General features: G+C 34.7%; 98 protein-coding genes, 1 tRNA gene and 5 pseudogenes. 58 read left to right on the top strand and 46 right to left on the bottom strand.

Going from position 1 to position 115,343, the window contains the following annotated elements:
• Window positions 1–21: 21 nt before the first annotated feature.
• Together B9T31_RS07920 and B9T31_RS07915 are read left to right on the top strand one after the other, a co-directional pair.
• A complete protein-coding gene (locus B9T31_RS07920) occupies window positions 22–261 on the top strand; it encodes a YodC family protein (protein ID WP_086181415.1) in 240 nt (79 codons plus the stop codon).
• Entirely contained in the window at window positions 254–538 is a 285-nt protein-coding gene (locus B9T31_RS07915) for a DUF6953 family protein (protein ID WP_228146011.1), read from the top strand. Before B9T31_RS07920 ends, B9T31_RS07915 begins: the two co-directional genes overlap by 8 nt.
• Before the next feature lie 577 nt (window positions 539–1,115).
• Here B9T31_RS07915 and B9T31_RS07910 read toward each other — a convergent pair.
• The 12 genes from B9T31_RS07910 to B9T31_RS07855 form a co-directional block, all read right to left on the bottom strand.
• On the bottom strand, window positions 1,116–2,114 hold the full coding sequence (locus tag B9T31_RS07910; protein WP_086181414.1) for a DUF6270 domain-containing protein: 999 nt from the start codon (window positions 2,112–2,114) through the stop codon (window positions 1,116–1,118).
• A 370-nt stretch (window positions 2,115–2,484) separates the two neighbouring features.
• Window positions 2,485–3,534 carry a fimbrial protein gene (locus tag B9T31_RS07905; protein ID WP_086181413.1) on the bottom strand — a complete coding sequence of 350 codons (1,050 nt, stop codon included), beginning with the start codon at window positions 3,532–3,534 and terminating at the stop codon, window positions 2,485–2,487.
• Window positions 3,535–3,638: 104 nt separating this feature from the next.
• A complete protein-coding gene (locus B9T31_RS07900; protein WP_171264712.1) occupies window positions 3,639–4,145 on the bottom strand; it encodes a fimbrial protein in 507 nt (168 codons plus the stop codon).
• Between the two features lie 74 nt (window positions 4,146–4,219).
• Window positions 4,220–4,798, bottom strand: coding sequence for a fimbrial protein (locus B9T31_RS07895; RefSeq protein ID WP_171264711.1), 579 nt, complete (start codon window positions 4,796–4,798; stop codon window positions 4,220–4,222).
• Between the two features lie 8 nt (window positions 4,799–4,806).
• Entirely contained in the window at window positions 4,807–5,574 is a 768-nt protein-coding gene (locus tag B9T31_RS07890; protein ID WP_213033228.1) for a fimbria/pilus periplasmic chaperone, read from the bottom strand.
• A gap of 8 nt (window positions 5,575–5,582) precedes the next feature.
• Entirely contained in the window at window positions 5,583–8,042 is a 2,460-nt protein-coding gene (locus B9T31_RS07885; protein WP_171264710.1) for a fimbria/pilus outer membrane usher protein, read from the bottom strand.
• Window positions 8,043–8,121: 79 nt separating this feature from the next.
• Window positions 8,122–8,694, bottom strand: a complete 573-nt coding sequence (locus B9T31_RS07880; RefSeq protein ID WP_086181409.1) for a fimbrial protein — start codon at window positions 8,692–8,694, stop codon at window positions 8,122–8,124.
• Window positions 8,695–8,729: 35 nt separating this feature from the next.
• A complete protein-coding gene (locus B9T31_RS07875; RefSeq protein WP_171264709.1) occupies window positions 8,730–9,290 on the bottom strand; it encodes a fimbrial protein in 561 nt (186 codons plus the stop codon).
• A 652-nt stretch (window positions 9,291–9,942) separates the two neighbouring features.
• Window positions 9,943–12,072, bottom strand: a complete 2,130-nt coding sequence (locus B9T31_RS07870) for a TonB-dependent siderophore receptor (protein ID WP_086181407.1) — start codon at window positions 12,070–12,072, stop codon at window positions 9,943–9,945.
• A gap of 316 nt (window positions 12,073–12,388) precedes the next feature.
• A complete protein-coding gene (locus B9T31_RS07865) occupies window positions 12,389–12,940 on the bottom strand; it encodes a flavoprotein (protein WP_228146010.1) in 552 nt (183 codons plus the stop codon).
• 226 nt (window positions 12,941–13,166) lie between these two features.
• A complete protein-coding gene (locus B9T31_RS07860) occupies window positions 13,167–14,171 on the bottom strand; it encodes an LLM class flavin-dependent oxidoreductase (RefSeq protein WP_086181406.1) in 1,005 nt (334 codons plus the stop codon).
• A 147-nt stretch (window positions 14,172–14,318) separates the two neighbouring features.
• Window positions 14,319–14,786 carry a glycine zipper 2TM domain-containing protein gene (locus B9T31_RS07855; protein ID WP_086181405.1) on the bottom strand — a complete coding sequence of 156 codons (468 nt, stop codon included), beginning with the start codon at window positions 14,784–14,786 and terminating at the stop codon, window positions 14,319–14,321.
• Between the two features lie 390 nt (window positions 14,787–15,176).
• On the opposite strand from B9T31_RS07855, the gene prfA reads away from it, so the two are divergent.
• Entirely contained in the window at window positions 15,177–16,265 is a 1,089-nt protein-coding gene (gene prfA, locus B9T31_RS07850; protein ID WP_086181404.1) for a peptide chain release factor 1, read from the top strand.
• Window positions 16,265–17,089, top strand: a complete 825-nt coding sequence (prmC, locus tag B9T31_RS07845) for a peptide chain release factor N(5)-glutamine methyltransferase (protein WP_086181403.1) — start codon at window positions 16,265–16,267, stop codon at window positions 17,087–17,089. Before prfA ends, prmC begins: the two co-directional genes overlap by 1 nt.
• Before the next feature lie 118 nt (window positions 17,090–17,207).
• On the opposite strand, the pseudogene B9T31_RS07840 reads toward prmC, so the two are convergent.
• The 4 genes and pseudogenes from B9T31_RS07840 to B9T31_RS07825 form a co-directional block, all read right to left on the bottom strand.
• Window positions 17,208–17,945 (bottom strand): annotated as a pseudogene (locus B9T31_RS07840) (ABC transporter permease); the annotation flags it as partial.
• Between the two features lie 74 nt (window positions 17,946–18,019).
• A complete protein-coding gene (locus B9T31_RS07835) occupies window positions 18,020–18,988 on the bottom strand; it encodes an aliphatic sulfonate ABC transporter substrate-binding protein (RefSeq protein WP_086181401.1) in 969 nt (322 codons plus the stop codon).
• 280 nt (window positions 18,989–19,268) lie between these two features.
• Entirely contained in the window at window positions 19,269–19,622 is a 354-nt protein-coding gene (locus B9T31_RS07830) for a hypothetical protein (RefSeq protein WP_086181400.1), read from the bottom strand.
• 220 nt (window positions 19,623–19,842) lie between these two features.
• Entirely contained in the window at window positions 19,843–20,865 is a 1,023-nt protein-coding gene (locus B9T31_RS07825; protein WP_086181399.1) for an AraC family transcriptional regulator, read from the bottom strand.
• Between the two features lie 134 nt (window positions 20,866–20,999).
• Between B9T31_RS07825 and B9T31_RS07820 the strand changes: the two genes are divergently transcribed.
• The 7 genes from B9T31_RS07820 (at window position 21,000) to B9T31_RS07790 (ending at window position 28,133) form a co-directional block, all read left to right on the top strand.
• Window positions 21,000–21,770 carry an SDR family NAD(P)-dependent oxidoreductase gene (locus B9T31_RS07820; RefSeq protein ID WP_086181398.1) on the top strand — a complete coding sequence of 257 codons (771 nt, stop codon included), beginning with the start codon at window positions 21,000–21,002 and terminating at the stop codon, window positions 21,768–21,770.
• 54 nt (window positions 21,771–21,824) lie between these two features.
• The gene (locus tag B9T31_RS07815) at window positions 21,825–22,961 is read left to right on the top strand and encodes an acyl-CoA dehydrogenase family protein (protein WP_086181397.1); all 1,137 of its coding nucleotides are present in this window, start codon (window positions 21,825–21,827) and stop codon (window positions 22,959–22,961) included.
• 244 nt (window positions 22,962–23,205) lie between these two features.
• Window positions 23,206–24,849: an AMP-binding protein gene (locus B9T31_RS07810; protein WP_086181396.1), complete on the top strand. Its 1,644-nt coding sequence runs from the start codon at window positions 23,206–23,208 to the stop codon at window positions 24,847–24,849.
• A 365-nt stretch (window positions 24,850–25,214) separates the two neighbouring features.
• Entirely contained in the window at window positions 25,215–25,967 is a 753-nt protein-coding gene (locus B9T31_RS07805) for a HesA/MoeB/ThiF family protein (RefSeq protein ID WP_086181395.1), read from the top strand.
• Between the two features lie 63 nt (window positions 25,968–26,030).
• On the top strand, window positions 26,031–27,317 hold the full coding sequence (locus B9T31_RS07800) for an ABC1 kinase family protein (protein ID WP_086181510.1): 1,287 nt from the start codon (window positions 26,031–26,033) through the stop codon (window positions 27,315–27,317).
• A 50-nt stretch (window positions 27,318–27,367) separates the two neighbouring features.
• Window positions 27,368–27,748: a dihydroneopterin aldolase gene (folB, locus tag B9T31_RS07795; RefSeq protein ID WP_086181394.1), complete on the top strand. Its 381-nt coding sequence runs from the start codon at window positions 27,368–27,370 to the stop codon at window positions 27,746–27,748.
• Window positions 27,705–28,133 carry a 2-amino-4-hydroxy-6-hydroxymethyldihydropteridine diphosphokinase gene (locus B9T31_RS07790; RefSeq protein ID WP_086181393.1) on the top strand — a complete coding sequence of 143 codons (429 nt, stop codon included), beginning with the start codon at window positions 27,705–27,707 and terminating at the stop codon, window positions 28,131–28,133. The genes folB and B9T31_RS07790 overlap by 44 nt, the downstream gene beginning before the upstream one ends.
• 40 nt (window positions 28,134–28,173) lie before the next feature.
• Here B9T31_RS07790 and B9T31_RS07785 read toward each other — a convergent pair whose 3' ends face one another.
• From B9T31_RS07785 to B9T31_RS07760, 6 genes and pseudogenes are all read right to left on the bottom strand, one after another.
• Entirely contained in the window at window positions 28,174–29,106 is a 933-nt protein-coding gene (locus B9T31_RS07785) for a M15 family metallopeptidase (protein WP_086181392.1), read from the bottom strand.
• Window positions 29,107–29,150: 44 nt separating this feature from the next.
• A complete protein-coding gene (locus B9T31_RS07780; protein ID WP_139840903.1) occupies window positions 29,151–29,693 on the bottom strand; it encodes a hypothetical protein in 543 nt (180 codons plus the stop codon).
• Between the two features lie 12 nt (window positions 29,694–29,705).
• Entirely contained in the window at window positions 29,706–30,509 is an 804-nt protein-coding gene (locus tag B9T31_RS07775) for a DotU family type IV/VI secretion system protein (RefSeq protein ID WP_086181390.1), read from the bottom strand.
• A 12-nt stretch (window positions 30,510–30,521) separates the two neighbouring features.
• The gene (tssK, locus tag B9T31_RS07770) at window positions 30,522–31,886 is read right to left on the bottom strand and encodes a type VI secretion system baseplate subunit TssK (RefSeq protein ID WP_086181389.1); all 1,365 of its coding nucleotides are present in this window, start codon (window positions 31,884–31,886) and stop codon (window positions 30,522–30,524) included.
• Window positions 31,887–31,891: 5 nt separating this feature from the next.
• Window positions 31,892–33,007 carry a type VI secretion system protein TssA gene (gene tssA / locus B9T31_RS07765; RefSeq protein WP_086181388.1) on the bottom strand — a complete coding sequence of 372 codons (1,116 nt, stop codon included), beginning with the start codon at window positions 33,005–33,007 and terminating at the stop codon, window positions 31,892–31,894.
• 1 nt (window position 33,008) lies between these two features.
• A pseudogene (locus tag B9T31_RS07760) lies at window positions 33,009–34,325 on the bottom strand (AAA family ATPase); the annotation flags it as partial.
• Between B9T31_RS07760 and B9T31_RS07755 the strand changes: the two are divergent.
• The 11 genes and pseudogenes from B9T31_RS07755 to B9T31_RS07705 all read left to right on the top strand — a co-directional run.
• Window positions 34,325–34,615 (top strand): annotated as a pseudogene (locus tag B9T31_RS07755) (Hcp family type VI secretion system effector); the annotation flags it as partial. The pseudogenes B9T31_RS07760 and B9T31_RS07755 sit on opposite strands and share 1 nt — an antisense overlap.
• A gap of 69 nt (window positions 34,616–34,684) precedes the next feature.
• The gene (gene tssE / locus B9T31_RS07750; protein WP_086181387.1) at window positions 34,685–35,158 is read left to right on the top strand and encodes a type VI secretion system baseplate subunit TssE; all 474 of its coding nucleotides are present in this window, start codon (window positions 34,685–34,687) and stop codon (window positions 35,156–35,158) included.
• 15 nt (window positions 35,159–35,173) lie between these two features.
• On the top strand, window positions 35,174–36,982 hold the full coding sequence (tssF, locus tag B9T31_RS07745; RefSeq protein ID WP_086181386.1) for a type VI secretion system baseplate subunit TssF: 1,809 nt from the start codon (window positions 35,174–35,176) through the stop codon (window positions 36,980–36,982).
• Window positions 36,946–37,929, top strand: a complete 984-nt coding sequence (gene tssG, locus B9T31_RS07740) for a type VI secretion system baseplate subunit TssG (RefSeq protein ID WP_086181385.1) — start codon at window positions 36,946–36,948, stop codon at window positions 37,927–37,929. Before tssF ends, tssG begins: the two co-directional genes overlap by 37 nt.
• 4 nt (window positions 37,930–37,933) lie before the next feature.
• The gene (locus B9T31_RS07735; protein ID WP_086181384.1) at window positions 37,934–39,337 is read left to right on the top strand and encodes a hypothetical protein; all 1,404 of its coding nucleotides are present in this window, start codon (window positions 37,934–37,936) and stop codon (window positions 39,335–39,337) included.
• Between the two features lie 24 nt (window positions 39,338–39,361).
• Window positions 39,362–43,120, top strand: a complete 3,759-nt coding sequence (gene tssM / locus B9T31_RS07730) for a type VI secretion system membrane subunit TssM (RefSeq protein WP_086181383.1) — start codon at window positions 39,362–39,364, stop codon at window positions 43,118–43,120.
• A 28-nt stretch (window positions 43,121–43,148) separates the two neighbouring features.
• Window positions 43,149–44,111 carry a type VI secretion system-associated protein TagF gene (gene tagF / locus B9T31_RS07725; protein WP_086181382.1) on the top strand — a complete coding sequence of 321 codons (963 nt, stop codon included), beginning with the start codon at window positions 43,149–43,151 and terminating at the stop codon, window positions 44,109–44,111.
• Between the two features lie 77 nt (window positions 44,112–44,188).
• Window positions 44,189–44,881 carry an OmpA family protein gene (locus tag B9T31_RS07720; RefSeq protein ID WP_228146009.1) on the top strand — a complete coding sequence of 231 codons (693 nt, stop codon included), beginning with the start codon at window positions 44,189–44,191 and terminating at the stop codon, window positions 44,879–44,881.
• Between the two features lie 16 nt (window positions 44,882–44,897).
• Window positions 44,898–45,161: a PAAR domain-containing protein gene (locus B9T31_RS07715; RefSeq protein ID WP_086181380.1), complete on the top strand. Its 264-nt coding sequence runs from the start codon at window positions 44,898–44,900 to the stop codon at window positions 45,159–45,161.
• 207 nt (window positions 45,162–45,368) lie between these two features.
• Window positions 45,369–45,848 (top strand): hypothetical protein, encoded by a 480-nt coding sequence (locus tag B9T31_RS07710; protein ID WP_086181379.1) that lies wholly within the window; start codon window positions 45,369–45,371, stop codon window positions 45,846–45,848.
• Window positions 45,849–45,939: 91 nt separating this feature from the next.
• Window positions 45,940–46,401: a hypothetical protein gene (locus B9T31_RS07705; RefSeq protein WP_086181378.1), complete on the top strand. Its 462-nt coding sequence runs from the start codon at window positions 45,940–45,942 to the stop codon at window positions 46,399–46,401.
• 75 nt (window positions 46,402–46,476) lie between these two features.
• On the opposite strand, the gene B9T31_RS07700 is transcribed toward B9T31_RS07705, so the two are convergent.
• Window positions 46,477–47,256, bottom strand: a complete 780-nt coding sequence (locus B9T31_RS07700) for a ferredoxin--NADP reductase (protein ID WP_086181377.1) — start codon at window positions 47,254–47,256, stop codon at window positions 46,477–46,479.
• 107 nt (window positions 47,257–47,363) lie between these two features.
• Between B9T31_RS07700 and tsaA the strand changes: the two genes are divergently transcribed.
• The 4 genes from tsaA (at window position 47,364) to B9T31_RS07680 (ending at window position 53,237) form a co-directional block, all read left to right on the top strand.
• On the top strand, window positions 47,364–48,086 hold the full coding sequence (tsaA, locus tag B9T31_RS07695; protein WP_086181376.1) for a tRNA (N6-threonylcarbamoyladenosine(37)-N6)-methyltransferase TrmO: 723 nt from the start codon (window positions 47,364–47,366) through the stop codon (window positions 48,084–48,086).
• Window positions 48,087–48,224: 138 nt separating this feature from the next.
• Window positions 48,225–49,790 (top strand): YadA-like family protein, encoded by a 1,566-nt coding sequence (locus tag B9T31_RS07690; RefSeq protein ID WP_086181375.1) that lies wholly within the window; start codon window positions 48,225–48,227, stop codon window positions 49,788–49,790.
• Between the two features lie 335 nt (window positions 49,791–50,125).
• Window positions 50,126–51,328: a YadA-like family protein gene (locus B9T31_RS07685; RefSeq protein WP_139840902.1), complete on the top strand. Its 1,203-nt coding sequence runs from the start codon at window positions 50,126–50,128 to the stop codon at window positions 51,326–51,328.
• A 151-nt stretch (window positions 51,329–51,479) separates the two neighbouring features.
• Window positions 51,480–53,237, top strand: coding sequence for a GspE/PulE family protein (locus tag B9T31_RS07680; RefSeq protein WP_086181374.1), 1,758 nt, complete (start codon window positions 51,480–51,482; stop codon window positions 53,235–53,237).
• Window positions 53,238–53,384: 147 nt separating this feature from the next.
• On the opposite strand, the gene hemP is transcribed toward B9T31_RS07680, so the two are convergent.
• A complete protein-coding gene (hemP, locus tag B9T31_RS07675; protein ID WP_086181373.1) occupies window positions 53,385–53,552 on the bottom strand; it encodes a hemin uptake protein HemP in 168 nt (55 codons plus the stop codon).
• Window positions 53,553–53,693: 141 nt separating this feature from the next.
• Here hemP and B9T31_RS07670 point away from each other — a divergent pair, with 141 nt between their 5' ends.
• Complete coding sequence (locus B9T31_RS07670) at window positions 53,694–54,593, top strand: NUDIX domain-containing protein (RefSeq protein ID WP_086181372.1); 900 nt, start codon at window positions 53,694–53,696, stop codon at window positions 54,591–54,593.
• Window positions 54,594–54,677: 84 nt separating this feature from the next.
• Here the strand turns inward: B9T31_RS07670 and B9T31_RS07665 are convergent, their stop codons facing one another.
• Window positions 54,678–55,199, bottom strand: coding sequence for a hypothetical protein (locus B9T31_RS07665; RefSeq protein WP_086181371.1), 522 nt, complete (start codon window positions 55,197–55,199; stop codon window positions 54,678–54,680).
• A complete protein-coding gene (gene mrcB / locus B9T31_RS07660) occupies window positions 55,192–57,591 on the bottom strand; it encodes a penicillin-binding protein 1B (protein WP_086181370.1) in 2,400 nt (799 codons plus the stop codon). Before mrcB ends, B9T31_RS07665 begins: the two co-directional genes overlap by 8 nt.
• 169 nt (window positions 57,592–57,760) lie before the next feature.
• Here mrcB and B9T31_RS07655 point away from each other — a divergent pair, with 169 nt between their 5' ends.
• Together B9T31_RS07655 and B9T31_RS07650 are read left to right on the top strand one after the other, a co-directional pair.
• Window positions 57,761–58,684 carry an NAD(+) kinase gene (locus B9T31_RS07655; RefSeq protein WP_086181369.1) on the top strand — a complete coding sequence of 308 codons (924 nt, stop codon included), beginning with the start codon at window positions 57,761–57,763 and terminating at the stop codon, window positions 58,682–58,684.
• Window positions 58,685–58,686: 2 nt separating this feature from the next.
• A complete protein-coding gene (locus tag B9T31_RS07650) occupies window positions 58,687–58,953 on the top strand; it encodes a YeaC family protein (RefSeq protein ID WP_086181368.1) in 267 nt (88 codons plus the stop codon).
• 58 nt (window positions 58,954–59,011) lie between these two features.
• Here the strand turns inward: B9T31_RS07650 and B9T31_RS07645 are convergent, their stop codons facing one another.
• Both B9T31_RS07645 and B9T31_RS07640 read right to left on the bottom strand, forming a co-directional pair.
• Window positions 59,012–60,013 carry a glycosyl transferase family protein gene (locus B9T31_RS07645; protein ID WP_086181367.1) on the bottom strand — a complete coding sequence of 334 codons (1,002 nt, stop codon included), beginning with the start codon at window positions 60,011–60,013 and terminating at the stop codon, window positions 59,012–59,014.
• A 155-nt stretch (window positions 60,014–60,168) separates the two neighbouring features.
• The gene (locus tag B9T31_RS07640) at window positions 60,169–61,503 is read right to left on the bottom strand and encodes a dicarboxylate/amino acid:cation symporter (RefSeq protein WP_086181366.1); all 1,335 of its coding nucleotides are present in this window, start codon (window positions 61,501–61,503) and stop codon (window positions 60,169–60,171) included.
• 785 nt (window positions 61,504–62,288) lie between these two features.
• On the opposite strand from B9T31_RS07640, the gene pheA reads away from it, so the two are divergent.
• The 4 genes from pheA to B9T31_RS07620 all read left to right on the top strand — a co-directional run bounded on the left by pheA (window position 62,289) and on the right by B9T31_RS07620 (window position 67,377).
• A complete protein-coding gene (gene pheA, locus B9T31_RS07635; RefSeq protein ID WP_086181365.1) occupies window positions 62,289–63,398 on the top strand; it encodes a prephenate dehydratase in 1,110 nt (369 codons plus the stop codon).
• Between the two features lie 68 nt (window positions 63,399–63,466).
• Entirely contained in the window at window positions 63,467–64,558 is a 1,092-nt protein-coding gene (gene hisC / locus B9T31_RS07630) for a histidinol-phosphate transaminase (RefSeq protein ID WP_086181364.1), read from the top strand.
• A gap of 1 nt (window position 64,559) precedes the next feature.
• Window positions 64,560–66,809: a bifunctional prephenate dehydrogenase/3-phosphoshikimate 1-carboxyvinyltransferase gene (locus B9T31_RS07625; protein WP_086181363.1), complete on the top strand. Its 2,250-nt coding sequence runs from the start codon at window positions 64,560–64,562 to the stop codon at window positions 66,807–66,809.
• Between the two features lie 190 nt (window positions 66,810–66,999).
• Window positions 67,000–67,377 carry a hypothetical protein gene (locus B9T31_RS07620; RefSeq protein ID WP_086181508.1) on the top strand — a complete coding sequence of 126 codons (378 nt, stop codon included), beginning with the start codon at window positions 67,000–67,002 and terminating at the stop codon, window positions 67,375–67,377.
• Window positions 67,378–67,536: 159 nt separating this feature from the next.
• Here B9T31_RS07620 and B9T31_RS07615 read toward each other — a convergent pair whose 3' ends face one another.
• Entirely contained in the window at window positions 67,537–68,169 is a 633-nt protein-coding gene (locus B9T31_RS07615) for an alpha/beta hydrolase (protein ID WP_086181362.1), read from the bottom strand.
• A gap of 122 nt (window positions 68,170–68,291) precedes the next feature.
• On the opposite strand from B9T31_RS07615, the gene yaaA reads away from it, so the two are divergent.
• Complete coding sequence (gene yaaA, locus B9T31_RS07610; RefSeq protein WP_086181361.1) at window positions 68,292–69,074, top strand: peroxide stress protein YaaA; 783 nt, start codon at window positions 68,292–68,294, stop codon at window positions 69,072–69,074.
• Window positions 69,075–69,141: 67 nt separating this feature from the next.
• Here yaaA and B9T31_RS07605 read toward each other — a convergent pair whose 3' ends face one another.
• Window positions 69,142–70,572, bottom strand: coding sequence for a cryptochrome/photolyase family protein (locus B9T31_RS07605; protein ID WP_086181360.1), 1,431 nt, complete (start codon window positions 70,570–70,572; stop codon window positions 69,142–69,144).
• 145 nt (window positions 70,573–70,717) lie between these two features.
• Window positions 70,718–71,200 carry an FKBP-type peptidyl-prolyl cis-trans isomerase gene (locus tag B9T31_RS07600; RefSeq protein ID WP_086181359.1) on the bottom strand — a complete coding sequence of 161 codons (483 nt, stop codon included), beginning with the start codon at window positions 71,198–71,200 and terminating at the stop codon, window positions 70,718–70,720.
• Window positions 71,201–71,475: 275 nt separating this feature from the next.
• On the opposite strand from B9T31_RS07600, the gene B9T31_RS07595 reads away from it, so the two are divergent.
• The gene (locus B9T31_RS07595) at window positions 71,476–72,297 is read left to right on the top strand and encodes a PhzF family phenazine biosynthesis protein (RefSeq protein ID WP_086181358.1); all 822 of its coding nucleotides are present in this window, start codon (window positions 71,476–71,478) and stop codon (window positions 72,295–72,297) included.
• A 485-nt stretch (window positions 72,298–72,782) separates the two neighbouring features.
• Window positions 72,783–75,545 (top strand): M16 family metallopeptidase, encoded by a 2,763-nt coding sequence (locus B9T31_RS07590; protein WP_086181357.1) that lies wholly within the window; start codon window positions 72,783–72,785, stop codon window positions 75,543–75,545.
• Between the two features lie 84 nt (window positions 75,546–75,629).
• Here the strand turns inward: B9T31_RS07590 and B9T31_RS07585 are convergent, their stop codons facing one another.
• Window positions 75,630–76,025, bottom strand: coding sequence for a DUF3144 domain-containing protein (locus tag B9T31_RS07585; protein ID WP_086181356.1), 396 nt, complete (start codon window positions 76,023–76,025; stop codon window positions 75,630–75,632).
• 107 nt (window positions 76,026–76,132) lie between these two features.
• Between B9T31_RS07585 and B9T31_RS07580 the strand changes: the two genes are divergently transcribed.
• The gene (locus B9T31_RS07580; RefSeq protein ID WP_086181355.1) at window positions 76,133–76,765 is read left to right on the top strand and encodes a hypothetical protein; all 633 of its coding nucleotides are present in this window, start codon (window positions 76,133–76,135) and stop codon (window positions 76,763–76,765) included.
• Between the two features lie 59 nt (window positions 76,766–76,824).
• Here the strand turns inward: B9T31_RS07580 and B9T31_RS07575 are convergent, their stop codons facing one another.
• Entirely contained in the window at window positions 76,825–78,285 is a 1,461-nt protein-coding gene (locus B9T31_RS07575; protein ID WP_086181354.1) for a CYTH domain-containing protein, read from the bottom strand.
• A 231-nt stretch (window positions 78,286–78,516) separates the two neighbouring features.
• Between B9T31_RS07575 and B9T31_RS07570 the strand changes: the two genes are divergently transcribed.
• From B9T31_RS07570 to rapA, 6 genes are all read left to right on the top strand, one after another.
• On the top strand, window positions 78,517–78,894 hold the full coding sequence (locus B9T31_RS07570) for a DUF962 domain-containing protein (RefSeq protein WP_086181353.1): 378 nt from the start codon (window positions 78,517–78,519) through the stop codon (window positions 78,892–78,894).
• Window positions 78,895–79,199: 305 nt separating this feature from the next.
• Window positions 79,200–79,820, top strand: a complete 621-nt coding sequence (gene thiE / locus B9T31_RS07565; RefSeq protein ID WP_086181352.1) for a thiamine phosphate synthase — start codon at window positions 79,200–79,202, stop codon at window positions 79,818–79,820.
• Window positions 79,821–79,852: 32 nt separating this feature from the next.
• Window positions 79,853–81,160 carry a glutamate-1-semialdehyde 2,1-aminomutase gene (hemL, locus tag B9T31_RS07560; protein WP_086181351.1) on the top strand — a complete coding sequence of 436 codons (1,308 nt, stop codon included), beginning with the start codon at window positions 79,853–79,855 and terminating at the stop codon, window positions 81,158–81,160.
• A gap of 62 nt (window positions 81,161–81,222) precedes the next feature.
• Window positions 81,223–81,642, top strand: a complete 420-nt coding sequence (locus tag B9T31_RS07555) for a GlcG/HbpS family heme-binding protein (RefSeq protein ID WP_086181350.1) — start codon at window positions 81,223–81,225, stop codon at window positions 81,640–81,642.
• Window positions 81,643–81,908: 266 nt separating this feature from the next.
• A complete protein-coding gene (locus B9T31_RS07550) occupies window positions 81,909–82,553 on the top strand; it encodes an RluA family pseudouridine synthase (RefSeq protein ID WP_086181349.1) in 645 nt (214 codons plus the stop codon).
• 141 nt (window positions 82,554–82,694) lie between these two features.
• Entirely contained in the window at window positions 82,695–85,535 is a 2,841-nt protein-coding gene (gene rapA, locus B9T31_RS07545) for an RNA polymerase-associated protein RapA (protein WP_086181348.1), read from the top strand.
• 223 nt (window positions 85,536–85,758) lie between these two features.
• Here rapA and B9T31_RS07540 read toward each other — a convergent pair whose 3' ends face one another.
• Together B9T31_RS07540 and fabR are read right to left on the bottom strand one after the other, a co-directional pair.
• Window positions 85,759–86,049 (bottom strand): hypothetical protein, encoded by a 291-nt coding sequence (locus B9T31_RS07540; RefSeq protein ID WP_086181347.1) that lies wholly within the window; start codon window positions 86,047–86,049, stop codon window positions 85,759–85,761.
• Window positions 86,050–86,104: 55 nt separating this feature from the next.
• Complete coding sequence (gene fabR, locus B9T31_RS07535) at window positions 86,105–86,782, bottom strand: HTH-type transcriptional repressor FabR (RefSeq protein ID WP_086181346.1); 678 nt, start codon at window positions 86,780–86,782, stop codon at window positions 86,105–86,107.
• A 154-nt stretch (window positions 86,783–86,936) separates the two neighbouring features.
• Here fabR and B9T31_RS07530 point away from each other — a divergent pair, with 154 nt between their 5' ends.
• The gene (locus B9T31_RS07530) at window positions 86,937–88,001 is read left to right on the top strand and encodes a flavin reductase family protein (protein ID WP_086181345.1); all 1,065 of its coding nucleotides are present in this window, start codon (window positions 86,937–86,939) and stop codon (window positions 87,999–88,001) included.
• Window positions 88,002–88,015: 14 nt separating this feature from the next.
• Window positions 88,016–89,110 (top strand): fatty acid desaturase family protein, encoded by a 1,095-nt coding sequence (locus B9T31_RS07525; RefSeq protein ID WP_086181344.1) that lies wholly within the window; start codon window positions 88,016–88,018, stop codon window positions 89,108–89,110.
• 64 nt (window positions 89,111–89,174) lie between these two features.
• Here the strand turns inward: B9T31_RS07525 and B9T31_RS07520 are convergent, their stop codons facing one another.
• The 8 genes from B9T31_RS07520 to B9T31_RS07485 form a co-directional block, all read right to left on the bottom strand.
• On the bottom strand, window positions 89,175–89,807 hold the full coding sequence (locus B9T31_RS07520; protein WP_086181343.1) for an HAD-IB family hydrolase: 633 nt from the start codon (window positions 89,805–89,807) through the stop codon (window positions 89,175–89,177).
• On the bottom strand, window positions 89,774–90,979 hold the full coding sequence (locus tag B9T31_RS07515; protein WP_086181342.1) for a DUF1615 family protein: 1,206 nt from the start codon (window positions 90,977–90,979) through the stop codon (window positions 89,774–89,776). The genes B9T31_RS07520 and B9T31_RS07515 overlap by 34 nt, the downstream gene beginning before the upstream one ends.
• A 271-nt stretch (window positions 90,980–91,250) precedes the next feature.
• Window positions 91,251–92,165, bottom strand: a complete 915-nt coding sequence (locus B9T31_RS07510) for an alpha/beta hydrolase (RefSeq protein ID WP_086181341.1) — start codon at window positions 92,163–92,165, stop codon at window positions 91,251–91,253.
• A gap of 190 nt (window positions 92,166–92,355) precedes the next feature.
• Window positions 92,356–93,558, bottom strand: a complete 1,203-nt coding sequence (locus tag B9T31_RS07505; RefSeq protein ID WP_086181340.1) for a DegT/DnrJ/EryC1/StrS family aminotransferase — start codon at window positions 93,556–93,558, stop codon at window positions 92,356–92,358.
• Between the two features lie 17 nt (window positions 93,559–93,575).
• Entirely contained in the window at window positions 93,576–93,968 is a 393-nt protein-coding gene (locus B9T31_RS07500) for a DMT family transporter (protein WP_086181339.1), read from the bottom strand.
• Window positions 93,965–94,324, bottom strand: a complete 360-nt coding sequence (locus tag B9T31_RS07495; RefSeq protein ID WP_086181338.1) for an EamA family transporter — start codon at window positions 94,322–94,324, stop codon at window positions 93,965–93,967. Before B9T31_RS07495 ends, B9T31_RS07500 begins: the two co-directional genes overlap by 4 nt.
• Window positions 94,321–95,160, bottom strand: a complete 840-nt coding sequence (locus tag B9T31_RS07490; RefSeq protein WP_086181337.1) for an alpha/beta hydrolase — start codon at window positions 95,158–95,160, stop codon at window positions 94,321–94,323. Before B9T31_RS07490 ends, B9T31_RS07495 begins: the two co-directional genes overlap by 4 nt.
• Window positions 95,157–95,852, bottom strand: a complete 696-nt coding sequence (locus B9T31_RS07485; RefSeq protein WP_086181336.1) for an MtnX-like HAD-IB family phosphatase — start codon at window positions 95,850–95,852, stop codon at window positions 95,157–95,159. The genes B9T31_RS07490 and B9T31_RS07485 overlap by 4 nt, the downstream gene beginning before the upstream one ends.
• Before the next feature lie 372 nt (window positions 95,853–96,224).
• Between B9T31_RS07485 and B9T31_RS07480 the strand changes: the two genes are divergently transcribed.
• From B9T31_RS07480 to B9T31_RS07455, 6 genes are all read left to right on the top strand, one after another.
• Entirely contained in the window at window positions 96,225–96,965 is a 741-nt protein-coding gene (locus tag B9T31_RS07480) for a MipA/OmpV family protein (RefSeq protein ID WP_171264707.1), read from the top strand.
• Window positions 96,966–97,084: 119 nt separating this feature from the next.
• Complete coding sequence (locus B9T31_RS07475; RefSeq protein ID WP_086181334.1) at window positions 97,085–98,464, top strand: aspartate aminotransferase family protein; 1,380 nt, start codon at window positions 97,085–97,087, stop codon at window positions 98,462–98,464.
• A 23-nt stretch (window positions 98,465–98,487) separates the two neighbouring features.
• On the top strand, window positions 98,488–99,555 hold the full coding sequence (locus tag B9T31_RS07470; protein WP_086181333.1) for a GNAT family N-acetyltransferase: 1,068 nt from the start codon (window positions 98,488–98,490) through the stop codon (window positions 99,553–99,555).
• A complete protein-coding gene (locus tag B9T31_RS07465; protein ID WP_086181332.1) occupies window positions 99,555–100,451 on the top strand; it encodes an arginase family protein in 897 nt (298 codons plus the stop codon). Before B9T31_RS07470 ends, B9T31_RS07465 begins: the two co-directional genes overlap by 1 nt.
• 373 nt (window positions 100,452–100,824) lie before the next feature.
• The gene (locus tag B9T31_RS07460) at window positions 100,825–102,858 is read left to right on the top strand and encodes an NADPH-dependent 2,4-dienoyl-CoA reductase (RefSeq protein WP_086181331.1); all 2,034 of its coding nucleotides are present in this window, start codon (window positions 100,825–100,827) and stop codon (window positions 102,856–102,858) included.
• Between the two features lie 87 nt (window positions 102,859–102,945).
• A tRNA-Ser gene (locus B9T31_RS07455) sits at window positions 102,946–103,035 on the top strand.
• 214 nt (window positions 103,036–103,249) lie between these two features.
• Here B9T31_RS07455 and B9T31_RS18020 read toward each other — a convergent pair.
• A pseudogene (locus B9T31_RS18020) lies at window positions 103,250–103,538 on the bottom strand (transposase); the annotation flags it as partial.
• Between the two features lie 87 nt (window positions 103,539–103,625).
• On the opposite strand from B9T31_RS18020, the pseudogene B9T31_RS07440 reads away from it, so the two are divergent.
• The 7 genes and pseudogenes from B9T31_RS07440 (at window position 103,626) to B9T31_RS07410 (ending at window position 113,982) form a co-directional block, all read left to right on the top strand.
• A pseudogene (locus B9T31_RS07440) lies at window positions 103,626–104,778 on the top strand (IS3 family transposase).
• A gap of 222 nt (window positions 104,779–105,000) precedes the next feature.
• On the top strand, window positions 105,001–105,993 hold the full coding sequence (locus B9T31_RS07435; RefSeq protein WP_086181329.1) for a glycoside hydrolase family 3 N-terminal domain-containing protein: 993 nt from the start codon (window positions 105,001–105,003) through the stop codon (window positions 105,991–105,993).
• Between the two features lie 463 nt (window positions 105,994–106,456).
• Window positions 106,457–107,764 (top strand): histidinol dehydrogenase, encoded by a 1,308-nt coding sequence (gene hisD, locus B9T31_RS07430; RefSeq protein WP_086181328.1) that lies wholly within the window; start codon window positions 106,457–106,459, stop codon window positions 107,762–107,764.
• 60 nt (window positions 107,765–107,824) lie between these two features.
• Complete coding sequence (locus B9T31_RS07425) at window positions 107,825–109,615, top strand: thiamine pyrophosphate-binding protein (protein WP_086181327.1); 1,791 nt, start codon at window positions 107,825–107,827, stop codon at window positions 109,613–109,615.
• A gap of 27 nt (window positions 109,616–109,642) precedes the next feature.
• Window positions 109,643–111,235: a GMC oxidoreductase gene (locus B9T31_RS07420; protein ID WP_086181326.1), complete on the top strand. Its 1,593-nt coding sequence runs from the start codon at window positions 109,643–109,645 to the stop codon at window positions 111,233–111,235.
• A 31-nt stretch (window positions 111,236–111,266) separates the two neighbouring features.
• Window positions 111,267–112,520 carry an MFS transporter gene (locus tag B9T31_RS07415; RefSeq protein ID WP_213033227.1) on the top strand — a complete coding sequence of 418 codons (1,254 nt, stop codon included), beginning with the start codon at window positions 111,267–111,269 and terminating at the stop codon, window positions 112,518–112,520.
• A 250-nt stretch (window positions 112,521–112,770) separates the two neighbouring features.
• A complete protein-coding gene (locus B9T31_RS07410; protein WP_171264705.1) occupies window positions 112,771–113,982 on the top strand; it encodes a maltoporin in 1,212 nt (403 codons plus the stop codon).
• A gap of 38 nt (window positions 113,983–114,020) precedes the next feature.
• On the opposite strand, the gene B9T31_RS07405 is transcribed toward B9T31_RS07410, so the two are convergent.
• Together B9T31_RS07405 and B9T31_RS07400 are read right to left on the bottom strand one after the other, a co-directional pair.
• Window positions 114,021–114,887 carry a helix-turn-helix domain-containing protein gene (locus B9T31_RS07405; protein ID WP_228146007.1) on the bottom strand — a complete coding sequence of 289 codons (867 nt, stop codon included), beginning with the start codon at window positions 114,885–114,887 and terminating at the stop codon, window positions 114,021–114,023.
• A gap of 152 nt (window positions 114,888–115,039) precedes the next feature.
• A partial coding sequence (locus B9T31_RS07400; protein ID WP_228146006.1) for a thiamine pyrophosphate-dependent enzyme occupies window positions 115,040–115,343 on the bottom strand: 304 nt, incomplete at its 5' end.

Below are 115,343 nucleotides of genomic sequence, written 5' to 3'. Positions count from 1 at the left end.
TAAATAGAAAGGGGGGAAAGAATGAGCGAAGTAAGAAAACCTAAATATCAAATTGGAGATGTGGTGAAGTTAAACGCTGGGGGGCCAGAAATGTCGGTTTATAAAACAATGCGCCCAATAAATAAACCCTCTGATTTCACAGGTATTTACGAATGTCAATGGTTTGCTGGGAGAAAACTTGAGTCTGGAAAATTTGCTGAAGCAAGTTTAACCTTATCTCAACAAAATAGGAATGAAATCGAGAGTAAGTGTATTGTCTGAAAGTAATTGCATAAGTCTTAATCAAATTATTATATGGATACAGGCTAGGCTTAAAGAAGAGGGATGTCTATATCAAGCCGATATAGTAGATTATTTAATTAAAAATGAACAAAAGAAGTTTTTGAAAATTAATTCTGAAGGTGATCATATTTTAACATTGAATATACACAGCGCTTTAGAAAAAAATTTTCATCAAAATATTGTTTGGGTTGCAAGCGGTAGATATTGGCGCTATAGAGTGCTAGAAGATGAAGAGGGTTATCACGCAGCTGGTTGAAATTTTAAAAAGCCACGAGAGTGGCTTTTTAATGGTTAAATGAATTAAGGCATAAAATTCGTCATTTCAAAGAGCTATAAATAGAAAATATTAAGTTATGATTTAATGCGTAAAATCTGAGGAATAAACGTTTAGGAAATATTTCAATAACAAACTTGAATTGCCATATATATTTTTATATTGACTAAACAAGTAAAGTCATTGTGAATATAAAATTGAATTGGCATATAAAATAATGATATGAGCTTTATAATAAAAAACCCCGTAAGGCTTCCGATTATAACGAGGTATGTATTCTTAAGAAATGAAGTGAATTAAGACTAGAATTTAAGGTTATTCTTAGATTTTATAAATGCATAGCAGATTAATTAATGTGAATTGTAAACTATATGAGTAAATTTCCTCCAGATTGATTGTTTATGTAATATTTACGTGAAATAGGTTGTAAAATAGTCACGAAATATTCATTTTAATATTATTTATATCATCCGTTATTACAGATTACATTTGGGATAATTCAGCGTAGAAGGAAAGTTGATAGCTTTAAATATAACTGATAGAAATTGGTTCGTAAGGTTTAGTTTGGGTGATAAATTTCATCTGACAAATATTTTTTTATGATTTTGCTATATTTTATTCTACAAAATAACTGAACTTCATAGCTTCCTGCACCTTGAATACTAAAAACAAAATTTGGTGAATCTTGGTACCATTGAGTATTTATTTTGATCTTATTTTTAAAGAGATAAGCAGCATATTCTATTTCAAAGTTGGACTTTTTAAAGTGAGCATTAAAATACATATAATTGTCTGAGATCCTCAGCTTCGGATCAAGAAGGACGATACTTTCTTCGCAATAATTTTCTATTTCAATCAAGGCTTTTTTGTAAATCTTATCAATATAATAGTAAGTATTTAATCCATTTTTTAGTTTAGATCGAGTTATAAATACAGTTTTCCCATAGTTGATGAATTTTAAATTTGTATAATTTCTTTCTAGTGAGCAATATATTTCATTTAATAGTTCATTGGCTTTATTGATATAGGTCAGCATTGAAAATAACGCTTTACCATGTTCATCATGCGTTGCCCAAAAAATTTTATTTACAATAAGCTTTTCACTTTTCCCTATGGATTTTAAATTATCATAAAATAGGTCAAAACCTCTGAGAATATCTTGTAAATATTCATTATTTCCATACGTTGTTTGGAAGCCATTTTTTTGAATGCTGTCATGAGTTGTTGCAGTTTTTGAGTCTAAGTAATTAATACTCCAATTATTAATATTCACTAATCCATATTTTTCATTCATGAAGTCAATCAAAATAAAGTCAAAGTCTTTATTGATAAGATGTGGAAAAAAGTGTTGATGCTGATGTGCCGGAATCATATTATTTTGATGAGATAAGCGCTTCTCTTGTAGAGATGAATGTGAACTTTTTTGAAAAAATGCGTATGAAAGTGCAGCGAAAGCGGGTTTTTCAGAATAGTGTACGGGTTTAAAATTGCTCTTTTCTTGAAACTCAAAAATTTCGCGGGTTAAGCGACTACCTTGTATATATATTTTTATAGCCATAATCACATTTCTTATTATAAATAGTAGCATTTACAAAGAATAACATAGGATGTTTGAGGCTTGGTGATAATTTTATACGTGAATTTACATCAAGATATACGTAGATTGTAATATATCTATATTTAATCTAATTGCTTTAAATCTATATAGGTATTTAGGTTGATTTATGATTTTAACCATCTGCTGTATTTATACTAGTTTGATAGGTTATTTCTGATTCGTATTCGATTTTTTTATAATTGAACTTTACCATATGAAATTATAGGGTTTTATTATTGTCTACGTATAGCCTAGATAGCAAATTATCTAGGCTGTACAAAAGTAAATTATTATTCAATTATGACAAGTAAAAAAGTTTAAATTGAAAGGTCTATTGTGTGGTCATAATAATTGTTCCTGTCGCATTAAACTCTCCGGCAGGAAGTTCTTCTGCTGTGGCATTTAATTTTTGTACAGGTGCAACAATTAATGTATCACTTCCTGTACCTTGCTTGATCTCGGTATTAAAATATCCATTTGCCCTACTGTTTGGCGCTAATATCTTATTACTTTCTTTATGGTAGACTTCAATACCTAAACTAGGAATAATGGTACCACCACCTGCAGTCATTCCTGTTCTTGCTTGTACTGCAGTATTTGAAAAACTTGTAGGTGCCGCAGAAAGATACATTTTAATTTTTTGTGAATAGTTGTGATCAATATCACCATTTTCATCATTACATTGGTAAGTTAAAGGAACTTCTTTGACACCAATGCTAGATTGACCTGCACCTGGTCCTGCAATTTGTGAACGATAAAGTGCACCTAAATCTACTTCAATAATATGCCCATTATTAATATCGCAGGTTCCAATAGTTAAAATAACATCGTTGGCAGCGGTAAATACCCAGTCGAATCTTTCATGGTCTATAGGTGTGGGGTTTCCATCATAGTTTGCATATTTCCACATCTTTGCTCTTAATAATTCATCATCTTTTTTTACAAAGATGCCATCATCCGGTCTGTTTTTGACCATCATGACTAATTTCAATGGCAATTCTTGTCGAGCTGCTTCGTTTAATGGAAACTCCATGACTAAAGTATCACCAGGTAAACTTCCAAAATAGTTTTTACCTTTAATTTGCACGCCAAATACAGTATTTGGGTTTAATGCGGAGGTAAACTGTGTCATAAATAGAAAATCGGCATAAGCACCAGGTGCTTGATTATAACAAGAATAAAAGGTGTTAATATCCGCAAATTCATTTACTTGGCTACCTCCAGATCCTTTGATGAAATCTGAATCTAAAGGAACACTGATATAAGAGACGGCACCATCATTTCCAACCTGTGCACCTGTCGCATTATCTTGACATATGAATGCATGAGAATTCGTTATACTGAATAAAAAGAACATGCTGAATATTACTTTTTTAATCATTGCTTTATCCTTTTTTCATCTCATTCAGTTAATTTGTCTATAGACATAAAGTGAGCGCATCATTGATTCACTTTGTATTTAAACAATAATTGAAGAATAAGTATTTATTCATAAATTATTTGAAAAGTAGCAGAAGCTTCAAAAGTACCTAATGCAATATCACTGAGTTGAAGCGTGCTCGATTTTTTGATCACATAGGAATAAAATTTTATGTTATTAGGTCCAGCACTGATCGGAACAGATACGGTACGTTGCCCAAATGTTAAAATATTGCCTGATTCATCTTCAATTTTAATTCCGATGCCACTGGCTTGACTTTGTGGTGATACATTTAAAAGCTGATTATTCTCACTGACATTGCTACTGTTAAATTGAACCCTGACAGACCCATTTGCACCTATGTCGCAGTTGAGTGCAATAACAAATTGTTGGCGCATACTGCTATATTTAAAAATATCTTTATTGGTGATTGTTCCAAAATCGACAATAATGGGGTCGTCATTTATCGTAATGCAAGGTTGCTCTAAAATTCTGCCCGTGACAACCAATTCACCGTTACCAGTTGCAGGAGCAGCGTGGGCGGAGTTGAACAATAATATGCCAAAGCTCATGATGAGAATTCTAAGTCTATTTTTGGCATTATATTTTTTATCATTTTTTAACATCTGCATCCTCCTTTATTTCATTACTCATAAATTAATTCAAATGAAATAATAGATTGAAATGCATTTGGTTCTAATGTTGCAATTTTGATGGGGGTAATCCAATATTTAAAAATTTCTTGTGGTGGCGTAATAAATAAAGGATGACTATTCGTACCTAATGCAATGGGTGTTCCATTTTCTTCACTAATTTGTAACCCAATTCCTTTAGCACCATTTACACTAATTAAATTTGGAAAACCTTGAGCACTTTGTGCTAAAAAGCGAATTTTAAATGCAGGTTGATCTGTACTCCAATATTCCGTTGCTGTTTTAAAATTAGTCATTGAAGTGTTGGTTGAAATACAATCTTGAAGTAAAATTTCAAAAGGAATTGCTTTAGCTTTATCGCCAATAGATTTAAAATCTGCAGTTTGAATTGTACCTAAATCAATAGATTGATCGGCAGATGTCATTTCTAGCTGACATGCACTTTCAACTAAAGCACCATGAACCCGAATTTTTCCGACATTGCCTGCAACTTCTGCATAACTTGTGCTCAAGGGCACCGTCATCAGGATTACTAGGCTCGAATGAGAAACACAGAATTTTATTTTATTCATTGATATGATTACTCCTTTGCAGGTGTCTTTATCACATTGCAATTGTTTATTTCGCATTGAAATTGCATTTGAATACGACCACCATAATCATTAATGTAAGTAACCGCGGGAGAACTTCCGAGCCATTGAGCTTTTATCGGCAAGGCTTCTTGGCTAAATGGAGAGATCATTGTTGCTTCAAAATTTTCAGCATCTGCACTAGTTTTACTTTGGCGAATACTCAGAATTGTAATGTAGTAAGGTGTGGGGTTTTTAGCTGTGACCCCACCATTTTGTTTAATTAATTGCAATTTATCCTGCCAAGGATTATTCATCATTTCTGTTGAATTTAATTCCAAACTTGCAGGTCGGTAAAATAATTTAATTTTACTTTGCAGTGCAATTTGCATGACATTTGGTTTATCTGATTTAGGTGGAACTTCTCGGACATTGAAATAATATAGACTTTCCCGATCTTGAGGGAGCTCATTGATTTTGGTCGATGCTTCAATTCTTATTTGATTTGACTGTCCAGGTTCTATACGTTGTAGGGGAGGTAAAACAATAAAAGGAAAGCTAACTTTTTGGCTATCTGAATTTTCTACCCAAGCTTGAGCTAAGTAAGGTAATTTATTATTTTTATTTGAAACAATGAGAGTCATTGATTTTTGCGAACCATTAAAAATTGCACGTGTGCGATCTATGGTAATTGCTGAATGACTGAGCGTAGACAGCCCAACGAAACTGACCATAAATACTTGCGTTAAGATTTTTTTGTTTAACATTAAACGATTCATATGTATCCTTATTTATGACCTAATTCACACACAACTGTTTGACCCTCATCAATGTTTATGTTCTGTTCGGTGAACGTAATGAAACATTTTTGATCATGATTTAAATTTGCAACTATTTTTTGATTAATTTGAATACCACTTAAATATACAAGTCCTTTTTCATCTACTAATCCTGTTATTCGACCTTGTTCATTGGCCAGTTGCGTACCAAATGGCAAGTAGTCTCCATTGGATGTTTGTAATGTCACTAATCTTTTGACTCCAGAAATAACATTGAATTTACGGTAACCAATGGCACCTTGGGTTAATGTGGTGTGTAGAATAGAATCGGATATTTCCGCATCTTCTGGTAAATGATTGATATCTACTCTAATTCGATTACGATAATAACTACTCACATCAGCTACGACTGCAGAGCCTAAGAAATTCGAAGTTGTTAATGGACCATACGCTTTGACAGGTATATTTTTAATGCCATCTGTATCAACCAAAACACGCGTAGAACCTAAAGATGTTACACGGTGAAAATCTACACCTTTAGCAGTTAATGTTAAACCGCCTTGTAGATTTGCACCCAAAGTAGTCGATTGATTTTCAATATGATTGATGTTGGCAGTAACTCGAGCGCGTTCTCCGACATGTGTAATATATGCACCACCAGAAACGCTATTATTATTTGAGTGCGCGACATTGAGCTGATAATTTGTACGCTCATTTATACGATCATAATAGGAAACTTTTTTATTAAAATCATTTTTGTTATATGAAAATGCATAGTTGACACTCGAACGCGATTCAAGCGGGAGAGTGATAGCTAAATAAGCACCATAATCTTTACTGTCAGATCTGTTCTGTGTCGCAGATAGTGAAACATTAATATTTCGCATTGAGCCAGCATCAAATATTCGATTAATCATTAAATTATAATAATCACGGCTTGATCGATCCCAATAGGTTTGATGATTTAAATTTAAATATACGGATGTCTTTTGATCTGGAAAATTTTTACTAAAAGAAATGGTATACATTTCTTTATTTTTTCCAGCATAAGGTAAGCGAGAGTCTTTTAAAGTTAAGTAGTCCGTCATACTTAGATAGTCTTTTTCAGAAAAGCGATAACCTGCAAACTGAATTTGACTGTTATATTCTTCTAATTTTTTTGCATAATTCAAACGATAAGAGCGTCCAGATAAATTATTTTGCTGTGGAAGTTTTGCAAAGGACTGGGTAACATCTAAAGATAATGCGCCTAAAAACAATAAATCACGACCAAAACCTAAAGATAATGCATTATAGTTTTTACTATTTAAGCTCCCTCCAAACATTGACCAACCATTTGATACGCCCCAAGAAAACTCACCTGTTGCAAATAAATCACCTTGAGCTTTATGGTCAAAGGTTGTTGGGCGACCAATCGAAGTTTTATATCGTACAGCACCTGGGCGTGTTAAATAGGGGATTGATGCAGTATCTACATTAAATTCAGTAACGGTGCCATCTTGTTCTTCTACTTTTACATTTAAGGTCCCACTGATTGCATCAGTTAAATTCTGAATCCGAAATGGTCCTGCAGGAACTTGGGTTTGATAAATGATTCTACCTTGTTGGCTAATCACGACATTCGCATTACTTTGTGCAACACCAGCTACTTCAGGCGCATAACCTCTTAAATTCGGAGGAAGCATGCTTATATCTGACATTAAGCCGAAACCTGTAAATCTAAAACTATCAAAAAGATCTGAATTTAAATAATTTTCACCAATCATCAGTTGAGATTTAATATTTTTTAATGCTCTATAGGCATAAAAACGATCCCAATGAAAATTATGTTGATCGCTTTGATTATGATTACTTGTACGTAAATAATTAGTTTGCCAATTTGCTCTTACACGCCACTCATTCACATTCAAACCAAGCACACCATTTGCACTAATATTTGTCAGATCATATTGATCTCGATGATTCTTAAAATTTGTATTGGCAAGGACATTATAATCGAAGATTAATCCATTAATTCCTTCATCCCAAGAAGAGGGTGGATCCCAGTTTTCTGTTCTATATTCTAAATATGCTTGAGGAATATTAATGTTGATTGTACCTTTAGATTGATCACTTTTTACAGTCATCCCATCTAGGCTGTTAATCACTAAACATTGATGATCATGATCCCATTGTAAGTTTTTTTGTATTTGTTTAATAATACCAAATTGTTGGACAATATCTGGTGTTAGACAAGCTTCTGATAAATGATTTTGCTGATTTGATTCTAAAAATGTAATCTTTTTTTCTGATAAATATTGATGATTAAGACTTAATTTAAATACATACTGTCCAGGCATAATGTATCCTGGTCTAGAAAAATAACCCAGATCAATATTTCCTTTGTCTTCTAAATCTAATAAATCTGTATTAAATTGTATTTCATTATTTGCAGCACTAAGACTAGAGAACGTACTAATTAAAATCATTGAGATTAATCTTTTTTTCTGTAGATTCTGCATTGTTTATCTCAAAAAACCATAATTAACAAAAAGTTATAATTTTAAGCTAGTTATAACTAATACTATAATGAACTAAGCTAGAATAAAGTCCTGGCTTTAATTCTTGACCGTTAGGAATCAGTTTAAAGCTGTATTTATTGATAATTGTTTCCGCTGTTTGTTCTTCGAATGGAACTTTCATCCCGGGTAAAATTTGTTTACCTGAACTATTTTCTAATCGAAGTTGAATGCCTTCAGCTTCACCGTCTACTAAAAAAAATTGATCATTCGTGTGACCAGTAAAAGTAACATCAAACCCTTGATAATTATTTTTACTCGATTCTCCCCAACGACAATCGATGAGTGTGATAAAAAAATCTTTAGGTTTACTTTCACCTAATCTGGAAAGTGTGCTAATTGGAATAATACCCATATCGACAGTTTGGTCTAAAGAATTCATATCAATGGTGCAAGCACTTTCAACAATTTCCCCATTCAGTTCTACTTTGCCATGCCCATAATCTGAATTGGCATAAATATGCGTAGCACTTGTAATATGACAAAATAAGATAATTTGACCGATTCTTTTCATTGAATGATTTTTAAGAGAAAGAAAAGGATTAATCAAATTTAATGTCATAATAAGATCATCCTTCTCTCTACTAAATTACTTTATTAATTATATTCAATTGTAAAGTTGGTTACGCCCCAGAAATTACCTAAAGGAATATCTTCAAGCTTACTTGTTGGCGCGCCTCTTAAGAATGAGGTGAATAAAAGTGTGTTACTTCCATTTTGTAAGGTATTTCCTAAATCAAGGGCAGTACCTAAAACAACTTGTTCATTTTTAGCATTATTAATTTGAATACCTACATTTCCAGTATTATTACTCGGCGAGTTTTCAAAGCCTGTAACACCTAAAAGATTTCCAAATCCTGCATCTGAACCAGTGAATGTAAGTTTAAGCCCTGCGCCTACAGGAGCTGTCGCTTCATCAAAAGCACAATCTTCAAGTTGGATCGTAAAGGTTTGCGCTGGCGATGCTCCACCTTTTTGTAATGCTGTATTCGAAATTTGTCCAAGATTGACAGTTTGATCTATAGATTCTGGGCTTATTGAGCATGGTGCATTGATGATTTCACCAATAAAATTAACTCTTCCATTACCTTGATCTGCTGCAATAGCAGAAATAGACATACTACTTAATAATGCGAGGGGAATTATCACTTTATACATAATATTGACTTCATTTTTATTGATCTGAAACATGAGAATATCAAGAGTTGAATTATTTTGTTTTTAATGAAATTGAGGAAATAGTGATTTTATATGTAAAATAATGCTAAGTAGAAAATTTAAATAAATCTAGTTGTTTTAAATTAAAAATTATGTGATTTATTTAGTATAAAAAATACATTTAGTTTTTTTTTGATGAAATAGTAAGCATTTATTGTACAGATAGTTAACAATATATATGTCAAAAGTAACAGATTATGCATCAAGTTTTAATTTTTTAGTTAGACTTAAATAACTGTTATTTTTTTGAATTATTTCTTATGATTAATATTCATCATTTTATAGATCACAATAAAATGATGTGTAATAAATAGAGAAATTTTACAATTTTTATAAATAAAGTTGATAAATATCAGTATATTGGTTTATTTAAATGATATTTAACGTATTTATGTTGGAAATGAGAATAGTGTTATTTCATTTAAACTGTGAATAATTATTAAACTTGGACAGAAGGCGAATAGGGGGTAAATGATAAAATAGGGATGTATAGCTCAATGGAGATTGACCATATATAAAGTATAAATATTATTTGATTGTGACTCAAAATGAGCACTTATAGCACTCATTTTGAGTCAAATAGAATGAATGTTTACCAATTAATATTCAATGCTAAAGCACCATTAATTGCTTCTCCAACGGTGAAGTAACCTCCGCCACCAACAGCCCAATATTTTTTATTAAAGAGATTATTGATATTGGCATTTATCGTTGCATCTAATCCTTGTAATTTAAAGTCATACGACATTCCAAAATTAAAGATTGTATATGCAGGTGCTTTCAATTGGTTTTCATTATCAAAATATCGAGCGCCATTGTAACGAGCGTTTGCATGTATGCTTAAGCCGTCAATTTCAGGAATATGATATTCTGTATTGACAACAATATTCCATTTTGGAACAGCTGAAGGCGTTTTTCCCTCAAGGTCAGTTGATTCGGCACTTACTTTTTTCTTTTCTGCTTTTAAATAAATTAGACCCATACCGAGTTTTAAGTCATCTGTTACTTTTGCATTTGCATTTAATTCAAAGCCATTGTAAATATCTAAACCATCTTGTTTTAGATATTTCATATTATTGCTACGTGTATCTATTGTGCCTGCGCGTTGGATACGAAAGAGTGCTGAAGTTAAATTGATATTATTTAGCTCATATTTAACGCCTAATTCATATTGTTTACTCACGGTTGCATCAAGAACTTCCCCTGCATTTGCATAAGTATCAGCAACAATGCCACCTTCTTCTAAAGATTCAACATAACTGAGGTAAGTTGTCATGTTCTCAATCGGTTTATAAAGAATGGCAAGGGTTGGCGTGAATGCTTTGGTATTATAGCCTTTAGGGTTATTTGTATCTGCCTCAACGTCATAATAGGTATAACGTGCACCTAATATCGCTTGCCATTGTTGCGAAAATTTTAATGTATCACTTAAAAAAGAATAAGTTTGATTCGTTTCAGAATGATCTTTTGCTAAAGCAAAATTTGGATGACGAGTGACAGTAAAATGCTGTTGCTGGTATAGATTACCCGTAAAATCTTTACGCCAATAAGATTCTTGGCCAGATTTATACAGCGTTTTAATATTTCCTACACCACCTACAAGTTCATGCTCAATGAATCCTGTCGTCATATTTCCAGTTAACATTAGTTGATTTAAGTAGTTTTCCATACGAGAGCTAAAATTAAACATATAACCATCGTAATCCCCATTTGTTGAGAGTAAATCTACAAATGATTTATTCGATTTATGATTTTTTTGGGTATAACCAAATTGATATTTAGCTTTTAGATGATCATTGACGGTCCAATTTAATGCTGTAGAGGCAATCGTTGTATTTGATTTATAGTAAGAATTATCAATATTAATATGATCATAATCGTAGGTAGCTTTAGGTAAGTTTCCTCTGCTACTGGTGATGTAATCCTCACCTAACATAAACGTAAAAGGTTCTTTTTTCAAATCACTATTTTCATAAATAATATTAGCCTCCCAATGGAGTGTATCGGTAAAGTCTTTTTCTAAGGCTAAAGATCCAACATATCGTTGCATATCACTATCGTTGTAGGCAGTTCCTTTTTCACCAGCAACTACAGCTCTATATTTTAGACCGATACTATCGATCACATCGCTTTTATCAAACATAGCAGAAAATAAACTGGAGTTTCGATATTCAATATTTGCTGTTGTTTTAGGCGTGTTTAATGGTCGTTTAAGTTGATAACTAATTGCGCCTCCAGGTGTTCCGAACCCATACATAAAACCAGTTAAACCTTTGAGTGCTGTTACGCTATCAACAGTTTCTAAGGGAAAATCACCACCCCAATGAAGTGCAATGGGGTAATCGTCCGCAAAATAATTTCGGACAGGCAAGCCGCGCATAGTTGCTCCCCACCAATCCGTTGCACTTGCGCCTGTTGGTGAATAAAAGGATGCATCATTACTAAAAATTTGGCTCATAGATTTTGCACCACGCTTATCAATGTCATTTTTATCAATGACTGTAATTGAAAATGGTGTATCTAATATTGTTTTTGTACCTAATACACCCGATTCTACTTTTTTTTGAAGTTGTTCATTTGTCTCAGCTTTAACGGTAATTGTTGGTAATACTTCTAAGTGATTGAGGTCACTTTGTACATTCTCTGCATATACTTGACTTGATATGAAATGAAAGATCGATAGACCTACCGCGAGACTGAGAGTATTTTTTTTGGGAAACATGGTAAAACACAAATGATAATCATTTCGATAAAATAGCAGAAAGTTTTCAGAAGTAAATCATTATTTTTAGAAGTCATGAATTTTAAAAGCAATTAAAACGTAATATAAAAATATATTTAAGCCATGATTTCTACTTATTAATAAGTTTTAATATGCAGTCAAAAAGTATAATTAAGATCTTTTATTAAGCATTTTTATTAACATATTTACCTTGTAATCAATTGTTTATGTAGATTTGTGATAATTGATTGAAAGTGAACTGTATCTTATATTTTAAATGCCATTCTATGATTGAAATTCATTTTTAGATTTTTTGTTAATTTGCAAGAATAATAATATCAATAGGGAAAATGGTACCATCAATACTGATGATTGTATTGACCGTTATTTCTTTAATTGGCCATGTCACTAATTCACAATTATTTTCTTGCAGTGCCGTATAGTAGTCATCAGATTTAAGAAAATCAGATGGAAGACTCGCAATATTTGGACTTAATTGTCGCTTTAACCAGTGATTAAGGACTTTAACATCTAAAAAACGTAAAGAAATGAGAGATTGTATTCGATGATTTAACTGATGACGATTTTTAATCAGTAAAGGGTGTAATAGTTGCTGTAATATTTTTTTAGTTTTAGGCAAGATAAATTCGGGTTTAGTTTGGAAAACAACGACTGAGTGTGCGGTATGACAGATTGAACTGAGGTGCGTAACTGTAAATTGGTCTGTACCAATAATGGCTACATTCTTATAAGAATAATCATGTAATAAAATATCAGTTGAATGAATGATTTTGCCTTGAAAGGGAAGAGATGAATCTTGAAAGAAAAAGGGAGGACTATTTTGTTTTAGATGTATTTTTTTCATCATAATTATTCCGATATTTTAAATATTTTCATTCGTATTATGTATTATCTTATACGATGAATATTGGCGATAAAATAGTACTTTTTGTGAACTGAATAGGTTAAATAATAGGAATTGACTTCAAAAATATTCGCTATAAGTGTTGAGTTCTTTACAAATTAAATTTCGCTTTTTAAGTATTCACGTCATCCTAATATTCTGAATAAAAGGATGACGTAATTTTTAAAATTTAAGCAGATGTTTTAAGTTCCATGAGTAATTTAAAGTTATTTAAACGTTTTTCTGTATCATAAATATCACAAGTAAAAATAAACTCATCTACATCATATTGCTGTAATAACTGCGTCAAGCCCGCTTTAACAGTTTCTTGACTGCCAATTTGTGCCATAGCATAAAAATTATCAACTGACATTTTCTCAGCAGGAGACCATATTTTTTCCATACTGATAACAGGCGGTTTTAACTTTAAACTCTGACCACGCATTAAACCCAAAACACGTTGATAAGCACTGGTTGCTAAATAGTGTGCTTCTTCATCTGTTTTGGCAACTACGGTCGGGATACCCATAGAAACATAAGGCTGATCTAAATATTCAGATGGTTTGAAGTTATCTCGATATAATTGAATAGCTTGCCCTAACATACGTGGTGCAAAATGTGAGGCAAAAGAATAGGGAAGACCAAGATGTGCAGCCAACTGTGCACTAAATAAACTTGAGCCTAATAGCCATACAGGGACATGTGTACCTTGTCCTGGTGTCGCTGTAATTTTTTGTTGTGGTTGAGCTTCTCTGAAATAACTAAGAATCTCTTGCACATCTTGAGGAAATTGTTCTTCTGTTTCTTTCCGACCACGACGTAATGCACGCATTGTGACTTGGTCTGTACCAGGGGCACGTCCCAATCCTAGTTCTATTCTATTTGGATACAGCGTGGCTAATGTTCCAAATTGTTCTGCTACAACCAATGGCGCATGGTTTGGTAGCATAATTCCACCAGAACCGAGTTTAAGTGTTTTTGTATTTGCCAGAATATAGCCAAGTAATACCGCAGTTGCTGAGCTTGCGATACCATCCATATTATGATGTTCAGCAAGCCAGAGGCGCGAATAACCTAGCTGTTCTGCGTATTGTGCGAGTTCTAACGCATGATGCAATGAAAATTCAATCGATTTATCATCTCTGACAGGAGCAAGTTCTAAAATTGAAAACTTGATATCTTGTAAAGATTGCATAGGATCACTCAAATAAAAGTATTCTTTACAGCATACGTCGTTCTATAAAAAATGTATATCGAAAAAAAACGATATATGATTTTTTTCGTAAACTCTATGATAAATACCTAAGTATATAATTTAAAATTTATCTGTTTTAATGCTCGATTAAGAACGATATCCATAAGAGTTATAGCGGTTTTGTTTTTTATAACGATGATTTGATTTGGTGCGTTTATTTCTAGCGTTTTTGTTTTGATGTCTATTTTCACTCACATTTTTTCCTAATACTGATCCACCTGCAGAACCTGCCGCTGCACCAATCAGCCCACCTGTTGATCCACCCATATTTTGACCAAGGGCATAACCACCTACACCACCTAAAGCGCCACCAATCATTGCACCATTACGATCTTTTTTATTTGAAGATACTGCTGCACCTGCACCGCCACCCAGTGCAGATCCAACCATCGCTCCAGTATTTCCTCCCATTTGTTGACCGACTGTCGCACCAACTAGACCGCCTAAACCTGAACTGAGTGCAATATTGGTTTTTTGATCTGCTTGAGCTGTAGTCATCAGTAGCACTGAAGTTATTGAAAAGATCGACATCATAAAAACTGAACGTAATTTCATTTTTATCTCCTATAACAAAATTTGTATCTGTTGGTGACGATATAAAATTAAAGTGAGCTAAAAGCCCGTAATTGGTGTAATAAATGTATAGATTTCCACTAGATTTATACACATTTCATTCAAAGAAGAGACTTAAGTAAATAAATACAAATAATGTGAAATATATGAATAAATTGTGTGGTTTAGATGTGCGACATTTGTGCTGTGGCGCGCATCGTTTCTGGAAGATGAATTATCTGAGGTTTTCAGCTATGTTAAGAGATATTTATTCACTCATTTGAATTGCTTAAATAATACATATGTTATTTATTCGCTTTAATCGGTAAACTATGCGCAATTTTTAAAGATTGCTTTACTGTGTAAAGCCTATGAATAGAGATATTTTAAAAGATGAAAGAGTCATTGCGTTTACGATTAGATCAGCTTTCTGATCGTCATGAAGAACTTACTGCATTACTTGCAGATGTTGAAGTGATTTCAGATAACAAACGTTTTCGTCAACTTTCTCGTGAACATAGTGACTTAACTGAAATTACTGAAGTTTGGTTAAAATATAGACAAGCTGAAGAAAATATTCAAACAGCAGAGTCAATGCTTTCTGATCCAGATTTTAAAGAAATGGCACAGGAAGAAATTAAAGAAAATAAAGCGTTAATTGAACAGTTAGAATCAGATTTAAATATTTTAATGATTCCTAAAGATCCAAATGATGCAAACTCTGCTTATTTGGAAGTTCGTGCGGGAACTGGTGGAGATGAAGCTGCTATTTTTGCGGGTGATTTATTTCGGATGTATAGTAAATATGCTGAATCTCAAGGATGGCGTCTTGAAATTTTATCTGAAAATGAAGGTGAACACGGCGGTTATAAAGAAATTATTAGTCTTATTAATGGGGAAGGGGTCTACGGTCGGTTAAAATTTGAAAGTGGTGCTCATCGTGTTCAACGCGTGCCCGCAACAGAATCACAAGGTCGTGTACATACCTCTGCATGTACGGTTGCAATTTTACCTGAAGTCGATGTTGATACGACTGTAGATATTAATCCAGCTGATCTTCGCATTGATACTTACCGTGCATCAGGTGCAGGTGGTCAGCATATTAACAAAACGGACTCTGCTGTACGTATAACACATATTCCAACAGGCACCGTTGTAGAATGCCAAGATGAACGTTCACAACATAAAAATAAGGCGAAAGCACTGGCACTTTTGGCATCTCGTTTAGAAAATGCGAAACGTGCTGCTGCCGATGCAGCAACTTCAGAAATGCGTCGTGATTTAGTCGGTTCAGGAGATCGTTCAGAACGTATTCGTACTTATAATTATCCACAAGGACGAATGACGGATCACCGTATCAATTTAACATTATATAAATTAGATGCCGTTGTAGAAGGTGATTTAACTGAATTGCTTGATAGTTTACATCGTGAATATCAAGCTGATCAGTTGGCTTTATTAGCTCAGCAAAATGGTGGTTAATGAATATTGAGCAGGCTTTGGTGCTTCGTGGTGAAAAAGAGAGTTATGAGCGACAAGAAAGCATTTGGTTACTTGAACATATTTTAAATTTAAATTCTTTAGAATTAAAGTTTAAGTATGAACTTGAACTTACTCAGCAACAGGAACATGATTATATACAAGGGTTGAAACGCATTGAGGCAGGTGAACCATTGGCTTATGTTATTGGTTCTCAGCCTTTCTGGACACTTGATTTAATCGTGACCCAAGATACTTTGGTGCCTCGACCAGATACTGAAGTATTGGTTGAAACTGTTCTTGCTTTAGATTTATCTGAAACAGCCCGCGTTGTCGATTTAGGTACTGGCACAGGTGCAATTGCATTATCTTTAGCGAGTGAACGACCAAATTGGTCAGTAACGGCAACAGATATTTACCAGCCAACATTAGATGTTGCCAAACAAAATGCTCAGAAACATGCACTTCATCAAGTTCAATTTGTGTGTGGGCATTGGTTAAGAGCTTTTAAAAATCAATATTTTGATGTGATTGTATCGAATCCTCCCTATATTGATGAAAATGATCAGCATATGCTAAATTTAGCCACGGAGCCTGAGCGGGCATTAGTTGCAGATCATCATGGTTTAGCTGATTTATATGAAATTATTCAACAAGCTAAATATCATTTAGTTGAAAATGGATGGGTTGTTCTTGAACATGGCTATGATCAAGCGAATGCAGTACGCCAAATTTTCTTAGATGCAGGATACCAGAAAATACGCACTGTGAAAGATTATGGTGGCAATGATCGAGTTACATTAGCCAGAAGACCAGTATTGATTTAAATCAGCTTTTTATGTGAGTTTTGTTTGATTAAGTCATAAATATTCAGCCAAAGCAGACAATGAGTATTGCATGCTTTGGGCTGATATATTTCATGAATAATACAAAGATATCGCGATATCAATGTTTGATCACATCTCTCCATCTGAGTAGCCATGTTTCAATATGGCGCATGATGGTATCCGATAATTTTCCTAGAATAGCCAGTAAAATAATAGCAATGATGACAATATCTGGACGTGATGTTTCTCGTCCATCACTGAGCAAATAGCCAATACCTTGTGTTGCAGCAATTAATTCAGCAGCAATCATAAACATCCAAGATAAGCTGAGACTATTACGTAAACCCGTTAAAATATTTGGAGAAGCTGCTGGAATAATGACTTGTAATAAAATTTGATGATATTTAAGTCGATATACTTTGGCTAATTCATGTAATTTTCGGTCTACACCTTGAATGCCTGCAACGGTATTGGTATATACAGGGAAAAAAGCGCCAATTGCAATTAACGTAAGTTTGGATCCCTCATCAATTCCTAACCAAAGTAATAATAATGGAATCCATGCAAGACTTGGAATGGATTTAATCGCTGAAAAAGTAGGTTCTAGAAAAGCTTCTAGCTGTTTATTTAAACCAACCAAGAGTGCGAAAATTAAACCTAAACCCGCACCAATAGCAAAACCAATCAATACTCGCCAAGAACTTGCCCAAATATGTTGATTGAGATCAGACTGTGCAAGGTCTATGAATGATTGCCAGAGACTACTTGGTGCAGGAAGCAGGTATGGCTCAATAATTCCAGCCCTAACAAAATATTCACATAACAGAATAAACAATACTGGGAGCGCTAAAGCTTGAGCAATACGTTTAGTATGTAATAAAACTACATTTGTTGTTGCAGGTTTTGTGAGATTGTCAGGTTGCTTTGACATTATTTAACTACCTTTTGTGCATATTTGGCATCAAAAAGTTGTGAAATGACTTGATTCGTATTGGTTCCTTTTCGAACTAAGTCTTCTTCCGTTAAAATTTTTCCAGCTTTCTGTAACGCAGCAACATGTTTTGCAGTTGGAATGTTTTGATCGAAATTGGTACGGCTTAATTGTAGTTTAGCGACATTATTGGGAAGTTTTGCTTCTCGTGCTAATAGCTCAGCCATTTTATCTGGATTTGCTTTTGCCCATTTTCGTGCTTGTTCATAGGCTTGAATTACGGCTTCAATTGCTTCAGGACTTTGTTGTGCAAATTGATCCTTTACACTTAAAACACTATAGCTATTAAAACCAACATTACGATATAAAAGCTTGGCACCAGATTGTAATTGTGCAGATGCCATCAGTGGATCTAAACCAGCCCACGCATCAACTTGTTTTCTTTCTAATGCAGTTTTTCCATCTGGATGCTGTAAATGAACAAGTTGAACATCATTTTTTCCTAAACCAACTGTATCTAAAGCTTGTAGGGTAAATAGATAAGGATCAGTGCCTTTTGTTGCTGCAATCTTTTTCCCTTTTAAATCAGCTAAACTTTTGATTTTAGAATCTGCTGGAACGACTAATGCTGTCCATTCAGGTTGACTTTGAATATATACTGTCTTAATTGGGCTACCATTGGCACGGCTTAAAGCCGCGGCTAAACCAGCAGTCGATGCAAAATCGACACTACCGCTATTTAAATATTCTAATGATCGGTTACTTCCTTGACTAAAAACCCACTTAATTTGCGTATTTGGTAAAGCTTTTTCTAAAAGTTTTTGTTCTCTCACCACCAAACTTGTTGGAGCATAATAGGCATAATCAAGTTTCAATGTACTGGGAATAGCAGCTAGAGTGTATGTACTTGAAAATGCGACAGCAATTGTTAGTACTGCAACTTTAGAATGAGAAATGAAAGATTTCATAATATTTTCGATCAGCCTTATGAGACAATGATTCTTTTTTTAAAGATTTATGCGTAAATGTGCAAAAGAGAAAAAAAGATAAAAAAATCAATAAAATGTATATATAGAGAAGAGCAGATATAAATAATTGAATTTATAATTGTTTTTTTAGTTGGGATTGAATGAGAAAAATATAGATCAAAATATTAAATCATTATGAAAATTAATGATTTGCTTGAATATTATACAAAATAGTGAGTTCAAAAAAGCGACGTGTTTCGTCGCCTTTTAAGTAATCGCTTTACATTGGATAATCTTGTAAGCAATCAGAAATTTCTAAATTAGCCAATATATCGGTTTCGAGTGCCAGAGACAGCATAACAATTTTTTTGACATCAGAAAGATATTGGCTATTTTTTGCTGATAATCCTAATTGTAAAGCCTGAATATGATCAATATGAATATCTAAAGCTTGTGCTGTTTCAAATGCATTCACCTCATTAAAAAATGATGTAATTGCATCGTTTAATTCAGTTTCTGAAGCATTTAGAATCTTATGATTTAACTGTTCATCAAACTGGTTATTGGGTGTGTTCAGTGCATGAATAAAGTTGGGAATAATATTTTGACCTAAAACATCAATGATCTTGGACATATTAAAACCTATATACCAAAAAGGTAATGAGAGAAGAATGGAAGATGGGGAATAAGCAAATTGCTTAAAATATGGTTAAAAAATAGACTACTTTTCAATAATAAGCAAATTATGATTTTGAAAATGTAATTGAAAAAGATATATTTCATGTAAGTTATTTAGTATATTTTTATGTAAAACATAAACTTAAATTTAATCATGTTGCTTTTGACTGATGCGTTCATTCTTCTTGTAATTCACGATATGTCCCAGGACTAACGGCAGTCCATTTTTTAAATGCACGGTGAAATGCACTCACATCGTGAAAACATAAAATTTCACTTATTTTTTGTAATGAGTCAGTGGTTTTAGTCAGAAGTTCTATCGCTGTATCACGTCGAATTTCATTTTTCAGTTGCTGATAATGAGTTCCTTCATTTTTAAGTCGTCGTTGAATGGTCGCTTCGGACATATGAAGCTGTTTTGCTAAATCACTGAGTTCTAGCCATTCAGATGGATCATGTTGATGAAGGAGTTTACGAATACGTTGATTCAGCGAGTGTGGATTTCTAAAACGAACCAATAAGTTATAGGGCGTTTGACGAATAAAGTCATACCAAGATTTTATATTTTTTTTGGTACTTAAATTCAAATAATTGGCATCAAACTGAATGTAGTTTTCTGTGGCATTGTATTGAATATTTTCACAAAAACGGATTTTATAATCAACATCATCTTCAGGTTGATCACATTTGAGTTGAATGGTATGAATTAACAGGCGTTGACTGGTCAACCAACATATCAGACCATGAATTAACATGATATATGTGGCATAACTAAACATTCGCTTCGTAGGTTTTAAATCCTGTATCACAATAAAAGCATAGTTTTCTTGATGGAAAATTTTACTGGAGAAATCATCTAAAACTAGATTTAAAAAGTTTAGGATATGTTCCAAAGCTTGTTGTAAATTTTCAGTATATAAAACTGATTTTGAAAGTAATTTATAGCTTCCTCTTCGCATAGCATGATGATCCATACCAAAAAATTCATCATTCATTTCATCTGCCAATGTAACCCAAAGAGCAGCATATTGTGAAACAGAAACCCTTGCTTTAGGGGATTGCAAAAGTTCAGGCTGAATTCCTGATTTAAGCAAAATAGTAGAGATATTCATGCCTCTATGCTTCGCTGTTAGGCAGGCTTCTTTGACTAAATGAATAGAAATAGTGTCCTTATTTTGGTCAGAATCTAGCATTTCCATATCGGGTTATCTTCTATATTTATACATTGGCTAAATACATCACTCAGGATGCTTGATTTGGAAATTGTGTTATCGATAATCTCTGATTAATTTGTCTCTTAAATCGAATTTAAATTCTAATATAAGGAAAAATAATGAAAATTCAAGGAAAAGTCTGCATTGTCACTGGCGGTGCTTCTGGCTTAGGTGCAGCGACAGCAGTGTATTTAGTTGAAAAAAAGGCGCATGTAATTTTAGTTGATTTAGATCATACAAAAGGTATAAAACTTCAACAACAATTAGGTGAACTTGCTGAATATGTCTCATTAGATGTCACAGATGAAGTGATGGCGAATGATTTTTTTGAATATATTGAAAAAAAATATGGTCAATTCAATGTTTTGATTAATTGTGCTGGTATTGCAGCATCTGCAAAAATTTTAGGAAAGGAAGGTCTTCATACGTTGGCATTGTTTCAAAAAGTGATGGATATAAATGTCATCGGAACATTCAATATGCTTCGTTTTGCAGCAAAGCTCATGTCAAAGTATGAATTACAAGATCATGAAGAAGAGCGTGGTGTCATAATAAATACTGCATCTATTGCGGCATATGAGGGGCAGATTGGACAAACAGCCTATGCTGCATCTAAAGGTGCAATTGTTGCAATGACATTGCCATTAGCACGTGAATTAGCACGAGAACAAATTCGAGTGATGACGATTGCGCCAGGTATTATGGAAACACCAATGCTTCAAGCGATGCCACAAAATGTTCAACAGGCATTAGCTGATATGGTGCCATTTCCGAAACGATTAGCGAAACCAGAAGAATTCGCATTTTTGGTTGGACATATTATTGAAAACTCATATTTAAATGGTGATGTTATTCGTTTCGATGGCGCAATTCGCATGCAAGCAAAATAACGACTTCTATCCATTAGCTGATGATTAAAAATAGAAGAGAAGAAGGGATATCGTATGATTTTAAATGAACAGCAAAAAATGATTCAAAACATGATGCGAGAATATTCGCAAAAAAAGCTTAAGCCGACAGCAGCTTATCGAGATAAAACGGCTTTATTTCCAACACAAGAATTAAAGGAGCTTGGTGAGTTAGGTACATTAGGCATGACGGTATCTGAAGAGTGGGATGGTGCAGGTTTAGATTATGTTTCATTGGTCTTAGCCCTGGAAGAAATTGCAGCAGGGGATGGTGCGATTTCAACCATTGTCAGTGTTCAAAATTCTTTGCCATGCGGCATTCTTCAACGATATGGATCAGAACAACAAAAACACCATTATTTAAGAAAGCTTGCGACTGGAGAATGGCTCGGGTGTTTTTGCTTAACAGAACCCCAAGTGGGGTCAGATGCAGCGGCAATTCAATGTAAGGCGGTAAAAGATGGAAATGAATGGGTACTGAATGGTACAAAGCAATTTGTAACCACAGGAAAACACGCGCAGATTGCATTGGTTTTTGCTGTGACAGATTCAACTGCGGGTAAAAAAGGGATTTCCTGTTTTCTTGTACCGACAGATACTCAGGGATATATCGTTTCACGGCTAGAAGAAAAAATGGGGCAACACTGTTCAGATACGGCGACCATAATGTTTGATGACTGTCGAATTCCATTAGACCACCTATTAGGTGAAGAAGGTGAAGGATATAAAATCGCATTGTCTAATTTAGAATCTGGACGTATCGGTATTGCATCTCAATCAGTCGGAATGGCACGTGCTGCTTTAGATGCTGCAATTGAATATGCTAATACGCGTAAAGCATTTGGAGTCGAAATTGTTCAACATCAGGCAGTTGCTTTTCGCTTGGCCGATATGGCGACACAGGTTGAAGCTGCAAGACAATTGGTTTTACATGCAGCAAGCTTAAAAGATGCAGGCATAGCCTGTTTAAAAGAAGCCTCTATGGCAAAGCTCTACGCCTCAACAATGGCAGAACGGGTGTGTTCAGATGCGATTCAAATTCATGGTGGTTATGGCTATGTTACCGATTTTCCAGTAGAAAGAATTTATCGGGATGTAAGGGTTAGTCAAATCTATGAAGGTGCATCAGATATTCAGCGTTTAGTGATTGCCAGAGAAATTACGAAAATTTAGTTAAATAAATGGCTAAATGATTTAGATGTTCAAAACCTACCATAAGATTGAGGTATTTGGAAATTGTGTAAGCAATCAAATCATGTTTATCTCATTTTATGGTTGATAAATAACGCATAGCGCAAAATTGATTGAAGATTTTTTAAAATATCATTATAAAACATGGTGATACTAATATAAAAGAAAAATGGATATGCGAAGTAGATCTTTACTTTGCTCATAAAAAGGATGAGGGAAAATTATCATGCAGACATTAGAACAGGCATATCAAAATTTTAACTTAGAGTCACTGATGAATGAACAATTAGTTGGTTCAAAACAAAATATAAATGCTTATATTGAATGTTGTGGTCGCTATGTAGGTCAACATCGTATTGCATTAAAATGGGAGGGGAAAAATGGCGAGTCAGCTGAATGGACTTTTGATGAATTGGCTGATAAATCAGCACAACTTGCACATTATTTTCAACAGCTTGGATTAAAAGCAGGGGATTGTATTGCAGGTTTATTGCCAAGAACGCCTGCACTACTGATTACGATTTTAGCGACATGGCGAATTGGCGCAGTTTATCAACCTTTATTTACAGCTTTTGAATCTAAATCAATAGAACACCGTATAGAAATAGCGAAGACACAATTAATTGTGACTCATCAGGAACAACGAGCAAAACTCAATGGCATTAAAATTCCACATATTTTAACTGTTCATCAGAATCAACCTCAGCAACAAGATGCTGACTTTTGGCAGGCTTTAGAACATCAATCAGTAGATTTCCCCCCAATATCGAGGACATTTAATGATGATTTTTTAATGATGTTTACTTCAGGAACAACGGGGCTTTCAAAGTCAGTGCCTGTTCCGCTGCGTGCCATTTTAGCATTTAAAGGATATATGACGCATGCGGTCGATTTGTGTGAACAAGATTCTTTTTGGAATTTGGCAGATCCTGGTTGGGCTTATGGATTATATTATGGTATCACTGGACCATTGAGTCTGGGTCATTGCATTATTATGGATGAACGACCATTTAGTGTTGATCATGCAATTGCGATCATTAAAAAATACAAAGTGAATAATTTAACAGGCTCACCAACAGCATTTAGAATGTTCTTTGGCTTTAAAGAAAAATTTGACGCAGCAATTAAAACACATTTACGTGTCGTGAGCAGTGCAGGAGAGCCACTTACACCAGAAGTGATTCATTGGTTTAATCAAGATTTAACCGTCAATATTTTTGATCAATATGGACAAACTGAACTCGGTATGGTGATTGCGAATCATCATGCTTTAGATCATCACAAAAAAGTAGGTTCTGCGGGTTATGCAATACCTGGACATCGTTTTGCGGTATTGAATCAAGATTATCAAGAAGTTGAACGAGGGGGAATTGGTATACTTGCAATTGATTGTGCGCAATCACCTTTATTTTGGTTTAAAGGGTATGACGGCCATAATCGAAAATCGTTTGTTGGGCAGTATTATTTGACAGGAGATACAGTCAAATTCAATGAATTTGGTGGTATTGATTTTATTGGTCGTGCAGATGATGTTATTACGACATCAGGATATCGTGTTGGACCATTTGATGTAGAAAGTACATTGCTTGAATGTAAAGAGGTCTTAGAGTCAGCAGTTGTCGGTAAACCAGATCCTGAAAGGACGGAAATTGTAAAAGCATTTGTAGTTTTAAAAGAGCAATATCCAGCGACAGATTTATTAATGAAACAACTTCAGGACTATGTCAAATCTCGTTTATCTAAACACGCTTATCCTAAAGAAATAGAGTTTGTTGAAGCATTACCGAAAACATCGAGTGGAAAAATTCAACGGAACTTACTGAAACAACAAGAAATTGCTAAAGCACAAGGGATACAAAAAGTGGGTTAATTAAATAATAGGTTGAATTTAAAAAGTACCTAAATAGAGGTACTTTTTACGTATTAATGGTCGTGAGCTAAACATGTAAAAATTTTAAGGTATGATATGACTTGATCAAGATGTGCTAAATTTTTTAAATTATCATTGTTCTCGAAGATTAAGTGCGCGATTAACTGCATCAAAATATCAGTTAAATTGACTTTGAGTAGATATTTGATGGGTTATGATCATTGTTTTACGATTTCTCGTTATACTGTACATTCTCAATGGCGAACTTCTCTGATTGCAGAAAGTAAGCTAAAATTTGATTCATGGATGATGAGTCGAAAATAAAGTCATAAATTGTGAGTTGTGGTTTGGACAGTGAATTAGAGATGAATTTGGAATTAAGTGATGCTGAAATGCATCTTTATTCTCGTCAAATTCTATTAGATGGTTGGGATATTGAAGCACAAGAAAAACTCAAACTGGCGAATATCTTAATTGTCGGTTGTGGTGGAATCGGCTGTACGGTTGCTGAACTTCTTGCAAGAGCAGGTGTTGGACAAATTAATTTAATCGATTCAGATACGATTGAAATGAGTAACTTGCAAAGACAAATTGCTTATACAACGTATGATATTGGTTTTTATAAAGCAGATATATTAAAGAAGCGTTTACAACAAATTAACCCATACATTCATGTCAATAGCTGTACTGAAAAATTAAATCGAGAGAATGCAAATGACTTAATCGCTGCCCAAGATTTAATATTAGATGGCTGTGATAATTTCGAAACACGTTATCTTGTGAATGAAATTTGTCAAAAATACTCAGTTCCACTGATTAGTGCATCTGCAATTGGCTTTCAGGGACAGTTATTCATGGTTGAAGGCAATTCAGCATGCTATGAATGTCTTTTTCCTAAAGAACAGCATGATAATGAAAGTCTTCGCTGTGCTGATTCTGGCGTTTTAGCAACAACACCTAATGTTATGGCAAGTTTGCAGGCACATCATGCACTTTTATATTTGGGCTTAGCCAAAACACCATTAAAGCAGAAACTACTGCTTTGGAATGGATTAACGATGATGCAAAAAGTTTTAAATTTTACGCATGATCAATCTTGCCAAGCGTGTCAACCTTGAAAGTATCTACAGCCGATGAAAAATTTGTTAAACTCTTAGAAACTGAATTGATTCAAATATATGATGAAAAATAATATCTGGTTAGATGGATTGCGTTCCGTTCGCCGTATGGGTGAAACCGCTGTTGTTGCTGCAAAAGCAGGCATCAAATATGCAACAGAAAAACCAAGTAATGCAAAATTAATGCGTGAAACTTTTGAAGATTTAGGCTCAACCTATATTAAATTAGGACAATTTATTGCCAGTACACCTTCACTATTTCCTCGTGAATTTGTTGAGGAGTTTCAAGGTTGTTTAGATCAAACCCCTAAATTACCATTTAGTTATATTCAGCAAGTTTTAGCTTCAGAATTTGAAGGCAGAGATTTAAATGAAATTTTTGCATCGATAGATGAAAATCCATTGGCTTCAGCTTCAATTGCGCAAGTTCATGCAGCAAAATTGGTCACGGGTGAAGATGTCGTGATTAAAGTGCAAAAACCAGGCGTAGAAACAATTTTATATACAGATTTAAATGTTTTACATTGGGCGACAAAACTACTAGAAAAAGCAGTGCCAAAAGTAAAATTTGCATCATTAGCTGATATTGTTGAAGAAATTAAAACACGTATGGTACGTGAAGTTGATTTCATTGAAGAAGCGAAAAATATTGATGATTTTATTAATTATTTAAATATTACTCACAATACCACAGCAATAGCGCCAAAGGTTTATCATCAATATTCAACACGTCGCGTTTTAACGATGCAACGTTTGCGTGGTGTACCACTGACAGATTTTGAAGTGGTTAAAAAAGTCACGAAAGATCCATCCCAAGTATTAATTACTGCCATGAATACATGGTTCGGTAGTTTAATGATGTGTGAAAGTTTCCATGCAGATTTACATGCCGGAAATTTAATGCTCTTGGATGATGGTCGTGTCGGGTTTATTGATTTTGGGATTGTTGGGCAGCTGAATGCTGAAGTCTGGACTGCCTCTATTGCATTTATGGATGCATTACAAAAAACTGATTTCCACGTAATGGCAGAAAATATGCTTAAAATGGGAATGACAGATAAACAAGTCGATACCCAAGTTTTAGCCAATGATTTAGAACGACTTTTTAGTAGTGTGTTGTTGGCAGATCCACAGCAAATTTTATCGTCTAATCCAGCAGATTTGAATGATATTATGATGGAAATGGTCGGTGTTGGTGAGCGTCATGGCATTCGTTTCCCACGAGACTTTGCTTTACTGTTTAAGCAAATGCTTTATTTTGATCGTTTTATGCGCATTCTTGCACCGTATACAGACATTTATGCAGACCAACGTTTGCAAATGATTCAAACTATGGATCCGAATATATGACTGAAAACATAGTTATATATTGATATTGAAAGCTTGTTTAGGATGGGATTATGGATTCAATTATCATTGAGGGGCTAAAAGTTGAAACAGTTGTCGGCTGTTTTAATTGGGAACGTCAGATTATTCAACCTTTAATGTTAGATTTAATTTTATCAACTCATCTTGAACAAGCTGCGAATTCTGATGAGTTAGCCGATACTATGAATTATGCCGAGATTTGTGATATATCGGCTCAAATCATTCAAAATGCACAACCAAAATTGATAGAGCATGCCGCTAAATTAGTCATTAATGCATTATTTTCTACATTTCCAGCTATTGAATCGATTATAATTACAATTCGTAAACCTGCTATTATCCCACAAGCAAATTCTGTAGGAATTCGTCTTGAACGCCACCGAAACGATTTTTGCACTCGCATTAGCGAGTAATTTTGAATCACAAGCTCATTTTGATCGCGCCTATCAGCTTATTCAGTCTTTAGGTGCAACGAAGTTTTCAAATATTTATTTAATTCCTTGCCGTGATGGCGTAGGCGCTGATTATTGGAATTCAGCATGTTTATTAAAAAGTGAATTAACGAAAGATGAAGTCATTAGATTACTAAAAGAAATTGAAGATCATTCAGGGAGAGTACGACCTTCCCATAAAATATCATTGGATATTGATCTGATTGCATGGGGAACTGATTTATCACAGATGCAATTTAATATTAAAAAAATGCCGTTAGCTCTAGATGTCCAAATTCCACTCAGTGAAATTTGGAAAGACTTAAGGTTGGAAACGGTTTCTCAGCATTATTACCCAGTGATTTAAATCAATTATCTATTGGTATATTGAGTTCTCATGTGATGCTTTAAACATCACCAGTTTCAGTTTCTGTCGTGAGTTGTTCAGCCATTTCACGCGTTTTTCTTAGACCTGGCATTCGATATTCGGTATGACCATAGTCCTGAATAGATTTCCAACGACCACCCCAAGTGAGCCCGACAGATTCAGCAACCTCACCATACAGCTGATATCCTTTCATCGCCCAAGGGTCGCGTTCAGAAATGACAACTTTACCATCTCGTTTAAAAGCAACGTCAGCGGCTAAACCAAATTGATGATAACTTTGGTAGGCTTTAGCTAAAGTCGTATTTTTATTACCAGATAAACGGTTTTGGCGTTCAGGACTGCGGTATCCTTCAAGCAAAACAAGCTCATAACCATGTCGTTCCTTCATGATTTTGAAGACCATGAGTAACCGTTGTTTATAGCGAGGGTTCATTTTATTCCATTTACGATCAATCATAGCGCGATCACTTTGTTGTAGCGCTTCTAGACTATGCTCTGAATGAGAAGGCAACGTAGAGTTATTTGCATTTTGTTGTTCTAGAATAATTGCAGAACTAATCGCTTCTTCAACTAACTTTTCATCTACCTCTGGGGGAGGTGTTAGCATTTCACCTTTGAGTAATGCATAAATTTGAGGGTCAGATTTTCGAAGGTAATTTGCTTCGATTTCAGTTGGACTAATTGGTCGTGTAAAAGAAAAAATGAGAATACTACTAAATAAAACTAAGCCTGCAATTAAAATCCACCATTGTTGTAAATGCCAGTGAGATTGTGTTTGGTCAATAGAGGATGATGTATTTATCTCATGTGCAAATTGTTTAGCTTTATACAATTTATCTTTATTAAAAATAGCATGAAATTTTTCCTGAATAGCATTTCTAAGTTCATATGAGCTTAGAAATACTAAAAGACTAATGAAAAATATAAAACTTAAGATAATAAAGATAATCATAAAATTATAGGTTCTTATTGGCGCATTGAGGTATAACAATTAACCTATTGCAAAACGGGCATGTCTAATTCAAGTAAAATGACCGCATCGATGGAATCTATTTTAAATGATTGATTTAATTTCGGTGGATCGGATGGGCTCTTCATCCCTTGTTTTGATGGAGCAACTTTAACAATCACAGGAATTTGGGTGTTTGTGGTTCGTTGTTGTGGGCGTTCGACCTGAATAGGTAGTTTTTTAGGTATTTTAACCTCGATCGCTGAGCCACGAGAAGCAGATGAAGTGATCGAAGACGAGATGTGCTCAGAACTCTCCTTACTAAAAAGCTGATCGAATGAACTAGAAGAATTTGTATTTTCAGATTTAAGCTCTACACCTTGTAAATCCTTAATACTCTCTTTGGCTTGTTGAACATGTTGCGATTCACTTTCCAAAGAGAAGGAATCGCGACTATCAAATCCAAGATAGTACAAGAATAAGCCACAAGAAAGTACAAGGCCAATAATGATGAGAATCAACAGGAAGCGATATCTTTTTCTTTTCCAAATAGGTTGATTCTTAAGAATTTTAATCGAATTCTGGCTCATAGGCATTTATTTTTAAGGTAAGTGAATTGTAATATTGGCTTGTTCTGTTGGTGCACTAATTATATTGGAATAATTTGCTAAAGATGATTTGGATTCATGTTTTAAGGACAGGCTTAATCCTATAAATGTTAATAAAGCAAATATAATTAGACATAAGAAAATCCAAACAAATGGTAGGTCACTATGTAAAACATTTTTAATTTTATCTGGTATTGTTGAAAAAGGTGAAAATGCAGATTTTTTACCTTTCAAATAATCAATTTCATCTCCAACTCGTGCCACCAGATGATTTAAAGATTCAATAGATTCCAAACGATATTTACCTTGGTAACCAAGTAATAAACAATAATGAAAGACTTCGAGTGACGCTAAATTCACTTTTCCTTTGCTGCGTAATTCTTCTAAGCTTTCAAAAAAACGATTTCCCGCCAGCTGAGAACCAAATAATGTTAATTGAAGTGGATTGAGTAACCATTTGTTTTGTAAGTCAAAAAATTTCTCATTACTTTGGATTGCAATCGTTTCATCAAGTAAGGCACAGTAAGCATATTTAGAATTTTTAATATCTTCAGGTGTAAAATGTAGTTTTTGTGCTTGATGCTCAAACCGGTTTAATAAATCGAGTATTTTTTCTCTAAAATTGCTTGAGTTCTGTGGTACATATTGATTTTTTAATAAGAAAACAATATAAAAACCATCATAAAGTAAATCAATAAGATTGGTGGTATTGGTAATTTTCGGATGAGCCGTCGCAGTATTATTACTACCAATTTGCCCATCATCAAATAGGGAGGGTGCTTTATTTGGTTGATTCATTATTTTTATTTCCTATCCATTAACAATTGCAATAAGTTCTAAACGGATATCTTTAAATCCTACAGGAATATAAATACAGATTGATTCAGAGTCGAGCATTGCTTGATAAAGTTCATGTTGTGCTTCAATTTCAAAATAACTCACACCAGAACGGACTGGTATTGCAGTTGGAACCTGAACAAGGTGATGTATTGAGATAGCAGGTAATGCCGCAACAACACGTTTTTCGACATCAACGGTGCTACCGACTTTAAATCTTAGAGGGACAATCGGGATTAATTCGTGAGTTGGCATTGAATCACTAGAAACGGCTAAGTATAGTCGTGATTCGCGGTTAATTTTATCGGTTTCAAGGCTTCCGACCCAGTAAGATGGACGAATTTCTTTGAGTGTAATGGTGATATATCGGCTAGAAATAATGGTATCTAGCAAATCTCGTAATATGTCATCTAAGGATTCAAACGAAGTTTGTAAATTGTGGTGATCATAACTTGGCAATTGATCAATTTCATAGGCTGTTGAAAAAGTAAGTAAAGATCCAGTTAAGCGTAATAATTCTGAGAATAATCGTTCAGGATGAATTTGAGCATGTTTAGAGAGATGATGTAACATGGCATGTGCTGTATTTAATGCATTGACAAGCCAGAAAGAAACAATATCTCCTGAACGAAATTCAATTAAATTTTGTTCATTTTCTCGATTGTTTTTTTGAATGGTTTTAATTTTTGCTTTAATAATATTAAGTGTGCGTTTTAAATTATGCGTTAATATTTCTGATGATTCAATGTGTAATAACGGCGGGATAAATTTGCGATCAAATTCAAACTGACCAGAACTTTGACGTTTCAGTTTGCCAATAGATAAATATAGAAAACCATCGAGTTCATGATTGGGTGTCTCATGTGGCTCTAAGAGTTTAAACTCCGCACGTCTTCTTAATAAGGTAATTTCTGCTGTTGTTGCATCGGTAAAAAGATCATGCGTCTCTACAAGATGGGCATGATAGCGGCTTGGTTGAGAGTTTTCCTCATGAGATACGTTCCATTTATTGGGTTGTAGAATAGGTAATGCTAAATACACCTGCATTTCATTACGTAAATTTAAGCTATCAAGTTGAACTGGTTCAGGAAGTAAATCTTGAGCAGGTGCAGAATAAATTTCACCATCTTGCCAAATCATTGTAATTTTTTCTAAAGCAAGAACATGTAAAGACAGCTGAGACTCATCAAAACGTAGATTTTGAACGCCATATGAATAAGGAACCATGGCACGAACAGTCTGATTTAAGTGCTGTTCATGGTAAGTATCTTGTATTTGAAAGTGTTGTGGACGAAGAAATAAGCCTTCACCCCATAAAATTTTCTCAGCTTTAAACATTGTTATTACCAGTTATTTGATTCATTAGGATCACGCTGTACGCCTAAAAGTTCTTGTATGTTTTCAAGTGGATTATCATTTTTAATGACTTGATTAAGCCATTCATGCAATGGCATCTGACTCCATTTGATTGTTTTTTCCAACATATAACTTACAGGGCTATGTGGTTCATTTTCTTTAAAATATTGTGATATTTGCTCCAAAACGATCAGTGCTTGTTCACGATTTTGAATATGATTTTGTGGTACTGCTTGAAAAGAATATGCATTGGATGTTGTTATCATTGGCGCCACTTCTTGTACATGAGCGTGTTCAAAAGATTGTTGTTGAGGTGCTAAAGTAGCCTCAGAAATATTATTTTGTTGTATAGTAGAATCTATTTTGTAGATTTTTTTAAGTGTGACGCGAATATCAGTGAGCAGTGAGTCTACATGAGCAAAACTGGGTGCCTCTATGCCCATTTGTGTATCTAATACTTGTTTGATTAAGTGCCAATATTCAAAAATATTTTCAAAATCTTGATAATTATTCACTTGAAATGCTTTACTTGTTGAAGCAATAGCATGTTCAAACTCTTCCATTAATTTTGCTTTATCAGTATGCTCAGAATCATCACCTGACTTACGTAACGCATTTTGTTGATATAAGCGTTTATTGTATTCTGCCAAGGTACAAAAAGGCTGAGATGTTGTGAGCGGAACTTGTTTAACTAATATAGGCAGTTGAGTAATTAATCCCTGTAATAACCCTAGACGTTGATCGAGATCATCATCTTCAATCATCGGGTGTACATCTGACCAATATTCTTTAAGAATATAATGTGAGAGTTCAAGTCCTTTTTCAATTCCTTCAAAACCATATAAATGAGCCCACGCCTCTGTAATCCATGTTAAAAGGCGAATATCTTTAGTACGGTTTTGGAGTAATTCAGTAGATTTTTTAGCAACAAAAGGCCAATCTGCTTGTTTAGGTTCAGTAACCCAATCACCTTGATCTAATAAAATATCATCTTGTGTTTTTGCCTGTTTAATTTCATGAAATTCATTAGAGAAAGATAAATCTTCTCCACATAAACTTTGTTCAGAAATAGGTTGCAAAAAATCTTTTACATCAAAATTCACGTTAAACCTCAATTTTCTTTGTTATTGGGGTATTTTTAGTTTTTTTCTTAACAACTTTTTTTGTTGGATCTAATTGGTAGATAATTTCTTCATCTTTAACATCAATAAAAATCAGTTGAGGTAATTTTTGTTGACTTAAAGCTAATAAAATTTCTGTTGCTAACGCTGGTAGAACAGTAGAGTTTAAAATGTTATCTACGTTTCTGGCACCACTATCGACCTCTGTACAGCGACTGAGTAATAATTCAATTAAGTCGTCACTATATTCAACTTTTGTATCATATTGTTTTTCTAGACGTGCTGTAATTTTATGCAATTTATGTTTAATAATACGCACAAGTAAATCATCATGTAAAGGGAAGAACGGTACAATCCGCATACGCCCTAGAAATGCAGGCTTAAACTGTTTATAGAGACTTGGTTTTAAAACCTCGATTAACTCTTCCGCAGAAGGCCATTCAGCAATAGGATGGTTTAAACAAGATTGCATAATGGCACTAGAGCCAGCATTCGAGGTCAACAATATTATGGTATTTTTAAAGTCAATAACACGTCCTTCACCATCTTCTAGCATGCCTTTGTCAAAGACTTGGTAAAATAATTCTTGAACATCACTGTGTGCTTTTTCAATTTCATCTAAAAGTACCACACTATAAGGGTTTCGACGAACTGCCTCAGTTAAAACTCCTCCTTGACCATAACCAACATAACCAGGAGGTGCTCCTTTTAGAGATGAAACCGTGTGCGCTTCTTGATATTCAGACATATTAATGGTGATTAAGTGAGATTCGCCACCATAGAGTTCATTGGCCAATGCATAGGCGGTTTCAGTTTTACCAACACCACTTGGTCCAACAAGCATAAAGACGCCTTGAGGTTTATTCGGATCTTCTAGTTTGGCCTTCGCAGTTTTTATACCTTGAACAAGTTGATGCAGCGCATAACTTTGTCCCATCACGCGTTGCTCAAGTTTTTCTTCTAAGCTTAAAATCTGTTGAATTTCATCTGACATCATTTTTCCAACAGGGATGCCAGTCCAGTCAGAAATAATTTCATTGATGATATGCGCATTGACTCGTTCAAAAACAAGAGGACTACGATTTTGAATATTTAAAAGTTCTTGGCGAAGTACATTAATTTTCTGATTAATTTCTTTTTGATGTTCTTGTTGGAGTAATTCTGCAATTTGTTTAACGAGATTTCGCTCTTTTTGCCATTGAACCTTTGTTATTTCAATTTCTTTTTCAATATCGGAAATTGTGGTTTTAAGTCCTTTAAGTCGTACATCATGAATCTGATTTTGTCGGTGTTCATCTTCAACTTTGGGAAGCTTGTTCAGCAGGTTATACCTTTGATGAAGTTCAAATCGATTATTATCGTGCAAATGGGGATAAACGAATCAAGTATTTGCAAATTAAATTAAAACATGTACTTGTTTCAAGTGTAACTCCAACTGTAAATGCTGAAGGTGTTCCAACGGAGTCTTTTGGTCTTAAATATGCTGCTGTAGAGTGGACATACAACCAACAAGATATTGATGGTACTGCGAAAGGTGCTGTTACTAAAAAATGGTCACTTTCGAATAACACAGCGTCTTACGCTGCGTAATCTAGATGTGATGTTTCAAATAGAGAGTGACTCCGTCATTCTCTATCTAATCATTATAAAGATATAAAAATGAATTTAGATCACTTATATCCCTATGGATTCAGGTCTACCTTATTTGATCGATTAACGCTCGAAAATGAACATCTGAGCGGATTATCAATTCTGGAGTTGAGAAATTCTGTCGCTCGTGATTTAGAAGAGCTGTTAAATACTCGACTGGCGAATTTAGATCATATTATCGATGAATATCCTTTGGTTAAAAGATCGATTGTACAATTTGGAATTATAGATTTTGTTGGCTTATCAACAGCAAACCCTTTAGATAGAGCAAAAATTTGTCAATCGATTGAACAATCAATTTCTGCACATGAACCTAGATTAAAGCAAGTAAAAGTAGAAATGTTGTTAGATGGACATAATATGGGAGCATTGTGTTTATCTATTCAGGCCTATTTGAATCTACATCCGTTATATGAGCCAGTTGTTTTTGATGCGTTGCTTAAGCCAGCAACACAACAATATATGATTACGGCTAGAACTTAAGTTTGGAGTATTTTAATGATTGAAGAACTTTTGCCATTTTATGAAAAACAATTACAAGAATTCGGAATTCAAGCTCGCGAATTTTCACAAAAGTATCCTAAAATTGCACAAAGATTATCACTCAATCAAGAACAAATTGATGATCCTCATATTGAACGTCTGATTCAATCATTTTCACTCATTGCAGCGAAAATTGATAAAAAACTAGCTGATAGTTACGATATTTTTACTCGAGCAATATTCGAGGTGATGTTTCCTCAATATTTAAAACATTTTCCCTCCTGTACGGTGGTTAGTTTTGAAGATATTAATAAACAAAAACAGCTGGTTAATAAACATAATATTCCTAAAGAAACGTATTTAAAATCTAGAAGTTTTAAAGGTGTGCAATGCATATTTAAAACCAGTACAGATGTTGATCTTTTACCCATTCAGCTGAAAGATGTTAGTTTTAAAACCAATCCTAGTTCATTAATGCATTTAAATAAAAATGCAACCTTAAGTTTTAAATTTGAGATTTTTAATGCTGCTCAGACATGGATGCAACATGAAAAACTGACTATATATTTAGATGCAATTGCCAATTTTCCATTACAGGTATTAGACGGAATATTCAAAGCAGATAGCAGTTTTAGTTTTGTACAAAATAACTTTAGTTCGGAAATTAAAAATCCATTTACTGTGAAAGGATTTGCTGAGTCAGAAGCATTGTTACCGATTGATCAACATACCCATCATGCTTATAGATTGTTGCTTGAGTATTTTTGCTTTCCAGAGAAATTTAATTATTTAGATTTGAATTTGAGTTTTCTAAAACAGCTAAAAGAAGATCAAACAGAATTTGAAATACAAATCCATTTGAAATTAAATTTAAATGATCAGTCTATTATCAGAAATTACTCAGAATTAAATACGGCTAACTTTAAATTGTTTACAACACCAGTGGTTAACTTATTTGAAAAGAAAGCTGAACCTCAAAAAATTAATCATAAGCAATTAGAGTATCCACTGATTACAGATACACATCATCCTGAATTTTACCAAGTCTATTCAATTACAAATATGCATATGATTCGCGAAAAAAGTGAAGATAATCAAGTGTCTTACCCTGTGGTTCCTTTTTTTGCAATGAGTCATTATTATGGTGAAAATGTAAAATTCTTTTATGCTTTAAATCCAATTTTATATCAGAGTAAATATACCGATACTGGCTATAGCATTATTTCTAAAAACTTAGAGCCACATCAATTAAAATCTGATTTTATAAGTACAACATTGCAATGCTCGAATGGTGATTTACCACATGAAGCATTAAGTATTACTAATAATATATTAAGTTTAAATGATACCACTATCGCACGGCGTGCTTTAGTCCTTAAAAGACCAACTATTCCAGCATTTTTTGAACAAAATAAGAAAGAGCAATGGCGTATTATTTCTCATTTATCTTTAAATACTTTAGCTTTAATGAATGATAATGCGATTAGTCATATTAAGGAGTTATTAGAGCTTTATAATATAACAAAAATTAAAGAAAACCATTTGGTTATCGACTCTATAAAGAAAGTGGATTTTAGTTTGACTCATAAAATGGTGGAAGCTAAGCCATTTCCACTTTTTGTTCGAGGCATTAAAGTCATTGTACGAATTAATTCACAGGTATTTAGAGGACATAGTTTATATATTTATAGCATGCTTTTAAGCCATGTTTTTAATTTAAAAGTTCAGATGAATAGTTTTGTTGATGTTTCTATTATCGATTCTCAAACAGATCAGGAGGTTTACCAATGCGTGCAGAACGTTGGTGGAAAGAAGCTTCTGTAATTGATGATTTATCAAAGCATCCTCAAAACTATGAGTTTATTCAATCAGTTCGATTACTTAGGCATTCACCCTATATTCAAAGTAAAACTAAATGGGATGAAGGGTTTCTATTTGAAAGTTCTTTTCATCTGAATTTTCCATTAGCTGAAATTGAAGCTTTAGAAATTGAGGACTCTAGAATATCGATTACAAATTTGATTTCTGGTTTAACAGGAATTCAAGGGGCTTTACCTTATACATATACAAATAAGGTCCGCTTATTATCTCGCAAACAGAAAGTTGAGATTAAAGATTTTATTAATTTATTTAATCATAAATTAGTGTCGCAATATGTTGAGGCCAGCTTGAGTTATAACTTGCCAGTATTGTATGAAGTGAATGATGATAATCATTATTTAAAATTTTTACATGCATTGAATGGCTATATTTCAGAGCATCATCAAGAACATGATATCGATGATTACTTTGCAGAATTTGCAGGTTTAATGCAAGGGCAAAATAATAATACACATGCAGTATCTACCGTTTTAAATTGTATATTCAAACCTAAAATTGAGATCGAAGAATTTGTTGAAGAGAAATTTAAACTGGAAGAATCACAACAAACTCAATTAGGAAATGGACATTCATCGCTTGGTATGAATACATTTTGCGGAACATTTGTAAGGCAAATAAATGGAAAAATAGTCTTAAAAATAGGACCTCTAACGAAACAACAATATTTTGATTTTCTACCCATGAACAAATCGAGTAATAAATTAAAACGGATTTTACAACAGTGGTGTGATCCAACGTTAGCCATTGATATTTCATTAGTTTTGGATAAGTCAGAAATTGAGGCTTGTCAGTTAGGTTCGAATGCAACAATGGGATTAGCACAGGGCGCATTTCTCTTGCCTAAATATAAAGTAGACAACGATGAAACTCGTTACACATTAATTGGATAAAAAAATGCTAAAAGTAACGCTTGGTACATTGACTACAATTTTCGGTATTGTCGCCTTAATTGTTATATTTTATTGGCGTGATATTGGATTTGAGCCTTCATCAAAAGATTTAATGATTTTTTTTGTAGCACTTCCTGTTTTATTAACAATTTGTATTTTATCACCCCTATATATTATGAAATGGCTTGAATTTCGAAAAGCCAAAACAGAAAAAGAAAATCAAAAGATTGAAGAAAATGGTGTTGACGATTTAGCACATCAAAATATCGAACCGATGTGTATTCAACTGAAACTTTATTCGAATTATTGTTTGAATGCTTTTGGTGAAGGTCAAGAAATAAAAAGTGCAATACAAACGTTTTCCGGACCTGATTTGGATGAAAAATTGACCAATTTATATGGTTTGCCTTTAGTTTCATATCGAATTAAAGATTTAGATGTTTCACAAATAGATCAAGAAGATAATCATTCTGAACTACAACTTCGTTTAATGACTTTAATTAAAGGGCAGTTTGAGCATTATCATTTAGAAATTCAAACACTCATTGAACATATTAAAAAATCCACATTATTTTATGATCAACAATTGGCTTATGAATATAAAATTCATCCAGCATGGATAAATACAGATGTACAAGACATCGGAACAGATGTGCTGATGGATGTACCTGAACAAGTCAGTAAACTTTCATATTTCAATATTCATATTATTTTGGCTGACTCATTTGTTCATAGCTTTGATGAAAAAATGAGTACAAGCTTAATAGAGGAAGAACTGTTTAATTTAGGATTAATCAAACAACAAGTCCGAATATATTTTCACTATTGGGATCAAGGAACATCATATAAAAATTGGGTAAACTTACTTAAAACAATAGCAGAGATAGATGATGAGATTACATGCTGTATTGCGATAGATTCAGAGATTAATCAAGATATTATAAATGAAAAAAGCGCGATTAGAGAAAATTATATACCTGCAGAATTTGCCAGTAGTTGTCTAATTTCATCTACAGATTTAGAGGTTGAAAATCTATTTGCTGAAAAAAGTATTTACATAATAGAAAATGAAAATAACTTAACAAATAGTTTAAAAACTCTTAAACTGGAAGAGTCACTACAATATGCAAATGATCAACCCTTTGTCATCATTTTAGATTCGATTGATGGGGCAAAAATTTCAAAACAAATAAATCAATTTTTTTTAAATAGTCCAATAGAACCTCAGCATTTATTACTGGTTAGGCAAAGTTTAGGACATACCCAGACATTAGTGAATATTTGGGGAACCATGTTGGGTATGCAAATTTCTGAACAAGAATTTAATCTGGTATATACGACAAAATATAAACAAATACAAGTATTTATACTGTCTAATGAGCTCAATAGCACTTTAGAAATAAGTTGAAAAATTTAGAACTATGGAATAATAATGTACACGATTTTAAGCTATCTTTGGCAATATGTGACAAATCCTAAAGCAATTATTGCTTTATCATTATTTGTTGCATTGATATCAACCTATAATGTAATTCCCCGACAAATATTTTGGGGGCTGTTAGTTGCCTATATTTTGGGCTTAATTTGTTATGGTCTTTATTGGCTCATTCAACGTAAAAAGCATGTTGAAAATGCGGAAGCACTTGAAGAGGGAATTGAAAAAACAGCGTTAATTTCCGACAAAGGTGAAAGTAAAAATAAAGAAGAACTGCAATTGATTAATCAACAAATGAAGGAATCAATTCAGTTAATTAAAAAATCAAAACTTGGAAGTAGAAAAGGGAATGCAGCACTTTATGAATTACCGTGGTATATGGTTATTGGTAATCCTGCTGCAGGGAAAAGTTCAGCAATTTATAATTCAGGTCTAAATTTTCCTTTTGAAGATACACATCAAAAAGTAATTTCTGCTGGGGTGAGTGGAACAAGAAACTGCGATTGGTTTTTCTCTACGGAAGGTATTTTATTAGATACGGCAGGTCGTTATTCTGTTTATGAACATGATCACGAAGAATGGTTAAGTTTTTTAGGCTTACTCAAAAAGAGTCGATCAAAGGCGCCAGTGAATGGTGTGATTTTAGTTGTTAATATTGCTGAGTTGGTGAGTCAAAGTCCTGAAAACTCATTAAAGTTAGCTAAAAATTTACGTGCACGTATTCAGGATTTAACGGAAAGGCTTGAAGTTTTTGCTCCCGTTTATCTTATTTTCACCAAAATGGATTTAATTGCTGGGTTTACTGAATTTTTTGATTATTACGAGCAAGATGAGTTTGATCAAGTTTGGGGAGCAACACTACCTTATAATCCAGAATCATCACAAAAGGCAATTGAGTTATTTGAAGATCATTATAACGTTCTGTATGACGGCTTAAAAAGTGTGAGTACAACGCATTTAAGTCGTCGTCATGCACAAAATATATCACCCAGTGTTATGACATTTCCGTTAGAGTTCAAAACATTAAAGCCAATTTTAAAGTCTTTTATTGGTGCTCTATTTGAGGAAAATCCATATCAGTTTAAACCTGTTTTCCGAGGGTTTTATTTTACGAGTGCGCTACAAGAAGGCACAATAGAAAGCCCAATGACTGAATTATTAGCACAAGAGTTTGAACTTGCTAAAGAAAATTCAGAAGCTAATGTGAGTAAACAAACTGGGCAAAATCATGGATATTTTTTAAAAGGGCTTTTTTCAGATGTTATTTTAAAAGATCGAAATTTAGTTAAACAGCACATTAATCCTGCAAATAAGCGGAAACGATTTTTAGCATTCATTGCCTCTTTAATGGCTGTGTCGATTATTTTAGGTGGATGGCTATGGTCGTATCGCAATAATCAACAATTAATCACAGATGTACAAGCAGATTTAAATAAAGTTGTACAAATGGAGAGCCAATCACAAGATTTGACCAGTCAGCTTGAAGCATTAATGATTTTACAAAATCGCTTACAGCAATTAGAGGCGTTGGATCATCAACATTTTTTAAAGTTTGGTTTAGGTTTGTATCAAGGCGATATGCTTTATGAAAAGCTCAAGGCGGAGTATTTAAGTGGTGTTAAACAGATTATTTTAATACCAGCACAACATGAAATGTCATCATTTTTGCAAGCTGTTCAGCAAAACTCAGAGAAATTGAAAGAAAATCATAGTCAGGTTGAGATCAAACAAGTTTCTATGACTCAGCAATATGCAGCTCCTTCGGATTCTAATCCACAAGATGCATATAATGCGTTAAAAGCATATTTAATGTTAACTAATCCTCAATATCGTGAATCAAGTCATTTGGCAGATCAAATTACTCGTTTTTGGCGTTCAAATTTAGATGCATCAAATACTGATAATATCGCAAAAGCTGAGCAAATATTGACATATTCGATGAGTTTTGCGAATGATAAAGCTTTTCCAATTTTAGATTCAGACTCACAATTGGTCGATCAAGCACGTCAAGTTTTGCTCTCAGTTGTACGTGGAATGCCTGCGCGTGATCGGGTTTATAATGAAATTAAAATGCGCGCTTCTGTACGCTATCCAGCATTAACAGTCGCTCAAATTGTGGGTGAAAAAGATAAAAATATTATATTAGGTGGTCATGCTGTACCAGGAATGTTTACTCAACAAGCTTGGGATGAATATGTAAAAAAAGCAATTGAGGATGCTGCAGATAACCCAACAGATACCAAAGACTGGGTTTTAAATAGTCGTCAATCGGATGATTTGACCTTTAGTGGTAGCCCAGATCAAATTCGTAAGCAGTTAATTCAAGTGTATAAACAAGACTATATTAAAGAGTGGAAACAGTTTTTAAATAGTATTCATTATGCAAAAGGTACGGATTTTAATAATCAAGTCAAAATAATAGATGTTTTAGGCGATACACAAAGCTCACCTATTTGGACGTTAATAGAGAGAATTGCTAAGGAAACGAATTGGGATGATCCTGTTGTTCAAGCAGAATTAGCTGTTCCACAAAAAGGTTTTATTGCTTGGTTTAAGCGTAAAGTTTTAAGACAAGGTGTTGAAACAAGTATTAAAAATGCTGCTGCACAAGGTCAGGGTACATTAGCTAAACAATTTCAAGTTTTTTACCAGCTAGTGCGTAAACGTGATGATTTACAAGATAAATCATTATTGGATGAATATTTAGAAAACTTAGCAGCAGTCAGAAGTAAGTTAGGTGAACTGAAAAATTCAGGTGATATTGGTCCGAGTGCAATGGCTTTAGTTAAATTAACTCTTAACGAACAAACATCTGTATTTAACCAAACAGATAAAGTCGTTAATGAAAAGCTTTCTTCGGGTTTAAATGATTCTGATCGTCAGACCATACAGAAATTACTTGTAAGTCCTGTACTAACGACTTTTAATAGCCTTATTGCACCAACGCAAGATGAATTAAATAAATTATGGATGACACAAGCATACCAACCATTTAGTCAAACTTTGGCAAGCAAATATCCATTTACTTCATCTGCTTCTATTCAAGCGACAAGTACAGATATTGGTCAAATTTTTGGAGAGAGTGGAAGTATTGCAAGATATGTAAAAGAGACTTTGGATCCATTTATTATTCGTCGAGGGTATATTTTAACATCTAAAACTTGGAAAGATTTAGGTGTTAGTTTAAATCCGCAGTTTGCAATGAATTTCCAAACTTATGTTGCTCCATTAAATGGTGTAGCGACAGGTTCATTAGACCAACCAAGCCAGCCATCTGCAGCGAGTCAATCTAACTTTCAGTTTTATCCAATTGAAAACCCTCAATTAGTTGCTTATATCATTGATATTGATGGTCAACGTATGAACTATGAAAATGGCGTACAACAATGGGTTAACTTTATTTGGCCTAATCCACAAGCAATACCAGGTGCAAGAATTACAGTGATTGATCGTCAAGGTGAGACACACACAATTTTTGATGCGCCAGGTGAATATGGTATTAATCGTTTAATTAATTCTGCAACTCGAACTGATCTTGGTAATGGTATTTTTGAAATGAAATGGATTAGCCAGCAAGATTCGAATCTTTATATTAACGTTAAATTTCGTTTAATTAGTGGAAGTTCTGGTGGTTCTCGTGGTGCAAATTTTGAAGGATTAAAATTGGTTGATCAGGTTGCAACAGCAAATTCGAATGTACGAATTGTTGCAGCGGAAAAGACAACCAATCAAACAAATTTGGGGACTGCAAAATGATGATGAATATAGTTGGTCGGAGGATGACATGGACTTGCTAAAAGCATTTTCATTTTATTATGGGAAAATTCCTTGTCATGGTGATTTTTTAAAATCCAAAGGACAATCGGCATTAATTCAACTCTTTGATCAGTGGATTTCTGAAGCATTAGAACAAGCTATGAAGTCTTCAGATTTTCAGAACAAATATTTAACGTGCCCAACTTTTGATTTTTTTATTACAAACCCACAAGAGCCTATGTTTGTCGTTGCAAATTTAATTGCAAGTAAGGATTATTCAGATCGCTGCTTTCCTATGCTGTTGGGATATGTATTGGAGATTGATAAACCTGAAGCGAATTTATTATTTGCACCATTTCGTTATAAATCGATATTAATCAATCTATTGTTGAAAAATAAGGCAGTATATCAACTTTCCAACACAGAGCAATTACTGAAAAATTTAGATGAATTAAAAACAGAATTAGAAGTGCCATCCTTAATTGAAAGCAAAGCGATTTTTGATAACCACACAATGTATTCTTTTGCGAAATTAATGGATATTCCACTTTATGAATTAGCGCGAAGTATTATAGGACTTGGTCTCTTATTACAACCTATTTCAGAAAAAGGAGTCCAGCAGCTTAATAAGGTTTTAACCATTCCGATGAGTGAACGGTTTAGAAGTGAAATTGCTGCTTTTTGGGTAAATTTAATCGGAAGTTTTTTATCTAAACATCATGTCGAAGTTCTTTTTGGAATTATTCATAGCCAAAAACCAATGCTGGTTTTTGGCTTTCAAGGTGCGGCCATTCAGACTTTGAGTGATATTTTTTTACAAGATTATGAAAATAGTCACTGGGTGCAATTAATTAATTCTCAGTGGGTAGATGAATATGTACAAGAAAATGCAAGTTTAGCTTGGTTAGAGCAAACCCTATGTGAACGCCAGTTGAGTTTAAATCATGGCATACGTTTATTTAGACAATATTTTATAGATGGTTCATTATGAAAAAAAATATTAAAAATTTTGATGGTATTGTGAAAATAGTCTCGTTTTTAATAGGTTGCTCATTTGTAACTTATAGTATGGCGGCTCCAATTGTTATAGAAGGTTCTGTTCCAGATCAAGCTACAAAACAACAAATTTTAGATAAAATGAAAGCAACATATGGAGAAGATCAGGTCATTGATAAAATACAGATTAAATCTGTTGTAATGCCTAAAGGGTGGGTTGAATCTGTAACAAAGTCAATTTCACCAGACTTAAAAAAAGTTTCACAAGGTAAACTGTCAGTTCAAGGGACACAAGTTAAATTAACAGGAAAAGTAAGTAATGATACAGATAAGCTGAGTACTGAAGCTGCGATTAAAAATAGTATTCAAACACCATATCGTTTCACATCTAATCTTTCACTCAATTTAGCAGAACAAAAAATACTTGATGATGCTTTGAAGAACCGAATTATAGAGTTTGAATCTGGTAGCTCAATTTTAACGACAACAGGTCAGAATATCTTAAATGAAATGGCTATTGCTTTAAATAAAGTGAAAGGCAAAAACATTAAAATTATTGGGCATACAGATAGTTCTGGTGATCCACAAAAAAATATTATCTTAAGTCAAGCGAGGGCTGAAGCAGTTAAGCAATATCTCATTTTTAAACAGATTTCAGCAGATTTTTTGTCTACGCAGGGGCAAGGATCGCAAAATCCAGTTGCTGATAACTCTACAGCAGATGGACGTAAAAAAAATCGACGTATTGAATTTGAAGTATTGTAATAAGGAGAATAGTAAAATGACTACACCATATATAACGATTGGTTGTCCAACAACAGGCGGTGGTACTGTTATAACAGGTAATAGTTCTTTTCTTATTCATGGCATTGCAGTCGCGTGTGTGGGGGATAAGGCAACTTGTCCATTACATAAAACTGTTGCATTTATTGTAAGTGGGGATCCGAATGTTCAAGTGATAGGGAAGTCTATTGCGCGAGTAAATGATACTTTGTCTTGTGGTTGTAAATTATTAGCAATGCAGACACTGGTTGTACGTGGATAAATAAAAATGACTTGATATTATGGTGCTGAATTGAACAGGTATGAATTATTATTTTAAGTCATTGATCAGCAATATTTTTTCATTGGATTATATACAATGAAAATAATTTTTAATGATAGAAATATTGTTTGTTTCGTTGCTCAAGAGTAATCTATGTATGTATTTTTATAATAAAGCTGAAAATTAAAATTAAAAAGTGAGTTATAAATGAAATTTTATTTGTTATTAATTGTGCTCTTAAATTTATCAACTTTAAGTTTTGCACAAAAAGCATTAGATATTCAGCAAGCTGAGCTTGTTGGTAAATGGCAATGTAACGTTCATTATAAGGATGATGATGATTTTGAATTTCATGATCAATTTACAGAAATTTTTCATACAAATGGGATTGTTTCGACGGTTGGATTAGTCAAATATAAAGATGGTGTGGCGCAAGCAAATGTTAAATATGAATATGAGTCTAAATGGAAGTTACAACAACTAAAATTAATGTTTAACCAGTTTATGACGAAAAATTATGAAATAGATAATAAAGAGTTTGAACAGAAATATGAAATAAATACACTTTTTTCACCGAATCGAGAAGATATTGAAGTTGCAAAGGTTACACAACTTAATAAGGAAAAATTAGTATATGTGTATGAAAGTGACAGTGATGAATATACAGTCCATTGTGATAAAAATTAAAGAATATAATAATCTGTAATAGAAAGTGAAATAAAAGCAATAAGATTTAGAAAATTAAAAATATTTGTTAAGTATTGATTGGGGGAAATTAATGAAACTTAAAGTAGCACTGTTGTCTTTAGTTTGTGGAACATCATGTTTTGCGAGCGTAGAAATTATGAATGAACAAATGTTAGTTGGAACATGGTCATGTTCTAGTTCATTTTTCATGGGAAATTTACAGGTTACTGAACTATCAGAAACAACATTAAATGATAACGGGACTTCTATACAGAAAGGTATTACATATTATAAGGCTAGTGACGGAGAAGCTACGCTTAAATATGATGTCGCGTCTGAATGGACAATGTTGGGAAATAAAATCAAATTTAGTAAGCTGAAAATTAATAATTACTCAATAAGTAATCATCATTTTGATCAAACGTATCAAATTAGCTCTACATTATTAAGTTTAGGAAATAAAATCAATAGTTATACAATCTTAAAGTTCAACAATCGTGAGCTAATTATTAAACCGGATGATTATGATTTAAAAGAAACTTGTCAAAGATAAAGATGTAATTTGAAAGATCTATGCATATTTAATAAAAGAACCGAGCTTTATTGCTCGGTTCTTTATGATGAGTTATTATTTTTCAACAAATGCGCGTTCAATCACATAGTCACCAAGTACACCCATACGAGGTGATTCTTTGAGTCCATGCTGATCTAAAAGTGCTGCAACATCATCTAAGAATGCGGGGCTACCACAAAGCATTGCACGGTCAGTTTCAGGGTTAAAGCGAGGTAAACCAATTTTCTCAAATAATTGACCTGATTCAATAGCAGACGTTACACGGCCTTGGGTATGAAATTCTTCACGCGTTACAGTCGGGTAATATACTAATTTTTCTTTAATTCCTAACTCTTCAAAAAACTCATTATTAGGTAATTCTTCTAAAATTAATTCCTGATAAGCGAGTTCAGAAATAAAACGAGTTCCATGAACAACAATCACTTTCTCAAAACGTTCATATGTTTCTGGATCACGAATAGTTGATAAGAATGGTGCAAGACCTGTGCCTGAAGAAAGAAGGTATAAGTTTTTGCCAGGGTTTAAATCATCAAGTACTAAGGTTCCTGTTGGCTTTTTAGAAATTAGAATTTCATCACCAACTTTTACTTTTTGTAAAATTGAGGTTAATGGACCATCTGGTACTTTAATTGAGAAAAATTCAAGTTCTTCTTCATAATTCGCACTTGCAATAGAGTAAGCACGCATTAAAGGCTTACCATTTACTTCAAGACCAATCATGACAAATTGTCCATTTTTGAAACGTAATGCAACATCACGAGTCGTTTTAAAGGAAAATAAAGTGTCATTCCAGTGATGTACGTGAGTAATCTTTTCGACGTTAAAAGCAGCCATTCAAGGTCTCAATATAAATTATCAAATTAGAACAGATTCCTATTCTAATCTAAAATCATTCTCGATAAACTGAATATATTTAATTGAACTTATCAGAAAAAGTGATTATGAACGTGGTAAATTTCACAATTATTGGTTATATGCATTCACCTTATCAAGAGAAGTTTGGCATTCCTCGTCAACCAAATTTAGTCGATGTTGAATCATATATTGAAATGATTGAACCGTATAATGATTTACTCGCATTTGAAGGAATTGAAACGTTTAGCCATATTTGGTTAATTTGGCAATTTCATGAAAACAAAAACCAAAATGATCGAAACGAGTTTCGACCGCAAGTGCGCCCGCCAAGGTTGGGAGGTAACAAAAAAATAGGTATTTTTGCGACGCGAAGTATGTATCGACCATCTCCTGTTGGTTTATCTGTCGTGAAAATCAAAGAAGTTAAGAAGATAGGAAAAGCTGTTCGTTTATATGTGACAGGGAGTGATTTACTCAATGGTACGCCAATTATAGATATTAAACCTTATATTCAATATTCAGATGCAGTGATTTATGCAGAAAGTGGATATGCGCAAGAAGAGCAAATGAGAAAAGAGATAATTTGGGCAGAGGATGCCGAGCTAGAAGCAAAAGAACTACTCATTAATGAAAAAATTACACGTCAAATGATGACTGAATTAGAGCAAGTTTTATCATTAGATCCACGACCTGCTTATCAAAATGATGAGCAGCGGATATATGGTATGAAACTATTTCATTTGGATATTAAGTTTAAAGTCATAAAAAACAAGATTTTTATTGTTAAATTGGTTAATTATAATAAATAATATGTGATTTATTTTAAATAAATATATTTTAAATTGATTTAAAACTCATAAATATATGTTGCATCAATATTTGTTCTTTATATAATAAAATGTGTAATTTACACATAAATAAATTAATATAATAATAGTGAGAATAAGATGAAATTAACAAGTATTTGGGGAAAGGTATTTAAGGTTTCAGTATTAGCTTGCCTCATTGCTCAGACGAATGGTGTTATGGCTGGCTCAGTAAATGTTTGTGATGGACAAGAATCAGCAATTGGCACGACAACAACATCTAATGTGTCTACGGGGTGTACAGGTAAGCAAGGTGTTGCTTTGTATGAATGGAACTTAGGCGGCTTATCATCAGATTATGCAGGTATTGGCATAGGCATTGGTGCAAATGGAAGTGCAGAGGGGGCGGTATACATTAATGCACCGAACGGTACGACGATTAATTCAACTGTTGATATGAAAAATCATCAAATTAATAAATTAGCAGATGGTACTGCAAATAGCGATGCCGTGAACTTAGGGCAACTTAAAGCATCCGAAGCAGCAGCGGTAGCACAAAGTAAAGCCTATACAGATACAGCGAAAGCAGATGCAATTGCCCAAGGTAAAACGTATACAGATGCTGCAAAAGCAGATGCGATCGCACAAGGAAAAACATATACAGATTTAGCCAAAGCAGATGCAATTGCACAGGGGAAGGTTTATACAGATGTTGCAAAGGCAGATGCGATAGCCCAAGGAAAAACGTATACAGATTTAGCCAAAGCAGACGCTATTTTAATAAGCAATAATTACACAGATACAGCGAAAGCAGATGCAATTGCCCAAGGTAAAACGTATACGGATTTAGCCAAAGCAGATGCTATATTAATAAGCAATAATTATACAGATATAGCGAAAGCAGATGCAATTGCGCAAGGAAAAACGTATACAGATTTAGCCAAAGCTGATGCTATTTTAATAAGCAATAATTACACAGATATAGCGAAAGCAGATGCAATTGCGCAAGGAAAAACGTATACGGATGCAGCCAAGGCAGAAGCAATTTCAACAAGCAACTATTACACGGATGTGGCGAAAGCAGAAGCGATTGCAACAAGTAATACCTATACCAATCAAGAAATAGATAAATTAAGTGATAAAGTTGTTCATTATGATGTTAATGCCGATGGGTCGACCAATAAAACCTCTATAACCTTTGCTGGTGGAGAAAATGGTACAAAATTAACGAATGTTGCCAATGGTAAAATTCAGGCAAATTCAAAAGATGCTGTCAATGGTGCTCAGTTAAATATTACCAATCAAGCTCTGGCAGAATATTTAGGTGGAAATACAGAATATGATACAGCAACACAAAGTTTTAAAGCCCCTTCATTTAGTGTAGGTAACTCTAAATATAATAATGTAGGTGATGCTATTTCTGCTTTAGATACAAGAGTTGATGTGGTATCGAATCGAGTTGACAAATTAGAAGATAAAGTCGAACAAGGCTTAGCGATGTCTGCCGCGATGGCTGGTTTATTTCAACCCTATGGTGTTGGAAAATTCAACTTAACTATTGCAGGTGGAGGGTATGGAAGTCAAGGTGCTTTAGCACTTGGTTCTGGTTATCGGTTTAATGAAACTGCTGCATTTAAAGTTGGGCTTGCTGCCATCCCAGGAAAAGGTAAAGCAAGTTATAATGTTGGAATGAACTTTGAGTGGTAATTTAATATTTGTTATTTTAATGAAAAATTGATGATTTAATAAATACGCCATTAACGTTAATATTTTCATTTATTGAATATTATAAGGTCTATTCTTACATAGACCTTTTTTGATATAAGAGGTGTAATAATTGATTTAAAATATAAGTTAATAATCTTGTAATTGATTTTAAGATAATAAAATATTATTTTTCGGATTTATAATTATTAAAATATAAAATGTGATTTAGTTTGCATTTTAATTAAACTCTTGCTAATTTTTACCGCTTAAAGGCGTTGAGTTTATTTTTATAATAAAACGCTTCTATAAAATTTAATGAGTAATAAGAGTAAATTATGAATAAGAAAATAATACTAAAAACGAATATAAAATTTTATATGCTGTTGAGTTTAATATTTTCAATCAATCATACTGTGGCTGGATCAGTGGATATCTGTACAGGGAATAATTCTTCTACGGGGTATTCATCTGGGAGTAATCCAAGTTATGGCTGTGAAAATAGTACAGGTGTAGGTTTATATGAAAATTATTTAAATAATTTTTCACAAAATACCGCTTCAATTGGTATTGGTATAGATAATGATGGAAAGAAAGTAGGTGCCGTATATATCTATGCCCCTAATGGTACAACGATTAATTCGAATCTGACTTTAGAAAACCATAAAATTACAGATATTGCAGATGCAACTGACGTGCATGATGCTGTTAATTTAGGGCAAATGAATATAGCAACAGCAGATGCAATCAACCAAAGTAATGCTTATACCAACACCAAATTTACTGATGCAATCAACCAAAGTAATGCTTATACCAACACTAAAGTTACCGATGCAATCAACCAAAGTAATACTTATACCAACACTAAATTTGCTGATGCGATCAATCAAAGTAATGCTTATACCGATACTCAAATCTCGAATGTAATCAATGATATTTCAGATCTAAGTGATCAGACTGTACATTATGATAAAAATATAGATGGATCTGTGAATAAAGATTCTGTCACTTTTGAGGGTGGTGCGACAGGAACGCGTCTAAGCAATGTAGCAACTGGGCAGGTGAGTTCAAATTCCAAAGATGCAATTAATGGCTCTCAATTAAATCAAACCAACCAAGTTATTGTTGAATATCTAGGTGGTGGTGCGGCATATAACAATATTACTCAAAGTTTTAATTCTCCAACCTACCAGATTGGAAACAATAATTATAATAATGTTGGTGATGCTTTAGCTGCACTTAATTTGGAAGATATTGCGATGAATAATCGTATTGATAGAACCAATAAACGAATAGATAGTTTAGAGTCTAAAATCGATGATGGGTTGGCCATGGCAGCTGCAATTAATGGTATTTTTCAACCTTATAATATTGGTCGGTTAAATATGTCTGCTGCTATTGGAGGTTATAACAGTCAGCATGCTTTTGCGGTTGGTTCTGGTTACCGATTTAATGATCAGTTCGCAATTAAATCAGGTTTGGCATTTAATCAAAGGCAAGGAAGTTTACTTTATAATGTGGGTATGAACTTTGAGTGGTAACTTAAAGGTGAGTATTTAATAGATTAATATTTATTGCTTTGTGAATTTTGAAGCCTACAGTAATACGATTACTTTAGGCTTTTATTTTTTGAATGATTTTATCTGTTTAAATTTTGTTATATGATTAAATGCGAGATTAATTTGAAGAATAATAATGCATAATTTTGAATTAAATATTATATGGTGTTTAGAAGAGCTTGAAAAAGATAAACAAATAAATGAGCAAGATAAGCGATTGATTCAAACCACTTATCGAACAAAAGAGCAAATGAAATGGCATGCTTTACAATGGATTGCACATTTTAATTTATCAAATCTTTTGTTTCCTAAAGAAAAATTAACGATCAAATATTTAATGGAATGGTTATCTGAAAAGTCAAAAGTTCCAGTATATACAATTGATCCATTAGAGATAGATGTTCCATCATGCACGGCAGTTATGTCTCAAGAATTTGCATATTGCAATAAAATTTTAGCTGTTAAAGTGACTGCTGATGAAATATGGATTGGAACAGATCAACCTTTTCAATTGGATTGGTTGGAGAGTCTAACACAGAGTATTTTGCCTAAAAAAATTGTGAAGGTTCTACTATTTCCTGAACAATTACATCGCTATTTAAATGAATTTTATCAAGTTAGCCGTGCTGTATCTGGATCACAAAAAGCAACTGCATTTCTAAAAGAAAATAAAGGGATAGAAGCTTTATTAGAATTCAATCATACGCAAAGTCCTGATGCAAATGATCAGCATATTGTGAAATTGGTAGACTGGATATTACAGTTTGCTTTTGGACAAAGTGCGAGTGATATTCATCTTGAACCTAGAAAAGAAATTGGTAAAGTCAGGTTTCGTATAGATGGTGTATTACATACCGTATATCAAATGCCTGTAAATACCTTAACCGCAGTTATTTCGCGGTTGAAAATTTTAGGGAGAATGAATGTTGCTGAAAAACGAAAGCCTCAAGATGGACGTTTAAAAACACGAACTGCGCTTGGACAAGAAACTGAATTGAGGCTCGCAACATTGCCAACCGCATTTGGTGAAAAGTTGGTCATGCGTATTTTTAATCCAGATGTAATGGTGAGGAGTTTTCAAGATTTGGGTTTTGACGATCAATTACTTAAACAGTGGAAACAACTGACCGAACATCGTCATGGTATTGTTTTAGTCACTGGGCCGACAGGATCAGGTAAAACGACAACACTCTATTCAACATTAAAACAATTGGCAACGGATCAAGTAAATGTTTGCACAATTGAAGATCCAATCGAAATGTTAGAAGCCAGTTTTAATCAAATGCAAGTGAATTATAATATTGATTTGAGTTTTGCTGATGGTATTCGTGCATTGATGCGTCAAGATCCAGATATTATTATGGTTGGTGAAATTCGTGATTACGATACTGCCAATATGGCAATACAGGCAGCACTCACAGGGCATTTGGTGATCTCTACCTTACACACCAATGATGCACCATCAAGTTTGATTCGACTCCATGATTTAGGGATACAACCGTTTTTAACGGGGGCGACGCTATTGGCTGTTTTGGCACAACGTTTGATTCGAACACTTTGTGAAGGTTGTAAGCAAACCGCAGTAATAAATAAACAAGAATGGCAACAATTAACATATGATTTTGATATTCCTTGTCCATCCTTTGTATTTCAAGCAGTGGGCTGTGGGCAATGTCGAAATACTGGATATAAAGGTCGAATCGGAATTTACGAGTTCATGCCGATGACTTTACAGTGTAAGCAGCTGATTGCTCAAAATAGCAATTTAAATGTGTTGAAAGCGCAAATAAAAAAAGATGGTATTGAGCCGTTACGTATCGCAGGTGCTTATAAAATTATTGCTGGGATCACGACAATAGACGAGGTTTTACGAGTTGTACCATTAGGTTAGTTTTCTAGTTTAATTTTTATTGATTTGCTGAATCATATTAGACTGCATTCAATTGAATGGTGTACTTAACGTTATATTGGATGAAGAGAAAAAAGCAGTATCATTAAATACTGCTTGTGCCCACGATTATAATTTTAAAGTGATAATTTATTTTGTAAGTATTAAGCGATTGTTGCGTGTAAGGCGTAGGCGGTATTCCTCTCCAGCGTGCATGATGCGAATTTCTCTTCCTAATGCAAAGAGATTATTCGAATGTAACATAGGGAGAGAGTGAGCGACTTCGTTACGTGTGAATAAGCTAAAAGGTGCGTTCATTTGATGGACTCCGTGGTGTAATTATCTGAACGACTTAAATGATAATCATTATCGAATAGGGCTGTCAATAAAATATTTATACATTTTATAAAAAAATATAATTAGCATACACTAGGACATTCATCGGTAAATGGAAAGATCATGGCTAAACCAGATATACATGTCTCGATTGCAATTTTAATTCATCAATCTAAAGTTTTGGTGGGATGGAGAAAAGCTGAACAGCATCAAGGGAATAAGTATGAATTTCCTGGTGGTAAAGTTGATGCTGAGGAGACGCCTTTAAAAGCTTGCCGTCGTGAAGTACTGGAAGAAGTAGGCATTGATCTAGAACATTATTTTAATTTTGATTTTATTCGCCATGAATATGAAGATATTGTGGTTAATCTACATTTTTTTCTAGCTTATGTGCATGCAGACCACTTAGCGCATATTAAACAACCATGGTCATGGTATCGCCGTGAAGAGTTGCAAGATTTAAATTTTCCTAAAGCCAATAAAAATATTGTCAAACGATTAAATTTGCTTAAAAAAATAAAAATATCTGAGGATTTATCTCAGTTAAATACCTTACAAGATCATCAATATTTTTATTGGCGGCCAGCGCAAGACGAGATATACAGCGCACTCCTAGCAGGTTATAGCCCAAATTTACTTTCACGCGTTATTGTAAATATTGATATATGGAATACGCTATCAGAATTACAACAGAAAATGATGAAGATTGTGCAACTTAAACATCATCAAGTGATGCAGCTTAAGCAAGCAGATTTACAGCTAGGCATCACCTATATCGCATCTTGCCATGATCGCGATAGTTTGGACAATGCACAACGAATGGGTTGCAGTGCTGCCTTTTTAAGCCCAATTTTAGCAACAGACTCTCATCCAGATGTACAAGGAATGGGGTGGTCAGTATTTTCAAAATTGGCAGAACAATCTGATTTAGCAATTTTTGCACTTGGTGGTTTAAAATCAACAGATTTAGCAACTGCAATACAACATTATGCTTATGGAATTGCGGGTATTCGCCATATGTAAAATATGCCTAGGTTCAATTGAATAATCTATTGAACCTAGGCATGTCAAAACGTATGAATAAGCGTTCGAATCTACGGTATGTGTTTATTGGGTTTGCCGAATAATTTGGTTGAGTTGTTTTTTCAAATTTTCATTTGGTGTAAAGCTGAGGCCACGCTGTGCGAAGGAAAGCGCATTTACTTTATCATTTTTAGCCAAAGAGATTTTTGATAAAGTTAAATACGTTTGTGCAGTTTGTGGCGCAAGCCTTTGCGCTTGTAAGGCAAAACCTTCTGCTTGTGAAATTTGATTGTGTTGAATTGCGATTTCTGCTTGTTGAATTAAATTTTTAAAAGCGGGCAATTGACTACCATCATTAAATTTTTGCTCATTTTTCTGTTGAGGGATGACAATTCTTTGCTCGACATGCGGTTTTGGCGGCATTTGTTGACGTTTAATTTCCTCTTGCTCATAAGGTTTAATCACGACACCCGTTGGTGTATGTATCTCTTTTGCAATACTTGGGGGGTGAGGAATTACTTTAGGCGGTTCAATGATTGGCTGAGGTTGGCTAATACAGCCAACCAAACCCAGTAATAAAAATGATATGAGTGAAATTTTAACCATAAGTTTTATTCGATATATTTAAAGTTTTGTTCAGTGAAATAATTTGTCCACGACTAATATCATTACGTTCAGTTTCATTGATATAGTTTTCGATCGGATCTGTTTGATCGAGCATGTTTGGATCGACAGCTTCAGATGCGGGCTCAACATGATAGTTTGGTAAACCACATTCGGTTGCACTACGCGGTATTTGAGAGTCAAGCAGTGGGATACGAATTGCACCATTACAACCTTGTGCAGATAAATAACCGGTATGTGTGTCCATCCAATGCCATTGAACGTTGTCTGGTTGGCGTAAGTTGACTGGTTTTTGTCTAAGTTGTTTCATGACATTACTCCAAACAGGTAATGCACCAGATGAGCCAGTAAGCCCCGTAACAGCGTTATTGTCCAAGCCTAGCCAAACGACAGCAACGTAATTCCCAGAATAACCTGCAAACCAAGAGTCACGAGTATCATTTGTGGTACCCGATTTACCTGCTAAGTTTAGGCTTGTAGGGAGGGTGTTGTATGCAGAACGCCCGGTTCCTGATGCCATAACTTGTTGTAATCCATAATTCAAAATGTAGGCTGATGAAGGATCAATCGTTTGTTGTACGGTTAAGCCATAATGATCTAATACACGACCATTTGAATCTACGACTGAACGGATTGCTTTCGTTGGATATTTAAAACCACCAGTTGCAAAGTTTCCATAAATTCCTGCCATTTCAATCGGTGTTAAATCAACTGCACCTAAGAAGCTAGAAGGATAGTTAGGAATGTTATTGCTATTAACTCCAAGTTTAATCAGCTGATTTTTAAAAGCCAATAACCCAAATTCTTGTCCTAAACGAACAGCAGAAAGGTTATATGAGTTTGCTAAAGCTTGTACCATTGGGACAGTGCCATATTCACGACCACTATAATTTTTCGGTGTCCAATCTTTTCCACCAGAAGGAATTGAAATTGCGCTATCGGTGATCGGGGATGCCCACGTGTATCGACCAGATTCAATGGCAGTGAGATAGATCACGGGTTTGAGTAAAGAACCGACTTGACGTCTTGCATCTAATGCACGGTTAAAACCAGTGAAGTCTTGAGTTGAGCCGACAACTGCAACAAGTTCGCCATTCTCAGGGTGAACAATCACGACTGCACCTTGGAGGTCTTGTAAGCGCTTAGGATTAGATTTAGAAAGTCTATTCACTGATGCTTTAAATGTATCTTGAACTTTGATTTGAGCAACAGGGTCAAGAGTTGTAAAGATACGAAGCCCTTGATTGGTTAAATCACTTTCTTGATATTCACTTCTGAGTTGACGACGGACAACATCTAAAAAGTCTGGGAAGCGAGCAGCAGCAAGAGCTGGTTTTTTAACCACACCAAGTGGGCGTGCAGACTCTAAGTCATATTGTTCAGGTGTTAGATAGCCCATCACCATCATATTGTTTAATACAATATTACGACGTTTCAGCGCACTTTCAGGATTGCGCCATGGATTATATAACGAAGGACCTTGAACTAAACCAACAAGAAAGGCTTGTTGGGCAATATTGAGCTCTTGAAGCGGTAAACCAAAGTAAAATTGGGAAGCAAGACCGTAACCATTAATAGAGTAATTACCACTTTGTCCTAAGTTAACTTCATTTAAATAAGCTTCTAAAATTTCATTTTTAGAATAATGAAAGTCAACCAAAACAGACATTAATGCTTCATTAACTTTACGTTTTAAGGTTCGTTCAGGCGTTAAATAGAAGTTTTTAACCAATTGCTGAGTTAATGTTGAACCCCCTTGTCGTTTTCCACCCGTCACATTACTCACAATTGCACGGGCAGTTCCACGAAAAGAAATCCCATGATGACTATAAAAATTACGATCTTCGGTCGAAATGAGTGCTTCAATGAGTGGTTTAGGAACTTTGTTTAATTTAATAAGAACGCGGTCTTCATTGTGTTGAGGATAAATTCCACCCACCAACATCGGTTCAAGTCGAGCAATACCTGTTGAAGATGGTTTTGTTGCACTGACATCTGAAACGCGATCATCGGTAAACGATACTTTTAGAATTTGTTCAGGGTCAACACTATCGCCAAAATCGAAACCACGTGTATGAACATAAACGGTATTACCCGTCGATAAATAATGCCCAGTTTTTGTATAGTTATCTGAGCTTTTATAACCGAGTAGTTTTAACTCTTCGAGTAGGTCTGCTTGGCTGATTGATGCATTATTAAATATTTCTAATGGGCGAGCAAAAACTTTAGCAGGAATGTCCCAGCGTTTTCCTTCAAATTTGTCACGTACAATATTGTCCATTCGAATTAAATAGATACTAAATGCGACAAATGCACCAATCACAATAATACAAAAAAGAAGTGCGAATAAACCGATACCACGTTCATACTTCATATAAATTAATTAATTCCTAAATATACTTGCTAATCATGCGAAGCTTTTTACTTTTTTGCAATATTTAATCTGTGAATATTTAAAGAAGAAAAAATGAAAATATCCTTTTTCATGTATTTTAAAATTATTAAAATATTCATAGTTGATGATATGATATGTAACGAATCGTATGGGAGCGATATCGCAGGTGCAAATTTCACATAAAAACTTTCGAAACATTGGACTGATTGGTCGTCCTGGCAAGTCGTCAGTTGTTGAAACTTTAAATCTTATTCATGATCATGTGTTAAGTCTTGGATTACATCCAATTTTTGATGCAGAAACCGCTGAATTAGTTCCTTATAAAAATACTCAAACGGTGAGCCGCGCTTTATTAGGTGAGGTTGTCGATCTTGTTATTGTGGTCGGTGGTGATGGTTCACTCTTGCATGCTGCAAGAGCATTGGTTAAATATAATACGCCAGTTGTTGGTGTTAACCGTGGCCGTTTAGGCTTTTTAACGGATATCAAACCCACAGAAGTTATTTTTAAACTTGATCAAGTTTTACAAGGGCAGTTTCAATTAGATCGTCGTTTCTTATTAGAGATGGAAATTCGATCTAAAGGCGAAATCATTTACGAAGCAGTCGCACTCAATGATGTTGTTTTGCATTCGGGTAAATCGGTTCATATGATCGATTTTGATTTACATATTGATGGACAGTATGTGTATAGACAACATAGCGATGGTTTAATTGTTTCAACCCCAACAGGTTCAACTGCTTATGCACTTTCTGGTGGTGGTCCAATTTTACATCCAGGTATGGATGCCATTGCATTAGTGCCCATGCATCCTCATACGTTATCATCTCGACCGATTGTGGTGGGTGGTCAAAGTGAAATTAAAATTGCCATTCGTGAAAATCGAGTGTTGCCTATGGTGAGTGCAGACGGTCAGCATAGTGTTTCATTAAGTGTTGGTGATAGTTTGCATATACGTAAACATCCTTATAAACTTAATTTACTACACCCACCAGGCTATGATTTTTATATGGCATGCCGTACAAAGCTTGGTTGGAATCAAGATTTTGAATCTTTACAGCAACAGGATTAATCATGAATATTGAACAAATGCTAGCAGTACTCGATCCTGATATTGTGAGTCGTTTAAAAGTTGCAATTGAAATTGGAAAATGGCCGAATGGTGTTGTATTAACGCCAGAACAACGTCAAATATGCATGCAAGCTGTCTATACTTGGGAAGCTAAAAACTTACCAGAAACAGAACGTAGTGGTTATATTGATCGAGGCACGAAAGAGGAAGATGAACATTGTGATTCACATGTTGAAGAGCCAGAGTTTAAGCCAATTCGATTTGTATAAGCTATAAAAAAAGACACAATAAAGTGTCTTTTTTATATTCGATTTAAGTTAAAGCGTATTATTGGGAGAATCGTGTCGTCCAGAGCACCCGTGCCTTTTGCATGGCATCATGATATGTAGCACAAACATTCATGGTATATAATGCAATGCCGATGGTCTCAATCACAGCAATTTCACCATATTCATGCTGTTGTTGACCTTCCCAAACGGCCTTAAAAATATTTAAATCTAACTGATCTTCAGTTGGGCTCCGATTATCCGTTAATTTTGCAAGCTCATGTTCATATAACTCACCATTTTTAATACCACAAATTAAGGTTTTAGCATCTGGATTACGTTCAAATTCTCCACCTTCACCTTTGATTACAGCACTATTTTGATAACCTAATTTAAATGCAGCATGTTGATGGGAGCTACGATAAGCAGGATGGAAAATTGCTTGTAATGTTGCTTTTGCATTAAATGGATTAATTAGGCGTGCTAAGGTATGAATTGGAGAACGTAATCCCATAATATTTCTAAGCGAAATGAGCTCGTCTAAAATAGATGAAATTGCTGATAGCGGTAAATACGCGAAATTTTTCTCTTGTAATTGTTGTCTTACATCATTTTCATTTTGGCAAATAGGAAAGCCTAAAAATGTTAATACTTGCTCTGTATAAATACGATTGATGGTATGACCCGATGCACCATGCATTACAATGTTATAACCATTTTTAGCTAAGGTGAGTGCAGCTAAAATGAACCAAGGAAAATGTTTACGTTTCCCTGCATAAGATGACCAATCTAAATCGACATTTAAAGTTTGAAAATTGAGTTGATCTTTCGTTGCTTGCACAAAACCCGTCAGTTCATCTACAGATTCCTCTTTAACTCTAAGTAACATTAAGAATGCACCAAGTTGTACATCAAGAACTTCATTTTTCAGAATCATAGAAAATGCGTCATAAGCTTCATTATAAGTCAATGAGCGAGCACCATTTTTTCCTTTTCCAATAATACGTATATATTGAGCAAAAGGATGTTCAAAATTTTGATAGAGGTTACGTTTGGTATTCATGATTCATAGACAAATAAATAGAGCATGACCAATATGCCATATTTAAAAAATAAGAAAAGAACCGTATTTTATTTTTTATAAAAATGAAGCTGTTATTTTGAATGATTCAAACCGAATGATTGGCATCATTCGGTTGAATTTACAGAAATATAAACTTAAGTATCGAGTTTTGCCGTTGGGTTAATATCGGTAGTAGAGAGTGTTGGGTTTTTCATTGTATGATCAAATGTTGTTTGATCTAAGGCATTGTCCCATTTTGCCACAACAATGGTCGCACAAGCATTACCTACTAAGTTGGTGAGTGCACGACATTCTGACATGAAACGGTCAATCCCTAAAATCAATGCCATGCCTGCAATTGGAACGGATGGAACGACGGATAGGGTTGCTGCAAGAGTAATAAAACCTGCACCTGTGACACCAGCTGCGCCTTTGGAACTAATCATTGCAACCAAGAGTAATGTAAATTGTTGTGTAAGCGTAAGTTCAATATTACAAGCTTGGGCAATAAAGAGAGCCGCCATTGTCATATAGATATTGGTTCCATCTAAATTGAAGGAATAACCAGTAGGAATGACCATTCCAACAACAGATTTTTCACATCCCGCTTTTTCCATTTTACGCATTAACGACGGTAAAGCTGCTTCTGAGGAGCTGGTACCTAAAACCAGCCATAGCTCATCTTTGATATAGCGAATAAGATTTAAAATAGAAAAACCGTTATAACGTGCAACAAGACCTAAAATAACCAGTACAAAAAGCAAAGAGGTAATATAGAAGGTAGCAATGAGCATCATTAGATTACCAATGCTCGATATTCCATACTTTCCAATAGTAAAAGCCATCGCACCGAAAGCACCAATTGGTGCAAATTTCATGAGCATACCGACTAAGTGAAATACAGGCGTCGTCAGATTATTGAGAAAACTAACAATCGGTTTGCCTTTTTCTCCAATAGCTGCCAGTGATAAACCAAAAATAATAGCAACAAATAAAACTTGAAGTATTTCACCTGAAACCAGTGGGCTGATTAAAGTTGTAGGTAAAATATTCATTAAGAAATCAACAATAGATGCATCATGTGCTTTTGCAGCATATTCCGTAACTTTATCACTATGTAGCGTGAGCGGGTCTATATTTAATCCATCGCCAGGGCGAATTATATTCCCCACAATCATGCCGATAATGAGTGCAAGTGTTGAAAATGTGAAGAAATAAAGCATTGCTTTTCCAGCAACACGGCCGACAGCGCCCATATGTTGCATGCCAGAAATTCCTGTAACCACTGTTAAAAATATCACTGGTGCAATGATCATTTTAACCAGTTTAATAAAGGCATCTCCAAGCGGTTTTAAGCTTGCACCGTAATCTGGATAAAAATGTCCAAGTAGAATGCCAAGAGCAATGGCAACAATAACTTGAACATAAAGAATTTGATAAATTTTTTGTTTTTTAGGAGGCGTGGAACCGTGTTCAGTGTGAATATCCATAAAAATCCTTATATCTATATGCTTTTATTGCAATATTTATCCATTAAAAAATTATTCAGTTATTTCAAGAAGGGGGGCATTTTTTGATGTTAAGATTTTAAGTATTTTTATAACGCTCAGACAAATATCGATTTACGATCAGTTACTTAACTATTATTCACGAGAATATTTATATAATCATGATGTGTTGAATTTAATGTGAATTCAAATCTTTATTTTTGGATGATCAAAGTTAAAATTATTAATTATCATGATTTAAATTTTTGTAGCAGAAGAATTTATATCAAAATAAGTAGAGTATTATTTATTTTAATTAACACTAATTTTTAAAAATAATAAACTGTTATTAAATTTGCAATAATATAAAAAAACAATAAATAGATATAAGATATTGAATTTTATTTTGATGGGATTAATATTTATTTCTTATTTATCGATTATATGTGCAAATTACATAACGATTTTAAGCAGATATATTGAGTTGAAAGATATTATTAGAAATGTTTGAGTTCAACATAAATGATCTGCATAAAATGATTTATAACAAAATTCAGTTATTGACATTATTATGAATAAAGAAGTGTATTGAAAATAATCAATTTAATTTTTATATGTCCAAGTATTTTAAACTATTGAGAAAGAGAGCTTATGAAAATAGTTTAAGGGAGATTGATTGCTTTAATTGTATATTTTTCAAGCTTAAATTTTCAAAGTTCTATTGCGTAACAATTTAAAGCTAACTATTGTTATAATGTAGAAAACGGGTTTTAAAAGGCACCATAATAATGATCCATGACGATCAAAACACCAAGACTTCTCTAGATCTTACGCAGATTCGTGAAGATATTGATTCTGTAGATCAGCAGATTCAGCAATTAATTAATCGCCGTGCTAAATTAGCAGAGGCAGTCGCAATCGCGAAGTTTGCTGCAGAAGAGAATCCGCTGTTTTACCGTCCTGAGCGTGAAGCGCAAGTTTTACGTAATGTTATGGAGCGTAATACTGGTCCATTATCAGATGCAACGATGGCGCGTTTGTTCCGTGAAATTATGTCTGCGTGTTTGGCATTAGAAGCACCACAGAGTATTGCATTTTTAGGTCCAATAGGAACCTACACACATTCTGCTGTGCTTAAACAATTTGGACAAGATGCAGTTATTCGTCCCTTACCAACCATTGATGAAGTATTTCGTGAAGTTGAAGCGGGCAGTGCGCATTATGGATTGGTGCCAGTAGAAAACTCATCTGAAGGCGTGGTCAATCACACTTTAGATTGTTTCAAAGCATCTCATTTAAATGTGATTGGTGAGGTTGAATTACGAATTCATCATCAATTCCTAATCTCTGAAAATACACGTAAAGACAGTATTAAACAGATTTACGCTCATCAACAAACGTTAGCACAATGCCGTGGTTGGTTAGATGCGCATTATCCAGGGGTGGAGCGTGTAGCTTTAAGTTCAAATGCAGAAGCTGCGCGTCGTATCCGTAATGAGTGGCACTCTGCTGCAATTGCTTCAGATGTCGCAGCAAGTATTTATGATTTAGAAATCTTACACAGTAATATTGAAGATAATCCTGAAAATACCACAAGATTTTTGGTGATTGGTCGTGAGAAAGTGCCACAAAGTGGTAATGATAAGACATCTTTACTTATTTCTGCACATGATCGTGCAGGGGCATTGTTGGATATTCTTGCACCATTTGCCAAGTACAATATTAGCTTAACCAGTATAGAAACACGTCCAGCACTTCCTGAAAAATGGGCGTATGTGTTCTTTATTGATTTAGAAGGTCATATTGAGCAAGACAATGTCAAAGCAGCAATTGAAGAAATTCGACCATTAGTTAAAGAAGTACGAGTGCTCGGTTCTTACCCTATTGCTGTTTTATAATGCATCAGAGTTATTCATTAAAATTGAATGAATAATAGCTATTATTTGAAATAAATTGGAAGTATCAAATGACGTTTGTCCCAGCCAATGAAGGCATTGCACAGTTACAACCGTATCAACCAGGTAAGCCAATTAGCGAACTTGAGCGTGAGTTGGGCATTACAGATATTGTTAAACTTGCTTCAAATGAGAACCCTTTGGGCTGCTCTGATTTGGTAAAGCAAGCTGTTGCTGATGAACTTGCTGAAATTGGTCGTTATCCAGATGGTGGTGGTTTTATTTTAAAAGACCAAATTTATTCGCAATTTGGTTTTAATCATAATCGTATTACCTTAGGAAACGGTTCAAACGATTTACTTGAAATTTTTGCACGTGCTTTTGTTTCTGAGCGTGATTCAGTCGTTTATAGTCAACATGCATTTGCCGTTTATGGTCTAGTAACACAAGCCATTGGGGCTAAAGCAATAGAAGTGCCAGCAAAAGATTTTTCTCATGATCTTATTGCTATGGCTGAGGCAATTGAAAAAAATACCAAACTGGTTTTCATTGCAAATCCCAATAATCCAACAGGAACTTGGTTTGAAGAAGCAGAATTTGATGTTTTCATGCAAAAAGTACCTCCTCATGTGATTGTGGTATTGGATGAAGCTTATGTTGAATATTTTCCAGAAAATTTTAATAGCTTAAAATTTCTTGAACAATATTCGAATTTGATTGTAAGCCGTACACTCTCTAAGTGTTATGGTCTTGCTGCTTTACGTGTTGGTTTTGCATTAGCGTCTATAGAAGTGACGGATTATTTAAATCGAATTCGACAACCATTTAATGTGAACCATTTAGCCATGGTTGCAGCCGTTGCAGCTTTAAAGGATGAAGATTTTATTGAAAAATCTCGTCTTGTGAATAAAGCAGGCATGGCGCAACTTGAAGCGGGCTTCAAGGCACTAGGTTTAAATTATGTTGCTTCTCGAGCAAATTTTATTTTAGTTAATGTTCAAGCTGATCCAGCGCAAACATTCAATGCATTATTGAAGGAAGGTGTAATTGTACGTCCAGTGGGCATTGCAAAACACTTGCGTGTTTCAATTGGAACAGAAACAGAAAATGCAAAATTTTTAGCAGCATTGGCTCAGGTTTTAGGTTTAGAGGCGAAAGCTTAACATGTCTCAAATGATGTTTGAAAAAGTGGCATTTATTGGGCTTGGACTAATTGGTTCAAGTCTTGCCCGTGTTATTGTTGCTAATCATTTGGCAAAGCAGGTAGTTGCTTCAACACGATCTCAGAAAACACTTGAAGATGCGAAGGTCTTAGGTCTAATTCAACAAGGTTATGAAAATCCAATTGATGCTGTTCAAGGTGCAGATTTAGTTATTTTAGCGTTGCCTGTACGTGCAACACAAAAGGTACTTGAGACTATTAAACCTTATTTATTCAGCCATGCCATTATCACAGATGTTGGTAGTACCAAAGGCAATGTAGTTGAAGCTGCAAAAGCTGTATATGGGGATGATTTACCAGAAGGTTTTGTACCCGGTCATCCTATAGCAGGTTCTGAACATACTGGCGTTCATGCAGGCAGAATTGATTTATTTGCAAATCATAAAGTTATTTTGACGCCATTGCCAACCAGTGCGAATTGGGCTGTTGATAAGTTAATTTGTCTTTGGCAAGCTGCACAAGCAGAAGTTATTTGTATGGATGTCGATAAACATGATGAAGTCCTTGCACATACCAGCCATCTTCCACATTTAATGGCATTTAATTTGGTTGAGCAATTAGCGAATCGAGAAGATAATTTAGATATTTTTCGCTATGCTGCTGGTGGTTTTCGAGATTTTTCACGAATTGCTGCCAGTGACCCACAAATGTGGCATGACATTTTCTTTGCCAATAAAAAGGCAATTTTAAATGCAGTAGATGGTTTTGAAAAACAATTGGCCGTTATTCGCCAGTTAATTGAAGATGAAGATTCACACGCTTTAATGGGTTTATTAGGGCATGCACAAGCTGCGCGCCAGCATTTTAACCATATGCTCGCAAAGAGCCCTTTGATGGAGAACAAAAAAGTGACGACACAACAATTTACGATTTTGCCTGGTAAAAAAAGTTTCAAAGGTAAATTTAGTATTCCAGGTGATAAATCCGTGTCACATCGCTCCATCATGTTTGGTGCAATTGCAGAAGGAACGACGCATGTTACAGGCTTTTTGGAAGGGGAAGATGCACTTGCAACCATTCAAGCTTTCCGTGACATGGGAGTCAGTATTGAAGGACCAAAAAATGGTGAAGTTACTGTACATGGTGTAGGAATGCAGGGTTTAAAAGCACCAAAATCTGAGTTGTACATGGGTAACTCAGGGACCTCAATGCGTTTACTTTCTGGCATGCTGGCTGCACAAAAATTTGACTCAGTAATGACTGGTGATGCTTCACTGTCAAAGCGTCCAATGGAACGTATTGCAAAACCTTTACGTGAAATGGGAGCACAGATTCAAACGACGGGCGAACGTGGTACACCACCTGTGTCTATTACAGGGAGTCAAATGCTCAAAGGGATTCACTACGATTTGCCAATGGCTTCAGCACAAGTGAAATCTGGCATTTTATTTGCAGGTTTATGGGCAGAAGGCGAAACGTCGGTTGTAGAACCAGAACCAACACGAGATCATACAGAACGTATGCTGCGTGCATTTGGATATCCGGTCAAGACTGAAGGAAATCGTATTTCGCTTCAAGGTGGTGGTAAATTAATTGCAACAAATATTCAAGTTCCTTCGGATATTTCATCTGCGGCATTCTTTATGGTGGGTGCAGCAATTACAGAAAATTCTGATGTTACCTTAGAAGCAGTTGGCATTAATCCAACTCGGACAGGAATTATTGAAATCTTAAAACAGATGGGCGCAGACTTAACTGTTGAAAATGAACGTATTGCAGGTGGTGAGCCAATTGCAGATATTCGTATTCGAGGTTCACGTACTTTAAAAGGTATTCATATGCCTGAAGATCAAGTGCCACTTGCAATTGATGAATTCCCTGCATTATTTATTGCCGCAGCATGTGCTGAAGGTCAAACTATCTTAACAGGGGCAGCTGAGCTTCGAGTAAAAGAGTCTGACCGTATTCAAGTGATGGCGGATGGTCTAAAAAGTATGGGAATTGATTGTACACCCACTGAGGACGGTATCATCATCGAAGGAAAAGGGAAGTCTGGAGAATGGGATGCAATTTTTACAGGCAGTGAAATTGAATCTCATCATGATCATCGTATTGCGATGAGTTTCTCTATGGCAGGTTTACGTACTTCAGGTGCGATTAAAATTGTGGGGACAGAAACTGTCGCGACAAGTTTTCCGACATTTACCGCATTGACTGAATTAGCGGGTTTAAGCATTCAAGTCAGTGAATAACGCTTTACGCTGTAATCTTAAAAAAGCTTGCGTTTATCGCAAGCTTTTTTATGTCTTAAATTATTAAATAAATTTAAAGACTTGAGTTTTTATTTGTAATTAATATATTAAAAAAATGGAATTTACTTGGCTGTTTGCTGTTTATTACTTATGCTAAAACAATACAAGAAAAATGCTTTTAGGTCTTATGATGCGTACATTAAAATTTTTAGCCAATAACGGAACAGATAATCAAGTACAAAACTCACATGAAGTGCAAGACTATGTTGCCAATGTATTAACTCAAAAATTAACTAAATATGGTTTTGAAACACTTGCCCAAAGTGGCGCACAAGTTGCAGTCAGTGTTGACCAATATGCTTTACCTTTGGCTGTCCGTTGTGAAACTCAAAATGCAGATGGTCATTTGGTTTGTGAAATTTCATCTTATCCAGACGAAGAACAAGATTGGTTAGCGCGCATTACAGAGCGAAGTTTACTAAATCAGCTTGCACAAGCAGTTGAAAACTCCTTAAAAGATGAAGCATCATTAAGTGAATTTAAATGGATTGATCAAGAAAATATTTAATTTGAAGTATGTGGTAGTTTTTTAGATAAATATTAATTTATCCATATATTTTTTAAATTCAATTTTACAAAAGAAAATGACAGTATTATTTTTTTCTTGATCGTTATTAAATTTATCGCTATCACCCTGCACGAATGTGAGAGTGATAGCTGATGAGACTTAAGCGATTGCTAAGAATCTGGTAATCGCAATACGTAATTGTTTTAAATAACCAGTAAAGAAATGGTTTGCACCTGGTAAAACAGTCACTAAGTGGCGCTGAGGCTGAGCCCAAAGAATTAAATCTGAAAGTAGTGTGATGTCATCCGATTCACCATGAATAAATAAGATATCTCCTTGTATTTTAGGTGTTTCATAATGACGAATGTTGGCTACAGTTGCTGTAGGTAAACCACATAGAATAAGCTGTTTTGCTTGTAGAGGAGCCGGCAGGGCGGCATAAGCCTTTGCCATTACATGTGCACCAAAGCTAAAACCGCCAGCGTAAAAAGTTTTTCCAAGATGCTTTGAACGGGCATATTCAATCGTTGCCAGAGTATCTTCAGTTTCACCATAGCCTTGATCATGGGATCCATCACTTTGGCCAGAATCACGAAAACTAGGTCTATATACAACACAACCACGTTCTAAAAACATTTGGGCAAGTAATGTCGGAACTTTATGGTGAGGTGTACCACCTTGCAAAGGGTGCGGATGACAAACAACAGCAAATCCTTTTATTTCACCTTGCGGGTAATCCACAAAAATTTCAATTTTTCCAACAGAACCTTCAATAAAAATTTGCTCAGACATAATTTAAAACAGATAAACAGGAGAATGATTATTTTACCGATAACACTTAGTTAAAACATAAATTGGTATTAAAATAAGTCTACTGTTATAGTCTGATTAGTTATTTTTTCATCAGGTTCTTTATGCTTGCTCTTATTTCACCCGCAAAAACGTTAGATTATGAAACATCGTTACCGAGTGATCAATTTACCCTACCAAGATTAATTGACCAATCTGAATTGTTAATTAATGATTGTCAAAAATTATCTGCAACTGATATTTCAAATTTAATGACTGTAAGTGAAAAAATTGCTCAATTGAATGTTGCAAGATTTCATGATTGGCAATCCGATTTTAATTTCTCCAATGCTCGTCAGGCAATATTTGCATTTAAAGGTGATGTATATACAGGCTTGGATGCATATAAACTATCAGAACAATCTCTTAAGTTTTCACAAGAACATTTACGTATGTTGTCAGGCTTATATGGACTATTACGGCCATTAGATTTAATGATGCCATATCGTTTAGAAATGGGAACAAAATTAAAGAATGATCGTGGTCATAACTTATATGAGTTTTGGGGGGATCGAATTACTCATTTAATCAATGAGGATTTAGCACACACACATTCAGAATTATTGGTCAATATCGCTTCAGATGAATATTATAAATCTGTAAAAGAAAACAAAATTAAGGCAGATGTGATTAAACCTGTTTTTTTAGATCAGAAAAATGGTCAATATAAAGTCATTAGTTTTTATGCAAAAAAAGCAAGAGGATTAATGGCACGTTATATTATTGAAAATCAATTGAGTACAGTGGAAGATTTAAAAACCTTCAATGTCGATGGCTATTATTTTGATGCTGAAAGTAGCTTGAAAGGTGAGCTGGTATTCAAGCGAGATGAGCAGGGAGCTAAATAATTTTATATTTTAGGGGTATATTTTGCGAGTGTACCCCTCAAACTTTCACTCAGAATAAAAAAATGATTTAGATCCCTTTAAATGTATCTAATGCTCTTTGTCTGCTTTGCTTTAAATCAACAATAGGCTTTGGATAAGCTAATTCAAGATTTGAATTTTTGGCATAGGGTTCATGAATGAATTGATCATCTAAATTTGCCAATTCTGGCACCCATTGTCGAATATAAGATCCTTTCGGATCAAATTTTTGTGATTGACTAATAGGATTAAAAATACGGAAATAGGGTACAGCATCTGTGCCTGTAGAAGCACACCATTGCCAGCCACCATTATTTGCCGCTAAATCTCCATCAATTAAATTCTGCATGAACCATTGTTCTCCTAGTCGCCAATCAATAAGTAAATTTTTACTCAAAAACATTGCAACAATCATTCGTACACGATTATGCATCCAGCCAGTTTTTAACATTTGACGCATCCCTGCATCAACAATAGGAATGCCTGTTTGTCCAAATTTCCAGGCTTCAAAATCTTCAGGTGAGTGACGCCAAGTAATTTTTTGAGTGTTGAGCTTAAAGGGTTCATGTTTCGATAAGCGTGGAAAGTCAAATAAGATGTGTTGATAAAATTCACGCCAAATTAACTCATTGAGCCAAGTTTGTTGACCTTCATTTTGTATTTGAAAATAACCATCTGTAGTTTTGAATAAAGCATTTATACATTGGCGGATTGAGAGTATTCCGCAATTTAAATACGGTGAAAGTAGACTGGTATGATTGTTATTTGGTAAGTCCCTTTCTAAATGATAGTTTGATACATCATGCTCGATAAACTGATTCAGTTGATTGAATCCTAGATTTTCACCTACATCCCATTGTTGTTGATTTTTGATTAAATGAGTTGCAATATTCAGCTGTTTTAAGGTTGGGACTTGAAGATTAAAGGTTTGCTTTAGATGATTCTCATGCTGTTTTTTGGGTGATGGAAAGGGCTGTGGAATTGATATTACGAGTTGCTCGATACATTTCTTTTTAAATGCACTAAAAACTTGATAGGGGTGATTCGAATGATTACGTATGCTACCTACTGGAAATAGTGTTCGATCGTGGTAAAGCACTAAATCTTTGTGTATGTGATTTAATGCTTTTTGGACGCGCGCATCACGTTTAAGCTCGTTCCAACCTAAGTCGATATTCGCATGTACATTTTCAATGTAGTGCTTTTGACAAAAGGTTGAAATAAAGCGAGGAATATCTTTCCATAAAGGGATAATTTCAATATGTAGGGGAATATTAAGAGAATGAAGTTTTTGTTTTAAGTCATTCACTTGTCTGAGATAAAAATCAATTTTAATTGGTGCATCATCATGCTGTTTCCATTGTTCTGGAGACAAAATAATCAGACCAATGGTTGGGTTTTCTCGGGTTGCATACCAGAGCGCTGTATTGTCTAAAGTACGTAAGTCTTGTCTGAACCAGATCAAAGATTGATTTTGCATTATTGATTAATCATTCACAGTAGCTTTTTTATTCTATAAATTATTTGTACTGAAGTCTGTTGATATTTAATAATAAGTATCATTATTTAAAAGTTTATCAATAAAAAAGGCTAAGTTTAACTTAGCCTTTTTGATCATAAAGACCTTAGTGGTGATGACCACCCGCACCATGTACATGACCGTGCTCTAGTTCTTCTTCTGAAGCATCACGGATTTCTACGATTTCAACTTCAAAAGTTAAATCTTGTCCAGCAAGTGGGAAATTCGCATCTACAACGATATTTTCACCTTCAACTGCTTTAACAGTTACAATTTGAACACCATCATCAGTTTGAGCTTGGAATTGCATACCCGCTTGGATATTTTCAACGCCTTGGAACATTTGAGCAGGTACTTCTTGAACAAGTTCAGGGTTATATTCACCATAAGCTTCAGCAGCAGGAATCGTAATCGTGAATTTTTCACCAACAGTTTTGCCTGCTAATGCTTTTTCAAGTCCTGGAATGATGTTACTAGCACCATGCAAATATGCAAGTGGTTCACCTTGAGATTGGTCGAGAGTTTCACCCTCTGCGTTAGTCAATGTGTAGTGGAATGAAACCACGTGGTTATTTGCAATAGCAGTCATGTTATTGATCCATTTCGATTATAAATAGTCAGCATAAAGGCAAACGCCTTTTGTAGAAATCATCTAAAAAATTACTACAAATTTATGATGTTTTACCCATTATGGGGATGATACAGATTAATTCAATATTTTCTTATTTTTTTCGCTTGTTTTTTACAATATATCTAAATTTTTTTTATTTTCATCTTTATTTTTGCTAATTATCTCTTCATTGTGTTGAGCGTATAGATAATACGTGAATGTATATCGTTAAAGAGTGAGTAGGGTTTAGTTCAATGAATATGTACCAAGTTGATGCATTTACACAAGAGTTGTTTCGTGGTAATCCAGCAGCAGTATTGATTTTAGATGAATGGTTAGTACCAGAAATTATGCAGCAAATCGCTGCCGAAAATAATTTAGCAGAAACGGCATTTGTGAAAAAAATTGATCAGGAAAACTATGCAATTCGTTGGTTCACACCAACCAACGAAGTTGATTTTTGTGGTCATGCAACATTAGCCAGCGCTTTTGTTTTATTTCAAAATGATATTGAGATTAAAACAATACAATTTCATGTGAGTAAACTCGGTATTTTTACAATTACACAAGAAGAGGATGGGAAAATTGTAATGAATTTTCCAATTCGTACTGCACAATTGATTGAAGACTATCCTGATTTATTAAATCAAGCATTTACGAAACCTTTTAAAAATGTGTATTTGAATGCCCAAGCTTATATTATTGAATTTGAAAATGCCCAAGATGTACTTGATGAACGTCCAAATTTGGAACTACTTAAACAATTAGGAAAAATAAGAACAGCAATCACAGCAGATGCTTCAAATTTAGATGTCGCAATTACCGCAACATCACAACAGTATGATTGCGTATCGCGCTATTTTGCCCCTGCGAATGGCATAGATGAAGATCATGTTACTGGATCCATTCATACAGGTATTGTGCCATTATGGGCTGAAAAGCTTTCTAAGCAGAAAATTTTGGCATATCAAGCTTCATCACGTGGTGGTGAGTTATATTGTGAGTTATTAGAGCACAATCGAATTGAAATATCAGGTTATGCACGTCTGTATTTCAAAGGTGAAATTTATCTTTAATTGAGGATGTCATTGATTAATTTATTGAACGTGCAAAATACAATTTTTGTGCGTTTAAATACTTAAATTTCAAATTGATGATGAGATAGAAGTAGTACAAAATAAAATTCTGTCGCTTATTCGGTGATTGAAAATGAATTTTCAGTACTTGACGTTTAACTATTGAGTATATTGTTACGAAAAATATTGAGGGTAGATGTCAATTCATTTAAAGCACGCTGTTATATTTTTGTAATAAAATGTCTTAAATATCAAGAAGAGTATGAATAATAAATAAATTCTCATTAAAATAAATAAAGGTGATTATCAAATATGAAATTGAATTAAGTCATATTCAACTGTAATCAAATCATGATTAGGTATACAGGTCGTATATCATTTACTTTTATTGTAAGAAAATAATAAAAGGTGAGTAATTTATTTATCTTTTCTCCATTTTTGTGGAGGAGGCTAGTATAAATATTGCTTAACTTTTTGGAGCATCCATGATCCTTCGTTTTAACCCATTATTTATTTCATTCTTAATACTCGGGGGGAGTGTTTCAGCATTAGCTCAACCTGTGCTTGTTAAATCGGAACAAAAAATTGAAGAATATCGATTAGATAATGGTTTTAGGGTAATTTTGGCACCGAATGAAAAAGAAAATAAAGTGTATATGAATACTGTATATTTGACAGGTTCATTAAATGATCCAAGTGGAAAAAGTGGTTTAGCACATTTACTTGAACATTTAGCATTTAAAGGAACAGTTAATGTTCAAGGTGAAGAGTTTCAAAGACGTTTAGATCAATTCACGCTTTCAAATAATGCTAGTACAGATTTTTATGCCACTAAATATATCAATATTATTCGTCCAGAGCAGTCTGCAATTAATGAGTTGATTCATTTAGAAGCAGAACGCATGGATAAACTTGTATTACAAGAAAAATTTGTGCCTGCTGAAATTGATATTGTAAAGCGTGAACGTGAAGTTCGTATGGATCAGCCGTTTGCAGTCTTGATGAATCAGGTTTGGCAATCTGCATATGGAAATCAATACTTTGGTCGTTTGCCGATTGGTGAGTTAAACGAATTACAATCGATTAATATGCAAGAATTAAATCATTTTTATAAAACATGGTATGCGCCAAATAATGCAGTGATGATTATTGCAGGAAAGTTTAATAAAGCTGAAGTTCTTAAAGAGGTAGAGCAGCAGTTTAGTTCTATTCCATCGCGTTCAATTCCAGCACAAGTCAATGTCCCTCAATTAGATGCGGCTAAAATCAAAAATCGTCAATTCACGGTTCAAAAAGGAAGTGATTTGGCGAAGTTTAATGTGTATTTAAATGGCACAAATTCATCAATTAAAACGTCATTGGCAGTATCTCCATTATTGTATACCTTACAACCAAGTGGTCATTTATATCAAAATATGGTGGAAACTGGTGTTGCAACCAATGTTTTTTCTTCAACTTATTTAGATAAAGATTTTAATATGTTGTTTATGGGCGCTGTATATGGTCCTAATCACAATGCAAAAGATGTTGAAAATGCATTAATTGCCGGTGTAGAAAAAAATCAAAATTTTAATCTAACTGAATTAAATCGAGTTAAAAGTTTAATCAAAAATGCTCAAGACAGTATGTTTGTAAATTCATCTGCTGTTGGTGCTATGCTGAGTGATTATGTGGTATCTGAAAAAGGAAATTGGGCTAAATATTTTGAACATCAACAAGATTTACAACATTTAACGGTTGATCAGGTTAACCAAAGCTTAAAAAGTTTTGTAAAACCTGAATATCGTATTGAAGGAAGCATTCTACCTACGCCAGAAGATCAAAAAAAGGCCTTGCAGCAGCAAGTTATAGAGCAAAAACCAACCTTAGATCAGAACAATGATCAACCTGAACCCTTGAAAGATATTAGTACATATCAAAATGAAATTGCACAAAATTTAATTATTTCAAAAGCATATTTAGAAAATACTGAAAAGAAAATTCAGCGTGGGAAATTAAAAAATGGTATGCAGTATGCCTTGTTTCCCGTACATACTCGCGATGATAAAGTCTATGCATCTATTCAGGTCGATTTTGGCACGGCAGAATCGTTATTCAATAAAGCAGAAGTTATTGATTTAACAGCTTATTTATTATTGAGGGCATCTCATCAATATAGTTTACAAGACATTGCCGATAAAATGATTGATTCAAATGGAAGTGCTTCGGTATCTGCAAATGACAATGGAATGAACATTGAGATTGTGGCAAAAGAAGATAAATTTGATGATTTCTTTAAATTTATTATCAGTGTTTTAAAAAATCCAAAATTTGAACAAACTCAGTTTGATTTAATTAAATCTCAAATTTTATCAAGCTTAGATCGCCCTTATACTGAACCTGAAACTGTGGCAGGTTTAACGATGTCTCGTATTGTTGAAAAATATCAAGCAGGAGATTTACGTTATCATTTCGAACCAGATCTTGCCTTAGAACAATTGAATAATGCAACAAATGATCAAGTAAAACAGTTGTATAAGCAGTTTTTTGCAATGAATAATGCACAAATTGCGATTACTGGGAATTTTGATGCAAACAAGATGAAAAAGATTTTAAATAAAGCATTTGGTTCTTGGCGTAGTCATGAAAAATATGCTCAGTTAGATTCTTCCTATCAGGCATATCCAGCACAACAAATACATGCTTTAGCAGAGCAGCGTGAGTTTGGTAGCTATATTAGTTTACTCACTTTTCCGATTGGGGCGGATAATCCTGATGCGCCTGCAATGATTGTATTGGGTAATATCTTAGGAGACTCACAACTTTCATCTCGTTTAGCGAAAGAATTGCGTGAAAAAAACGCCTTGGTTTATGGTTTTGGTAGTTCTATTAATTTGAGTGAATCCCAAGAATCAGGTGCTTTGGGCATTAATGCACGTTATACCGCTGGAAAATCGGCACAAGTTTCTCAATCAGTACATAAGGTTTTTAAAGAATTGTTAGACAATGGTGTGACAGAGCAAGAGGTTGCGGCAGCAAAGGCAGATATCATGAAAAAACGAGTGACGGCCTTGGAAGATGAGCGTCGTATTCATCGCATGTTGTTACCACAGTTAAAGTACAATAAAGATCTGTACTATCGTGAAAAGCGTGATCAGGATTATGCCAAGTTAAGCAAAGCTGATATCGATGCAGTCATTAAAAAATATATAAAACTAGATGGTTTGGTTGAGGTTATGGCGGATCAATATGGTCAACCTCAATCTTAAATGAGATGGTTGTATTGACGCTTTAAATTGAGCCAAGATATGTAAAAATCCCTTTAGGAGGGATTTTTACATATGGATTATTTTTTAATGATCATGTGGATGGCTGTGTTTGTTGGTATGAAATTCTTCATTGTGACGGAAGCGAAGGTAGTTTTCGAATTGTTCACAATATTCATCATAATTATCCTCTAACATCATTTGAAATTGCTGAAGAATGTATGACATGACTTGGTCTTTGGCATCTCGCATTTCATTCCCATCTTTGAAGTTATTTGCAGCAACCCATGTATTAAATCGAGCAGCTGCAAACAGCATAGAGGCACTTACTTGACCGCGTTTTTCAGTTGGTTGCTCTTGGCTTCCTTTTTCTACACGGCAATATTCATTTGCTTGTTTGATAAATTCATCTGCACGTTCAAAAAATGCAGCGTTTAAAGCTTCTTCTTCGGTGACGTCAGTTGCTTCAATCTTTTGAACCATGAACTGTTCCTAGCATAAAAATTTAGATTTGCATTATAGGCAAAGCCTTGCCGAAACTAAACCTTTGCTTTAATCTAAAATAGCCTAAGCATATTATGGATGATCCCATGCAAGATGCAATTGCTGTTCAAAGTTTAAAAAGTGATATCTCACTTCTACGTCAAAATATATGGCCACCCACTCAACTTGCCCATGTGGAAGGCTTACCTATTTATTATGGAATAAAATCTGAAGTTGAAGAATATTATCAACAATGGTCGGGATTAATTGAAAGAGCACAAGATTTATTTCAACCGTTTATGGAAGATGAAGTACTTGATGCGATACATTTACCGAATCATTTAAACTTACCCTTATTTTATTTTTATGTAGATCGAATTCGTATTAATAAAACACGCGCAAAAGAGTCTAAAACTTTTAGAGGTGTTGCAAGTTTAATTGAAAAGTGTGGACAGTTTGAGCCTGAGCAACTCACTGCAATGCATCATTGGTTAGAAAGTGATGATACTGCTGCACTTGTGGCACATCGAGAATTTATAGACTTGAGAACTTATGTTTTTCAGCATGGACAAAGTGATTATACTCGGACACGATTTTATGTGAATGGTATTGTGCTTAGTGTTGAAGATGATTTTAACTTAATCGATGCACGAGATAAGCTGCGTAAACAACGCAATGATAGTTATAGCGATCCTTTAGCAGATAATCAGATGTGGAAAGTGTTTGGTAAATATCGCTAATTACAAAATAGATGATCATCTGATTTAAATGATTGTTTCAAATCAGATGATCAAAAAAATTATTTAATAAATTTACGGCTTACCATAAATTGCTCCGTTGCTTCGATGAGTTTTTCTGCATATATCTCTTGTTTTGCAGTTAACCAGCCAAGCACAAACCAATCACTTGCTTCAAGTTCAGTTTGTTGAATATACAGGGCAGAACTTGCCAAAACTTGATATTCTTTTGCAGCCAGTTGAGCATCATTGAGCGCTTTACTGTATTTTTGCAAGTTTTTTACATCATAGATAGATGTCAATATTGGAAAAGAAAACTTTAATTCACGTATGTGTGTGGACAGTAAATCTAGACTTTCAAATTGACCAATATTGGCTTGATTTAGGCTCTCTTGGAGTAATTTATATTGATGGTGCAGTGTCGTTTGTGCGTACCACTTTAAATCATGAGTTTGCTGAGTAATTACTGAGTTTAAACTAAAGGTAAACAATTCTAAAAAATGATGAACATTTAAAGTTGACTTGACCAAATTGTTGAGCTTTTCACTGGCATATAAAATATCTTTTTCAAGCTGTGTGGTTGTATTTGGATTTTGTAAAAATGTTCCTAAAGTATCTTTCATTTGTTGAAAATGTTTTAAATTTTCAAATTGCTGTTTAAATGCTTGAAGTTGATAACCCCATTTGTCTGAAATATCTGAACTCCAGTCTTTAAACAAATGTGTCGTTAAATATAAATGTTCTAGGGCGAGTTCGGCTTGATCAAAATGTTCTTGTTGGGCAACCCCAGCAGAAATTGCAGCAATATTGGGAAGTAAATGTTGTAGTTGTTGCGTAACTAATAAACGAACATTTTTATCTGCTGAATCTTTTTTAATCAGTTGAAAATCTTTACTTAAAGTTGCAGGGCTGACTGTTAAATTACTTGCAAGTAAATGACCAATTTCAGCTTTGCTACGAACATCTAACCACAGTTGATATTTTTTGACCCATTCAAAACTAAATGCAAGTAGGGCGTGTAAGGTGCCCTGTTGTAATTCAAATTCAACTTCATGGACGTCGATTTTTTGTGTAAGCGTCTGAATAAAGCCAATATCTAAACTCACCTCAATTTCTGTTTGATCAAAGCTTAAAACTCGACGGGTTCTTTGAATATTTGTTTCAAATTGCAAGTTGAGTTCCGAAAAATTAGCACCTAAAGCTTGATTTAAAATAGATTGGGCTTCAGATTTAGTCTCATAGATCGAAAGATCTAAAAGGGGAGGCTGCGCTAATTCACCTAAATCATAGTTATGTTCAAAACGTTCAAGATGATTTTTTCCTGCTGCTTTTAAAGTTTGTATCCAGCGTGTACCTTCAAGACGTTGACGTAGAGCAATACCATTTTTTCCTAGTAGTCTTTCTGGCGTATCGTAGTATTTAGCTTGTAGTTGAATCGTTTCTGATTTTTTCGGATCTAAAGCTTTAAGTAAAGCATTACGACGTGTTTCAGGAATCTGAAACTTCAATTCGATTTCAACCATGTGTATTGTTCCAATAAAGTGATTAAATCAAAAATAATCAATGCAAGCACTAGAATTTGTCATCATTTATTTTTTATTCAAAATAGTCAGCAGGAAAGTATGCTGATCAGAGCAAGTGAATTGTAGCGGAAATCGGTTTTTATGTAAGGCTTGCTGAGATAAGTTTGTTTGAGATGGCTTTAATTTAAGCAAAGAATCGGTTAACGTAGAAAATATAAGAAGGAGAAGATGATGAGTACAGATCTAGAACCTAAGCGAATTATAGAAACTGAAATGAACTTTAAGTTGCCAGTTAAAAATTATCATGAATTTTATCGTTTTTATTTAACTGAACATCGCAATATTATGAACCGTAGATTGCATTTTTTAGGAAGTTCAATTGGTCTTTATTATATTACGAAAGCGATTAGACAGCGTAAAGTAAGATATCTGGTCTATGGCTTAGTATCGGGATATGCTTGTGCATGGATTGGGCATTTTGTATTTGAAAAAAATAAACCCGCAAGCTTTAAACAACCAATATATAGTTTTATTTCTGATTGGAAAATGTTTGTAGATATTTTGAAAAATAAATTGAGTTTAAAAAACATGGATTTAGATAAAATTTAGTATTAGGAATAGGATGAAAGTGATTGCGGAAAGATACTTATTAAACGAATAGATCGAAAATAGAAAAAATAAATGAAAAAAAAAACGTATTATTGTAGAAAAATAGGGTAAAGTAATATGACATCAATATAGATTGATGAAAATATAACCGTTTTCCAAACCTAGAGACTTATTTCTCTAGGTTTTTTTATGAAAAAATAAAAGTGAAAACACATCTATAAAATGAATGATTTTTCAGGGTTGAAACGATTTTTTTGTCAGAGTTATGAGATAATTAGGCGATTGCTAAAATTCTGGTAAATAATATGCGTGGTTTATATCTCATTACAAATGATGATGCTTTAGAGCTATTGCTGAACAAATTAAAAGTTGCTTTTGAAACAGGCGGTGTAGCGATATTGCAATATCGACGTAAAAAGGTGAGTAAAGAAGATCAAATTGATGAAGTTCAAAAAATTAAAATATTATGTGAAAAATATAATGTTCCTTTTGTTGTTAATGACGATTTAGCGTTGGCTGAAAAATTTGGTTTAGGAGTTCATCTTGGGCAAGGTGATGGCGAAATTTCAGATGCTGTTGCCCGACTGCCGAAAGATGTGATTATTGGACGCACTTGTTTAAACTCGATTGAACTTGCTCAAAAAGCTATTGTAGATGGTGCAACCTATGTTGCATTTGGTGCAATTTATGCTACTGAGTCTAAACCCGAAGCTGGTAATATTGGTTTAGATGTACTCAAGCAGGCTTCACAAATAATTCAGCGTCCAATTTGTGCCATTGGTGGTTTAACGGTTGAAAACTCAAAAGTCGTGATTGAATCTGGTGCTGACCTTTGTGCTGTGATTAGTGATATATTAGCGTTAGAAGTGGAAGATATTCCAAGTCGTGTACAGGCTTGGAAAGCGTTATTTATAGAGCAAATTTAGTTTTAAGATTTGATATTGAGTTGAGTAGATTCATGAGCCTGTCTCCAAAGCAAGAGCAATTATTTAAACAAGCAAATAAGCATATTCCTGGCGGAGTAAATTCACCAGTACGTGCATTTAATAGTGTTGGTGGCACACCAGTATTTATAGAAAAGGCACATGGTGCCTATTTGTATGATGTGGATGGAAAACGTTATGTAGATTATGTAGGTTCATGGGGACCTATGATTTTGGGACATGCGCATCCAGCAATTATTAAAGCTGTACAAGATGCTGCTGTTGATGGTTTAAGCTTTGGTGCACCAACAGTGCATGAAACAACTCTAGCAGATGTAATTTGTGACATTATGCCATCAATAGAACTGGTTCGAATGACAAATTCGGGTACAGAAGCAACAATGACTGCAATTCGATTAGCGCGTGGTTATACAGGTCGAGATAAAATTGTAAAATTTGAAGGTTGCTATCATGGTCATTCAGACTCATTATTGGTTAAGGCAGGTTCAGGTTTATTGACATTAGGTGAAGGAGAAGCAACTTCCGCAGGTGTTCCAGCAGATTTTGCTAAACATACCCTCACATTGCCATATAATGATATTGCGACTTTAAAAGAATGTTTTGCAAAATTTGGTTCAGAAATCGCAGGTGTTATTGTTGAACCTGTTGCTGGAAATATGAATTTAGTTAAGCCAATTGATGGGTTTTTACAAGCAATTCGTGATGTGTGTGATGAATACGGTTCCGTTTTTATTATTGACGAAGTGATGACAGGCTTCCGTGTCGGTTTGGGCGGGGCACAAGCGCATTACAATGTGAAGCCAGATTTAACTACATTGGGTAAAATTATTGGTGCGGGTTTACCAGTAGGAGCTTTTGGTGGTAAACGTGAAGTAATGGAGTGCATTGCGCCACTAGGTCCTGTTTATCAAGCTGGAACATTATCAGGCAATCCACTTGCGATGCGTGCAGGCATTGAAATGTTTAAACATTTACGTGAGCCAGGATTTTATGAAAAGCTGACTGTGCAATTGGAAAAATTATTGATTGGTTTGCAAGCAGCAGCAGATGAAGTGGGTATTCCATTTAAAACCCAGCAAGTGGGTGCTATGTTTGGTTTGTATTTTACCGATCAAGAAGATATTACAAGCTTCGATTCAATGTTAAAATGCGATGTTGCTGTATTTCGTCAATTTTTCCATGGTATGTTAGATCGTGGTGTGAATTTGGCACCCTCTGCATTTGAAGCAGGTTTTATTTCTGCGGCTCATTCAGATGAAGATATTGCATATACAATTCAAGCAGCAAAAGAAACCTTTATTGACATTCAGCAATCGAAATAATCACAAATTGAAAAGCCTGTAATAAACATTATGGGCTTTTTTATGATCATAGGGAAATTGAGATGAAAACAAAACATTATTTAACATTGGATGATGCAACCATTATTTTAAATCATGCACATCAATATGCGATTCAACAGAACTTTAATGTCAGCATTGCCATTGTAGATGAAACGGGGTGCTTATTAGCCATGAAACGCATGGATGGCGCTTCACCAATGACGGCAAATTTATGTTTAGAAAAAGCAAAGTGTTCTGCAATTAGCCGTCGACCATCTGGTGTATTTGAAGAGATTATTCGAAATGGTCAAATGGGTTTTTTAACGTTAGAGACATTGAATGGAATGTTAGAAGGCGGTGAACCGATTTTATATGAAGGGCAATTGGTGGGTGCTGTTGGTGTGTCGGGGGTGAAGTCGGGGCAAGATGCAGAAATTGCACGATACGCGATTCAACAGTTTTTAGCTCAAAACCTCTCTTAACCGATTAAAATATCAGACATACTGGTATTTTTTTGTTATGAATATTTAAAAATCATCACTTAATTTTAAGGAAATAAAGTGATGATTTGATAAAGCGATTGATAATAGGTGAGATTTAATAAAAATAGGTGTGTATATGTTAAAAATAAGTACAACAGAAAAATAAATTAAAAAAAGATGCCTTAATTTATATTTATAGATTGTAATTCCGCTTTAAGATTTTTATTATTGCCGGCTTGTTTTTATGATCTGCTTGGAAGTGAACTGTGAGTAATTTTCTAACTGAACATCTCATACATCGTGATGATGATTTTATCGTAATTCATAAACCAGCAGGTATCTTAACAGTTCCAGGAAAAACTGAAGATTTACAAGATTGCGTGATTAATCGGTTATTAGAAATAGAACCCAGAACATTATTAATTCATCGTTTAGATCGTGATACATCTGGTATTTTAGTTTTTGCATTATCTAAATTTGGTCAAAATCGCATTTCACGACAATTTCAAGAGCGACAAACCGATAAAACATATCAAGCTATTGTCGTAGGAACATTAGATGGGGAGGGCACTGTTGATGTGCCTGTAATCTATGATCCGACACGGCCTCCATTACATATTGCCGATCCAACATATAAAAAATCTGCATTAACGCATTGGCAAGCAATTGAACATTTTAAAATTCAAGGTCAAGCAGTTACCCGTGTGAAATTGACACCAATTACGGGACGATCCCATCAATTACGCGTCCATATGCAATTTTTAGGTCATCCTATTGTCGGGGATACATTATATGCAGCATTACAGGACCAAGAATTAATGTCTCGTCTATGCTTACATGCTGAAAATTTAAGTTTTTATCACCCTAAAACAGAAAAAGAGATACAATTTCATTGCCCTGTACCATTTTAAGCTAAAAAGCTTAAATAGTTTTAAAAACGCTCACTTTTTGGTGAGCTTTGTGTCAAAATATAGTGCTTAAAGATGTGATTTTTTGTTCCTATGCGAGTTTAAGTGTTGAGCAAAAAATTGATCGATAACTTCGAAATAAAGGTGGAAAAATTGCAGCAGTTTGCTATTGGTCAACGTTGGTTATCAGACACAGAAACGGAACTTGGATTAGGAGTTCTAATTGATGTAAATGAACGATCAGTCAGCATTTTATTTCCCAAAAGTGATGAAACTCGTGTCTATGCACGAAGCAATGCACCTCTATCTCGTATTATTTTTAATACCTCTGATGAGTTACAAGATCAAGAAGGCAATCAGTGGACAGTTGAGTCTTTAGAGGATCGTCATGGTGTTGTCCGCTATAATGTTATTCGTACATTAGAAGATGGCTCTGAAGAGCGTAAATCTTTAAATGAAACACGAATTGGTGCAACCATTCAACTCTCTAAGCCTTTAGATCGACTGTTGGCAAGCCAGGTTGATTATAAAGAGTGGTATGATTTGCGTATAGAAGCGATGCAAATGCAAGCGAATATGCAGACTAGCCCATTACGAGGACTGATTGGTTCACGTGTAGGATTAATTCCACATCAATTATATATTGCACATGAAGTTGGTAAGCGTTTTGCTCCTCGTGTTCTCCTTGCAGATGAAGTTGGTTTAGGTAAAACCATTGAAGCAGGTTTAATTCTTCATCAACAATTAAAAACAGGTCGTTCTGAACGTATTTTAATTTTAGTACCAGATTCTTTACAATATCAGTGGATGATTGAAATGCGCCGTCGCTTCAATCTAGAGTTTTCTTTATTTGATTTAACTCGAACAGCATCCATTAAAGAGCATGATCCAGATCAAAATCCATTCTTAACTGAACAACGGATTATTGCATCGATCGATTTAATGATTGACCATGATGATTTACGAGAGCAAGCATTAGAAGCTGGTTTTGATTTACTGGTTGTGGATGAAGCACATCATTTGATGTGGAGTGAAGAAGATGGCGGTAATGATCGTTATGATCTGATTGAAGAACTCGCTCAGCAAACAGCAGGGGTACTTTTACTGACCGCAACGCCTGAACAATTAGGGGTGGAAAGTCATTTTGCGCGGTTACGTTTACTTGATGCACAACGATTTAGTTCTTTAGATCGATTCTTAGAAGAAGAAGAGCAATATCAGCATACGGCTAAAATTGCTGAAATTTTAATGTCAGATCTTCCCTTAGAAGAAGGTCACATTACAGCGCTTGAACAGCTACTTGGACATCGTATTGATGATGAACCTGAACAGCGTTTTCGTGCAATTCATGAATTGTTAGATCGACATGGTACTGGACGTATTTTGTTTAGAAATACGCGTGAAGCAATTCAAGGATTTCCAGGTCGAGATTGTCAGCCTGCACCACTGACAACCCCTGAATCTTGGCCAAGAGAAGGGAAGTTACGTGAACAAATGTGGCCTGAAGAAGCGCAATTAGATGGTGCTTGGATGGAACATGACCCACGCGTAATGTGGTTAATGGAACGTTTACGTACAGATCTGAAACATAAAAAAGTATTGCTTATAGCACGTAGTGGACCAGTCGTTGAAGCATTAGAAAATGTTTTACGCTTACATGCAGGTATTCGTACAGCAATGTTCCATGAAGCAATGAGCTTACTAGAACGTGACCAAGCGGCTGCATATTTTGCTGAAGATTCTTATGGCGCACAAATTCTATTATGTTCTGAAATCGGTTCGGAAGGTCGTAATTTCCAATTTGCATCCGATTTAATTTTATTTGACTTACCAGCTAACCCTGATGTACTCGAACAACGAATTGGTCGATTGGATCGTATTGGACAAGAAAATCGAATTCAAATTCATGTTCCTTATTTGGAAGGAACAGCGCAAGAACGTATGTTCCGTTGGTATAATGAAGCTTTAAATATCTTTACAAATATTTCTCCAACAGCACAAACATTACAAGAAAACTTTATTGTTGATTTAAAAGATTGTTTATTGTCAGATTTAGGTCAAAAATTTGAAGATTTGCTTGAAAATGTTAGTGTGCAACGTGAAGCTTTAGAAGCAGAGTTACAAGACGGGCGTGATCGTTTGCTTGAATATAATTCTTGTCGTCCAATTGTGGCTCAAGAAATTGTACAAGCATTAGAAGATTATGATGATAATACAACTTTGCCTATGTTTATGAAACGCTTTATGGCGGCAACAAACATTGATTTTGATGAGCAAAGTAATGGCACAGTAATCATCAAGCCAACAGATCAAATGCAAGTCCAAGGTTTAACGTTGGATGAAGAGGGAATGACGGCAACATTCTATCGGGATCAAGCACAAATTCGTGAGGATGCTCAATATTTAACTCTTGAACATCCGTTCACAGAAAGTGTGATGGAAATGATTACAACCCAAGGGTTTGGGAGCACAAATGTAGCAGTTTTAAAATCTGCAGCATTACCACAAGGGTCGGTATTGGTTGAAATATGGTTTAAAGTCGATGTTGTGGCACCTAAAGCATTAAATTTACCTGCAAGTTTGCCACAGCAATTAATTCGTGTTGTTTTAAGTGAAAAAGGGCAAGATTTATCAAATAAGATTGCACCCGAAATTTTAAAACCTTATTTACATCATTTAGATGGCAATAGCTGCCGTCAAGTAATTAAAGCTCGTCGTAATATAATCGAAGAGCGTTATGCTCAAGCGCTTGAAATTGCTAAAACGTCTTTGCCAAATTTTAAGCAGCAAGCGAAGGAAATATATTCAAGTAAATGGCAATATGAAATTGACCGTTTAACATATTTGAAGCAGTTTAACCCAAGTATTCGTGAAGATGAAATTACACGATTACAGAAATTCCAAAAAGAAGGTGTGACCTTATTGGATGGTTTATCTGTTACCCCTGAGGCAATTCAGGTGATGGTTGTTGTTAAGCCATCATAAAAAATAAAAAGCACCTTCGGGTGCTTTTTATTTGAATGATTTATTTTTGATAGAATATAAAGTCATGAATATCTTTAAAGATATTTTTATATCAGAGATTATTGCTCAAGTTTATACAAATATTAATTGAGCTTAAAACCATCATTTTTGATCTTAATTATTTTGAAAAATACAGGTTAAATATGTATTGAATTATTCTTGAATATCCCTAAGATTTTATCGTTTATTCATTAAGAAAGTCTTCAAATGCTTGCCAAACTTTATCAGTCACTAATGTTGCTCTATGGTTATTTGGCTTAAGTCCCATTGTTTCAACTTCGATATAAAGAAAAAACTCTATAATTTGGGCTTTAGATGCATTTTCTTCAGCAAGAAAATCGAGAAGATCTCCAATATAAGCATCATACTCATCATTCATATCCTTATTTTTTGAAATCCCGATCGGATCCCAATCATTGAGTAAAATATGATGTAATTGTTGGATGAAAAAATCACTTTTCTCTTCAGTATTCATGAGCTTAATCCTATCAATCTAGCTAATATTCTAATCTTTATTTTAAGACGAATGATTAAATTTTAGTTTCATCTAAATGACGTGCACCTGATAAAATCATGCGAATCATGATCATTGTTTGCTCTGCTGCTTCTTTACGCTCAGTTGGTTTCATATCAATGACTTTAGCTCCCATATTAAAAACAAGCTGTGTAATGGCCTTGGAAACTAGGTCTGGGTGAACAAGTTTGCTGTTATTTAGACGTTCTAATCGAATTAAGTCTTCTTGTAATTCTTGTTGAAAATAATTAAGTTGGTGTTCAACTGCATGTTTATAAGACTTTGAGCCTGTATAGCCCTCTCTTAGCAATAAGCTTAGATTACCTTCATCTGCATTTAATTGTTCTATAAATACCTCAACCGAAGTTCGAATAATACTACTTTGATGTGATGCTTTCATCCGTGCTTCAAGCAGAATTTGACGTAAGACTAGACCTGATCGTTCGATCAGTTCAATCGCAAGTTCATCAATATCTTTAAAATGACGATAAAAACTATTTGGCGCAATGCCAGCCTCACGAGCGACTTCTCTTAGGCTCAAGGAAGAAATACTCTTTTCAGGACCAATTAAATTTAATGCAGCTTGAAATAGTTCTTCTTTGGTAATGGTGGCTTTTCTACCCGCAGTTCGTGTAATTGGTTTTTCGTGAACTTCTAATAATTCATTGAGATTAGCGTCATTGCTAGTTTTCATCGGTATTGTGTTCATCCCAAATATTATGCATTAGCTTATTAGTAGTATAGCGAATTGCGCTCAAATTTGAAATGTTTAGAAACAATACACGTATATATACAAATATATATACATGTGTATAATAATTAAAACTTCTACCACGTGGTATTCGATAATGCATGTAATCGAAAAGTCAACATCTCCTATCTCATTTTTAGTTGATACAGTTTTTGATATACATTCAACTAATTTCTGGCTGCAAAAGCTAAATCCCTTATGGTCTGTAAATCAGGCGTTAGGTAAAATTATTAATAAAGAAAAAATTGCGCAAGATACAGTTAGCTTAACAATTGAATTTAATCGTAAATTTAAGGCAGGGCAGGCAGGGCAACATCACCCTGTTTTTGTCGAAGTTGATGGCATTCGTTATGAAAGAACCTATAGCTTAACTCATTTAGATGAACATAAAATTTTATTAACCGTAAAGCATGTGGCAAATGGAAAAGTGAGCGGTTGGTTGGTTGAGCGCGCTCAAATTGGTGATATTTTAGAGTTTGGGCAACCTTATGGCGATATGCTGATTCCGACACAACAATCGATTATTTTGTTGGCTGCAGGAAGTGGCATTACTCCAATGTATAGCCTTATGGCAGCAATGATAAAATCTAACACACTTCAGCAAGTGAAAGTTCAGTTGAAATACTGGGTAAAAAAGAAGGAAGATTTTGCCTTTAAAACTCAGTTTGAAGCATGGGCTGCACAATTTAACAATTTCACTTTTGAGTGCTTTTTTACTCAAGAGGAAAATGCGGATGCGAGATTAAACCACAGTCATATTCAAAACTTAAATGCTTTATCTGAAAGCGCAGTCTATGCCTGTGGTCCATCTGGATTTGCAGCGCAGGTTGAGAGCCTTTGTTCAACGGCACAAATTTTGAAAACTGAGGCATTTAGCATGAGTCCTGTGCTAAATGATGATATTGGCTTTGTTAATATTACATTGACACAATCAAATAAAGTTATCTCAATTCCTAAAGGGCAATCTATTTTACAAGGCTTGGAGCAACAGAACGTGAAGCCAACCCATGGTTGCCGTATGGGAATATGTAATAAATGTGCTTGTAATAAAGCTGAAGGCTCAACAAAGAATCTTGTTAATGGCGCACAAAATAATGAGCCAGGTAATGTTTTAAAAATATGTGTCAATTCAGCTCAAACTGATCTAATTATTGATTTATAAGCGAGTCATACATCATGAATATGCCCATCAAAACGCAGTTTTATAAAAACCCAAAAAATCGCGAATTAAATCATATAGAGTTAGATGAACTTGCTCGTGAATTAGATGCGATTAAACAAGAAGTACTTGATGATATTGGTGAGAAGGATGCCAAATATATTCGCCGTGTATATTCTACAGTTCGTTACTCTGCTATTGCAGGACGCGCATTATTATTTGCAGGATGGTTCCCACCAGCATGGGTATTAGGTACAGGTTTACTTGGTTTTTCTAAAATTATGGAAAATATGGAGCTTGGTCATAATGTCATGCATGGTCAATATGATTGGATGAATGATCCAAAATTTGATGGTCCAAGCTATGAATGGGATATTGTGGGTACAGCAGATAATTGGCGTCAAACGCATAATTATAGACATCATACCTATACGAATATTCGTGGTATGGATGATGACATTGGTTATGGTTTGGTCCGTTTGTTTCCTGAACAACGCTGGAAGCCTTTTTATTTATTCCAACCTATTTACAGTATTCCATTTTGTTTATTATTCCAATGGGGCGTTGCGGTACAAAATTTAGAATTGGGTAAAGTCTGGAAAGGGCGAAAATCTAAGACGCAAGCGAAAGAAGAGTGGCGTCCAATGCAGAAAAAAGTAACGAAACAGTTATTTAAAGATTATGTTTTTTTTCCATTGATTGCCGGCCCAGCAGCATTACCTGTATTGGCGGGTAACTTTGTGGCGAATGGCATTCGCAACATTTGGACATTTAGTATTATCTTCTGTGGTCATTTTACCAAAGATGTGGAAGTATTTCCAAAATCTGTTCTTGAAAATGAAAGCCGAGGACATTGGTATATGCGTCAAATTCGTGGGTCTTCTAATTTGACAGGATCTGAGGCTTTTCATATTCTTACAGGGCATTTGAGCCATCAAATTGAGCATCATTTATATCCCGATATTCCAGCGCGACGTTATCGTAAAATGGCACCTAAAGTTGAAGCGGTATGTAAGAAATATGGCATAAACTATAATAATGCAAGTTTATTCAAGCAATATGGAAGTGTGATTAAGCGCATTGCGAAATATGCATTTCCATTTAAAAAATAAAATATATAACTGAATTTAAAATACTGCGATTATTCGCGGTATTTTTTATTTTATCAATGAACTATTATTCTAGTAATGGCAAGGGAACAGAGTCGGTAATAAGATAAGGAAAATCTGCTAATGAAAGCATTTCATTGTCTTCGATACTATTTCCATAAGCAAAAATATATTGATAATTTGCTAAATTGTAGCATTCTAAAATACGTTGTTTCTTTTGTACACGACTACAATCTTTTGAGAGAAATTGACCCGTATACACTTGATCTTTGATTTCTGTTTTTGTACAAATCAAATCAATATTTAAATATTCACAAATATATTTCAAATAAATATCAATTGAAGCAGAAACTAAAACAACGTGATCACCTAGAAGCTGATGTTTAATGAGTTGTTGATATATTTGAGGATGAAGATACTGGTCTAAAAGAAGCTTAGCATAGCACTGTGCTATTTGATCAATTTCAGATTGGGGTAAAGATTTAAATAGCGTATAAAAAAGTTTTGGCCGCATGTAATGAGCTGGATAGACTCTGAAATAGTACGCTAAAATCCAAGGTGAAACTTTGATTCCTTTTTTGATAATATCCATTTTAGATAAGCTGAAAAAGATGAACTTTGTGAAACTATCGGTGCGACACAAAGTTCCATCAAAATCGAATAAAGCTAGATTTTTATACGTTTTGCTTTGTTCATGCATGTTTCATACCGACTATTTACACGAGAAGCGAACCAATTGGTATTATAATCCCGACTCAGTTTTGGACCAGTAATAATGACCTCTGGCATAATAGCGTAAATTGGTTCAGCTTGAGTCTTGTCACTATAAAGTTTGGTAATGGCTTTATACGTCAGCGAATCTTCAAAATCTTTATCTTTTTCTTGTTTGAGGTCAGATCGAAGTTGTCGTGGCGTAATTAAAATATTATTTTTTGCAAAAATTAAAGTCAGCTCACGTTCAGATAGGCTTTGAGTAGTTTTAGGTGAGCCATCTTTATTGTACGAAAGTAAATCACCATCTAAAGATAATTGATTCTCTGTTAAAGCATTCATCATTTTTTGAAATGCAGCATTTCGGCTTGAATACACTCCAGAGTTATAATCGGCAAATCGATAAATTGGTTTATCATAATCTGCTGGATACATCATTAAACGATGAATACCATAATATAGTCCGCCATATTGGCTGTATAAATCGGTTCTTAAATCTGCGATGCTGCCACTTTGGCGTTTATGTTTTTTCGCATATCCAACATGTACTTGCATAGAGCCTAGAGTGGTAATCGGGTTTAATTTTTCAGCAACATCTTGCCCTACTAATTTTGCGATACCTGTAAATGCACTGACGTGATAGTGTTTAGACATATAATTAAAAATTTCACGATAAAGTTCATCGAGTTGACGCTCTGTTTTAACTCGTCGCATCTGGCTAAGGTAATTATTTTCAGGGGTAGGTTGGTTTTTTAATACCTCTTGGAAATAATCTGCTAGAGAACCTCCAAGCGTATCACCTAATTTATCAGTGAATTTTTCATTCAAACGTTCCTGCACTTCTTTAACTGCTTTCGCACCTAAACCTGCAACTTCTGGATCTTCATGAAAATTTGATTCTTGATCTACTACGGCAATAATACTACACATATTTTGCTTTGTTTGTGGAATGCCAAATTTTTCAGAAATATCGTAGATATCTTGAGACCAAGATTTTTTATCATTAACTCGAGGAGGAAGTAGCCGATTTAATTGTTCCACATTAAGTTTGGGCTCATGATTATCTGACCACCATGAGCTATTGCCGCATGCAGTTAGCTGAAGGGTTAAAGCAATGAGCGTCACAGATTTTAGAAAAGGAGATATAAGAATTTGTTTCATAAACAAAAAACTCGCACCAAAAAGGAAAGAGCTCAGAAGAGGGACTAAATATTATACGAGGATTAAAAAATATCAAGAATATTTATGTATATTGCTTGAATATTTACATTAGAATAAGATGAACAATACTATAAAAAAGAAGTATGAGATTTTCTGAATATATTGTATTTGCTAAATTTTAAAGATCAGCGCATTTTCCTCATTATAAAAAATGCCCTGATCAGCGGATGACTTATATCTGAGTACATATTCGAATATGAATGATAAAAATCTAATAAAATTTATTTAATAATATATCAATAAGTGATGCTTTAAATACTTCGCCATGTTTTAGATTAGGATAAATCAAAAACTTAGCATCGACACCTTGTTGATTAAAAATTGAAAGAATTTTTCTATTATTATTTATACCATTCGAATCAAAATTTGGACTTTGCTTGTCGCTTGAATCTGCAAAAATATCACCTTCCATGAGTAGTACATGTTTCTTTGTGGGTTGGTTAATTTTAATGGTTTGGATTTTATTGATAATTCGTTGATCTGCCCAAGACAGTGACGGGCTTGCAGCAAAATAATGACTAAAGTAGTCTGTGTTTAGTAAGCTATCTAAGACAAATAATCCACCATATGAATGGCCCCAAATGGCTCTATTATTTGCATCTAATTTAACATTCTGTTCGACCCAAGGTGCAATTTCTTGAATAATAATCTTTTGAAACGCCGCACTTCCACCACTCATCCGTTCAGGGTTTCGCGGATCTGGAGCAGGTTTGGCTGATGCTTTTTCAGCAGGCGTGTAATCCAAAGATCTTAATGTACTTTCAAATGGTAGATTGGTTTTATAACCAATTGCAACCAAGACGGGTGCATTTTGTTCCGTTAATGATTTTAATGTATCTTCTTTTAAATGAGACATTGCTGAATTGCCATCTAACATAAAGATGGAATAAAACTCATATTGTTTATTGGTTATTGTTTTTGGAACACCAAGCCAAACTTTATATGTTCTTTGTCGATCTTTTGACTGAAATTCTTTGACTTTAAAATCATAATATTCAGAGCCTAATTCTGCAATATTTGCTTCTAAAGGTTTTATTTCAGGTTTTGCATAGATTGTGGTGCATAAACCTACTGTAATTAAAGCACTGAAAGCATAACCAAGTGTTTTTTTGAAAAGATTTGACATGGGGGAAATTGAGGATACATAAAGTCGCTTACACTATACACAATTGATAATCATTATCAAATAATATTTTATATAATTCATATACTTTGTATCACTTTTAAAAATGATAGAGGAATACAATTTTATATGCGCCTTAAGCTTTAAAATAGAGTGATCTGTTGAGGCATATGAGTGAGTTTAGGTCATGGTATTAAAAAGTATCATCATGCTTTTTTAAAATATTTAAAATAATTTCAAAATGTTCATCTGTCATCCAAAGCGTATTGCTAATACTAAAACTACGTGCTGCAAAAAGCTGCGCATTGGGTGTGCCGATATTTAAATGATTGAGGTTGGGGTAATTAGGAATTGATCTCACAAAAAGCTTTGTAATACCTAATCCACTTTGCCAAAGGTCATTTAAAATACGTTGACAACGATTTTCATGATCAACCAGTAATAAAATAAATGGAAATGTGCCTGTTGTATTGAAGTTTTCATTGAACACTTTCAAGTATGAAAGCTGTTGTAATTGTTTAATTCTACGCTGTGCTTGTTGATTGAGTTGCATCCAATGCTTTGGTAAGCGTAATGCAGCTTTTGCTGCAACTTGACTCCGCCATTTGCCCAATTGATGAATAGGGATATCGGATAAATCAAAATCATCGCCCACAGCTGAAATTTCATCACATTGTTTTAAAGCTTGACGAAGATGGTGTCCGTAGAATATGGGTAGAAATTGAGGGTGATAAAATAAACCGTAGCCAATTAACTCAAAAGATCGTTTTATTTCCCAGTTTTTTAAAAATGGCAATTCATGTGCTTTTTGATGAAGTTTTTGGTGAATATCAGCATGTTTACTAAAGACTAAACCGCCTTCTGCACTGGTTAAACCTTTGCCGAATGCAAGACTAAAAAAGCCAATATCACCACGCAAGCCGACGCTAATTTGCTGATCAAGAGCTCCCATTGCTTGTGCCGCATCTTCAATAATGTAGCAATTGTATTGTTGCGCTAAAAGCTGAATATTTTGAAAAGAATTAACCAGACCTGCATAATGCGTCACAACGATCGCTAAAGTATGTTGATTAATGGCTTGCTGTAATTTTTGCTCATCAAAAAGTAAACTATCAGGTGCTAAGTCGCAGATAATAGGGGTGAATCCAATTTTTTCAATCGCAAGTACAACCAATGGGCATGTCCATGCAGGAACAATCACTTGCTTTTTAGTTGGTTGAAGATCATTTAACACTTGTAAGCTTAAAATAAAAGCAACAGTGCCTGAACAAGTTTTAGCAGGTTTAGGAATATTTAAAATCTCTGCAATTTGAAGCTCTAATACATGGTTTTTATGTGCAAAAAAATCTTTAAAGTTTAAGGCTAAACCTGCGGTTGGAGGGAGTTCAGATCGCATTAATTCTAAACTCTTGATTATGCAGTTGATTTGATGTTTTCATCATTTTCTTCTTGTTTTGCTAAGAATAAAACACCAAGAATAATGAGTGCTGCACCCACGATTTTAGAGAGCGTTAATGGTTCGTTGAATAACCAAATTGAAAGTAACGTTACCGTAATAAGCTCTAAATGTGAAACTGCAAAAGATGGTCCAACTGGTGCATGTTTTAAGAGGGTCATCCATGTGAAAAATGCACCAATATATCCAATAAAAGCACCATAAATCCAGGGATGGCTAAAAACACGAATTAACCAAGGGATGTCAAAGGTTACTGGAAGAGCATGGATAGATGCATACTTAAAACTAATTTGTGCTAAGGTATCAAATGCCAGTAATGAACAGAAACCAATAATATAAAAATATCTCATGTGCCAATCCCTACGACCATCACGCCTAATGTAATAAGAACGACACCAATCATGCGATTTCTGGTGAGTTTTTCATTAAAAAATAATCGACCCGCGATCATAATAACCACGATATTGATACTACCTAGCATGACTCCTTCAGATAAAGGAACAAAGGACAAGAATGCCAGCCAAACAATAAATTCTAAAACATAGCTAATAATTCCCACCCAAAGCCAAGGACGCTTCAGCATGAATTTCCAATGCGCCAAGCCACTGTGATCTTTATTTTCTGTTGCAGCAGCTTTAAATGCTAATTGACCAATCGTATCTACGATAATCGTGACAACCCAAACGAGTATAACAATTGGACTCATGTTAATGCACTTTCAGTTAAAAGCGATGGAAGGGTATTTTCATGAATAAACTGTAGTGATTCGGCAATGACTTGTTTGCGGTCATTGTCTATCGTGATCATGTGGTAACTATTATATAGCCATATTAATTTCTTACTACCTGAAACATGGTTATAAACAATTTCACTATTTCTACGATGAGAAATATCATCATTGTAGGCATGTAAGCATAAGCATGGCGCAGTAATTTTGCTTAAATTTTGACGTACGTTTAAGGAGAGTTTTTGCAGTTGATGTAGGGAAAACCATGGATTACCAGGAAGTCCAGCTTCACTACTATTTCCACTATTCATTGCAGCTACGATACGTTGGCGTAAACTTTCATTTTGTATTCCATAAGGTTCAGCTTCATCAAACGTTGTATGTTTAAAGTAGCTAATCTTGGAAACGATCGGTAAGCCAATAGGTGCAAGAACCTTTGACCATAAAGGTACGCTCCAACCATCATATCTAAAAGTTGGGCTATAGCTAATTACGCCATCAACTTGATGTTCTGATGCATATTTAAGGGCCAGTAAAGCACCCATTGATAAGCCTGCAACAAAGATTTGGTCTGTAGTTTTACGTAGTTTTTCTACGGCATCACATACACTTTTATACCAATCTTGCCATGTGGTTTTAATTAAATCATCAATATCACCACAGTGACCTGCAAGTTGTACACCATAGACGCTATAACCTTTTTGGTGAAATGTTCGTGCAATTCCACGTACTTCATTGGGAGTACCAGTTAAGCCGTGAATTAACAGAATACCTATACGGTTGCCAGCTAAAAAGAATGTATTGTCTTGAATCATGCTGTAGCTAAATCTAAATTAAGGAGTTTTTGTAAATATACACTAACATCAGAAAGGGTATGAATGGCTTGAAAAGTAATGTCCTGAGCTTCACAGTGACGAATCAGTGATGCTTTTGCAAAAACAAAATCTGCATTTTTTGCAAGGCAGAAGTCTGAACGTCCATCTCCAATCAAAATGATATTACGTTCTGATTGCGATTGTTCAGCAAGTTTACATTTACATGTGCCGCTTTGTGCAACGCAAAGTGGACTTGCATTTGGAAATTGGAGTGTCCATTGACGTTCAGACACTTGAATTAGACGATTTGATACAATAGGCAAATGGCTTAAATGATATCGCTGCAATAGATATTGAATGACGAGGTCTAAGCCATCACTTACGATGGTTAGAGGAATATTATTTTCGTTACAGAATTGAAGCAGATCTAAAAAACCTAAATCTAACTCAATGTTATCTAGACATTCATGAAACTCTTCCAGTGACATGTCTAATAACTCGACTTGCTTTTTCATGCATAATTGTGAGCCAATAATTCCCTTTTCCCATTGCTCTTCAATCTCTTCCCAACCATTTTGGGCAAAATTATTCAATAAGATATCAGTAGTATCATTTAAACTAATCGTGCCATCAAAATCACAAAGAATATGTAATGATGGATCCGAAATTGTTTTTAAGGAAATTGGGAGCATGAAAATCTCACGAAAACTGGCGTATTAATTTTCTTTAAAAAAAGAAGATCGAACATTTTAATGGTTTTAATAAAATGTATTGTCATTTTACGCCAAATGTTACAAAAAAGATACATTAGATTGTTGTCAGCAAGGTTATCGAATAGGCTCGTTGTTGATAGCTAACAAATACTTTTTGAAAATTGAATCTTTTATCTATACCATGGGAGAGATTTTATAGTTTAACCTTCTAATTTAAATAAAAGTGTTTCGCATTGTTATATTTTTATAGCGTATATTTTTATAGAAGTATAAAATTCTTTTTTTCATTTACCATTTAAATAAAGCGATATTGAAATGATCTTTAATTTTCCCAAAAGAATAATGATTTTTTTGATCAAATCAAATATCTATTTATTTTTATTTTTTTTCCAGCAGCAATCGTATGCTGATTCAGATGCAAAATTATCAGTAGGCGGAACAGTAAACTTTAATTATCAAGCATATAAGAATCATCGTAATGATCCTAATATTACGTTTAAGCCCGTATTTTTTTATGATAATGATAAAGTTTATGCTGAAGGAGAAGAGGTTGGTGTATATTTATTTGAAGATGATTCTCATGAATTGAGAATAAATGCATATTATGATGGAACACAATTTAATCCAAAAGATAATGACTATCATCATTTAAAAAAACGTAACTGGTCTATTATGGCGGGTGCGAGTTACATGTATGTCACACCTTATGGCGGATTTAAAATACAGACGGGTTCTGATATTCTAGCGCGGAGTCATGGTACAGTAATTACGACATCTTACTTGGCTGAATTAAAATCAGGAAAGTGGACGTGGTATCCTGAGCTGGGAATAAATTGGAATAATAAGAAATATAACCAATATTATTATGGTGTGACAGAAGATGAATCTAGATTAAGCGGAGTGAGCCAGTACAAGCCTAAATCGTCATTTAATCCGTATCTTTCTTTAAATAGCAGTTATTTTATTAACGATCGTTGGAATATTATTTTAGGAGTGGATGTTAATTATTTAACAAATCAAATGTTTAATAGTCCACTTGTAGATAATCGATTTGATGTTGAGCCTTTCATTGGTGCTTTATATCAATTCTAAATAAGTTTATATTTGCTTAAATAGTTTAAGTGAAATTTAAATATATGATGGGCTATTTGGCAGCGTCAAATACTTCAATATATATTTGATTGAGTACGTTGGAAACTAGGATCTATTTTATGCCTATTAATGAAGCACAGCTTTTAGCTGATGAAGCAAAATATTGTTCACATGGTGATACGGTTCATTATGTGAATCCACCTAAAATTTTCACTGATTGTCAGGGAAGTTATGTCTATGATGATGCTGGTGTAGAATATTTAGATCTACAAATGTGGTATTCAGCTGTGAATTTTGGGTATAAAAATCCGAGATTAGACCAAGCGTTGATCCAACAAATTAATACGTTGCCACAAATTGCAAGTCAGTATTTACACCCAACTAAAATTGAATTAAGTAAGCTTCTTGCACAAGACATCTATAAAAAGACTGGTGTAGAAGGGCGTATTCATTATAACGTGGGTGGTTCTCAGTCAGTCGAAGACTCTTTGAAGTTAGTTCGTAACTTCACGCATGGAAAAAGCCGTATGTTCGCCTTTGAAGGTGGATATCACGGGCGTACGTTAGGTGCATCTTCAATTACGTCAAGTTATCGTTATCGCCGTCGCTACGGTCACTTTGGTGAGCGTGCACATTTTGTTCCATTTCCTTATCCGTTCCGTCGTCCAAAAGGCATGACACCTGAAGAATATGCGGATAAGTTAATTGTTGAATTTGCACGTTTATTTGAAACGGAATATCACGGTGTATGGGATCCTAAAGTTCGTGAAAGCGAGTTTGCAGCATTCTATATTGAAACGATTCAAGGTACGGGTGGTTATGTTATTCCACCGAAAAACTTCTATAAAGGTTTGAAGAAAGTCCTTGATGATCATGGTATTTTGTTAGTTGTTGATGAAATTCAAATGGGTTTCTACCGTACAGGTAAACTGTGGTCATTTGAACATTTCGACATTACGCCAGATGTTGTGGTATTTGGTAAAGCATTGACGAATGGTCTAAATCCACTTGCTGGTCTTTGGGCGAAAGAGGAAATGATTAATCCAGAAGTATTCCCAGTCGGTTCTACACATTCTACATTTGCATCTAACCCACTTGGTACTGCAGTAGGCTTAGAAGTCATGAAGATGTTGGCTGAAAAAGACTACGAAAAACAAATTATGGAAAGCGGTGCTTATTTCCTAGAAGGTATTAAAGATCTTCAATCACGTCATCCTGAAATTGGTGATGTGGATGGTTTAGGACTAGCCCTTCGTGCTGAAATTTGTCAGGTAGATGGTTTTACTCCAAATAAAGAACTTCTAGACAAGATGGTAGATATCGGTTTGTCTGGTACTTTGGAATATGAAGGTAAGAAGTGTGGTTTAGTTCTTGATGTGGGTGGTTATTACAAAAATGTCATTACATTTGCCCCAAGCCTTGAAATTACTCGTGCTGAAATTGATAAAGCAATGGTATTGCTTGAGCAATTGTTAAATCGTGCGAAACGCGAAAGTTAAGTTGTTGTAAAAGTATTGTAAGTATGCAGACCGATCTCAATCAGTTAGAACCTCAATCTCTGGTGGATGCTTTTTTGAAGCATCCACCAGAGACATTTAAAGTATTTAATGCACCCAATTTTTTGCCTTTTTTCACAACAAATTTTAATTTGTTGACAACACTGGATATTCCAGTAAAAAAGAAAATTGAATCGGTGATCGGGTATTCTTATTGGGGGCGGCTACTGCATCTCGAAACATGCTTTATTGGAACAACCGTAACAGAATATACGCCTTTAACTCAACAATTTCAGGTCAATGAGGTTGTTGAACAATTTAAAAAAAATGCTAAAAAACATACTTTAACGATTATAAAGGATTTACCCTTAAACTCTCCTTTATTGTCTGAATATGAAAATCAATATAGCCAAGCATTAATTCAAGCAGCCGAGAGAGCAGGTTTTTTATCTGTAGAAGGGCAGGCACTTGCCTATGTCCCTATTGATTTTGAACATCGAGAGGAATATTTATCACGATTGTCTAAAAGTCGACGTAAAAATTTAAAACGTAAATTAAAAAGTTTAAATGAACTTCGTGTGCAACGTTTAGCAACAGGTTCAGAAGAGTTTAAAGATGCTCAGTTTAGAGCACAGCTCTATGCACTCTTTTTGGCAGTATATAATCAAAGTGAAATTCATTTTGATTTACTTACTCCTGCATTTTTTGATGAAATTTTGCAAGATGCTCAAAGTGCAGGGCAAGTATTTTTTTATTGGAAAGAAAATACACTTGTTGGTTACAATATTTGCTATGAATATCAAAATAATTTAGTGGATAAGTATATTGGTTTAAATTACCCACTAGCGACTCAATATAATTTGTATTTTATCAGTTGGTTTGTCAATTTAGATTATGCAAAACAACGTGGGCTAGAACACTACATTGCAGGTTGGACAGACCCAGAAGTGAAATCTCAATTAGGTGCAAAATTTACATTTACACAGCACTTAGTTTGGGTGCGTCAACCAGCTTTACGCTTTATTTTAGGTAAATTTAGACATTTATTTGAATCAGATAGTCATTGGCATGAACAAATGAAGGAAACAAAGTGATGACTGCAAAGATCATACGTCAACCTGTCGTTTTAAACTTTGACAATTCTGCTGGTATTCCCCAAAGCGCACTGAGTTTAGATCTAACTGAGTGGCAAGAGCGTATTCGATTTGGTTGTAAATGGAAACAATTTCAAGCATTAGAGCACTATTTAAATCAGCAACATTTTCCAAATACTGAACAATTAGGTTGTGTTTTGATGGGGAGTGGTGACTATCATCATATTACACAATTACTTTTACAGCGATTAACGACGCAAGAACCGATTCACTTGATTGTTTGTGATAATCATCCAGATAATATGCGTTATCCATTTGGAATACATTGTGGATCTTGGGTTTATTGGGCAAGTAAGTTACCGCAAGTTGCTCGAATAGATGTAATTGGAATTTGTTCATCAGATATTAGTTTAAAGCATGCTTGGGAAAATCATTGGTCACCTTTATATAAAGGGAAGCTTCATTATTGGAGTCTTCATCAAGATGCATCATGGACGAAGTGGATTGGTGCAAAGGAAAATTGGCATCATTTTGAAAATGCTGATCAGTTAATGCAAAACTTTTTACAGACCTTGACGTTGCTTACTGAACCCCGTTATTTATCCATTGATAAAGATGTACTTTCTCAAACTGTTGTACAAACAAATTGGGATCAAGGTGAGTTTTTATATTCACATTTAGAGCAATTAATACAGGCATGTCATTCAAAATTGATTGGTGCAGATATTACGGGTGATGTCTCTGCATATCAGTACAAAAGTTTATTTAAACGTTTTTTAAGTGAATCTGATGGTCAAAATGAGCCACAAGATGAACAGATTAAATTGTGGCAAATTGAACAAATTAAAATGAATGAAAAATTAGTTGAGTTATTGCAAGCAGCATTCATTCAATAATGAAAATTTAAAAGATGTTTTAAAACTAACCCCCATCATGAGGGCTTCTTAATATTAAATTTAGCTCAAATGATATATGTGAAGTTTTAAAATTATAGTGCGGCGATTGAGTGATCTTTTTGTTTTGGTCAATTTACTTTTACAATGACTTCAGATGATAAAATAGAGAAAAATGAAGGAATAGAATCATATTTATGTTGTTAGATTGGCTTTTTCTTCCATTGCATTTGCTTGGTTATTCTAGATTAAAAAGATAATTTATGTTCAATTGACTCATGGGTCAGACAATTTGTTGAAAAATTATCAATTAAGTAACGGAATAAGATTAAAGTAAGATGCAATAAGTTGTATCTATACAATAAAAGGATTCTATATGACGACGCGTTATACTCACCTTTTAAAACCTCTGGATTTGGGTTTTACCACATTAAAAAATCGTGTTGTGATGGGATCAATGCATACAGGGCTTGAAGACCGTTTTTACAATTATCCAAAATTAGCCGCATATTTTGCTGAACGAGCAAAAGGTGGTGTGGGGTTAATTATTACAGGTGGAATTTCGCCAAATCGTCAAGGTTGGTTATTACCAGCTGGCGGAACAATGAATCATACTGCTGATATTGTGCCACATCGTCTAGTGACTCATGCTGTCCATCGACATGGCGCTAAAATTTTATTACAAATTCTACATGCGGGGCGTTATGGATATCAACCATTTGTAGTTTCAGCAAGTTCGATTAAATCTCCGATTTCTCCTTTTAAACCGAGGCAGTTAAGTGAAAAACAAATTCTCAGCACCATTCAAGATTATGTGAATACTGCATCTTTAGCTAAAAAAGCGGGCTATGATGGTGTAGAGATTATGGGATCTGAAGGATATTTATTGAACCAGTTCTTAAGTCGTCACGTTAATCAAAGAACCGATGCGTGGGGAGGTGAGATTGAGAATAGAATGCGTTTTGCAATTGAAATTGTGAAACAAATTCGATGCAAAATAGGTGAAAAGTTCATTATATGTTTTCGTCTTTCAGTGATTGATTTAGTTCAAGATGGAAATACGATGGATGAAGTGATTGCCGTTGCAAAGGCATTAGAAGCAGCGGGAGTTACTTTAATTAATTCTGGTGTTGGTTGGCATGAAGCAAGAATTCCAACGATTGTTACTTCCGTTCCGAGAGCTGCCTTTGTTGACTATACAGCAGAAATCAAAAAGCAAGTTTCTGTTCCAGTGATTGCATCCAATCGAATTAATATGCCTGATGTGGCAGAAGAGATTATATCAACTGGAAAAGCAGATATGGTGTCTATGGCACGCCCATTCTTGGCAGATCCATTTTGGGTGACGAAAGTAGCGACAAATCGAGTTGATGAAATTAATACGTGTATTGCCTGTAATCAAGCCTGTTTAGATCATACATTTAAGAATATTCGGGCAACATGTTTGGTTAACCCAAGAGCTGCTTATGAAACTGAATTGGTGTATACGAGAACTAAAAATATTAAACGTATTGCTGTTGTGGGAGCTGGTGTAGCTGGGATGTCTGCGGCAACAGTTGCTGCAAGTAGGGGACATCAAGTTACTTTATTTGAAGCAGGTCATGAAGTAGGCGGGCAGTTTAATTTAGCGAAAGTGGTGCCAGGAAAAGAAGAATTTTATGAAACAATTCGTTATTTTAAAAAACTCATAGAAAAAACAGATGTGGAGCTTCGTTTAAATACAAAAATTAATCGAGAGCAACTTGAGCGAGAAGGTTTTGATGATATTATTGTGGCGACTGGTGTGGTTCCACGACAATTGAAAATTAAAGGAAGTTCACAACCGCACGTGCTTTCATATATGGAAGTATTGCAAGGTGCGCCTGTAGGACAGCGTGTTGCTGTGATTGGTGCAGGTGGAATTGGTTTTGATGTCTCAGAGTATTTATTAAAACCTAGTACACAAGGGCAACCACAATCCATCGTCGATTGGAAACAAGAATGGGGGGTAGACCTAGATGCTCATTATGTTTCTGAAGGAGGAATGCAATTGCCTAAAATTGATCCACCTATTCGAGAAATTTATCTATTACAGCGTAAGACCACCGCATTGGGTGCTGGTTTGGGAAAAACTTCTGGGTGGGTACATCGTGCGCAATTGAAAAAGCATCAGGTAAAAATGTTGAGAGGCGTAGACTACCAAGCGATTACTGAAGAGGGAGTGTGGATTAAGCTTGATCAGCAAGATCAGTTGTTAAGGGTAGACACCGTAGTGATCTGTGCAGGTCAAGAATCTGTAAATGAAATTATGCCAAAAGCGGATGAAAAAACTGTTTCTCATTTCCATCTTATTGGTGGCGCACGCTTTGCATCTGAGCTAGATGCAAAGCGTGCAATACGTGAAGGTGCTGAAATCGCAAGTAAAATATAAGGTTTTGATGAAACATTACCCAAATGAACGTATTTAATGAGTTTTTCGCTTGTCATTCAATGAAAAGATTCGTATTATGGCGCCCATGGAAGCGTGGCAGAGCGGTTTAATGCACCGGTCTTGAAAACCGACGAGGGCGCGAGTCCTCCGTGAGTTCGAATCTCACCGCTTCCGCCAAATATCTGAATAAGCCCTTGTTTTTACAAGGGCTTATTTTTTACCTGTGATTTTACCCCTCAACCTACCCCACATAAAAATTCGGATTAGATTAAATCATTTAGGTACATTTCGGATGAGACTGGAAAGGGGGCTGAATAAGTTTAATCTCACCTGAAGAATTACAACTATTTTTGAAGTATAAAAAAGCCCAATAATTATTATTGGGCTTTTTGTCCCGAATAAAGGCATACCTCATTTGGACTGGCTTGCGAAGTACACCGCGGCCTTTTTTAATATGTCTCTTTCTTCAGTGACCCTTTGCAGCACTTTTTTAACTTTGCCAATTCTGCACTTGGATCAGTAGATTCTGTTGTCTTGGGCTGCTGAGGATCATAGCGTTTAATCCAAGCATACAAACTATGTGTAGTCGTACCTAAACGGACTGCGACATCAGCAACACTATGACCTTCCTCTGTAACCTGTTTTACTGCTTCAATTTTGAATTCTTCAGGATAACTCATAAGCACCTCGTTTATTAGCCATTTTATGGACTGCCACCACTCTCCTAGACAAATTTCGTCTATTCTTTTTGCATAGGAGAGAACATTATGAGTGGACAACGATATACCCCAGAATTTAAAGATGAAGCTGTTAAATTGATTACCGAGCGTGGATATTCTGTCACAGATGTTGCAGAACGTTTAGGCGTATCACAACACAGCCTTTATAAATGGCTAAAGGCCGTACAGCCTTTACGCAACAACCCTGATGAACATGAATTGCTTGAGGCAAAGAAAGAAATCCTTCGCCTTAAAAGTCAGCTCAAACAAACTGAAGAGGAACGGGATATTTTAAAAAAGGCCGCAAGGTACTTTGCCAGTCTGCCCGAGTGAAGTATCAGTTTATCCTAGAATACAGCCATCAATTTAAGATTAAAACGATGTGCCGGGTTCTTAAGATTGCTCGTGCTGACTACTATGCTTGGTTGCATGAACCCGAATCAGGCAGGACTATTGAAGATAAGCGCTTATTACAGCTCATCCGTTCTTCTTATGATGCTAGTTATGGCATCTATGGCTATCGCCGCATTACGCTGGATCTTAAGGAGTTAGGTGAAAGTTGTGGGCCTAATCGTGTGCTGAAGATCATGAAGCACAATGGTATTGCCGCTGTTCGAGGATATAAGAAGCATAAAAGCGATGGTCGCGGTCGTCCTCAGATTGTGCCACCTAACCGTTTAAATCGAGAGTTTATTGTAAACATACCTGATACCTCTTGGGTGACTGATATAACTTACATTCGCACATGGCAAGGCTGGTTATATCTGGCTGTGGCTCTTGATTTATATTCGAGAAAAGTCATCGGTTGGTCAATGAAACCTATGCTTGCCAAGGATATCGTTTTGGATGCACTTCTTATGGCGGTATGGCGACGTAGGCCAAGTGAACCTGTGATCATACACTCAGACCAAGGCTCACAATATAGCAGTGGAGACTGGCAAAAATTCTGTCAGAAGCATAACTTAATACCCAGCATGAGCAGACGACTTGCGCAGTATACTGCTCATGTTGGGATAATGCTGTTGCTGAATCCTTCTTTAGCAGCTTAAAGAAGGAAAGAATTAAAAAGAGGATTTATAAAACACGAGAAATGGCGCGTGCAGATGTGTTTGATTACATCGAGATGTTTTACAATCGAATCAGGCGTCATTCGCATCTCGATGGAATAAGTCCAGAAGCCTTTGAGGCAGCTTCAAAATGAGGCTGTTCCATGTCTAGGATACTGGGAGCAGTCCAACTTGAATAATAGTTGAACTGCATAAGATATCTTATATTTACATAAATTTAGCACATAAATTATTTTGATCTAAATGCGTCATATAGCGTCTGTTTTAAGTGTATTGAGAAACTATATGATATCTAATAATTAAAATAGAATAAAAATAGGAAATCATTTATTTGATTATAATGAATAGGAAGAAAAATGAATTTTACACTTCGACAAGATGCTTATGCGGTTTTATTACCTGCTTTTAGTGATTTAGATATTAAAGCTGTTGCTAAAAGTTTCCTTATAAATGGAGGACATAGCCTTTTATTGGGTGAAACTCGAAAAGAGTATCTCAATAGAGCAATGTCTAATGAAAGAATATGTAATGAAAGTGATCAAAGTTTTATCCAAATTATAGATTGGGCAAAGAAAATCCAGCCTAATTTAAATATTGTCGTTGACTTTGAACCTTATGGAATTAACCGATTAGAAGGAAAGGTTGATTTAGAAAAAAAGGATTTAAATAAAATTAGTGATAAAGAATTATATAGCTACTATTTTAATCAAGCATTAAAAGCGAAGTCACTTGGTGTTTCAATGTGTTTAGGACCTATTGCAGATATAGTTGCAGGTGAAAATCCTTGGTTGAGTCATAGACAATATAATGGAAATACAGAGAACATCTGCAAATTGATAGATAGTTTTGTACATGGCGTACAAGCAGCAGGGATTCACTGTATTACTAAACATTTTCCAGGTTATGATTATTTAACAAAAGATCCTGCAATTGAAGATGTTATTTTACATACCTCTTTGGAACAAATATTAAGTCAGTTAACTCCTTTTAAAGTAGCAATTAAAGCTAAAACCTCAGGAATGATGTTAGGTCCTGCAACGGTTGAAGCTTTTGATTCTATTCATTCTGCCTCAAGCTCTCCTGCAATTGTAGATTTTTTGAAAAAAACATTAAATTATAATGGATTAATTGTTAGTGATGATTTAGATGCTCCTGCTATTTTAAGAGGAAATGATATAAAGGATGTTGCTGTTCAATCATTAAATGCAGGTGTGGATTTATTACTACTTGCCGCCAGTAATAATCTTGATGAGATTTGTGAATATATTATTCAAGCTGTTGAATCGGGTATTTTAAGAAAAGAAAGATTGTCTGAGGCAGCAAATAAAGTTAGAAATATAGCTTTATAAAAATGTAGACGCAATATTAGACTTCTTTCATAAGTCATATCACACTCAATCAATTATTGTATATTTCTGCAATTAAACTGATTTTAAACCGAGTCTTTTACCTCGGTTTTTTAATTGTCCTTAAGTATTTTAAAGGTTTTCTGACGACCTTAAATATGCTCAATTTCTATTCTTCTATTAGCTAAAAATTTATTATTTTTAATTTCATTTTTTATCATTCACCAAATTAATCATGTTTTTAATCTATTTGCGTCTATTTGCGTCTATTTTTGTTTTCTTGAGAAATTGTAGCGAAATCCTCTTCAAGTGTAACTTTTAAATAAGAATATGGTGACTCAATTAAATTCATGGAAAAGAGTAGAGGCGCTTTTTTAGTTTCTGCTGTTATAAGATGAAATTGAGTTTACTTTTGAAAAATCGATTAATGATGAATTGATTTTTGATCCTAATTTAAGGGAAAAGTATGGCTGAGTGGATTAAAAAAGCGCAACCGATGGAACATCGCGTTGAGCAGAATGATAAGCTGAAAAAAGATGTATCGCTTATTTTATTGGATATTGAGAAGCGCGGAGATATTGCTGTACGAGAATTATCAGTTAAGTTTGATCAATGGGATCGTGCAGATTACCGACTTACTGATGCCGAAATTCAACAATGTATGGATCAATTAACGGAACGTGAGTACGAAGATATTAAATTCGCACAAACTCAAGTTCGCCGTTTTGCAGATGCACAGCATCAATCAATGCATGATGTAGAAATTGAAACAATTCCAGGCGTTCTACTTGGTCATAAGCATATTCCTGTTCAAGCGGCAGGTTGCTATGTACCTGGCGGTAAATATCCGTTATTGGCTTCTGCACATATGTCGATTTGTACTGCGAAAGCAGCAGGTGTAAATAACATTATTACGGCTGCCCCACCTTTTCAAGCTAAGCCAGCACCTTATATTGTGGCTGCTCAACATATGGCTGGTGCAGATGCAATTTACTCATTAGGCGGCATTCAAGCTGTTGCTGCAATGGCAATAGGAACGGAAACCATTCCTGCTGTAGATATTATAGTTGGGCCTGGTAATGCTTATGTAGCAGAAGCAAAAAGACAATTATTTGGGCGCGTTGGAATTGATCTCTTTGCAGGACCAACAGAGACATTGTTAATTACTGATGACAGTGTTGATGCAGAAATGTGTGCCACCGATATTTTAGGGCAAGCTGAGCATGGACCAGATTCACCGGCAGTCATGTTGACAACATCACGTGAATTAGCATTAGAAACATTAAAAGAAATTGAGCGCCTATTAAATTTACTTCCAACAGCAGTATATGCACGAACAGCATGGGAAAACTTTGGTGAAATGATTCTTTGTGAATCAAATGAGGAAATGGCTAAACTTTCCGATTTTTATGCGTCTGAACATGTACAGATTATGACGCATGATGATGATTATTTTTTAAAAAATCTAAAAAACTTTGGGGCACTTTTTGTAGGCCCACGAACAAATGTTTCTTATGGTGACAAAGTGATTGGTACAAATCATACCTTACCAACGAATAAAGCTGCTCGTTATACAGGTGGATTATGGGTGGGTAAATATCTAAAGACATGTACTTATCAACGTGTTTTGACGGATGCAGCTTCAGCTCAAATTGGTGAATATTGTTCACGCTTATGCTTGATGGAAGGATTTGTAGCACATGCTGAACAGGCCAACCTTCGTGTACGTCGTTATGGTAACAAAGATGTTCCTTTTGGACAGGCTGCAATTTAAGCATCCATTTTAAAGTTTTATACAGCGTTTTGTTCATTTTAATTTAAGGATGATTTAATTGTGAAAAAAAGACTCACGGGTAGTCAGATTGTTGCCCAAACCCTAAAGAATTACGGAGTTGAATACGTCGCAGGTATTCCAGGTCATGGTATCTGGACTCAAACAGACGCTTTTTTGGAAGAAGAATCTAAGATTAAATTCATTCAAGTCTTCCATGAACAAAGTGCTGTTCACTTAGCAGACGGATACTATCGTGTTGCAGGTAAGCCAATGGCTGCTTTTACCTCCATTGGTGCAGGTGCAAGTAATACCGTCATTGGTATGGCAACCGCATTTACTGACTCAACCAGTGTTATGTTAATTACTGGTGGTCCCCCAACACACATGCGTGGTCACGGATTATTACAAGAGTTGGAGCGTTATACAGACAATGATTTTCCTAAAATTGCTGAAGCAGTCTCTAAACGTCATTGGGTGGTAACTCGTGTTGAAGAACTACCATTTACCATGCACCGTGCATGGAGTGCAATGACCACAGGTCGTCCTGGTCCTGTACATATTGAAATTCCAATGGATGTACAAGCAGAAGCTGCCGAAGTTGCACTACACCCACTCAGTGAACGTTTACCTATTGGTAAAGTCTATCCTGATCCACAAGCAATCACAGCAGCAGCCAATGTACTGCGGGATTCGAAACGCCCTGTTCTTGTTATCGGTGGTGGGGTGATTACGGGCGAAGCATGGAATGAAGTTCTAGCATTAGCTGAACATTTACAAATTCCTGTAGTTACGACTTGGAACGGTAAAAGTGGCTTCCCAGAAGATCAYGCTTTGTTTGCTGGTAGTGTGGGACAAACAGGAACGCTTTGTGGGAATAAAATTGCCTCAACAGCGGATGTCATTATTGCAGTGGGTTGTCGTTTCACAGACTGGTCTTCGTCAAGTTATGCCAAAGGCGTTACTTTTGCAATTCCGCCTTCTAAGCTGATTCATATCGATATTGATCCACATGAAATTGGTAAAAACTATCCTGTCACAGTAGGGATTGTTGCTGATGCGAAATATGCCTTACGTCATCTTTTAGAGGATTTAAAAGATGAAAATGTTGACCGTATTGAATATATGGCAGCGTTAACCGATGCACAAAATGAATGGGAAGAAAAACTCGCTACTCGTCGTGACTCAGATCGTTTTCCATTTACCTCACAACGTCCATTAGGTGCATTACGTAAGATTTTTCCACGCAACACCATTGTTGTCGTTGGTTCAGGGAATACACAAGGCGCGGTTAAGCAAACCTTCCCAGTATATGAGCCTCGTACACATTTAACATCTGGTGGTTTCTCATCGATGGGCTGGGCAGTACCAGCAGCGATTGGTGCAAAATTAGCAGCACCTGATCAACCAGTTGTCTGTTTATTAGGTGATGGGGATTTCCTTATGACATCTCAGGAAATAGCGATTTGTAAAACAAATAACATTCCAGTGGTTTTCATTATTCAGAATAATGCAGGCTATATGTCCATTCGCGGGGGTCAACGCAAACTAATGAGTCGCCATGTGGGTACTGAGTTTAATACGCCAGATGGTGAGCCGTATTCACCCGACTATAAGTTGATGGGAGAATCATTTGGATTACGTTCATGGCGAGTGGAAAGTGCTGCTGAATTAGAGCCGATTTTACAAGCAGCCTTGGACTGTAATGAGCCAGTATTAATTGAAATTCCAACAGATCGCGATGCGGCAGGTCCTTGGGTACCTGGTTGGTGGGATTTCCCAATACCAGAATATATCAATGATGAACGTCAAGATGAATATCGGGAATTTCGTCAATCTGAACAACATCTTTAAGGGCTAAAAAGATAAAGGAATATCTTAATGAGCGATGCAAAAATAGATTTGCAATTCGCCCATAAAAATCAAGATGCGTTGGGTGCCCAACGTCATCTTGGTGTTTTAGAACCGAATGACGATGGCATTGTAATTTGTGATGTTGTTGTGATTGGTTCTGGTATGGGAGGATCAACCTTTGCGAATGCAATTAAAGACAAAGAGCTTAATGTTATTGTGGTTGAACGAGGTGATTTTTTAACACGAGAAATTCAAAATTGGGATGCAAATGCTGTATTTGGGCAAAAAAGATATCACAATGCTGAAACATGGCTAGATAGTCAGAATAATTCTTTTAGTCCTGGCGTATTTTATTATGTGGGTGGTAATACGAAATTTTATGGTGCAATGCTTCCTCGCTTTAGAAAAGAGGATTTTGAAGAAATTCAGCATGCAGAAGGAATATCACCTGCATGGCCAATTACTTATGATGATCTTGAACCATATTATGCACGTGCAGAAGAAATTTATAATGTTCATGGTAATAAAGGTGAAGATCCAACAGAATCTTGGCGTTCAACGGATTATCCATCGAAGGGATTGACTCATGACCCTGCATTAACAAATTTAGCTCAAAATATGAGAGAACAAGGATTACATCCATTTTCAATGCCAGCAGCTGTTGATTATGGTCAAAATAGACCTTGTGTACGTTGTTCGACTTGTGATGGATATCCTTGTCTGATTGATGCAAAAGGTGATGCTGAAGTTTCAGCATTAAGACCTGCTGTCGCTAAAAATAAAATAAAGTTGCTGGTTCGTACGCGAATTGATCAATTAATTACGACTGATGATGGCAAAGAAGTTATAGAAGCAATTGGTAAACGTGATGAAAAAGTCATTCGTATTTTTGCGAAGAAATTTATTCTTGCGTGTGGAGCTGTCAATACAGCAGCATTATTATTGAAATCAAAAAATAATAAACATCCGAATGGTCTTGGAAATAGTTCAGATCTCTTGGGACGTAATTATATGGTACACAATAGTACCTTTATGATCGCTTGTGCCCCATTTCGTTTGAATACCGTTTTATTTCAGAAAACCTTAGCAGTTAATGATTGGTATTTTGCTTCGGAACAGAATAAGTTTCCTTTAGGAAATATTCAAATGCTGGGAAAAATTAGAGAACCCATGATTACGGCAATGCGTCCATGGTTACCTAAATTTATTTCACGTTATATCACCGACCATAGCGTTGACCTATATTTGACTTCGGAAGACTTACCGCAATATGAAAACCGAGTAGTTTATGACGAAGTTCAGGAAAAAATTAAAGTCCATTGGACACCGAATAATTTAAAAGCTCATTTTGAATTAGTGAAAAAAGCATCTGAAATGATGAAAAAAGCACACTATCCAATTGTGCTAAAAGAAAAAATGGGAATAGCCACAAACTCTCACCAATGTGGAACTGCTGTGATGGGGCATGATCCATCAAAAAGTGTCGTAAATACTCAATGTAGACTTCATGATGTGAACAATGTTTGGCTTGTAGATAGTTCTAGCTTTGTTTCATCTGCCGCAGTTAATCCAGCGCTTACTATTGCTGCAAATGCATTGCGAGTTGCTGACAATTTTTAATATTCTAACTTTACTTTAAAAGGATTTAAGTATGATAAAAAGAGATAACTCTTTAATTACGAAGCGGATACGCTTAGCTAGACTCGCAACATTTGGCGGATTCATGTTAATTGGTGCGATGATCTATGTATGGTCAACCAGCGTCAGTGCGTATCGAAAATATCTAGGCTTGGAAGGCGCGTTAGGGGATGCAAGTTTTGGTCTTATTGCGTTAGGAATTGGTATTGGATCAGCTGCTGGCGCTTTAGTCATTGGTAAATTTATTGATTTGTTTGGTGCAAAAAGTGTTGTTGGTTGTACATTAATTTTATATCCAGTATCGATTATTGTGATGGGATATATTCCAGAGTTTTGGTTTGCATTTGCAATTGGCGTCGTCATGGGGTTATTACGTGGAGCAACAGATTCAGCATTAAATGCACATGGCGTACAAGTTGAGCGTTTTTATAAAAGACCAATTATGTCAGGATTTCATGCTTGTTATCCATTAGGTGGTTTTATCTTTGGAATGTTGGGGAGTTACTTTGCTGGGATTAGTCCCGATAGCGCCACATTACCATTTACAATCTTAGGCGGTACATTATTAATTATCAGTTTTATTTTATCTAGATTCTTATTGGATAAGCATGAAATAGTTGAAGAAGATTGGCAAGAGCAACATACAGATAAAGCAGTATCACATGCTCCAAATTATACGAATCGTTATATTATTATACTGATGATAGGGTATGGTGTTTTATTACTAGCAAGTATGTTTGGTGAAAATGCTGTTGGTGATTGGGGGCAAGAATATATGCACCGAACATTAGGCACCACGACTGCTGTTGCAGCAATGGCAATTAGTTTTTTCTCTGGAGCACAATTTCTCGGTCGTTTATTTGGCGATAGATTAACAGAGAGGTATGGCGCACCAAGAATTGTATTTTATAGCGGTATATTGGCAATAGCAGGCCTACTTTTACAAACATTTGGTGGAAGTGTAACAATCGTCTTTGTAGGATATTCATTATTTGGCTTAGGTTTGTCTTGTTTAGCACCGATCATGCTTTCAAGTGCTGGACGAAAAGATCCAAAAAATGCAGGTCGTAATATTAGTATTGTGAATGGGCTAGGTTATTCAGGAATGCTTTTAGCACCAGCAATTCTTTCGACAATTGTAAGTACATTTGGTATTGAACGATTACTATACTTTCCAATCGCATTAATGATTATCTTTGTGATTATTGCGCCTGCAATAATGAGAGATAAAAAAGATAATAATAAACCAATAAAAGTAGCTATTTAATTATAGACGAATAAATTAAAAATCAGCACGATTTATAGTGCTGATTTTTTTAAATTTTAAATAATAAATATATTTTAATAAAATGTGCGTCATAGTGCGTTATAAAATATATATTTGAGAAATTGATTATTAATGTGCTGATTTTTATATTAAATATTGTGGGGAGATATTTAAATTTCCTGATTATATATTTTGATTGTTTTTATTAAATATCAAAATATCAATATTTAAAAAAGGATTGTATTTTAAGATGGAATTTTATAAACGCTCAATCGTTTTTATGGCATTAACATTTCCATTCACGATTGTAAATGCATTTGATTTTTCAGGCTATTTAAGAGCAGGCGTTGGATATAGTGAAAAAGGAGGTACGCAAAGCTGCTTCAACCTCGATGATGCTTATAGTAAGTATCGTTTAGGAAATGAATGTGAACAATATGCAGAGTTTACAGGTATTCAAAACCTTTATAAGTTTAAAGATGAATCAGAGCTTGCAATTAAAGGAACTTTAGCTTTTTATCAAGACTTTGGAGATAAAAAGAATTTTTCAGGTGATAATTATACTCGGCTAGTTGAATCTTATATAATGTGGAATAATATAAGTTACTTAAATGGAGCAAATATTTGGGCTGGACGAAGATTTTATAATCGACATGATATTCACATTTCGGATTTTTATTATTGGGATCAAAGTGCAACAGGGTTTGGTATAGATAATTTTAAATATAAAGATTTATATTACTCATATGTTTTTTCTAGAAAAGATAATATATTTCAAGAAAAATTGATTAATCGACATGATATTACAATCAGTGGTTTTAATACAAACTATAATGGTTCATTAAGTGTCGGTGCAAGTTATATTCCAAAAGTTGATGGACCAAATCGTCATTCTGGCGCATCATTGAGTGTTCAGCATAAGCAAAAAATTGGTCAGTTCAATAATACCTTGGCTTTACAGTATGGTTATGGCGCAGGAACAGGCTTAAGTTATACTGGAGATATCGCACTTTCTCACATTGATAAAAGTTTTCGTATTGTTGAGTATATTGATGGACAGATTACAGAAAATTTAAGTGCTCAGGCTGAAGTGATTTATCAAAAAGATTATCGAGAAAATGCTGAAGATAAACAAAGTTGGTATTCTGTTGGCGTCCGACCAGTTTATGCTATTAATGATCAATTCAAACTGATAACAGAAATAGGATTAGATGCGCTCAAAAAAGATAAAACGGCAATGCTAACAAAGTTAACGATTGCGCCAGCATGGTCTCCAAATGGAAAGGGATTCTGGGATAGACCAGAAATTCGTTTATATTACACTTATGCAATTTGGAATAAACAAGCGCAGTTACAGGCAGATTTAAATAACCCCGGTTCGACATTATCATCGACAGGGAACTTTGATAGAGCACGAAAAGGAAGTAATTTTGGTGTACAAATTGAATATTGGTGGGATTAAGTATAAGGCTCTTTAAGAGCCTTTTTTATGATAATTTGTTAAGCACCGCCCCATAGCGTTTTTGAACTATCTTCCAAAAGATACTCTTTTATTTCAAAAGGAATAGACTCATCATTGATATCTAAAATGGTTGCATTTTGAATATGATGTTTTTTTAATGGACCATGGTCAATTAATTGAAAAGACATTTTGGTCGCAAAAGGTTGTCTAAACGATGTTGAGGCAATTCCTGAAAGAATTCCATAAAGAAAGCGAATTGGATATCTATGTTGCGTGGTCAGTATTGAAAAGGTCATTTCATTATATTGTTTTTCTTCCATATCCACCATAAATATTCTGCCGCCTAGCATGAAACAAAAACCATCATATCTAAATTTAAATGCATTTTTTTTACAATTATTTAGGTCTGGAAAGTGTTCAATCGTCACATATTGAACTAAGGCATCTTTGCGATATAAATAAGTTATAGAACGCAGAATTTTACCTTTATAAATAGATGAATAATGATATCTATAATAAACCCCTAAATATTCCTCCATAAGCTCAGGGGTCGCTCTTGCAATCTGTAGAAAATCATTAAATTGACGAGAATATCGGACTGTAGTGGGGATCTCGTTTTCTAAACCTTCGTATAAATATTTGAAATCATTGGGATTTATTAATAAATCTTTTGCTTCAATCATGAAGTAGCGAGCAATTTTTTGAAGAACTTTTTGGGAGGGTATATGTTGACCTGCTAAATATTTATTAAATTGTTGCCTATTTATGTCAATTTTTCGACACATATCAGCAACTGATCTGCATGATGAAATTAAGGTAATTAAATTTTGTTGAATATGATTAATTAATTCAGCTCTTCCTTGTGTCATATTTTTTGTTCTTTCCTGAACATTATTCATTAACATCACCACATATAATATGAATAAATTTAGTGAATAACTCAGATGATGCCATTCTATATTCATATTATGAAATAGCATCAGCATGAGCATGGCTTATTGATTAAAAATTGATAGCAATCGATTTAATAGATTACTATCAAGATAGAACTGAATGATTAAAGATGTTGTTCAGATTGACGGAATTCCCGATATTCATCTTGACGTTCATCATTGATATATTCTGGTATTGGGAAATCCCACCAACCAGGTACCCAAGGACCTGCCGCATCGCGATCTGTTGGAATTTCAATTAATACTGGCTCATTACAGTCCAAGGCTGCTTGTAAAATCGGCTCTAATTCAGCAGCACTTTCCACTCGCCATGAACGTAATCCAAATGATTCACCCATCAACTTATAGTCGGGTGAATACGGCTCACCATCTGGCGTATTAAACTCAGTACCTACATGGCGACTCATT

Source organism: Acinetobacter sp. ANC 4558, from assembly GCF_002135375.1.
Classification (GTDB): Bacteria; Pseudomonadota; Gammaproteobacteria; order Pseudomonadales; family Moraxellaceae; genus Acinetobacter.
This window is presented reverse-complemented; position numbering and strand designations above follow the sequence as displayed.

Bases quoted from the DNA above. Each gene is read 5' to 3' on its own strand.
- B9T31_RS07920 (WP_086181415.1), top strand. From the start codon at position 22: ATGAGCGAAGTAAGAAAACCTAAATATCAAATTGGAGATGTGGTGAAG.
- B9T31_RS07910 (WP_086181414.1), bottom strand. From the start codon at position 2,114: ATGGCTATAAAAATATATATACAAGGTAGTCGCTTAACCCGCGAAATT.
- B9T31_RS07905 (WP_086181413.1), bottom strand. From the start codon at position 3,534: ATGATTAAAAAAGTAATATTCAGCATGTTCTTTTTATTCAGTATAACG.
- B9T31_RS07900 (WP_171264712.1), bottom strand. From the start codon at position 4,145: ATGAGCTTTGGCATATTATTGTTCAACTCCGCCCACGCTGCTCCTGCA.
- B9T31_RS07895 (WP_171264711.1), bottom strand. From the start codon at position 4,798: ATGAATAAAATAAAATTCTGTGTTTCTCATTCGAGCCTAGTAATCCTG.
- B9T31_RS07890 (WP_213033228.1), bottom strand. From the start codon at position 5,574: ATGAATCGTTTAATGTTAAACAAAAAAATCTTAACGCAAGTATTTATG.
- B9T31_RS07885 (WP_171264710.1), bottom strand. From the start codon at position 8,042: ATGATTTTAATTAGTACGTTCTCTAGTCTTAGTGCTGCAAATAATGAA.
- B9T31_RS07880 (WP_086181409.1), bottom strand. From the start codon at position 8,694: ATGACATTAAATTTGATTAATCCTTTTCTTTCTCTTAAAAATCATTCA.
- B9T31_RS07875 (WP_171264709.1), bottom strand. From the start codon at position 9,290: ATGTATAAAGTGATAATTCCCCTCGCATTATTAAGTAGTATGTCTATT.
- B9T31_RS07870 (WP_086181407.1), bottom strand. From the start codon at position 12,072: ATGTTTCCCAAAAAAAATACTCTCAGTCTCGCGGTAGGTCTATCGATC.
- B9T31_RS07865 (WP_228146010.1), bottom strand. From the start codon at position 12,940: ATGATGAAAAAAATACATCTAAAACAAAATAGTCCTCCCTTTTTCTTT.
- B9T31_RS07860 (WP_086181406.1), bottom strand. From the start codon at position 14,171: ATGCAATCTTTACAAGATATCAAGTTTTCAATTTTAGAACTTGCTCCT.
- B9T31_RS07855 (WP_086181405.1), bottom strand. From the start codon at position 14,786: ATGAAATTACGTTCAGTTTTTATGATGTCGATCTTTTCAATAACTTCA.
- prfA (WP_086181404.1), top strand. From the start codon at position 15,177: ATGAAAGAGTCATTGCGTTTACGATTAGATCAGCTTTCTGATCGTCAT.
- prmC (WP_086181403.1), top strand. From the start codon at position 16,265: ATGAATATTGAGCAGGCTTTGGTGCTTCGTGGTGAAAAAGAGAGTTAT.
- B9T31_RS07835 (WP_086181401.1), bottom strand. From the start codon at position 18,988: ATGAAATCTTTCATTTCTCATTCTAAAGTTGCAGTACTAACAATTGCT.
- B9T31_RS07830 (WP_086181400.1), bottom strand. From the start codon at position 19,622: ATGTCCAAGATCATTGATGTTTTAGGTCAAAATATTATTCCCAACTTT.
- B9T31_RS07825 (WP_086181399.1), bottom strand. From the start codon at position 20,865: ATGGAAATGCTAGATTCTGACCAAAATAAGGACACTATTTCTATTCAT.
- B9T31_RS07820 (WP_086181398.1), top strand. From the start codon at position 21,000: ATGAAAATTCAAGGAAAAGTCTGCATTGTCACTGGCGGTGCTTCTGGC.
- B9T31_RS07815 (WP_086181397.1), top strand. From the start codon at position 21,825: ATGATTTTAAATGAACAGCAAAAAATGATTCAAAACATGATGCGAGAA.
- B9T31_RS07810 (WP_086181396.1), top strand. From the start codon at position 23,206: ATGCAGACATTAGAACAGGCATATCAAAATTTTAACTTAGAGTCACTG.
- B9T31_RS07805 (WP_086181395.1), top strand. From the start codon at position 25,215: ATGAATTTGGAATTAAGTGATGCTGAAATGCATCTTTATTCTCGTCAA.
- B9T31_RS07800 (WP_086181510.1), top strand. From the start codon at position 26,031: ATGAAAAATAATATCTGGTTAGATGGATTGCGTTCCGTTCGCCGTATG.
- folB (WP_086181394.1), top strand. From the start codon at position 27,368: ATGGATTCAATTATCATTGAGGGGCTAAAAGTTGAAACAGTTGTCGGC.
- B9T31_RS07785 (WP_086181392.1), bottom strand. From the start codon at position 29,106: ATGATTATCTTTATTATCTTAAGTTTTATATTTTTCATTAGTCTTTTA.
- B9T31_RS07780 (WP_139840903.1), bottom strand. From the start codon at position 29,693: ATGAGCCAGAATTCGATTAAAATTCTTAAGAATCAACCTATTTGGAAA.
- B9T31_RS07775 (WP_086181390.1), bottom strand. From the start codon at position 30,509: ATGAATCAACCAAATAAAGCACCCTCCCTATTTGATGATGGGCAAATT.
- tssK (WP_086181389.1), bottom strand. From the start codon at position 31,886: ATGTTTAAAGCTGAGAAAATTTTATGGGGTGAAGGCTTATTTCTTCGT.
- tssE (WP_086181387.1), top strand. From the start codon at position 34,685: ATGAATTTAGATCACTTATATCCCTATGGATTCAGGTCTACCTTATTT.
- tssF (WP_086181386.1), top strand. From the start codon at position 35,174: ATGATTGAAGAACTTTTGCCATTTTATGAAAAACAATTACAAGAATTC.
- tssG (WP_086181385.1), top strand. From the start codon at position 36,946: ATGCGTGCAGAACGTTGGTGGAAAGAAGCTTCTGTAATTGATGATTTA.
- B9T31_RS07735 (WP_086181384.1), top strand. From the start codon at position 37,934: ATGCTAAAAGTAACGCTTGGTACATTGACTACAATTTTCGGTATTGTC.
- tssM (WP_086181383.1), top strand. From the start codon at position 39,362: ATGTACACGATTTTAAGCTATCTTTGGCAATATGTGACAAATCCTAAA.
- tagF (WP_086181382.1), top strand. From the start codon at position 43,149: ATGGACTTGCTAAAAGCATTTTCATTTTATTATGGGAAAATTCCTTGT.
- B9T31_RS07720 (WP_228146009.1), top strand. From the start codon at position 44,189: ATGGCGGCTCCAATTGTTATAGAAGGTTCTGTTCCAGATCAAGCTACA.
- B9T31_RS07715 (WP_086181380.1), top strand. From the start codon at position 44,898: ATGACTACACCATATATAACGATTGGTTGTCCAACAACAGGCGGTGGT.
- B9T31_RS07710 (WP_086181379.1), top strand. From the start codon at position 45,369: ATGAAATTTTATTTGTTATTAATTGTGCTCTTAAATTTATCAACTTTA.
- B9T31_RS07705 (WP_086181378.1), top strand. From the start codon at position 45,940: ATGAAACTTAAAGTAGCACTGTTGTCTTTAGTTTGTGGAACATCATGT.
- B9T31_RS07700 (WP_086181377.1), bottom strand. From the start codon at position 47,256: ATGGCTGCTTTTAACGTCGAAAAGATTACTCACGTACATCACTGGAAT.
- tsaA (WP_086181376.1), top strand. From the start codon at position 47,364: ATGAACGTGGTAAATTTCACAATTATTGGTTATATGCATTCACCTTAT.
- B9T31_RS07690 (WP_086181375.1), top strand. From the start codon at position 48,225: ATGAAATTAACAAGTATTTGGGGAAAGGTATTTAAGGTTTCAGTATTA.
- B9T31_RS07685 (WP_139840902.1), top strand. From the start codon at position 50,126: ATGAATAAGAAAATAATACTAAAAACGAATATAAAATTTTATATGCTG.
- hemP (WP_086181373.1), bottom strand. From the start codon at position 53,552: ATGAACGCACCTTTTAGCTTATTCACACGTAACGAAGTCGCTCACTCT.
- B9T31_RS07670 (WP_086181372.1), top strand. From the start codon at position 53,694: ATGGCTAAACCAGATATACATGTCTCGATTGCAATTTTAATTCATCAA.
- B9T31_RS07665 (WP_086181371.1), bottom strand. From the start codon at position 55,199: ATGGTTAAAATTTCACTCATATCATTTTTATTACTGGGTTTGGTTGGC.
- mrcB (WP_086181370.1), bottom strand. From the start codon at position 57,591: ATGAAGTATGAACGTGGTATCGGTTTATTCGCACTTCTTTTTTGTATT.
- B9T31_RS07655 (WP_086181369.1), top strand. From the start codon at position 57,761: ATGGGAGCGATATCGCAGGTGCAAATTTCACATAAAAACTTTCGAAAC.
- B9T31_RS07650 (WP_086181368.1), top strand. From the start codon at position 58,687: ATGAATATTGAACAAATGCTAGCAGTACTCGATCCTGATATTGTGAGT.
- B9T31_RS07645 (WP_086181367.1), bottom strand. From the start codon at position 60,013: ATGAATACCAAACGTAACCTCTATCAAAATTTTGAACATCCTTTTGCT.
- B9T31_RS07640 (WP_086181366.1), bottom strand. From the start codon at position 61,503: ATGGATATTCACACTGAACACGGTTCCACGCCTCCTAAAAAACAAAAA.
- pheA (WP_086181365.1), top strand. From the start codon at position 62,289: ATGATCCATGACGATCAAAACACCAAGACTTCTCTAGATCTTACGCAG.
- hisC (WP_086181364.1), top strand. From the start codon at position 63,467: ATGACGTTTGTCCCAGCCAATGAAGGCATTGCACAGTTACAACCGTAT.
- B9T31_RS07625 (WP_086181363.1), top strand. From the start codon at position 64,560: ATGTCTCAAATGATGTTTGAAAAAGTGGCATTTATTGGGCTTGGACTA.
- B9T31_RS07620 (WP_086181508.1), top strand. From the start codon at position 67,000: ATGCGTACATTAAAATTTTTAGCCAATAACGGAACAGATAATCAAGTA.
- B9T31_RS07615 (WP_086181362.1), bottom strand. From the start codon at position 68,169: ATGTCTGAGCAAATTTTTATTGAAGGTTCTGTTGGAAAAATTGAAATT.
- yaaA (WP_086181361.1), top strand. From the start codon at position 68,292: ATGCTTGCTCTTATTTCACCCGCAAAAACGTTAGATTATGAAACATCG.
- B9T31_RS07605 (WP_086181360.1), bottom strand. From the start codon at position 70,572: ATGCAAAATCAATCTTTGATCTGGTTCAGACAAGACTTACGTACTTTA.
- B9T31_RS07600 (WP_086181359.1), bottom strand. From the start codon at position 71,200: ATGACTGCTATTGCAAATAACCACGTGGTTTCATTCCACTACACATTG.
- B9T31_RS07595 (WP_086181358.1), top strand. From the start codon at position 71,476: ATGAATATGTACCAAGTTGATGCATTTACACAAGAGTTGTTTCGTGGT.
- B9T31_RS07590 (WP_086181357.1), top strand. From the start codon at position 72,783: ATGATCCTTCGTTTTAACCCATTATTTATTTCATTCTTAATACTCGGG.
- B9T31_RS07585 (WP_086181356.1), bottom strand. From the start codon at position 76,025: ATGGTTCAAAAGATTGAAGCAACTGACGTCACCGAAGAAGAAGCTTTA.
- B9T31_RS07580 (WP_086181355.1), top strand. From the start codon at position 76,133: ATGCAAGATGCAATTGCTGTTCAAAGTTTAAAAAGTGATATCTCACTT.
- B9T31_RS07575 (WP_086181354.1), bottom strand. From the start codon at position 78,285: ATGGTTGAAATCGAATTGAAGTTTCAGATTCCTGAAACACGTCGTAAT.
- B9T31_RS07570 (WP_086181353.1), top strand. From the start codon at position 78,517: ATGAGTACAGATCTAGAACCTAAGCGAATTATAGAAACTGAAATGAAC.
- thiE (WP_086181352.1), top strand. From the start codon at position 79,200: ATGCGTGGTTTATATCTCATTACAAATGATGATGCTTTAGAGCTATTG.
- hemL (WP_086181351.1), top strand. From the start codon at position 79,853: ATGAGCCTGTCTCCAAAGCAAGAGCAATTATTTAAACAAGCAAATAAG.
- B9T31_RS07555 (WP_086181350.1), top strand. From the start codon at position 81,223: ATGAAAACAAAACATTATTTAACATTGGATGATGCAACCATTATTTTA.
- B9T31_RS07540 (WP_086181347.1), bottom strand. From the start codon at position 86,049: ATGAATACTGAAGAGAAAAGTGATTTTTTCATCCAACAATTACATCAT.
- fabR (WP_086181346.1), bottom strand. From the start codon at position 86,782: ATGAAAACTAGCAATGACGCTAATCTCAATGAATTATTAGAAGTTCAC.
- B9T31_RS07530 (WP_086181345.1), top strand. From the start codon at position 86,937: ATGCATGTAATCGAAAAGTCAACATCTCCTATCTCATTTTTAGTTGAT.
- B9T31_RS07525 (WP_086181344.1), top strand. From the start codon at position 88,016: ATGAATATGCCCATCAAAACGCAGTTTTATAAAAACCCAAAAAATCGC.
- B9T31_RS07520 (WP_086181343.1), bottom strand. From the start codon at position 89,807: ATGCATGAACAAAGCAAAACGTATAAAAATCTAGCTTTATTCGATTTT.
- B9T31_RS07515 (WP_086181342.1), bottom strand. From the start codon at position 90,979: ATGAAACAAATTCTTATATCTCCTTTTCTAAAATCTGTGACGCTCATT.
- B9T31_RS07510 (WP_086181341.1), bottom strand. From the start codon at position 92,165: ATGTCAAATCTTTTCAAAAAAACACTTGGTTATGCTTTCAGTGCTTTA.
- B9T31_RS07505 (WP_086181340.1), bottom strand. From the start codon at position 93,558: ATGCGATCTGAACTCCCTCCAACCGCAGGTTTAGCCTTAAACTTTAAA.
- B9T31_RS07500 (WP_086181339.1), bottom strand. From the start codon at position 93,968: ATGAGATATTTTTATATTATTGGTTTCTGTTCATTACTGGCATTTGAT.
- B9T31_RS07495 (WP_086181338.1), bottom strand. From the start codon at position 94,324: ATGAGTCCAATTGTTATACTCGTTTGGGTTGTCACGATTATCGTAGAT.
- B9T31_RS07490 (WP_086181337.1), bottom strand. From the start codon at position 95,160: ATGATTCAAGACAATACATTCTTTTTAGCTGGCAACCGTATAGGTATT.
- B9T31_RS07485 (WP_086181336.1), bottom strand. From the start codon at position 95,852: ATGCTCCCAATTTCCTTAAAAACAATTTCGGATCCATCATTACATATT.
- B9T31_RS07475 (WP_086181334.1), top strand. From the start codon at position 97,085: ATGCCTATTAATGAAGCACAGCTTTTAGCTGATGAAGCAAAATATTGT.
- B9T31_RS07470 (WP_086181333.1), top strand. From the start codon at position 98,488: ATGCAGACCGATCTCAATCAGTTAGAACCTCAATCTCTGGTGGATGCT.
- B9T31_RS07465 (WP_086181332.1), top strand. From the start codon at position 99,555: ATGACTGCAAAGATCATACGTCAACCTGTCGTTTTAAACTTTGACAAT.
- B9T31_RS07460 (WP_086181331.1), top strand. From the start codon at position 100,825: ATGACGACGCGTTATACTCACCTTTTAAAACCTCTGGATTTGGGTTTT.
- B9T31_RS07435 (WP_086181329.1), top strand. From the start codon at position 105,001: ATGAATTTTACACTTCGACAAGATGCTTATGCGGTTTTATTACCTGCT.
- hisD (WP_086181328.1), top strand. From the start codon at position 106,457: ATGGCTGAGTGGATTAAAAAAGCGCAACCGATGGAACATCGCGTTGAG.
- B9T31_RS07420 (WP_086181326.1), top strand. From the start codon at position 109,643: ATGAGCGATGCAAAAATAGATTTGCAATTCGCCCATAAAAATCAAGAT.
- B9T31_RS07415 (WP_213033227.1), top strand. From the start codon at position 111,267: ATGATAAAAAGAGATAACTCTTTAATTACGAAGCGGATACGCTTAGCT.
- B9T31_RS07410 (WP_171264705.1), top strand. From the start codon at position 112,771: ATGGAATTTTATAAACGCTCAATCGTTTTTATGGCATTAACATTTCCA.
- B9T31_RS07405 (WP_228146007.1), bottom strand. From the start codon at position 114,887: ATGTTAATGAATAATGTTCAGGAAAGAACAAAAAATATGACACAAGGA.